This is a genomic window from Bacillota bacterium LX-D (assembly GCA_031628995.1).
Classification (GTDB): Bacteria; Bacillota; DUOV01; order DUOV01; family Zhaonellaceae; genus JAVLUO01.
Genome location: JAVLUO010000004.1, coordinates 1 through 115,343 on the forward strand (window position 1 = coordinate 1; position 115,343 = coordinate 115,343).

Here is a 115,343-nt window from a genome sequence, read left to right on the forward strand (position 1 = left end):
AAGTACATTAATTCTATTGAACCGCCGTATACCGAACGGTACGTACGGTGGTGTGAGAGGACGCTGAATTAATTAATTATTCAGCTCCTACTCGATTACATCTTTACATTTTGCAAAACTAAGAAGTTACAAAATAATGGAAAGGCGACATTTGAGCGGCATTTTATAAAAATAAGCTTTCAGCATAATAGCCAAAAGCCTTGGTATATCTGGAGCTGATGGTGGGATTTGAACCCACGACCTGCGCATTACGAGTGCGCTGCTCTACCCCTGAGCCACATCAGCAATCTTTACATGATACAGCATATATGATAAATAATTATTTTTATATTGTCAAGAATAAATAAAAATAAGTAAAATACATAAAGTAAATAAGGAAAAGAAGCCAAAACCCTAAGGTTTAAGCTTCTTAAGGTTTAGCTTATTTATTTTGCTTGAAAGCAGCTAGGGCATTCCTTTGTTTTGGCACTATTTTCTGCTTTTAATTCCGGGAAGTTTTTTTGGCATCCACCTTCGCAGTTAAACTGACAGTTATCCATTGGACAGCTTAATTTATTAGACATTTAACATCACCTCCTCCATTTTAATGTTCCACCTTCAAATCAAAAAATACTATACTAATAATGGCGCTGCTGGTATCTGCTATCTTAGCTTTATGCTAAGGTTTAATTTTGGTATAATATTTAAAATGGAGGGAATAAAAATGCCCTATGCCGAAATAATCATAGAAGTAGCTAATCGCAAATTGGATCGAGTTTTTCATTATAGAATTCCTGCAGAACTTGAGCAAGCTATTCGGCTTGGTAGTAGGGTACTTGTTCCTTTTGGCAATAGAGTAGTAGGTGGTTTTGTAACGGGCTTCATAGAAAAAACAAATTTTGACAATATAAAAGATATTATCAAAGTAAGGAATGCTACTACCTTTTGCACCGAAGAGTTAATTAAGCTGGCCCATTGGATGGCTGAGTATTATATGTGTCCGTTAAGCACTGTATTGCAGGCTATGATACCTCAAGTTAACAATTATGTTCCGACACGGTCTGAGCAAGGAGTTAAACTTAGTATTAATTTGCAGCACCATGAAATTATGGCTAAATTTAAGAATGCCCCAAAACAAAAGGCTCTTTATGAGCAATTGAGCACTGAGGGGCATATGAAGGTTGCAGATTTACTTAATAAAACAGGTGCTTCTTTATACAGTTTAAAAGTTTTGGCCCAAAAAGGAATTGTGGAGTTCTATTCTTGGCAGGAAAAGGATGCTTTAACAGCTACAGAAGATCCGCTGCCTTTAACTGATGAACAGCAAATTAGCTTAAAGTATATTAAAGAGGCAATAGATAAAAGGCAATTTACGACCCAATTGCTGTGGGGTGTTACGGGAAGCGGAAAAACAGAAGTATATTTGCAAGCTTTAGCTTATAACAGAGCCTATGGAAAACAGGCAATAGTTTTATTACCAGAGATTGCTTTAACGGAGCAAATGATTGAGCGGTATAAAAAAAGATTTGGTTCAGAAGTAGTGGCTTGGCATAGTAATCTTAGTTCAAAGAAAAAAAGTGAAGCGTGGGCTCAAATTGTCAGTGGTCAAGTATCAATTATTATTGGGGCACGTTCAGCTGTTTTTACACCTTTTACCAATTTGGGACTAATTATTATAGATGAAGAACATGAAGGTGGTTATCAGCAAGAAACTGCACCTAAGTACCATACTCGGGAAGTCGCCCTAAAAAGGGGTGAATTGAATAAGGCAGTGGTTCTTTTAGGTAGTGCAACTCCTTCTTTGGAAACTGCTTATAATTCTAGCATCGGCCATTATCAATTGCTTTCTCTCAAAACTAGGGTAAACAGGAAGCCGTTGCCTGCAGTTAAGATTGTGGATTTAAGAGATGAACTTAGACAGGGCAATTTTAGTATTTTTAGTAATTATTTAAAACAGCAAATAAGTGTTCGTTTAGAAACAGGGGAACAGACAATTTTATTTTTAAATAGAAGAGGTTATAACAGCTTTTTTATTTGCCGGGATTGTGGCTATACCATTCGTTGTAAGGCCTGTGATATTTCCCTAACCTATCATGCTTCAAGCCACGATTTGCGTTGTCACTATTGCGGATACCGTCAGCCGGCAGAAAAAGTCTGTCCCAATTGCGGATCCTTAAGAATTAGGGGCTTTGGTTTAGGAACTGAAAAGGTGGAACAAGAAGTTAAAAGTCTATTCCCAGAGGCCAGGATAGTTCGCTTAGATAACGATGTTTCCAACAAAAAAGGGTATAGACAAGAGCTGTTAAAGTCTTTCCAGGAAAAAAAAGCAGATATTTTAGTTGGTACACAGATGATCGCTAAGGGTTTGGACTTTCATAATGTTACTTTGGTAGGCGTAATAAGTGCCGATTTTAGCTTAAATTTCCCAGATTTTCGTTCTAGGGAAAAAACTTTCCAGCTGCTAACTCAAGTTGCGGGTAGGGCAGGAAGGGGAATTGTCCAAGGTGAAGTAGTTATTCAGACTTATTTGCCGGAAAGCGACGTCTTATTATATGCCCAGAAACAAGACTTTAATGAATTTTATCAAAAGGAAATAATATTGCGTAAGGAATTAAATTATCCTCCTTTTTGCCATATTATTCGGGTATTACTAATGGGGGAAAATGAAGAAAAAGTTGCCAAAGTATGTCAAGGATTTGCTCAATTGATTACGTCTGAGAGGCCAGAAATACGGGATTTAAAAATTTTAGGGCCGGCGGCTGCTCCAATAACCAAATTAAATAATATGTTCCGCTGGCAAGTTATTTTGAAAAGTGAAGACTTAGAGAAACTTCGACAATTTGTGGCTGCTTGCCTTAAAAGGTATCATGAACAAGATTATTTGGCAGGTCAGCTCCGTTGGAGTATCGACATTGACCCAATTGGGATGTTATAGGGGGTAGAAGAATTATGGCCATATATAATATAGTAAAAATAGGGGATCAGGTTTTAAGAGAAAAAGCAAGACCTGTACCCAAAATTACACCAAATATTGAAAAATTATTGGATAATATGAGGGATACAATGTATGCTGCTAATGGAGTAGGTTTAGCGGCTCCCCAAATAGGTATTTTAAAGCAGGTTGTTGTTATCGATGTTGGTGAAGGTCTGCTGGAATTAATTAACCCGGAAATTAGAGATATGAGTGGGGAAGAAATTGATACTGAGGGCTGTTTAAGTATTCCAGGCGTTCAAGGTGAGGTTAGAAGGGCTAGTAAAGTAACTGTAAAGGCACTAGACAGGGAAGGCAAAGAATTTACTATTAATGGCTCCGGGCTTTTAGCTAGGGCATTGCAGCATGAAATTGACCATTTGCACGGTATTCTTTTTGTGGATAAAGTTGAGCGTTTCGTATAAAAATTTTAAGTAAAGGAGTGTTAAGTTTGCGGGTAGTTTTTATGGGTACAAGCTCTTTTGCTGTGCCATGTCTAAAAGCATTGGTCCATACAGAGTACGAAATAATAACGGTAGTAACTCAACCTGACCGCCCAAAAGGCAGGGGAAACCAAGTTTATCCTTCTCCAGTCAAAGAATTATGCCTAGAGTTGGGTCTGCCAGTGTTTCAGCCGGATAAGGTTAAAAATCCGGAAAATGTTGCCTATTTAAAAAAGCTTGCTCCGGAATTAATTGTCGTAGTTGCTTATGGACAAATCTTATCCTCAGAAATACTATCCTTACCAACTTTAGGCAGTATAAATGTTCATGGTTCTCTATTGCCTGCCTATAGGGGTTCTGCACCAATTCATTGGGCCATTATTAATGGAGAAAAAGAAACAGGTGTGAGTACTATGTATATGACACCTGGCCTAGATAGTGGAGATGTTATTTTACAGCAAAAAGTTCCAATTGGCGCTACAACTACAGTAGGTCAACTTCATGACAATTTAGCTGAAGAAGGCGCTCAATTATTGCTTAAAACCTTGGATTTAATTGCCCAAGGCAAGGCCCCACGTATTCCTCAGGATGAAACTAAAGTTTCTTTTGCTCCACCTTTAACCAGGGAAAATGAAAAGATTAATTGGACTCAATCAAATCAGCAAATTTTAAATTTAATTAGGGGCATGAATCCCTGGCCAGGGGCCTATACCACCCTTGAAAATAAAATCCTTAAGATTTGGGCTGGAGAATGTGTTCCAGATGAAAAAAAGGTACAACCTGGAACCATAATAGCTGCTAATAAAAATGGCATATTGGTGAAATGCGGTGAGGGAGGATTAAAAATTACGGAAATACAACCTCAGGGCAAGAAAAAAATGTCGGCAGCTGCTTTTATCTGTGGTAATAAAATTGACCTGGAAACTATATTGGGAAATGAAGAACAATGAATACACGCAAACGTTTGTTTATTGGCTTACTACTGCTTAGTTTACTGGTAATCATCGCACTAATTTTTATGGGCTGGATGTTAGCTTTAAACAGTCATAAGCTGCTGAGTTATATTTTATTAGTGATTATGGGAACAATAGTATTATTCTTTCTTGGCGGGATTGCTTTGGGCTTAATGATCTTAATAGTTAATTTATGGCGCGCGAAAACTACTCCCTCTATGCAAAATTTAATCTCCGCAGCCATTAATTTTTTATTCCCACTAGCTCTAAGCATTGGAAGAGCATTCAAAATTGAAGAAGAAAAAATCAAAAGATCTTTCATTATTGTTCATAACGAATTAGTACTAAATCAAAAACTATTTTTCAAGCCTGCCGATATACTTATCTTAGCACCCCATTGCCTACAATGGAGCGGCTGTCCTCATAAAATTACTTTAGATGTGCAAAATTGCAAGCGCTGTGAAAAATGTGTTATTGATAAGTTGCATGGAGTGTGTGAAAAGTATCATGTTAACTTAGTTGTGGTTACAGGTGGTACCTTTGCGAGAAAATTCGTCAAAGAAAAGCGTCCAAAGGCTGTAATCGCTATTGCTTGCGAACGTGATCTTACTAGCGGCATTCAAGCAGTTCATCCACTGCCTGTTATCGGAGTGTTAAATTTGAGACCGAATGGGCCTTGCTTTAATACAACTGTTAATATATCCCGGGTAGAGGAAGCAGTTTGTCATCTTCTTGAACAGCATTGTTTAAAATTACCCTGCCAAAAGCCTTTTGAAATCAATTTACCTCATGGTAACCTACTTGTCAGGAATGTTGAGAAAGGATGATTAAATGATATCGGCTCGTGAAGTTGCCTTAAAAGTACTATACCAAATAGAAGTTGAAGATGCCTATGCTAATTTAGCTTTGAGCCATTACCTGGGACAACTGAAATTAAGTACTTTGGAGAGGGGGTTGGCTACCGAATTAGTATATGGTGTAACAAGAAGCCGAAATACATTAGACTGGATTTTAAGCCAATTTATAACTAGTGGGCTCAAAAAGCTGACCCCTTGGATAAGAAACATCTTACGTCTGGGGGTTTATCAGCTTTTTTATTTGAAAAAAATTCCCGAATCTGCTGCCGTTAACGAAAGTGTGAACTTAGCGAAAAAATATGGACATGCTGGCACTGTAAAACTGGTGAATGGAGTTTTGAGGAACCTAATCCGAAAAAAAGCAAACATAGAATTCCCTAGTTTAGCTGACGATCCTGTTGGCCACATTAGTTTAAAATATTCACATCCAGCTTGGCTTATAGAAAAATGGTTAAAAGAGTTTGGAGAAAAGGAAACTATGGAACTTTGCCAAGCTAATAATCAACCGTCTGCCAACAGCATAAGAACTAACACTTTAAAGACGACACCGGAGAGCTTAAAAGAACAATTGGAACTTCAAGACATTAAAGTTGATCAAAGCAGATTCGTTCCAGAGGGTTTGCTTATTAGCAATTTTTCTAACTTAGAAAACTTAGAAGGTTTTAAAAATGGCCTATTTCTAATGCAAGATGAAAGTTCCATGTTAGTTAGTTATTTGCTGCAACCAAAACCAGGCAGTTTTCTGATTGATTCTTGTGCGGCACCAGGAACCAAGACCACACATTTAGCTCAAATGGCTAAAGACGATTGTCAAATTATCGCCTGCGATGTGCATGAACATAAATTAGAACTTATAGCTCAAAATTGCCAAAGATTAGGATTAAAGAGCATTAAGCCTAATCTTTTAGATGCTAGAAAAATCGGTCAAGTCTACCAAGGACAGGCTGATTACATATTAGTGGATGCTCCTTGTTCTGGCCTAGGTGTTCTTAGAAGGCGGCCCGATGCCAGATGGAAGAAAAATCCTAAGCAGATCAAAGAATTAAGCATTTTGCAGTTAGAGATTTTAAAAGGGGTTTGCGGAGCTTTGAAACAAGGCGGGGTATTAGTATATAGCACCTGTTCAATTTCACCGGAAGAGAATATAGAGGTTATTAAAAAATTTCTCCATCTGCACCAAGAATTTAAGCTAGATAGCATCCGGAATTTACTGCCCTTTGAACTTACCAGAGATGAAGATATTTCCTTGGCCGAAAAAGGTTGCATGCAGTTCTTACCTCATGTTCATGGAACAGATGGCTTTTTTATGGCACGTATGGTTCGAAATTAAGTAAATTGTTATGGGAGAAAAGTATCACCCATAGAAAGTGCGGCATCGCTAAGTGCTCTAGATACTAAGTCAACTTGTTTAAAATTAACTTTGTCTAAAGAATCCTTAGTAGTATGATTGTTATTTTTCCAATCTACTGACATGACAGAAAGAGCATTTAAACCAATGGATCCTAGGGGATAATGGTCCGAAGTTCTTCTGCTAGCTATGTCTAATGAAACATCTAAATCATATTGCAGCAGTTTAGTTTGAATTGTGTGAACAAAAGTACTTTTTTGGTTGCTTTCTATGATCATTTTCCCGGAATTAGTGCCAATTGTATCAATATTAATTGCGCCGATTATTTTTTCTTTAGGAAAAGGAAGGTGCTGAGCAAAATACTCCGAACCGCAAAGACCCATTTCTTCTGCTCCAAAAGCGATAAATACATAAGTAATATTTGTTTCGTGATCCCGGAGATTTTTCGCAATGGATAAAAGAGCAGCGATCCCGGACAAATTGTCGTTAGCACTAGGATAAACTTTATGGAAATTTATGCCTTGCCCGTCATAATGAGCACTAAGGATTAGATATTTATCTAGCTTACCAGGAATTATTCCAATTACGTTCTGGGATTGGAATTTGGCATGGCCCTGCCCCTTAAATTTTAATCTCCCTCTTTCATAATAAGAAACTCTTTTAGGAATTAAAAAAGGCTGAAAATAAAAATGATTTCCTTCCCGTATAGGTGACAAATTTAAAGCAGCAAACTCCCTAGCTAATAGAGAGGCTGCTTTTTTTTCATAGTTTGAACCGGCTGCCCTTCCTTTGAGTTTTTCCAAATTTTGAATGACAGGACTTGCAACAATTTTAGAAGTAGTTGTTAACTTTTGCTGAACTTCCTCCGATATAGATAGAGGATAACAAAATAAAGCAGGAATGATTAACATAATTAAGCAGAGTAGGGTTTTAAAAAATAGTTTCATTTATTATCCTCCTAATTTATAAACTATTATATAGTTTTTTTATAACAAAATAAATTAGCCGCTAAAAAAGATTGTAAGATAGAAAGGGTTTCTCTATTATTTTGTCAAATTATTACCTGTAAGTGTCAATTAGTCTAATTAAGCGGGGGAATAGCATGGACATAGCAGTTGTAGGTGGTATATTATTTGGAATTATTTCAATAGTAATCGGTTATCTGCTTGAAGGAGGAGAAATTGGCTCTTTATTTCAGGTCACTGCGGCAATGATTGTTTTTGGTGGTACCATTGGTGCTACAGCGGTGGGTTACTCCGTAAGCGAACTGAAAAATCTTCCGAAAATACTTCAAGTAGCTTTATTTGGTAAAGAGCCAGATTTAATTGGCACAATTGATACTATTGTTAAATTAGCCGTCAAAGCTAGAAAAGAAGGGCTAATTGCTTTAGAAAGTGATTTAGAGAAAGTTGACAATCAATTTTTAAAAAAAGGATTACAGTTAGTTGTGGACGCTGCTGATCCAACGATGGTAAAGAATTCAATGGAGCTGTCCATTTATGCTACGGAACAAAGGCATAAGGTTGGTATAGGTATCTTCGAAGCAGCAGGTGGCTATGCGCCTACTATGGGTATTGTAGGTACAGTAATGGGCTTGGTTCACGTGTTGTCTAGTTTAAATGAGCCAGAATCCCTTGGCGGTGCCATTGCTGTAGCATTTATCGCTACTTTATACGGTATAAGTTCGGCTAACTTACTTTGGTTGCCTATTGCTGCTAAGCTAAAAAACAAAAGCCATAAGGAAACCATGGTTATGGAAATGATGATAGAAGGTGTTTTAGCCATCCAAGCTGGAGAAAATCCAATGTTTATCCAGGCTAGATTAACCAATTTCTTAAGAGCTAAAGACTGGGAAGCAGTAGGAGGTAAGGATAGTGCCGAGGCGAAAGAATGAAGCTGAAAAAGATAACAGTGAGCGCTGGCTTTTAACTTATAGTGATTTAATTACTTTGTTAATGGTCTTTTTTATTGTTTTATATTCTATGAGCAATGTTAATGCCCAAAAATTTGAAGCCATGGCGGCATCCTTAAATGCTGCCTTAAACGGTGGGACGGCAGTTTTAGATGGGGGCTTTATCTCCGAGAACCCGCCTGCTATAGGTATAGAAGTGGAGCCTAATCAACCCGAAAATGCTTATAATACTGTAGCTGAAGAAATAAAGAAATATCTCAAAGAAGAGGGTCTGGAGCAAAAAATAAGCGTTACACAGCAGGAAAGAGGTTTAGTGGTCAGTATTCAAGATACAGTTTTGTTTCCTAAAGCATCAGCTGAACTTACTCCCCAAGCCCGCAAAACTATTAAGCAAATAGGTGGTATTTTACTGAAAATCCCTAGTTACATTAGGGTTGAAGGACATACGGACAATTTAGCTATTCATAATGATCAGTTCAAATCTAATTGGGAATTGTCTGTGCTTAGGGCAACTAGCGTAGTGCATATTTTGACTGAACAAACAGGTCTTAACCCAAAATTAGTTTCAGCTATTGGCTATGGTGAGTATCGACCTGTTGTTCCTAATAATGGAGAGCGTAACTATGCTAAAAATAGGCGGGTAGATATTGTATTGCTAAAAACTGTTTATAATAGGGTTGAACCAGATAATTAAAATAGTATTTAAAAGAAGAAGTGAAATAATAATTGATCTAAAATGATTAGAAAACCTAAGGCAAATACGTAGTAACTAAAAACTTTCAGTGAGCCTTTATTTAAAATCGCTAACATAAATTTGATTGCTATATAACCGGCAACTGCTGCAGCCAATGCTCCAAGAAGCAATGTTAAAATTGAGTCAAGGGGGATACCGGTTGTGGCTAATTTTTTACCTTCCAGTACTGTTGCCCCTAAGATAGCTGGAATTGAAAGTAAAAAAGAAAAGCGAGCCGCAAATTCTCGGTCTAAACCTCGAAAGAGGGAACCGGCAATTGTTAACCCTGAACGAGAGATAGCAGGTAAAATGGCAATAGCCTGCATTACTCCGATGAATAAAGAATCGGTGGCAGTTATTTCTTTTAATCCTTTATGGCCGCTGCGTAGACTTTCAGCAACCCAAAGGATGGCTCCCGTGGCTAGAAATTCAAGCCCCAATGTTTGTCCCGAACTGAATAATTTTTCAAAGAAGTCGTTAAGAAATAAACCAGCAATTACTGCAGGTATAGTACCAATTACCAGGTAAACGGGCAGCTTGCCAAAAGGTTTTCTAATTATGTACATAATATCGGACCAGAAGAAAATAATTACAGCAATTAAAGTTCCAAAATGTAAGATAACATCAAAGGCTAGGGAAGAATTAGTAATTCCGAAGAATTTTTGAAGTAAAACTAAATGCCCTGAACTGCTAATTGGGAGAAACTCCGTTAGACCTTGAACGATTCCTAAGATAATAGCTTGGATGATAGACAAATTTTTCGCCTCCATAATTTTTATTTGTACTCCACTCACACTAATAATATTGTTAATGGTAAAAAAAATCAACTAAGGAACAGAAATACCTTTACAAGCAAGGTACTAGTATATCTTAGTAATGTTTTGTTTTATACTATTATTGTAAGATTTGTTTCTGGAGGATAATCTCGGCGATGAAAAAAGACTTGCATGGAATGACCTTAAAAGAGTATTATGATTTATTTCAAGACTTAGCCGAAAAAAAATATAGGGCCAAACAATTATTCCAATGGGTGTTTCAAAAAGCCATTACAGATTTTCAGAAAATGACTAACTTACCTCAGGAATTAACTTTGAAGCTTCAACAAGAAGTTGATTTCTCTGGTTTAAAAATTAAAAAAAAATTAATTTCACGATTAGATGATACTACGAAATTTTTGCTTTCTTTACCGGACGGAGAAACAATTGAAACTGTTCGCATGTCTTATACTGGTAAGGAAAGCAGGGATAGGCATACAGTTTGTGTTTCAACCCAGGTAGGGTGCCCAATTGGCTGCCCTTTCTGTGCTACAGGACTTTCCGGTTGGGTGCGAAATTTAACTACGGGTGAAATAGTGGGACAAGTGTTAGAAATGCAAAAAGATGTCCAAAGGAACTTTCCCGGCAAAAAGGTAACCAATGTTGTATTTATGGGTATGGGAGAACCTTTGTTGAATTATGATAATGTACTTAAAGCTATTAACATTATTAATGACCCTTTAGGCATAAATATTGGTATGCGCAGAATTACAATTTCAACTAGTGGCTTAGTACCTCAAATTAATGCTTTAGCCAAAGAAAAGCTGCCTATTGTTTTAGCTATTTCTTTGCATGCTGCAAATAATAATTTACGCAATGAGCTAGTGCCTATAAATAAAAAATATCCCTTAGATGAACTGCTTTCAGCCTGTAGGGATTATATCAGTTCTACAGGCAGAAGAATTACTTTTGAGTATGCCTTAATAGCTGGCAAAAACGATCAGGCGAAGGATGCTTTGGAATTACGTAACCTTTTAAAGGGTATGCAGGCTAATGTAAATTTAATTCCTTTAAATACTGTTGGAGAAACAAAGCTTAGACGTTCCCAAAATAAAATAGTTAAAATATTCGCCCAAAAGCTGCAAGAATCTGGACTAGAGGTAGCTATCAGGGAAGAAAAAGGTAGTGACATTGACGCAGCGTGTGGTCAATTGCGCCGTAGGAGAGTGGAGTAAATGTCATTTTTAAAGGGTATTGAAAATTTCCTGGAAGAACAGATGGAAGGTTGGATAGAGAAACGTTTTAAAGGTCCTATTCAGCCCCAAGAAGTGGCAGCTAAGGCAGTGCAGGCAATGCTAAAAAACCAGAAACACAGTATCAATAAAACATATGTGCCCAATTGTTATGAGATTTTTTTAAGTAAGCAGGATTGGAGAAGGTTTGCCTCCATTGAAAAAGCATTTAGCCAGGAAATAGCAGATGTTCTTAGGGAGAAAGCCCAGGAAAGACACTTTACTATTATTGGAGATCCAAAGGTTAGCATTACATCCAATGACGAGCTAAGCCAAGGATCTGTAAAAGTGAATGCCTACTACATGGAAATAGAGGAAGATGATTTAAATGGCTTGAAAAACATTGGAACAGCTGAAGAGCATTTTGGGGATACTTTAACCTTTAGTAAAAATGAAATTAGTCAAGCCTTAGAGACTAGAAAATTAGTATTACGAGTTTTAAATGGACCTAATGAAGGAAAATTATTCTGCCTTAGACGTGATAGAATGACCATAGGACGCAAGGTATTTAATGATATCTTAATCAATGATAACAGCGTTTCCAGGGAACACGCCCACATAGATTATATAAGCGGTTCCTATATTTTGACTGATTTAGATAGTACTAACGGAACTTATCTTAATGGGCAAAAAATTATCAAAAGCAAGCTTTTGTTGGGGGATAAAATTATGGTAGGAAAGACAGAGCTCTTGGTTGAGGAGGAGTGAGATGGTTGATTTTATAATTGCCATTTTACGTTATGTATTTTTGGCAATACTTTTTATTTTTGTTTTCTCGATTATTCGTTTAATAACCAAGGATTTAACCGCAAATAAAAATTACCAGAGAAAGCATGATACCAATTATTGCCTAGTGGTAAAGGCAGCAGGAGATTTATCTAATTTACAAGAAGGATATATTTATCCCTTACAGAAGGGGGAGATAGTGTTAGGCAGAGACTCAGGATGTACCATTTCAATCATAGACCCTCATATCTCAGGCCGGCACGCATACTTATACCAAAATGCTAACGGGTGGTTTCTTGAAGATTTAGGCAGCACCAATGGTACATTTTTAAATGGTAAGAGAATTAATAGCAAAAAAAGGATTAAAAACGGCGATATTATACTCTTAGGTGATGCTGTATTTGAAGTAGGGAGGTGGGATAGTGAGAGCCGTAGCGCGAACTGAAACAGGTCTAGTGCGAAAAATTAATGAAGACTGCTACTACTGTGATCTAGATGCTAAGCTTTTTGTTGTAGCAGATGGAATGGGAGGACATTTAGCCGGGGAAGTTGCTAGCAAAATGGCGGTGGAAATTATTGTTAATTATTCGCAAAATATATCCATATCATCGGCACAAAGTTTATGGGAAGCTGTGAGTGAGGCCAATGCTAGGATTTATGCCAATTCACTTAATAATGCCTCTAGGCAAGGAATGGGTACAACGGTTACCTGTGCTAAGGTGCTGGATGACAAGTTAATTTTAGCTCATGTTGGGGACAGTAGGGCTTATTTGTTTAATGGAAAGGAAATTATTCATTTAACTGACGATCATTCTTTTGTGGGAGAGCTTGTCCGAAGTGGAAGTATCACGGAAAACGAAGCACAAAGACATCCTAAACGCAATATATTATTACGGGCTTTGGGAGCTGAAGAGCAAGTAAATATTGACATTTTTGAGAAGTCAATTAAAAGGGGCAATCTTGTACTCTTATGTACTGATGGTCTGCACAATCTCTTGTCTGATGAGGAAATATACTTCATTTTACTTGAAATGAAGGACTTAGAATCAGCTGTAGATGACATGATAAAGCTGGCTTATTCCCGGGGAGCAGGGGATAACATTACTATTATTTTAATCCAAATTTAGTTTTACATCGTAGGTGATATGATGAAAATTTTACGCCGCCCTCAAGAGGCGTTATTATTATTTTTAGTTACATTAGTGATTATGTTTGGCGCTTTGCTTTTTAAACTTACAACACCAGAATATAGCAAACAACTATTCCTAGGGGCGTTAATCCTAGTAATAACTTTCTTCCTTATTCATTTTCTTTTAAGTTGGGTTAATCCGGCGGCTGATGAGCTCCTATTGCCCCTAGCAGCTATGCTTTCAACATTAGGACTATTAGCTATTTTTCGCATTGACCCTGATCTAGCCATAAGACAATGGTTATGGTTAATGCTAAGCCTTTTAGCTTTCGGAATTATACTTGTTTTTTTTAAAAACTACCAAGTTCTTAGTGAATATAAATATGTATTTATGGTTTTAGGAATTATTTTTTTATTAATAACCGTTATCTTAGGTACAAAGATTGGCGGATCCCGAGCTTGGCTGCAAATTGGCTCTTTTCGCTTTCAGCCAGCTGAATTAGTTAAGTTATTAGTTATTTTTTTCTTGGCCAGTTATTTAAGAGATACGAAAGAAATATTAATGGCACGTAAAAATTATGGTTTTTTCGCTTTGCCAGAACCTAGGGCAATTGTGCCACTGCTATTAATGAGCTTTATGTCTTTGGGTTTATTGGCTTTGCAAAAAGATCTTGGAGCTGCGATGATTTTTTTTGGTATTTTTTTGGTAATGTTGTATACAAGTACAGGTAGGGGATCTTTTTTACTAATCGGTTTAGGATTTTTTTCTTTAGGAACCATTGCTGCTTACCATATATTTGGTCACTTCCGCCTACGTGTGCTGATTTGGTTAGACCCTTGGAACCATGTTGATAGGGCCTATCAAATAACACAATCTCTTTTCGCTATTGCAAGCGGTGGTATGTTTGGCACGGGCATGGGATTGGGCCTTCCGGAGGCCATTCCGGCTGCTGAAACGGATTTGATTTTTTCTGTTTTAACAGAGCAATTAGGTCTTTTAGGAGGCATTTGTTTAATTATTTTGTTTTTGCTTTTAGGTTATCGTGGTTTTAAAGCAGCGATGAGGGCGGATAATGAATTTGGTTTACTCTTGGCAACAGGTTTAACAACTTTACTTTCACTACAAAGTTTTGTTATTATCAGTGGAGTATTAAAACTACTGCCCTTAACAGGAGTTACGCTGCCCTTTGTAAGTTACGGAGGGAGCTCTTTAATAATTAGCTATATATTACTTGGTTTAGTAATGAATGTCGGTAGTTCTGCCGAGGAGGTTTCGGCATGAACAAAAATGTTTATAAAGTAGCTATGTCTTTTGTGCTTGCTTTTACTGTTTTAATTTTCTACTTAACCTATATTAGCCAGTTTCAGGGGCCTTTTTTAACAACTCATCCTAAAAACAGCAGGATATGGAAAGTTGAGGAAAGCACAATTCGGGGAAGTATCTATGATCGAAACAAGGAAATACTTGTTGAGACCAATCGGCAAAATATACCTGAAAGGAAATATTATCTAAAGGAAAGTGCAGCTCATATTATGGGCTATGTTTCCAGGAAATATGGCAAAACTGGCATTGAGGATTATTACGATAATTATCTATTAGGGATTACGGGAGGGGTAAAATATGTTAATTATTTTCGCCGCTTAGTAGGCAAACCGCCAGAAGGGTCTAATCTTTATCTTACAATAGATAAATCCATGCAAGAGGAAGCTTATCGGATGTTAGATGGCAGAAAGGGAGCTGTAGTAGCTATAGACCCTCAGACTGGGGCAGTTTTAGCATTAGTAAGTTCTCCTAGTTATGATTCTAACTCAGTTAGCCAACAATGGGAGGCACTTAATCGAGAGGAAAACAGTCCTTTATTAAATAGAGCAACCCAAGGGCTGTACCCACCTGGTTCAGTCATTAAAATTGCCATGGCTGGTGGTGCTTTAACTAAAAACCCTAATCTTTGGAGCCAGCATTTTCCTAACCCTGGATACATTGATGTTGAGGGACATCGTATTCATGACACCATTATTAGAACAAATCCTAGCATGCTGGAGGGAATAGCCTATTCCTCAAATGTAGTATTTACTAATTTGGCTTTAGAGCTGGGTCCTGAAGATTTTTATACAAATTTGCAAAACTTTTACTTTAATAAAAGCATTCCATTTATATTGCCAATAAAAAAGAGTTATGTAATTCCACCTAGGAAACTAACTTCAAGTGCTTTGGCGCAAAATGGTATTGGGCAAGGTGAGATGTTAGTTACCCCTTTTCATATGGCTTTAATTACTGCTGCAATAGCTAATAAGGGGATAATGATGGAACCCTATTTAGTACAGAAAATTACCTCACCTGCTGGATTTACAGTTTTCAGGAATACAACTAAGGATTTGGCAAAACCACTGGAACCTGAAATTGCCCAACTGGTAACTGAAGGAATGACAGCAGTTGTAGATTGGGGAACTGGAAGAAATGCTCAAATACCTGGTGTAAAGGTTGCCGGAAAAACCGGCTCTGCACAAAACCCCAATGGCATTAGTCATGCTTGGTTTGTAGGTTTTGCTCCTGCGGACAATCCCAAAATTGCTGTTGCTGTTATCTTGGAAAACCAAGGTGCGGGCGGAACACAGGCAGCACCTATTGCTAAAAGTTTGTTTAATATTGCATTGGGAAGAGAGAGGTGAGTGTATGATTGGTAAAATACTTGGTAACCGCTACGAAGTTATTGAAAAAATTGGCGGCGGAGGAATGGCTGTAGTCTATAAAGGCAAGGATAAATTACTTAACAGAACTGTAACAATTAAAGTACTACGGGAACAGTATGTTAATGAAACAGATTTTATCAGAAGATTCCAGCGTGAAGCCCAGGCTGTAGCTAGTTTATCTCATCCCAATATTGTTAGTATTTACGATGTTGGGCACGAGGAAGACTTTCACTATTTGGTAATGGAATATGTAGAAGGCAGTAATTTAAAAGAGGTTATTCAACAAGAAGCTCCTTTGGAACCATTGAAGGCTATTGACTATTTAATGCAAATCCTGGACGCTTTAGAACATGCCCATGAACATATGATTATCCATCGGGATATTAAGCCCCATAACATTTTAGTTACTAAAAGCGGGAAATTAAAAGTAACTGATTTTGGTATAGCTCAAGCAGCATCTACAGCAGCTACAGTTACTTACACTGGAATGATGGTTGGATCTGTGCAATATATTTCCCCTGAACAGGCCAAAGGAGAAATTACCGGGGCATATTCAGATCTTTATTCTGCAGGAGTTGTACTTTATGAATTATTAACAGGTAAACTTCCATTTAGTGGGGAAAACGCCATTGGTATTGCGATTAAACATATTGAAGCAAGTGTAACTCCTCCAAGTCAATTGGTACATGGAATTCCACCAGAATTGGAATACGTTGTTTTAAAAGCAATGGCCAAGGATCCCAAAGAGCGATATTCCTCCGCTGGCGAAATGAGGCTTGCCTTAGAAAAGGTTCATTTAGATCTTAGCGGAGAATTGCCTACTCAAGTATTGCCTACAGTTAAAACAGGCATTCGGCAGAACCGGGAGCCATTGCAACGTCTACAGCAACAGCCACAGCCATCTAAAGAAACTATAAATCATAAACCTAAACCATTAGTATGGTTTCTCGTTCCTCTTTTTTTGCTGGCAATAATTGGCGGGTTTTGGCTTGGCATGGAACAGCTTTTTGCTGTTAAAGAAGTTAAAGTACCTTCAGTTGAGGGTAAGACTCTAGCTGAAGCGGAAATAATTTTAAGCAAAGCGGGGCTTCATTACCAGATTAACCGAAGGGTAAGTAATTCTGATGTACCTGAAAATACGATAGTTAAACAAGATCCTCAACCAGGGGAAACGATTAAAAAAACACAACCAATTCTACTAGATGTTAGCACAGGACCTGATTTAAAAACTGTCCCAGGGGTTATTGGATTATCGGAAAGGGCAGCAAGAATAGCAATTACTAATGCTGGCTTTGTAGTTAAAAATGTGCTAACAGTAAATGATGAACAAATTCCCAAAGGTCAAGTAGTAGATCAACAGCCTAAACCTGAAACTCAACAACCTGTAGGAACAGAAGTTACATTGACTGTTAGCTTAGGCTCACCTCAGAAGTTTATTTCAATGCCAGATTTGCTCTATAAAAGCTTAGACGAGGCTAAAAAGGAAATCGAAAATAGTGATCTTGAAATAGGTACAATTACAGAAGAAATAAGCGATAAATATTTTAGCGGTCAGGTAATAGAACAAAGCATACCGGCGGGAAGAAATGTATTAAGTCACCAAAAAGTAGACTTGAAAGTTAGTAAAGGACCTGGGCCAGAAGCTCAAATGGCAAGCGTAGAATTTGAGGTTGTTGATGATGGAGCCACCCATAAAATTCAAATTATTGTTTCTGACTCAAAAGGAACTCGTGAAGAATATAATGAGATACACGAATCAGGAGAATCTGTAAGCACAACAGTAGAATATTATGGCAAGGGAACCTTAGAACTTCTTCAGGATGGTAAAGTAATTTACAAAAAGGCTATTCCCTAAGGATTTGGAGGAAAAAGCTTGATCGAAGGTATTATTATACGAGGCTACAGTGGTTTCTATTACGTTCAAACAAATGATAGTATCTATGAATGTTCTCTGCGGGGTAGGTACAGACTAAAAAAACAGGATTTCTTACCCGGCGATCGGGTGATGATATTGCCAAGGCAAGGGGAAGGGAAAGGAGTAATCGAAGAATTACTACCTAGAAAAGTTGAACTCCTTCGCCCTGCCATAGCTAATGTAAACCAAGCTATTCTGGTTATTCCTTTGAACAATAAACAGCCTGATTTAATGCTTTTAGATCGACTGTTGATTATGACGACAAATGCTGGGATTAGACCGATAATTTGTTTTAATAAAGTAGATTTAGCTGATGAAAATGTGGCAGCTGATCTAAAACAGCTATATCAAAAGATTGGCTATCAGACTATTTTGACTAGCGCTAAAAAAGAAATAGGAATTCAAGAATTAAAAAATGAATTGTATGGCAATATCTCTGTTTTTGCTGGGCCGTCAGGAGTCGGCAAATCCAGTTTGTTAAATGCAGTTGAGCCTGGTTTAGAACTGCAAACAGGAGAAGTAAGTAGAAAGAGCCAACGAGGACGACATACAACTAGGTATACATCTCTTTTAGCTTTAAAAGAGGGGGGATTCGTGGCAGATTCCCCTGGCTTTAGCTGCTTACATCTACCTGAAATGAAAAGAGAAGAACTGGCTTCATACTTTCCGGAATTCTCTTTGCAGCAACAATGTAAATTTACTACATGCCTTCACCATACGGAGCCAGAATGTGCAGTAAAACAGGCCCTGGAGGAAGGAAAAATAGATCCTAGGAGATACGAACATTATCTAGATTTTCTAGTAGAAGTTATAGCTAAGGAGAGGAGTTATTAAATGGTTCAACTGGCACCTTCAATTTTGTCTGCAGACTTTAGTCTTTTAGCTGAAGAAATCCTGGCAGCTGAAAAGGCTGGAGTAGAAATGTTGCATTTAGATATTATGGACGGACACTTTGTACCAAATATTACTTTGGGGCCTAGTCTGGTTAAAGCAATACGGCCAAAGTCTAAACTGCTTTTCGATGTGCATTTAATGATCGAAAATCCCGACCAATATATACCTGATTTTATACAGGCAGGTGCTGACATTATTTCTGTACATGCAGAAGCTTGTCCCCATCTGCATCGAACCATACAAAATATTAAAGAGCAGGGTGTTAAAGCAGCAGTTGCTCTAAATCCTGCAACACCTCTAACTGTTTTGGAGTACGTATTGCCGCAAATTGATATGATTTTACTAATGACTGTTAATCCAGGCTTTGGAGGGCAAAAATTTATTTCCGCTGTAATCCCTAAAATAGTAAAAGCGCGCCAAATGATTATAGAGTCTGGTCTAAAGATCGACTTAGAGGTTGACGGAGGTATTAATACTCATACTGCTAAGGAAGTAGTAAAATCCGGCGCCAATGTTTTAGTTGCTGGGTCTGCAGTATTTGGACAACCTAACATAGCAGATGCAGTTAAAAATCTTCGTGCCGCGGCACTTGATAATTAAATAAAGTTAAATTTATCAATATAAAAAGGCAATTGGCTATTATTTTTAATAACCGATTGCCTTTTTATATTAGAGCCATTTTTAGACGGTTTTTCTAAAGCATAAATTAAAAGATAAGTTAAACAATAAGAATTAACTGCTTCTGTTGAATTTATGAACAAAAAACCAAAGCACCGTTAAAACATAAGCCCATATTGTTTGGGCTTATATTCTTTCTTGACACATTCCATTAAAATGGTAAAATAAAATAAAATATAAATAAAAATTATAAGTTAATATAATCCTTCGGGGCAAGGTGCAATTCCTTACCGGCGGTATAGCCCGCGAGCCTTTTGCTGAAAAGGTTGATTCTGGTGTAATTCCAGAGCCGACAGTTAAAGTCTGGATGAGAGAGGGTGATAGACCATCATTATGAATTTTTCCTCCCGTTGGATAACCAGCGGGTTTTTTATTTAAACTAAATACAGTAAGAGGTGTTTATCATGTCTACAAAAAAATTAGTTAGGATTTCCTTATTAGCAGTTATTTCATTTTTATTAATGTTTACAATTGAATTTCCCATACCTTTTTTTCCACCTTATCTAAAGTATGACCCTAGTGAAATACCGGCGCTAATCGCAGCCTTTGCCTGGGGGCCTTGGATTGGGGTATTGGTAGAGTTTTTAAAAAATTTTTTATTCTTTATTTCGGGCAGATCTACAGCAGGGATTATTGGAGTTGTAGCAGCTTTTTTAGCAGGAGGTACTTTTGTTTTAGTAGCGGGATCTATTTATGAGCATAAAAAAACTTTAGCTCGTGCAATTATTGCTTTATTCGTAGGTTCTATAGCAATGACGGCAGTAATGACTACTGCTAATTATTTTGTTTTACTCCCTCTTTGGGGTATTCCAACGGAAAAAGTATTGCCTCTCCTTACTTCTGCTATTATACCTTTTAATTTGTTAAAAGCAGCAGTTAGTTCATTGGCTACTTTTGTTATTTATAAAAAAGTACATTCTTGGTTAGAATTTAATTTAACGGATATCAGCAGAGAGCCAAGAAAGGAAAGAAGTTGAGAAAATGAGAATTGGTATAGTAAGCGATACTCACGGAGATTTAAATGCTTGGGAAACCATTACAGAAGGATTGTTAAAGGAAGTTGAGCTGATTTTACATGCCGGTGACATTCTCTATCATGGGCCTAGAAATCCGCTAGTTAAAGGGTATCAGCCTAAAGAACTGGCTCAGGTTTTAAATGAATTTCCCATACCAATTCTGGCTGCACGGGGTAATTGTGATACAGATGTTGATCAGATGGTTTTAAATTTTCCTATTGCAAGTCCGTATTTATTTACTTTTTTAAACAATAAAAGAGTTTTAGTAGATCATGGTTATCGATTAAGTACAGAGGAATTAGTTCAACTATGCACAAAATGGAAAATCGATCTTTGTATAACAGGGCATACTCATATAGCCCTTTTAGAAAAAAAAGGGGACACAGTTTACTTTAATCCTGGTAGCTGTTCTTTACCAAAGGGAACGGGTATACCTAGCGTCGGGATTTGGGATAATAATGAGCTTAAATTACTAAATATTTATAGCGGCGATATTTTGGCAGAAATTCAATTATAGTAGCCTAAGGGTTTTAGTACATTATTGTCCTCAACTTCTACTTCTAGTACCCAAAACAAAGTTTTTAGTCGGTCTATGATAAAAAACATAGCAATATCTATTTCTTGTGTGCTGCGGCCTTTATTTTGTTCTATGCCTTTTTTAATAATTAAGTCAGTTAAGTAATTTTGATCGCTTATTACTTGCTCTACAATTTCTTCCTTCGTACGCATATGGAGCCTCCTTCAGAATCTTTACATTATATAATAATTAAAAAGGAGCTTTGTAGTGCGTAATAAAGGATAAATAATGTTGGCAAATAACCCCTAAAATAAAAGTGGTTAGTTTTTAAAAACTAACCACTTTTATTTTAGCTTTATTTAATTATATAGCTCTTTGAACTTTACCAGATCGCAAGCAGCGAGTACAAACTGTAATTCTTTTTGGACTACCGTCTATTATAGCTTTAACTTTTTGTACGTTAGGAGACCATACTCTTTTTGTTTTTATATTGGAGTGGCTGGCCTGATTTCCAGATGCTTTTACTTTGCCACAAATTTCACATTTAGCCATTTTTCCACCTCCTTAAAGTTTGACAATTTAATCCCAAATTAAAAACCTTTTCTATTTTACCAAAAGGATTAAAAATTAGCAAGTTTTTAACCGCCCGTTTCCCTGAGAATTAAAAAGTTTCTTCGCGCAGCAGGTATTAAAGCTCTAAATGTTGAAATTTTCATATATTGATTTAGGTCTATTTTGTTATATACTGTATATAATTTCTGGTTATAGTAAATATATTAATTACCTTAGGAAAGGAGGAAATAATTTGAAAAATACTATTCAAACCGAGTATGGTAAAATCACTATTTCCAAAGAAGTTATTTCGTCCATTGCAGGTTATGCGGCAGCTGAATGTTATGGGTTAGTTGGGATGACATCTCAAAAAATTCAAGATGGTTTATTTGAACTTTTAGGAAGAGAAGCAAATAAAAAAGGGATTCAAGTTAATATTTCAGACAGTACAGTAATAATTAATGTTTATATTGTAGTTGGATATGGTACGAAGATTAGTGAAGTAGCCAATAATGTAATGGAAAAAATTAATTACACTGTGCAAGAATATACGGGTATTCCTATCCAAAAGGTGAATGTTATTGTGCAGGGAGTTAAAGTTGTGGACTGAGGAGGTTCTGGTGTTGCAAACGTATCTTGAAGCCCGTCAGTTTAAAAATATGTTTTTAGCCGGGGTTCAAAATTTAGCAGCGAATAAAGAAAGTGTTAATGCACTAAATGTCTTTCCTGTACCAGACGGGGATACGGGAACCAATATGAGTTTAACTGTTTTGGCAGCGGCACGGGAAGTTGAAAAATTGGAAGTGCTAACAATTAAAGCTTTGGCTCAGGCAATAGCGACAGGAGCGTTGATGGGTGCCAGAGGTAATTCGGGAGTAATTTTGTCTCAACTTTTTAGGGGATTTGGACAGGTACTAGAAAATGCAGATAAAATTGATGGTGCAATTATTGCAGAAGGTTGCGAGAATGCTGTTAAGGTTGCTTATCGTGCCGTAATTAAACCGGTAGAAGGTACTATTTTAACAGTCGCCAAGGCTATCGCCAAAGGTGCCAAAGAAGCCGTAGGTTCTAAGGCGGACGTTGCCAGTGTAATAGGTATTGCTTTAGAACATGGACGGATAGCTTTAGCGAAAACACCAGAAATGCTGCCGACCCTAGCTCAGGCTGGAGTTGTTGACGCTGGGGGAGAAGGATTATGTTTAATTATTGAAGGAGCTTTTAACTCCCTGACAAATCAGGATCAAGCTGTTAATTTAGCGGCACAAGTACCCATTCAAAGTGCTAAGAGAATTGATTCTCTTCTTGCCAAAGATCAAAAAGAACAGGGAGATTTAAAATATCAATATTGTACGGAGTTAATTATTAAAGGCCAGGGTTTATCCCAGGAGTCTATTCGCCAAAGTCTGAAAAATTTGGGAGATTGCCTGCTGGTTGTAGGAACGGATACATTGACTAAAATACATATTCATACAAATCGACCAGGAAAAGTATTAGAGCTGGCTGTTGAGCTAGGTAAGCTACATGATATAAAAATTGATAATATGGCAGAACAACATCAGAACAAATTACTTTTTGAAAGTACGGAAGAAGCTAAGCCACTGCCAAAGACATTAAAAAGTACTGGTATAGTAGCAGTAAGCGCTGGAGATGGCTTAAATGAAATATTAAAAAGCTTAGGGGTTGATGTGCTGATCAATGGTGGACAAACCATGAACCCTAGTACTGAAGATCTTTTAGCTGCCATAAAAGAAACCAATGCTCAACAAGTGTATATTTTACCGAACAATAAAAATATTATTCTTGCTGCAGAACAAGCAAAAGAATTAGTTAAAGATGTTGAAGTTATCGTAATACCTAGTAAAACATTTCCTCAAGGAATGGCAGCTCTATTAGCTTTTAACCCCGATAGTAAGTCCGAAGATAATAAAGCCGATATGTGCCAGGCATTACAGAATATCCAGTCAGCAGAAATTACATATGCAGTAAGGGATTCTCAGGTTAATGGGCTAGAGATACAAGCAGGTGAGGTTATTGGGATTATTGAGAACAATATAGTGGAAAAAGGACAAAATATAAATGAGGTGATGAAAAGCTTAATTTACCAAATGGTAAAAAAAGGCGGAGAACTTTTAAGTCTGTTCTACGGAAGCGATGTTAAAGAAACGGAAGCAGAGAAACTATCTGCTGAATTAGCTGCAATTTATCCGGACTTAGAAATTGAGTGCCATTATGGAGGACAACCTTTATACTACTATATTGTTTCGTTGGAGTAGAATTTTTCAATGGCAAATACTTTTCAATTTATTCAAGATCTAATGAATTTAATTAGGCAAGAAGAAGAGCTTTGCTGTAATAATGCAGCTTGCTTTGGAGGATTTCATGCTAAATTAGTTTCTATTCTTTTAGCTATAGTTAAGTTGGAGCAAACTTTTCAGACTGATGCTAATTTCCAAAATCTAGTCCTTGAGGCCCAAAAGTACCAGATTTTATCTGGATCAGAGAGGCAAGAATTATTAAATAAGTTAAAAACGGTACTTGCTAATTTTGATCCAACCCTAAAGAATTCTGGTATTCCTGTTGCTTACACTAGTAATAAGCAAAAAATTAATTTATCAGTCCAGTATCTTAAAGGTGTAGGCCCTAAAAAGGCTATTTTATTAGAACGCTTGGGTATTAGAACTATAGAAGATTTATTGTACTTTTTTCCTAAACGGTATGAAGACAGACGAAACTTAAAAAAAATAAATCAACTAACTGCAGGAGAGACTGAGACTTTTGTCGGTCGTCTTATTTATTCGGAAATATTACAGTCCAAAAAAGGAATGACTATCTTAAAGGCTGTTCTTGCAGATCAATCGGGACAGGTAGAGTTAGTTTGGTTTAACCAAGCTTTTTTAAAATCTAAGTTAGTTAAAGATAATTTTTTTTTAGTTACGGGCAAAGTTAAAAAAAATATTTTCGAAACTCAAGTTGTAGTTAGCGATTTTGAAATACTTAATAATTTGGATGAAGCTTTCTATAGATCTATAACGCCAATTTATTCATCTACCGAAGGATTAAATCAAAAGTTATTAAGAGAAATTATTAGTCAAGCAATACAGTGTTATGGCGGCGCATTACCGGAAAATTTGCCCCAGGAAGTTATTGACCGGGAAAAGCTGTTCAATCGTTCTCAAGCATTGCAAACAATTCATTTTCCTGATAATTGGAGTACTTTGGAGCAAGCTAGAAAAAGATTTATCTATGAAGAATTTTTTTTCTTGGAAATTGGGTTAGCGGCAAAAAAACAAGTTGTTACAAGAAGGAAAGGAATAGCCCATCTTGGGAAAGGAAGACTGCTGCAAAATTTTTATTCTCATTTGCCCTTTACTTTGACAAAAAGCCAGCAAAAAGTTCTGCGCAGCATCTTAAAAGATATGGAAAGCCCCTATTGCATGTCTCGTATGCTACAGGGAGATGTAGGTTCAGGCAAAACAATTATTGCAGAAATTGCTTTGCTTAAAGCTGTTGATGCCGGCTTCCAAGGGGCGTTAATGGCTCCTACAGAAATTTTAGCTGAGCAGCATTTCTTAAACATGGAAAAAACTTTAAAGCTGCTGGGGGTTACTGTAACCTTGTTAACCAGTAGTTTAACTAAAAAAGAAAAAGAGGAAAGAATTACAGCCATTAAAGAAGGAAAAGTTGATCTAGTAATTGGTACTCATGCAATTATTCAGGAAAAGGTGTTGTTTAAAAATTTAAGCTTAGTCGTAATCGATGAGCAGCATCGCTTTGGGGTTATCCAAAGGTCAAAGCTACAGGAAAAGGGAATGAATCCAGATGTTTTAGTATTGACAGCAACGCCTATACCTAGAACCTTGGCTTTGTCCTTATATGGGGATTTAGATCTGTCAATAATAGATGAATTGCCTCCAGGCAGAAAACCTGTTTTAACTAAATATATAACGGAGGATAAAAGACATCAGGTATATCAATTTATAAAAAACGAAATAGATAAAGGTCGCCAGGCTTATATTGTTTGTCCCCTAGTTGAAGAATCTGACGTAATTCAAGCAGAAGCTGCCACTAAAATTGCCCAGTATCTGCAAAAAGAAGTTTTTCCTGAATTAAAAGTAGGTTTAATTCACGGACGCATTTCTACTTTAGAAAAAGAAGCAATCATGACTTCTTTTCGTGATAACTTAATTCAGATTTTAGTGGCAACAACGGTAATCGAAGTGGGAGTAAATGTTCCCAATGCCACAATTATGCTAATTGAAGGTGTCGAAAGATTTGGACTAGCGCAGTTACATCAGTTGCGAGGCAGGGTTGGCAGGAGCAATCATAAATCATACTGTTTTTTAATGGGAAGCTTACAAAGTAAAGAGGCTCGTGCCAGAGTTAAGATTTTATGCTCAACCAATGACGGTTTTAAAATTGCAGAAGAGGACTTGCATATTCGGGGCCCAGGAGAAATTTTTGGTACAAAGCAACATGGCTTATTGCAATTTAAGATTGCCAATTTAATTACAGATGTGGATATTTTAGAAAGAGCACGTTCGGGTGCTTTTGCAATGTTAGCCAAATACCCCCAACTTGCTAAGCAATGTAAAAATTTAATAATATAAAAAAATTTAGTATAAGATGTATTTTAATATCAAATAATAGCTACGAAAACTGAGTATATATTGAAGGGGTGTTTAGATTGAATCAATATTCACAACAAATTAGTTTTCGTATGAATCAATTACAAAATGAGCTAAACCAAATTGGGAGAATGGTTCAACAATTAGCAGAAGGTGAACAATCAAATTACAGACAACTTCAGCAAATGCACCAACACGAAACCAACATGTCTAATCAATTACAACGTTTAAGCCAAGTAGAACAACATGCAGCTTTCCAATTGTCTCAAATACAACAAATTTGCCAAGGAATTACCAATGAAATGCAGCAGCTATCTAGTTTAGCTAATCAAATGCCTGCTAGCAGCAACGTAGTGCCCACACCAGGTCAACAGGGTATCGCAAGTTTTACAACAAGCAGCTCTACTGCAGGAAGATCTAATTATGGAACTGCCGGACAATTTTCCACTGGAATTTCTGGGGGACAAATTGGGCCAACAGCGGGAAGCCAGTATTCCTTGGGAAACTACGGCGGTCAAATAGGTTCTTTACACAGTTTGGGGTTGAGTATGAGCAGCCCAACTGCTGGTAGATCCGATGAGCAATATTCACCAGCTGGCAGGTCCGATTATGGAACATCAGGACAGTTTGCGACGGGATCTTACGGTAGCCAAATAAACACACCTATTAGCAACCAATATTCTTTAGGAACTTATGGAGGCCAAATGGGATCTATGCACAGCTTAGGATTAAGCATGAGCAGCCCAACTGCTGGAAAAGCGGATGGGCAGGATTCACCTACAGGCAGACCCGACTATGGAACAGGCGGTTACGGTTACAGCTTAGGAAGCTATGGAAACCAAATAAATACTCCTTTAGCAGGCCAATCTAGTTTAGGTACTAGATTTATCTAATATTAAAAACATGGTAAAAGCCAGCCTAATAGGCTGGCTTTAAATTATAATTATTGTATATTTAACATTATCGGTTTAATACTAATGAAGAGTTATAGAAGTTATAGCTTGTGCTAATTCAGAAAAATAATTTTTATCTAATTGATCCTGATAAATGTTTTCTTTTAAACTTTTTAAAAAACTTCGGGAAAACTTAAAAATTTTATTATCAGCGAAAATAACTGTCTCTTGATCAGTTGTGTACGCGTCAAAACGAACTTGACGTTTTTGTAGTTCAATTTCCAGTAAATATTTATTTAAAAAATGCACTGAAAAAAATGCTAGCGTACCGTTTAGGGCTAACCATTCGGGTATCTGATATGCGCTGCACTGAAATTCGATTAAATCCTGTAAGTTTTCACTATCATTTTGTAATTCGTTTAAAACAGCCCAAATTAAGAAAAGCTCATTGGTAGGATGATCCTTAGCCCAGTCTTCAAATTGTTCATTAAAATCATCTGCAGTAGATATTTCGATTTCGTTTAATTTTTCATTAACAAAGTTATCTAAATAATAATATTGGGCCTCATTATTTAAAAAATAAAGATTGCCATAAGACTTTTTACCTGTTTTTGCCAATATATTCACCTCGCTTTGTATATTTATTTTGCGTAGAGAAAAAATAATTATATAAATTAGAGCAAGGAACTTTTCAGCGTGTTTGTCAATTTCTGATTTGTATGTAAAGAAAGTTTTTAGCATACCCTGTAGTTATAATGGGAAGTAATTATTTTACACAACACATTTTTAAAATACCGTCTGAAATTACCTTAGCTAACTAAAAAATTTAGAATTATAAAGGGATGGTTTAATGACAAAAATAAGGGTAGGCATAATTGGGGCTGGCATGGCTTTTGAACGACTTCACTATCCGGCTTACCAGGAATTAAACGATAAATATGAAATAAAGGCACTTTGCGACCCAGACGAGGCAAAGCTAAAAAAGTGGGCGCAACAGCTGAACTTAGAACAGGATCATGTGTCTAATAAGTACGAGGATCTACTTCCAAAAGATGATATTGATGTTTTTGATATTATGGTCCCTATAGAACTAAACTTTACTATTGCTGAAGCTGTTGCAAAAGCAGGCAAACCAATTATTTTAGAAAAGCCCCTTGGCTCTAATATGGAGGAAGCTGAAAGCTGTAGTAAATTGCCTCAAAAATATAGCGTACCCATAATGATTGCAGAAAATTTTAGGTATAACGAAGAAGTAAATATCCTTAGAGACTTAATTCAAAACCAAAAGGTTGGAAAACCTTTATATTTTCTGCAAAACAGGGTCAACAATTTTCCGGTGGATATGCTGAAAAACAAATTTTCCGCTAAAGAATGGCGCCAACATCCTGAATACTGGGGAGGAACTTTTCTTGACACTGGGATTCACGATTTAGCATCCCTCCGACATATTTTTGGTGCTGTGCAAGAAGTACACGCTTACGGGCAAAAAGAGAATGCAGATTACGCGCCTTACTCTGTTATAAATGCGAATATCCTTTTTGCCACTGGTTTAACTGGCCAGTTTACATTTTTTACTTCTGGACAGGAAAGTCAACGGCCATTAGTTGGGCTGCGTATTTTTTGTACAGACGGTATGATTTATTTAGAGGAAAGAGATTGCGGCACTATTAATATAGCTTTTAATAATGGGAAAAAGGAAACAATATCTTATCAACCACAGCGTGGGTATGTTAACGAACTTCTGAATTTTTATAACTCATTAACTAACAAAGAGGCAATTAGCGTAACTCCTGAAATAGAATTTGGAGATACTAAAATGGTATTTGATATTTTGAAATCTATTCAAAAAGGAACTCCAATCAGAGTAGATAAACTGAAAAATAATTTAAAATATTAAATATTTAGTGACTTAATGCTGATAAAATGTTAAAATAACTATGAAAGAAAATTGCAAAAATTTTTCCTGCAGTGTTTGCGTTGAGGCCGTTAATTGTTAAACCAACACATTTAACAAGGGAGTTTGAGTCCGATTGCAGCTGCCATGCCGTATATATCGGAAGGCAAAAACAATTGGCAGAACACCCACCTGCCAAGGCAGGTTTAGCTAATGCGGCAAGCGGCTCTGCGGGTAATTAATAAAGACAGTTGACTGTCTTTTTTTATTTTTTTATTGTTAACTATGAAATTTTTATAGTTGACAATGGAAAGATAATTAGAGATAATTAGATTGTGCGTAATTTATCTAACTTTTGTTAACTGTTATTAATTATGTGTTAACAATTGTGTAACTACATTTGTTTTACTCGGTTTAAAATATTATATTAGGAGGTTTGAATAAGTGCATTATTCTGTTAAAGACATTACTTATATAGCACTATTCACTGCATTGACAATTACTACAGCATTATTTACTCGTTTTGCCAGTGGTGTAATCCCTTTTAGTTTATTACCCTTTATCGTCATGTTAGGAGGAGGAATTTTAGGCAGTAAACGAAGTACAGCTAGTATGGGATTGTATGTTTTATTGGGACTTATGGGTATTCCCGTATTTGCCACACCACCATTTGGTGGCTTTGTTTATCTTTTACAACCATCCTTTGGATTTTTAATTGGATTTATTGTGGCTGCATATGTCATAGGCAAAATAAATGAAGTAAAATCTTTTTCATTAATAACTTCTATTTTTGCTAATTTCCTTGGTATATTAGTAATGTACCTAATAGGTTTAGCATATTTCTGGGGCCTTTTTAATTTCTATTTAGGAAAATCAATAACTATTCTAGCTGTTGTTAAAATTGTTTTACCATTGATCATACCTGATTTAGTTAAGGCCTTGGGAGCTTCATACTTAGCATTAGTTGTACGTAAAAGATTAAAATTATATAACATTGATTTTTAAAGGGAAATAACAATTCCTTGGTATTACAGGTGTAGAATGTACGTATTATTTACACACATTCCACTTGTGGTGCGCCCGGCATGGGCCTTGCTTGTCGGTGAAAGTCCGATACGGGGCTGATAGTGCCAACCGTTAGCCTAAGACAAGAGTGTCCATCGTGAGGTGGAATCTGAAGAAAGCCGGCGGCAAAGCTCTGGTCTGAGGAATACGAACTACATATAAGACATATGCCTGCAGGGTGAGTTTGCCACACAAAACGAAGTCCAAAACTATCCGAAGTGAGCGGTGTAAATGTAGCAGATAGATGGAGCGAAAGTAAGCGTTCCTACCTGGGGAGGTCTGGAAAAATACAAGGCTTAGGAATATGCGAACACAAGAAAAGGCTGCCGGCGAATAGCCAATAGCCCAATCCATGCAAGAACACTCACTAATGAATACCTGAGAAAAATAGGTTTACAGTCAATAAGTGAAAGATATTCATTAGTGCATTAATTCTATTGAACCGCCGTATACCGAACGATACGTACGGTGGTATGAGAGGACGCTGAATAAAATAATTATCCAGCTCCTACTTGATTTTATGACAACTGCAGTTAGGTGAATGCTGGTGATGACGATGATGGGAGCGACATCCTGAGGATTCTAAACTTGCGCGTACTTGTGACCTAATACCATCTAGATATTGCTCCCGAAGATTAGCTTGTTCTTGTTTTTCTTCATTAGTTAACCCTTCAGTCCGCTTCTTCCTAGCTAAATAGTTAATTCTTTCAATCAATTCATTTGTAATCAAAAAAATCACTCCTTTTCTTAAAAAATTTCAACTTATTTTTATAGGCATCAGAGTAACAGTACTAGTTTAGCAGTATATATAGAATATTACCATTAAAAAATATTTTTCTATAACATTAATCGACAAAAGTTTTAACTTAGATGTTTTACAATTTTACTAGAGCAGTTACAAAAAGATAAACAGATGAAAGGGGTCGGTTTCCGGTGAGCTTACATTACTTAGATCCTTTCAAGCTAACTTTGAAAGAAGTTGAAGAAGTAATATTTTACTACAAATTGGAGGATAAATTAAAAGAATTATTAATTGAAGTATCTAGAATGGATTATAACGGTTATATTAAGCTCAGTAAACCGAGAGATTTATACAGCCAAAAGGATTGGGAAAGAGTTTTTGAAGTCCTCCAAACAGCGATTATAGAATCAAAAGAACAAAAGTCTAATGAACCTTTACCGGATTTTATCGAAAAAAAATTACGTAAGATTTTGCAACGGGCTGATTTTCAAGGCTTTAAATGTTTTGTGGAAGTAAATTCCGCTTATTTGCCTCCTGAGGTGGTTCAGGAGAGCAACAATATGAAGTTTCTTAATTGGCTTTATGCACGCTTGAGAGATAATACTTTAGTTTTAGAAAGAAACAATATCCGCTTAGGAATAAATGCTAAGCCTGAAGATTTAGTTTACTAATCATTGATTTTTTTAAAACTAATTGCTAATCCATCACCCAATGGCAAGATAGTGCTCTCTAACAGCGGATGGTTAAATAAGGATTTGTTATAATTTTCTAGTAGTTCACGTTGCTTTTTTCTTGCCGACACTATTGGAAAAAGAACGTCGTCTGAAATCAATAAACCTCCTGGACGTAATTTTTCCACGCATATATCTAACATTGGTAAGTAAATGTCTTTGGCTGCATCTTGTAAGATTAAATCAAAAGGTCCTTCTAATTCAGTAAAAATAGAATTTGCTTTATTGTTGATAATTTCAACTCGATGGCTTAAGCCGGCTAGCTCCAGGTTCTTTTTAGTCTCATTTGCTAAACGGGGAGAATTTTCTATGGAAATTAGGTGACCATTTGTTTTTTCCAAAGCTTCCGCCAGCCAAATAGTAGAAAAACCTAAACAAGTACCAAATTCAACAACTTTTTTGGCGTTAATCATTTGGATTAGTAAATAAAGTAAGTTGCCTATATCAAGTCCAATAGAAGGACAAACGTCCTTACGTACTTTTTCCTCGGCTGCTATTATATCTAATTGGGGATTTTTATTCTTAATGAAATTATGAATATAATCAATCTTATCCAAGTTTAGGCCTCCAAAAAATATGATATGTACTTACATGTTATTCTATCTTTTTAGGAAAAAGTTAGCAATAGCTTTCTATACTTGCTGAACATCTCGCATTACTTTCCCCCTTGTGATTCTATTTATTTAGTGCCGCATTTCCTGCGGCTATTTTTATTTCTTTAAAAATTTCATTCCAGCTTACTGGCAAAATTGCGCAAACTCTATTTTTAAACCCAATTTTTATTGAATAGCTTTAATATCTGCGGACAAGATAAATATAAAAATAATTTTTTAAAGAAAATAACCTAAAGCCGATTAAAAAGTACTAGATAAAATGAAGGATGAAATAGCTCAAGAAATGGGCTTGACTACCAAGGCAAATACTTCTAGAAGGAAATAGGCATAAAGATTTGCTTTGGAGTTATACTAAGCCTACAACACCAAAAGGAGGTGACATTAATGGCAGAAGGTCAAAGAAGTAATACAATCGTAGTACCACAAGCTAGACAGGCTTTAGACCAATTAAAGTATGAAACTGCTGCTGAAATTGGGCTTCAGAACTACCAAGGTTACCTAGGTGATGTTCCTTCTCGTTTAAATGGTGCTGTTGGGGGAAACATGGTTCGCAAAATGATTCAAGCTTATGAACAATCAGCTTCCTCTCAGAGTTAATATTAAATAATAAAAGATTAAATAATTGTTGAAAGAGGTGATATTAATGGCAGAAGGTCAAAGAAGTAATACAATCGTAGTACCACAAGCTAGACAGGCTTTAGACCAATTAAAGTATGAAACTGCTGCTGAAATTGGGTTACAAAACTACCAAGGTTACCTAGGCGATGTTCCTTCCCGTTTAAATGGTGCTGTAGGCGGAAATATGGTTCGTAAAATGATTCAAGCTTACGAGGCTTCAGCTGCAGGTACTAATACAACTACAACTAAATAAGTATGTGCTCCCAATATTCATACTTACTAGCGGGCTTCGGCCCGCTTTTTCCGTCTACAGCATATGTATATTATTAATAATAATTTGGAGTTTAATACTAAAATTGTAAAAAAAAATTAACTATTGGAGATACATTGCAGAATTCTCTGGGTTGATTTCTGGATGCAATCCTTGATTAATGCCATCGGCAATAACTCGAGCTGTATTATTAATAAGTTCATCAATTTCTTTAGGGGTAACTGTTAGCTGTCCCCCAAAAGGTTCTAAAATTTGCCCGACAATTGAGCTTATACGTTCCTCGTTTATCTGTTGCGTTAAATAAGGATTGCCACTAGTTATAGCAGCAAAAACTCTATAAGCGATTACTGCAGCATTAATTACGGTTGGGATACCAATAGCTATCACGGGGACTCCCATTGTTTCCTGGTTGATGCCAACTCTTTTGTTGCCTATTCCCGACCCAGGGTTAATGCCGGTATTGCTTAATTGAATGGTAGTGCAGATTCGTTCTAAGTTGGCAGCTGCTAAAGCATCTATAGCAATTACAACTGATGGATGGATACGGTCAACAACACCTTTAATAATTTCCGCTGTTTCAATACCAGTAATACCTAGTACGCCTGGAGCAAAAGCACTAACTTCACGCAGACCACCGCGTAATTCTTCTGGAGCGTAGTGATAAAGGTGTCTTGTGACTAGGCTTTTTTCAATTACCTTTGGCCCTAAGGCATCGGGAGTTGCTTCCCAATTGCCTAAGCCTACTAATAAAACGCTAGCTTCTTTTTTAAGTTGTAATTCAGCAAAAAGTTGCTGAATTTGTTTTCCTAATTCAGCGCTAATTACTTGATGTATTTGGCGATTATTAACTTTCAAATCAGGTGCTTCAATTGTTAAATAAGTTCCAATTGGTTTGCCGGTAATTTTTTCTCCAGTTGAATTTAGTACTTTGATTTTTGTAACTGATCCATTTGCAAATTGTTCCTTTTGTTCAGATATTCCAGGGAGTTCTTGATTTAAATCACCTCGAAGAACCTCGGTAGCTTCAAGTGCTAAATCCATTTGAACATTTAAAGCTTTATAAAAATCCAGCATATTCATCAAAATAAGCCTCCTAAAACTTTACATTTTCCAGATTTTTATTCTTCCTATTTTCTTTGCTTTATTCTTCCGCTACTTTGGAAAAATATGCATTAAGATAAAAGAAAAGTTAATGAAGTATATTTTCGAATTGAATTCCGTTATGCTATACTAAAAAAAAGCTTACCTAAGAGGTGATGGTAATGGAAATTCATTGTTCCATCTGCGGGAAAAAATATGAAATAACAAAAATTCATAAGGATTATCTTCGCTTAGCAAGTGATCCTAAAGGCATATACATCTGCAATAATTGTAAAAATAGGATTCGTTATCAGAACCAAGAAGGTAATAAACCTAAAAAGCCAATTTGAGAATATACTTAAGTTTGATATATTCTCAATTTATTAAGCTGTATAAACGTACTGGAATTAATGACGAACAATAATTTTTAATCAATTAAGATAAAGAGAGGTATAAAAATGGCAAAGGATTCTTCTTTTGATGTAGTTTCTGAAGTGGATTTTCAAGAATTAGATAATGCTATAAATCAAGTCAAAAAGGAAATAGCACAAAGGTATGATTTCAAAGATTCTAAATCAACAATAGAAATTGAAGATAAAGTTATTAAGATTTTAGCAGACAGTGATTTTAAACTTAACGCGGTAATAGATATTTTGCAAAGTAAAATGATTAAAAGGAATGTACCACTTAAAGCAATATCCTACGGAAAGGTAGAGCCTGCCGCTGGGGGAATGGTTAGGCAGCTTTTAACAATTCAAAATGGTATTGATAAAGAAAAAGCAAAAAAAATTGTAGCAGCAATTAAAGATCTGAAAATTAAAGTTCAAGCCCAGGTTATGGAGGATAAGGTCAGAGTAATAGGTAAGAACAAAGATGATTTACAAGCAGTTATTCAAATGTTAAAAGAAAAAGATTTCGATATTGCACTACAGTTTACTAATTTCCGATCCTAAGCAGCTGGCGCAGCTGCTTTTTTCACGTGCTCCTATCAGTTTCGCAATCTAGGTGTTAAAATCTACCTGGTAAGATGGATAACCTGTACCAAGCATGGCTTTGTAGTTTTATTTGTATTTTTCACTGTAGAATATGCCCCTGTGATAACGAAGCTTGTAAAATGATATAGGTATATTCTCCAATTATTTAAAAACTAAATTGATTTTTTGCAAAAAATGTTTTTTCAAGCAGGAAAATTTCGATTTGTGGAATATTTTAGTAGTATAACAGTTAAGAACTACTAAAGGAGTTATGAAAATGCATTTGAAAAAATTTTTTGCAAAATGTTGTTTAGCTATTTTAATGCAAGGCATATTTTTAGTTTCAGGCTTAAATTTTGCTTCCGCCGAGGAAAATTTATTGCCTATGGAATGTCATGTGAGAGGAATTGATGTAGGCAACAAGACAGCTGCAGAGGCAGTTAAAAAAATCCAAGAATCTCTAAGTAAAATTACTTTCTCCTATGGACAAAAGACATGGCATTTCTCGGCAGAGGAGCTTGGATTAACTGTAAACTGGGAACAACTCCAAACTGTCCTAAAACAAACTGCGAAAAACCCCTATTTATCTTACCAACAAAACTATTTGATAAATATTCCCATTAGCTTGGAAATTGATCAAAAGAAACTTGCTCAAACTATAAATGGTTTAGCAAAAAATTTAAATCAGGCAGCAAAAGCTACTGCCAAAGAAAAAGAAGTTAAAATTACTATCGATACTGTAAATTTAACAAAAATACTGCAAAACTTAACTGATCTTTCAATCAATGAATTTGAGCTGCCAGTAGTGATAACTGAAGTTAAAAAAGTAAATACTGAGCAAAAGCAAGATCTCTTAGCCACATTTACTACAGTTTTTCCTAATCAGAGGGATCGTACTGTCAACATTAAATTAGCAGTGAATGCTTTAAATGGAAGTAGAATTAAACCAGGCGAAGTTTTTTCTTTTAATAAAACTGTGGGCCCTAGAAGTTATGAGCGTGGCTATAAAGATGCTAAAATTATTGTTGGAGGTGAATTTGTGCCTGGTGTAGGAGGAGGGATTTGCCAAGTAACCTCTACTCTATATAACGCAGTTCTTTTAGCTAATTTACCAATAGTTGAACGATCTCAACATAGTTTAGCAATTTCCTATGTGCCTCTAGGTAGAGATGCTGCTGTTAGTTATGGATCAAAAGATTTTAAATTTCGTAATAATACTACTCAGGACTTAAAACTAAAAGCCTATATTCAAGGAAATAAATTAACAATATCTATTTTAGGAGACCATAAATATATAGAAGGTAAAAAAGTTACCATAAAAACGGTAAAAGGATTTATCAGCACCGGGAAAAAAGGCTATAGAGTAGCAACTTATCGGATTGTAGAGTCTGGTAATAAACAATACAAAGAGTTTCTCGGTCATAGTTTTTATCCTTTATAAAGTCATCCAAGTAATTTTTTGGACAAGTTATTTTGCAAAAATATAGAAAAGCATTTGAAAGTTTGGAGAAACTCAATTATAGTATTGTTTGGAAGGAAGAAAAAAATAATAATAGGAGGGATAAGATGCTAGAAAGAATTTTTAAGCTGCGGGCTAATGACACAACAGTGCGTACAGAAATTTTAGCCGGATTTACAACGTTTATCACATTAGCTTATATAATATTTGTAAATCCTGCAATTTTAGCTGATGCGGGCATCCCTAAAGAAGCAGCTATTGCTGCCACAATTTATGCTACAGTTGTGTCAACGCTACTCATGGGCCTTTGGGCTAATTTCCCAATTGCTGTGGCACCAGGAATGGGACTTAATGCCTTTTTTACTTATACTGTTGTTTTAGGTATGGGTTTATCTTGGCAGACTGCTTTAGGTGCCGTATTTATTTCAGGTATTGTTTTTTTAATTTTGACAGTCACAAAGATTCGTCAGTATATTATTGAAGGTGTTCCCAGTGTATTACGATCTTCCATTGGGGTAGGTATCGGACTTTTTATTGCTTTTATTGGTTTAAAAAATGCCGGAATAGTGGTTGCTGATGAGGCTACATTTGTTAAAATGGGTGATATAACTAATCCGGGCGTATATGTAAGTTTAATAGGTTTGGTTATAGCAGCAATTTTGATGACTAGAAAAATTAAAGGTTCTATTTTGATTAGTATTTTAATAACTACTATACTTGCTATGATTACAGGTGTACAAAAATTGCCAGCTAGTATAGGAGACATAGTTAGTTTTAATGTGCCTAGTCTGGCTCCAACTTTTTTACAGTTAGATTTGGCGGGTGCTATCCACTATGGGATTTTTTCAATTATTTTTTCATTTACGATAGTGGAATTGTTTGATAATATTGGAACTCTAATTGGTTTAACCAAAAAAGCCGGCATGATGGACCAAGATGGTAAAATAAATAATATTGATCGCGCACTAACTACAGATTCTATTGGTACAATGACTAGCGCTTTGTTTGGGACAAGCACTGTGACTTCATATATAGAAAGTGCAGCTGGAATAGCTGAAGGCGGGAGAACTGGTCTAACCGCTGTAACAGTGGCAGTACTATTTTTAATTTCTTTATTATTCTCTCCCCTTATTGGTTTAATTCCTTCTGTTGCTACTGCACCAGCTTTAATTATTGTTGGTACCCTAATGTTGGGGGAAATTGCTAATGTCAAATTTGAAGATTTTACGGAAATTTTCCCTGCATTTCTAACCATAATTATGATGCCTTTAACTTATAGTATTGCAACAGGTTTGGCTTTTGGTTTTATAAGTTATACACTAATCAAATTATTTACAGGCAAAGCCAAAGAAGTTAGCATTATGATGTATATTATATCCATCGCTTTTCTTATTAATTTTGTCTTGCGTTAAATATTTAAAATTAAAAAAATGCAAAGCAGTAGTTTCCTTTAGTCAAATGGAACTGCTGCTTTTTTTATGTTAATCCTTTTCTTTTGTAACCAGCATCTTAAAATAGGCATATTATATAAGATAATTAATAGAATAGATAATAGCCCATTTTACAATTTAAATAATTTAATACTAAGGAGGGTGCTGGATGTTGGGGATAATAGATAAAATTTTAAAAGATATAGGCTTAGAGAAAGTGCAGCCTGAAGATAATGTTTTAGAATTTCATTTAAAAAGTGCTGAAGAAATTAAAAAGCTAATTGTTAGTAAATATCTACAGTAAGATGAAGAAAGAAGCTGCCTGTGCTATAATAACTTTAATATGTTTCATGAATAATCTTTAGCAGTTTGGAGGCAGGAATTTTGAAATATCCTCAGGAACGTAAAGATAGTAAAGTAGATGTGCTTATTTTAACAGCAAGTTACGGTGGCGGGCATATGCAGGCGGCTAAAGCATTAAGCCAAGCTTTAAAGAAACTTGAGCCTTGTCTTAACATTGAAACCTTAGATTACGTTCGTTGGATTAACACTAGGCTGGACTCTTTTACAAAATTAGCTTATGTCAAAGTCACAAGTAAAGCCCCCAGCCTATGGCACTTATTGTATGATATCACAGACCGTCCCTTTTTCGCTAAACACGGTTTAACGCGAAGACTTGGTTATCAGAGATTATATAGTTATATTATGCAAATTAAACCCAAAATTATTGTATCTACACATTTCTTGACTTCGGCAGTAGTTGGAGAGTTAAAAAAAAGAAAATTAATTTCTACTCCTTTAGTTACAGTAATCACAGATAATGTTTTACATGCCTTTTGGCTAAATTCATTTGTGGATTTGTACTTAGTTGCCAATGAAAACATCAAAAGAGATTTAATTCAATATGGTGTAGCTAGTGAAAAAGTAGAGACTACAGGCATACCCATTGATTTAAAATTTAGTGTCAGTTATGATAAAATGGTGTTGCGTCAGCAGCATCATCTAATACCCCGTTTACCGACTATCCTTATAATGAGCGGTGCTTATGGCATAGGTGATATTACTGGGATTTGTCATTTCTTAGCTCATTTTGAACATAAAATACAAGTTATCGTGATAGCTGGCAAAGATAAGAGGTTAAAAAGAAAAATAACAAATTTAACATATAATTCTAAAAACAACTTTCATATTTTAGGTTATGTCACAAATGTTTTTGAATTGATGAATACGTCAGATTTACTTATTTCTAAGGCAGGAGGTTTAACTACTAGTGAAGCATTAGCCAGTAATTTGCCGATGCTAATTTATAAACCAATTCCCGGTCAAGAAGAAGGTAATGCTACTTATTTGAGAAATGCAGGGGCAGCTGTAATTGCTAGTAACATGGACGAATTTATAAAGTGGTTCAATGAAATCGTTTTTAGCGATTCCAAATTAAAGGCTATGTCTCAGGCATGTCTAAATTATAAAAAACCTTTGGCAGCCTTGCGGGGAAGCGAACTATTATTAGACCGTTTCAAACTATCTTAAAAACGGAGGCATTAGCCTCCGTTTAATTCTTCAGTCATTATTTGTCCCGATAAATTTGTTTATATTCCATGTGACAGGCATGTAAATAATCAACTGTACTTCATTATCATTTACGGCTACTACTTCGGATTCATATATTTCTCCAGTACAATCATCCATAATTTCAATTATTTCGCCTGTAAATGCTGCCTCTAAAAGCAGCTTTTTTACCTTTCTTGTTTGGATGTGTTCTACGTTCACCGTCTATCACTTCCTTCACTGGCAGGGTCTTAATAATATCATATTCAGGGTTAGCTAAAACAATGCAACGGGCTAATAGATAAAATAAAAAAACCGCTTTAAATAAGCGGTAGATTTTTTACTATCCCTATGAGCTCGTGCTCATAGGGACTGGGAGAGGAGAAACCGGAGGAAGAGCTTATGGGGGAGGGTTATTTTTTTTAATAACCTCTAAGCTCTTCAGTAAATTACTTTACCATTAAGTAGTATGAACTGCTGCATTTGATTATATACGTTAGAACTAAAAAAAATGGCAATAATAAAGTAAAAAAATAGTAAGAATCAGTCAAAATATGTTTCAAAATATGTTATAGTATAATGAGGTGTTGAAATGTGCGAATTATTTCAGGAAAAGCCAAAGGGCATCCAATAGTAGCTCCAAAGGGATTTGATACAAGACCAACTACGGATAGAGTTAGGGAAGCAATCTTTAATATAATCCAAATGCACATTTCAGGTGCTGAGGTTCTAGACTTGTTTGCTGGGACAGGGGCCTTGGGTATTGAGGCTTTAAGCAGAGGAGCTAAAAAAGCGTTTTTTGTTGAGAAATCTTTACCCGCACTAAAATGTATTGAAAAAAACCTTTTAACAACTAAACTAAAAGATTTTGCCTATATATTAAATAGTGACGCTTTTTTTTACTTAACTAATTGCAAAGAAAAATTTGACTTAATATTCCTTGATCCTCCATATGGGCATAATTTAGTTGAACGTGCCTTGGAAATAATTTCCCAGAGATCTATTTTAAACAGCAAAGCTATAATAATAGCTGAAACTTCCAAAAGTGATAATTTGCCGGTTTCCCTAAAAAATATTGAATGTTATCGTCAAGTACGCTATGGTGATACTATGATTTGGTTTTATTATTTGGCTAAGGGTGAGGAGGAGTAATATGGATGTTTTTGAGACCCTAGATGCATTGGAAGAGTTGATTGACAGTAGTCACAAGATTCCTTTGACAAATAAGATTATGGTTAATGTAGATGATATTTTGGATTTCTTAGATCAAATTCGCTCTGTATTACCTGAAGAAATTAGGCAATCTCGCTGGGTAACGAAAGAACGTGAAAAAATTTTAGCTGAAGCTCATCAGGAAGCCAAAATAGCTATTGAAGAAGCCAAGTCGCATATTGGTAAATTAGCTGAAGATACAGAGGTAGTTCGTCTGGCTAAGGTAAGGGCTGAGGAAATTATTAATAAAGCTAAAGCCATTAGCCAGGATATTCGTTCGGGTGCTGAGTTATACGCTGATGAACTTTTAAGCAAATTGGAAGCAAACTTAGAGAAATCCTTAGAAGTTGTGCGCCAAGGGCGTCTAGAACTAAATCACAATAAACAGCCTATGGCAGAATAATTTTTATCTATTTTATAATTTAAAACGTAGCTTAAAAAAACGACCTAAAAGATTAAAGCTCAGTGAGATACATAATAAAATTAAAATAATAAAAAAGCAGATTTTTAACAATTCCAAACTCATGAGCCATGGGGATAGGAAAAATTTATTGTTGAATTCTACAAATAGTAGACTTACAGTTGTACTCTTATTTTTTAAAAAAATAAAAGTAAAGACTGAAGCTAATAAACCATGCCCAATTCTTGTTAGTAAGTAAGGCTTTAGACTAATGTCTGTGTCAGCGATCATGCTTTTGGTTTGAGCGTGGATAGAAAGACCTAGCCAACCTAAAATTATACTTACAATGACTAATTGCTGAGTTAAAGGTGCTTGTACCTCACTGGTTAATTTAGCTCCAATTGTCATTTCGATGATGCCGCTGGAAAGAGTATTATATAAATGCTGGTTAAAATTAAAACCCGAAAGTATAATAGCTAGCAAACTGCCCATAGCTTTGATGATACCAAAAGTTGAGAGTATTTCGATAATAACTGAGAATATAATAACGAAGCCGCCTACCGTTAGTAGAGTATTGATAGAATTACGGATGGCATCACCTAATAATTTACCAATGGTTCTTCCATCAGCTTGGTAGGCCTTTTCTAGTGCTTGAAAAGCACTTTTTATTATTGAGCCACGTACACTAGGTACAGTGCTTAATTCTTTCCCGTTGCAATTATAAAAGCGTAAGATGATTCCCATGACTAAGTTAGCTAAATAGTGGGCTCCAGCGATAACTATTCCTAATTCTGGATGATTAAACATACCGACAGCGACAGCACTGAACATAAAAAGTGGAGAAGCATTACTGGTAAAACTGATTAATCTTTCAGCTTCGGTTTTTGTACAAAGGTTTTTTTCCCTAAGCTGACTTGTTAAGGCTGCTCCTATTGGAGCCCCCGAGGTATAGCCTACTGCTACTACAAAAGCCCCTGAGCCTGGAACATTAAAAAGAGGGCGCATAATTGGTTCTAAGAGAACCCCCAAAAAATGGACTATACCCAATGCCATTAACATCTCAGACACAACAAAGAAAGGCAGTAAGGCCGGAAAGACAATGCGCCACCAAGCGTCTAGCCCTCGTAGTGCTGCTTGAAAAACAGCTTGAGGGTAGAATAACATGGCAATAATAAAGGTTAGGATAAATATTATTTTGCAAAGTAATATAAAAAACATCTTTTTTCTACTGGGGGCAGATAAATTCAAGTAAATTCCTCCAAAATTTCTTTAAAATTTTAAAAAACTAAAAATAACAGAAAAATACCAAAAAGGATAACTTGTTTTCCTGACAGAATCATAACTTTATAGTAAATTATATAGGGATTATTTTTTTCTAGTACACAATGTTGGGAATACTACTGACATATGACCTTCTACATATAGAAAGAAGGGGTGATGTCGGTGAAAAAGCCAATAGTGGGGCTGGCACTAGGATCGGGTGCTGCTAAAGGATTTGCTCATTTGGGAGTAATTAAAGTTCTAGTTAAGGAAAATATACCTATTAATTTAATTACCGGGTCTAGTATTGGCAGCGTTTTTGGCGCTTTGTATGCTGTAGGGACCGATCTTTTTATTTTGGAAAAACTTTGTGCCTCATTACAGCAAAATCAGCTAATTGATTTTTCCGTTTCAAAATTAGGTTTTATCAAAGGGAATCGTATTGAAGCATTGTTGCGTTTGTTAACTAAAAATAAGCGCTTTGAAGATTTAGAAATACCTTTATATGTGACGGCTGTTGATATCGAACGCAGGGAAAAAGTTGTTTTGGAAAAAGGATCTATTGCCGAAGCACTGCGGGCAAGCATTTCCATCCCTGGAGTATTTCAGCCCAAATATCTTTTTGATAAAATGCTAGTTGACGGTGGGGTACTAGATAGAGTACCGGTTAAATTAGCCAAGAGCAAAGGTGCAGATTTTATAATTGCTGTGGACTTAAAAAATGGTGGTATTACTAAGGAATTTGAACCAGTTAAAAACACAATTGATATTATTCTAAAATCCATAGATTTGTTAGAAAAAAGCAACTATGATGATTTAAAAGAAGCTAATATTTTACTTGAACCAAAAGTAGCTCATATTGGCCCGGCAGACTTTCACAAGGCTGCCGAATGTATTGCTTTAGGCGAAGAAGAAGCTAGGGGGGTTATTCCTAAAATCAAAGATTCCTTAGGGATAATCTAATTTACTTTAAAAATTTCTACACTTTTAAAGTAGAAAATTATATAGAATTTTTAAGTATTAAGGAGGAGAAATTGTGAAAGTATTAGTAATTAATAGCGGCAGTTCTTCCATTAAGTATCAATTATTTGATATGACAGACGAAGGTGTGTTAGCTAAAGGATTAGTAGAGAGAATTGGCATTGAAGGCTCCATGTTAACACACACTCCAGCTAACAGTGATAAAGTTGTTATTAAGCAGGACATTCCTGATCACAGTATTGGAATTAAATTAGTATTGGATGCATTAATCAGCTCAAGATACGGTGTAATCAAGAGTATGGATGAAATTTCCGCTGTAGGACACAGAATAGTTCAAGGGGGAAGCATCTTCCCTAAATCAGCTTATGTTAATGAAAAAACTAAAGAAGGCATTAAAGAATTATTTACCCTGGGGCCACTACATAACCCACCTGCTTACACAGGTATTGAAGCTTGTGAAAAGGTGCTGCCTGGTGTACCTATGGTAGCTGTTTTTGATACCTCTTTCCATCAAACTATGCCCAGCAAAGCATTTATGTATAGTTTACCTTACGAATACTATGAAAAATATGCTATTAGAAGATACGGTGCACACGGAACATCCCATAAATATGTAGCTTATCGTGCAGCAGAATTAGCTGGCGAGCCAATTGAAAATTTAAAAATTGTTACCTGTCATTTAGGTAATGGTTCTAGTATTACTGCAGTCGATGGAGGAAAATCCGTTGATACAAGTATGGGTCTAACTCCATTGGCTGGAGTTACAATGGGCACAAGATGTGGTGATATTGACCCGGCAATTGTACCTTTCATTATGGAAAAAGAAGGTTTAACACCGAAAGAAATGGATACAATTATGAATAAGAAAAGCGGTGTTTTAGCCCTTTCTGGAGTTTCAAGTGACTTCCGTGATATTGAAGGTTCAGCTAATGAAGGCAATGAGCGTTCCAAGCTTGCTTTAGAGAAATTTGCTTATGATGTTAAAAAATACATTGGAGCATATAGTGCAGCTTTAAATGGCTTGGATATTTTAGTATTTACTGCAGGTTTGGGCGAAGATTCTTACACCATGAGAGAATCTATTTGCAAGGATTTAGATTTCTTAGGAATTAAAATTGATGTAGATAAGAATAAAGTACGAGGCCAGGAAGTAGAGGTTACTGCACCTGGATCCAAAGTTCGTGTTTTTGTAATTCCTACAAATGAAGAAGTAGTTATTGCTAGAGAAACAAAGGAAATCGTTGAAAGCTTAAAGTAAATTTTCTTGACAGATAGCTGTAAGTATTTGTATAATAACTTTTAGGTTTTCCCAAAATAGAGCAGGTGGATAAAATGATTATTGATTTAGCTAAGCTTCGTGCTCAGCCTGAGGGTAGTAAAGAGTTTAGAATGGAAAAAGAATTTGAGCCTATATCCTGGGCTGATGAAGTATTGACTTTTCTTGCTCCGGTTCAAGTAGACTTTGTAGCCACTTATAATAATAAAGTGCTACATGTAGAGGGACAAGTTCAGGCTAAATTGAATTTTACTTGTTCTCGTTGTTTACAGCCTTTTATTAAGGAATTTAATACTAAAATAGCAGCAGAGTTTCGACCTAAGGTAAGACGGGAAGAGGAAGTAGATGCGGAAAATGTGTATTATTATTCCGGAGACCTGGTGGACTTAACAGATGCTATTTTGGAGAATATTTTGCTAGAGTTGCCTATGAAGGCAATATGCACTGAAAACTGCTTGGGTTTATGTATGAAATGTGGGAAAAACTTAAATGAGGGTCCATGTACATGTTCAACCCAAGAAATAGACCCCCGGTTACAAGAATTACAAAAGTTCTTTAGTCAGGAAAGGAGTTGAAATAAATGGGTGTACCAAAAAGGAGACATTCTAAAGCAAGAAAAAATATGCGCCGTTCAATTTGGGCTCAAATGGAAGCACCTGGATTAACTGTTTGTCCTCAATGCCATGAATTTAAACAGCCTCACCGTGTTTGTCCGTCATGTGGTTATTATAAAAATAGAACCGTTGTTGAGTCGGCTGCAGAGTAAAATTAATATTACAAATAAATTACAACAAACTTAAAATAAAAAGCTATTGTACCCTAAGGACTATACACAGAGGTTTTAACGATTATGTATAGTTTTTAGGTATAATAGCTTTTTGCTATTTTTTGGGAAGTAACACCTTGCATAAATTTAGCACCTAGTTTATACTGTTTTGTAAGTAGGTATTAATATCTACTACTAAGTAAGGGAAGGACTAGCAAATGCGGCTGATTAGGAGCAAAGAAGAACGACAGTCTCTTTTAGCTGAATATATAAATACAATGCCTTTCGCTACAGATGAAGAGTTAGCCGAAAAATTTCAGGTTAGTATCCAAACTATTAGGCTAGATCGATTGGCTTTAGGGATACCTCAAGTTAGGGAAAGAATGAAATCTGTTGCTAAGGAAGTATATCAACCTTTACGGTCTTTGCAAAAGGGCGAATTAGTGGGAGATCTGATTGAAGTAAGGCTAGGCGACAGCGGAATTTCTATTCTAGATGTTAATGAAGCCATGGTTTTAGAAAAGACGAAAATAGCTAGAGGGCATTATTTATTTGCGCAAGCTAATACTTTAGCTATAGCTATCATTGATGCTCCTGTAGTGCTGACAGGCAGTGCTCGAGTTCGTTTTAAAAGACCTGTATTCTTAGGAGAAAGAATAATTGCTAAGGCTAAAGTTAAAGTTCAGCGTTCCACTAAATTATTGGTAGAAATTCAATCAACGGTGGACAAAGAAGTAGTCTTTAAAGGACAATTTATTGTATCTGCCCTGAAGCCTAAAAGGGAGGAGTAGTTTTAGATGCGTTTAGCAATTGATGCTATGGGTGGTGACCATGCGCCACAACAAATAGTAGAAGGAGCAGTTAAAGCTGCTAAAGAAAAGCCTAGTCTAGAAATTATTCTCGTGGGACAAGAAGCTGTTTTGAAAAAAGAATTACAGCAACATACTACTTTAAATAATATTAGTATTTGTCCAGCTAATGAAGTTATTACTATGGAAGAAGAGCCGGCTCTCGCAGTGCGAAGTAAAAAGGATGCTTCCATAGTTGTGGCTACTAAACTGGTAAAAGATAAGGAAGCAGATGCTATTATTTCTGCTGGAAGTACAGGTGCCCAGATGGCCAGCGCTCTTTTGGGTTTGGGAAGAATAAAAGGGATAGCACGGCCTGCAATAGCAACAGTATTTCCAACTTTAAAAGGCGGAAAGTTAGTTTTAGATGTTGGGGCTAATAGTGACTGTAAACCTATACATTTGGTACAATTTGCCCACATGGGTAGTATTTATGCTGAAAAACTACTTCAGATTTCAAATCCAAAAGTTGGCTTATTAAATATAGGCTCAGAGGAAAAAAAAGGAAATGAGCTAACTCAAGAAACATATCATCTGTTAAAGAGAGAACAGAATCTTAATTTTATAGGTAATATTGAACCAAGGTATATTCCTTTAGGTGAAGCAGATGTAATAGTTTGTGACGGATTTGTTGGTAATGCTATTTTAAAATTTGCAGAAGGACTAAGTAGTTTTTTATTTAAGCTAATAAAACAGGAATTAACAAAAAATTTTACAAGGAGAATTGGTGCGGCTCTTGTTAAATCTGGGTTTAAGGATATCAAGAATTCCCTAGATTATACGGAGTACGGGGGAGCTCCCTTACTCGGCGTAAATGGGGTTAGTATTATCTGCCATGGTAGTTCCAATGCTTACACCATAAAAAATGGTATTTTTGCTGCTGCTAGATGTGTAGAAAGCGACTTTGTTCGAAAGATAAGTGAAGTTATAGCATTGGAAGAGCAGAAAGGATGAGACCAATGGAAAGTATCCAAGGAATAACTATCATCGGAACTGGTTCATCTGTTCCTGAAAAGGTATTGACAAACGATGAATTAGCACAGAAAGTAGAAACCAACGACGAATGGATTAGAACCCGTACAGGGATTTGTGAACGAAGAATTGCCGACCAATATACAGCTACCTCAGATTTATGTGTATCTGCAGCCCAAAAAGCAATTGCCGATGCGGCAATTAGTCCTGAGGAAATAGATTTAATCATTGTAGCTACTATTACTCCTGATAGAATTTTTCCCTCTACAGCATGCTTTGTACAAGAAAGAATTGGCGCTAAAAAGGCTAGTGCCTTTGATCTTTCTGCTGCTTGCAGCGGCTTTATTTATGCATTATCTGTTGCCAGTCAATTTATTGCAACTAGCTTTTATAAGACAGTCTTAGTTATCGGCGCGGAAACCCTTAGCAAAATCGTAGATTGGGAAGATCGTTCAACTTGTATACTTTTTGGTGATGGAGCAGGTGCCGCTGTTTTAAGAAGCAATCCAATGGGCAAAGGTATTCTTTCGTTTTACTTGGGATCAGACGGATCAGGAGCTGAGCATTTGTTTATTCCAGCTGGCGGTTCACTAAAACCAGCAAGTATAGAAACTGTTACCAATAGAGAGCACTATATTAGAATGAATGGCAATGAAGTATTTAAGTTTGCTGTAAAAATAATGAGTGAAGCATCCTTAAAAGTACTTGAAAAATGTGGGAAGACAAAAGATGATTTAGACTTCTTAATTCCACACCAGGCCAATATTAGAATAATCGAAGCAGCAAGAAAAAGGCTGAATTTACCACCGGAAAAAGTATATGTTAATTTAGACCGCTACGGTAATATTTCCGCTGGGTCTATACCTGTAGCATTAGACGAAGCTGTTAAAGAAGGAAAGATTAATAAGGGTGACTTAGTTTTATTAGTTGCGTTTGGGGCAGGGCTAACCTGGGGAGCCTGTGTTCTGGAATGGAACAAATAGGAGGTTCGTAAATGCTAAAAACTGATCTATGTAATTTATTAAACATTAAATATCCTATTATTCAGGGAGGTATGGCCTGGGTTGCCACGGGGGAACTGGCTGCTGCAGTTTCTGCTGCTGGGGGACTAGGAATTATTGGAGCTGGGTCAGCACCTCCGGATATTGTACGACAGGAAATTTCTAAAGTACAGGCGGCTACGGATAAACCTTTTGGAGTTAATGTGTATTACTTATCTCCCTATGTAGATGAATTAGTTAATTTGGTTACGGAAATGAAAGTTCCCGTTGTTACTACTGGTGCTGGAAACCCTGGCAAACATATTGCACAGTTTAAAGAAGCCGGAACCATAGTTTTACCAGTGGTTTCTTCAGTGGCTTTAGCCAAAAGACTTGCTAGACTTGGAGTAGATGGATTTATTGCTGAGGGAATGGAATGCGGTGGCCATGTGGGAGAGTTGACTACTATGGCATTAGTTCCGCAAATTGTTGACGCAGTAGAATTACCTGTAGTTGCAGCAGGAGGCATAGCCGATGGCAGGGGGTTAGTTGCTGCTTTAGCTTTAGGAGCTTGCGGTGTTCAAATAGGTACTCGTTTTATTTGTGCTACCGAATGTACAGTACATCCAAATTATAAAAGGGCTGTATTAGAAGCTAAAGACAGAGATACGGTTTTAACAGGGTTACCTGGTCATGAAGTTCGAGTATTAAAGAACAAATTGACTAGAAAATTTGATGAATTAATTGCCAATCATGGCGATATAAGTTCAATTAATGAATTGGGTATAGGTAAATTAAGATTGGCGGCAATTGAAGGAGATGTAGATGAAGGTTCTGTTATGGCTGGCCAAGTAGCAGCTATGGTCAAGGGGTTGAAGCCGGCAGCAGAAATTATTACGGAAGTTGTCTCAGAAGCACAGTTATTACTTCAAAAACTATCAGATTATCTAGGAGGTACAAATGCCTAAAATTGCTTTTTTATTTCCTGGGCAAGGCTCTCAGTATATAGGTATGTGCCAGGACTTAGAAAAAAATTATAAAATAGTTAAACAGGTTTTTGAAACTGCTAATGAAACTTTAGGGCAGGACCTTAAAAGGCTTTGCTTTGAGGGCCCTGAAGAAGATTTAAAAAAGACAGTCAATACTCAGCCTGCCCTTGTAACTGCCAGTGTGGCTTGTTTGCAAGTATTAAAAGCAGAAGGAATAAGTCCGCAGTTTGTTGCAGGTCACAGCTTAGGAGAATACTCTGCTTTAGTAGCAGCAGGCTGTATTAGCTTTGCAGATACAGTGAATTTAGTACGCTGCCGTGGTGAATTAATGGAAAATGCTTTTCCGCAAGGGCAAGGCGGAATGGCGGCAATTATAGGTTTAAAGGCACAAGATGTTGAAGAAGTTTGCCGAAATGCTTCAGCTTATGGCCTAGTTCAACCTGCAAATTATAATGCACCGGGACAGACTGTAATCTCTGGAGAAAAAGAGGCTATTAAACAAGCCTTGATTTTGGCCCAAACTGCTGGAGCTAAAAAAACTGTTGAATTAGCAGTTAGCGGTCCTTTCCATTCAGAATTAATGGGTGGGGCAGCAGTAAAATTTGCTGAAGTACTTAAAAAAGTAACAATTAAAGATCCACAAATTCCAATTGTAGCTAATACCAATGCGCAGTTATTATCTGGGTCTGAGGAAATTTTAACTGCTTTAGTAAAACAACTGTCAGCTCCAGTACGCTGGGTTGAAACTATTGAAAAGTTACATAGTTGTGGAGTAGACACTTTTGTTGAGGTTGGCGCTGGAAAAGTTTTGTCGGGTTTGGTCAAAAAAATTGTCAGCGGAGTTACAATAACCAATGTCCAGGATATGGATAGCTTGCAAAAAACATTAAGTCTACTGAAAGGAGCGTAAGTTAATGTCAGAAATGCTGCAAGATATGGTGGCTATTGTGACAGGAGGATCCCGTGGTATTGGAAGGGAAATATGCTTAACATTAGCCGAAGCAGGAGCGGACATTGTAATTAACTTTATAGATGATGAAGACGAGGCTAAGGATCTAGTTAGAGAAATCAATGAACTTGGGCGTAAAGCTGTTTTAGTAGAAGGCAGTGTTGCTGAAGCTGCAACAGCTCAAACATTAGTTGAAACTGCTATTGAAAATTTTGGTAGAGTAGATATACTAGTAAATAATGCTGGTATTACAAGGGATAATTTAATGTTAAGGTTAAAAGAAGAGGATTGGGATGCGGTATTAAACACTAATCTAAAAGGAATTTATCTTTGTTCGAAGGCTGTCTTAAAAACGATGATGAAACAACATTTTGGGCGTATTATAAATATTGCTTCCGTTGTTGGTCTAACTGGCAATGCTGGGCAAGCAAACTACGCTGCTGCTAAAGCAGGTGTTATAGGTTTAACAAAGTCACTTGCCAGAGAAGTAGCTAGCAGGCAGGTACTTGTTAATGCTGTAGCACCCGGCTATATTGAAACTAAGATGACAGAAAATTTGCCGCAGGCAATAAAAGATGATCTTATGCAAAGAATCCCATTGAATAGGTTAGGAAAACCAAAGGATGTGGCCAATGTGGTTGCCTTTTTGGCTTCACCGGCTGCCAGTTATATAACTGGACAAACAATAGTAGTTGACGGTGGCATGGTTATGCAGTAAATTGTTAATGTTATGGCTTGAGGGGAGGTGACATTAGTGGATATTTTTGAAAAAATTAAAGGCATCATCGTAGACCAACTTAGCGTTGAAGAAGATGAAGTAACCATGGAGACTTCTTTTGAAGAATTAAATGCAGATTCCTTAGATGTAGTTGAGTTAATTATGGCTTTAGAAGAAGAGTTTAATTTAGAAATTCCAGATGAAGATGCTGAAAAGTTAACAACGGTTGGTTCTGCAGTTGATTACGTAAAGGATAGAGTAAAATAGGTATTTTTAGAAGGTCCCGTAGCTTTATCTACGGGATTTTCTTAAAAATATATGATTATATAAGAATGTAGGTGAATATTTTTGCAGCTTCCAGAGTTGAAGATTGGTAACCTAATAGCTAAAATCCCTATTATACAGGGGGGCATGGCTGTAAGAATTTCTACAGCTCGGCTTGCGGCTGCTGTTGCTAATGAAGGAGGAATTGGTATAATAGCAGCTACAGGAATGACTGTTGAAGAGCTTCGCCAGGAAATCCGCAAAGCAAGGGATTTAACAAATGGTATAATCGGTATTAATGTGTTGTTTGCAGTAAGCCAATTCGCAAATTTAGTTAAAACTGCTATGGAAGAAAAAATTGACTTAGTTGTTTCAGGAGCTGGTTTTTCTAGAGATATATTTGGTTGGGGCAAAAAATTTAATGTGCCAGTATTATCTATGGTCTCTTCAGCTAAATTAGCCAGAATGGCTGAAAAATTAGGGGCTGCTGCTGTTGTAGTTGAAGGTGGGGAAGCCGGGGGTCATCTGGGGACTTTTGAGTCAATGCGCCAAATTTTGCCAGAAGTTAGAAAAGCGGTAGATATTCCTGTAATTGGAGCAGGAGGAGTGTGCTCTGGAAAAGATATAGTAGAAGTACTTGCTCTGGGAGCTAATGGTGTGCAGATGGGAACGCGTTTTGCTGCCTCTGAAGAGTCAAATGCTGCTCCCTCTTTTAAAGAATTATATATTAAGGCCAAAGAAAAAGATGTCGTTTTAATCAAAAGCCCTGTGGGATTGCCAGGGCAAGCCATTAAAAATGATTTTATCGAAAAAATTGAAGCTGGAAGTACAGTTGTCAACAATTGTACTGTATGTTTAAAGCATTGTGATCATAGATTTTGTATTTTAAAAGCATTAAATAATGCCCAACAAGGTTTTTTACAGGAAGGGTTGGTTTTTGCAGGCCAGTGTGTGGCTAGAATTAAGGAAATCCTCCCAGTAAAAACAATTTTTAAAAATATACTGCAAGAAGTTGAATCCTTAACCTATTAAGGGGGTAAAAAAGATGACTAAGAGGGTTGTAGTAACAGGGTTAGGGGCAATAACGCCAGTTGGAATAGGTAAAGATGCTTTTTGGAATGCTTTAATAGACGGAGTCTCTGGAATTTGCCCCATTACTAGGTTTGATGCTGAAAAATTCTCAAGTAAAATTGCGGGGGAAGTTAAAGGATTTGAACCCGTAGATTACCTTGACCGTAAAGAAAGCAAACGGATGGATAGATTTACACAGTTTGCTGTAAGTACAGCAAGAATGGCTGTGGAAGATGCTAAATTGGATTTAAAGTCGATAAATTTAGATCGAGCAGGCATAGTAATTGGAACGGGTATAGGTGGAACTCAAACTTTTGAGGAACAACACGAGATTCTTTTGAAAAAAGGGCCAAATAGGGTTAGTCCCTTTTTCGTTCCTATGATGATAGTTAATATGGCAGCAGGCCAAATGGCTATTAATTTAGGCTTTAGAGGACCTAATTTTACAGTTGTAAACGCATGTGCATCTTCTACAAATGCTATTGGAGAGGCCTTTAAACTAATTCAAAGAGGCGGTGCTGATCTTGTCTTAACTGGTGGTACAGAAGCTGCAGTTACACCTATGTCTTTTGCAGGTTTTTGTGCTATGAAGGCACTCTCTACTAGAAATGAAGAACCTACAAAAGCTAGCCGGCCTTTCGAGAAAGATAGGGACGGATTTGTTCTTGGCGAAGGTTCAGGCATCCTGATTATAGAGTCTTTAGAACATGCTCTCAATAGAGGTGCCCATATTTACGCCGAAGTAGTAGGTTATGGCAGTACAGACGATGCTCACCATATTACAGCGCCTGCCCCTGGCGGAGCAGGTGCTGCAAAGGCAATGGAAAATGCTTTGGCAGATGCAGGCTTAAAACCGGAAGATGTTTCTTACATTAATGCCCACGGCACATCAACTGACCAAAATGATAAAAACGAGACAGCTGCTATCAAAAGTGCCTTTGGCAGTTATGCGCAAAAAGTTGCTATAAGTTCTACAAAGTCTATGACTGGCCATTTACTAGGAGCGGCTGGGGCAATTGAAGCAATTGTTTTATCACTAGCAATTGAAAACAGCATTGTTCCTCCAACAATTAATTATGAAACTCCTGATCCAGATTGTGATTTAGACTATGTACCCAATAAGGCAAGAACAATGGAAGTGGAAGTAGCTTTATCCAATTCCCTGGGTTTTGGCGGCCATAATGCTACAATTATTTTTAAAAAGTTTCACAACTAATTGGGTGATGTAATGGAAAGTAAAAGAGAAACAGCGCTACGTTTATTGCTGGATAAATTTGAAATAAAGCTTAGTAACATTGCTACCTTAAATGTAGCTTTAACTCATCCCACATATGTTTTTGAAAATAAAGCTTTAAGATTGGAACACAACCAAAGGCTAGAATTTTTGGGCGATGCAGTTTTAGGACTTGTGGTAGGGGAATATTTATATCAACATTTCCCTAAGAAACCTGAAGGTGAACTAACTAAAATTCGTGCAGCTGTTGTCTGTGAAGCAGCACTGGCTAAAGTGGCTTCCCAATTAGGCTTGGGACAATTGCTTCTATTGGGGAGAGGCGAAGAAATAAGCGGTGGTAGAGAACGCAACTCTATTTTAGCAGATGCTTTCGAAGCAGTTTTAGCTGCTGTTTATTTAGAAGCAGGTTTAGACCAAGCTCGAAAATTAGCCATTACAATGCTGCAAAAAGAAATTGACAATGTGGCTCAAGGTGATTACGGAGATTATAAAACAGCTTTACAGGAGATAATTCAAAAAAATTTTGACGAAAATGTGAGTTATGTTATTTTAAGCGAAAGTGGGCCTGACCATAATAAAAGCTTTTTAGCAGGTATCATGTTTCAAGGAGAATTAATAGCTAAAGGTGTTGGCAAAAGCAAAAAAGAAGCTGAACAGAAAGCTGCATATAAAGCTTTAAAAAAATTTATGTAGCCATTGCAAAAATATAATTATTTTGAATAAAACTCCAAGATTTTAAAAAACTTTGGAGTTTTATTTTAAGCGCTTAAGGTGAACATTTTACTCTTCGGGAGGAACCACCTTTGTATTTAAAATCATTAGAAATTCAGGGTTTTAAGTCCTTTGCAAAAAAGGTTAAGTTAGATTTTAATTCCGGTATTACTGCAATTATTGGACCAAATGGAAGTGGGAAAAGCAACATTGCGGATAGTATTCGGTGGGTTCTGGGGGAACAGAGCGTTAAAAATTTGCGGGGGGCAAAAATGGAAGATGTTATTTTTGCCGGAAGTTCAGAACATAAAGCGGTCGGAATGGCTGAAGTCTCTTTGACTTTAGATAATAGTACAGGCATTTTCCCTATACCCTATACTGAAATAACAGTTACCCGACGAATCTTTCGTTCTGGTGAAAGCGAGTATTTGCTTAATAAAAAGCACTGTCGCTTAAAAGATGTGCAAGAACTCTTTAACGATACTGGGCTAGGAAAAGAATCTTTTGCCATAATTGGGCAAGGAAGAGTAGAAGAAATTCTCAATTCTAAAGCGGAAGAGCGGAGAGCTTTAATTGAAGAAGCTGCTGGTATAGTAAGATACCGAAACCGTAAAAAAGATGCTCAGAAAAAATTGGAGGATACAGAGCAGTGTCTGGTGCGTATTCTTGATATAATGTCGGAATTAGGTTCTAATTTAGATCCATTAAAAAATGAAGCAGAGAAAGCAAAACAATATCAGAAGTTAAAAAGTGAAGTTGATCTTTTAGAAATTAATTTAGCAGTCAGGTCTATTGAAATAATTGAGGGGCGATTGAAGCAAATTCAATCTGAGGTGCAAAAACAGTATTTATCCTGCCAGGAATTAGAACAAAGTTCTAATTGTAATCAAGAAAAACTAAACGTACTAAAAAATCAATTAGAAGCTATGGAAGCTAATGAGCGCCAATTACAAGAAGATTATTATGTTTTAACAGAACAATTGAACCAAGTGGAAAATAATCGTGATGTTGCTTTGGAACGCCTCTTTAGTATTACAACACAAATAGACAGAGCTGAAAGTGAGTTAGTGCAACTTCAGGAAAAACATTTCCTATTACAAAATAAATTTAAAGTACAAGCCTCTAATCATCAAAATTTACAGGCGTTAGTTAAAACAAAAGAAGCAGAGCTTGTTCAAATTGAAGCAAGCACAAAACAGTATGAACTGGAGTTTTCCGAATTAGAAACGGACATTAATAGGCGCAAAAATGAAATTATCGATTTCATGCAGCAAATAGCTAATCATAAAAATCAACTTAATCAGTTAACTTTTAAGAAAAATAATGAAGAACTAAGTAGGCAAAAAAACAGACAGCAGTATGAAATGTTGCAAAATAAAATTACTGTTTTAAAATCCAAGTTCGAAGCTATAAATAAAGATTTAAAAATTTTACAAACAAAACAGCAATATTTAGAGCAAGAAAAAAAAGATTTATTAAACTGTTTTCAAGAGGTAGAAGAGGAGTACCATCAAAAGCAAGGATTAGAAGAAAAGACTTACAAAGAACTGCAGACAAAAATATCCCGCTACCAAATTTTAAAGGATTTACAAAAGAACCATGAGGGTTACTTCCAAGGAGTAAAGGCTATTTTGCAGGGAAAAGCAAAGGGAGAATTAAGCTGCCAAGGAATTTGTGGGGTTGTTGGAGAATTGCTTATTGTTCCTTTAGAATATGAAAAGGCAATTGAAGTTGCCTTGGGAGGAAATCAGCAGAATTTAGTAGCCATTACTGATGCAGATGCAGAAAGAGCAATAAAATTTTTAAAAAATCAAAATGCCGGAAGAGCAACTTTTCTACCCTTAAATTCTATTCAACCTAAAACCTTAAATCTAGAAGGTCAAAAAATATTGCACTCAGAAGGCGTAGTTGGACTTGCTTCCGATTTAGTACGAACAGAATCAAGTTATATTAAAGTTGTGCAGCATTTATTAGGAAATATTATTGTAGTTAAAAATTTATCCAGCGGATTAAATTTAGCTAGAAAAAGTCAATACAGCATCAAAGTAGTTACCTTAGAAGGAGAAGTACTTAATCCTGGCGGTTCACTAACGGGAGGCAGTTTAAATAAAAAAAGCTCTGGATTATTAAACAGATCTAGGGAAATAAAAGAATTGGAAGTCCAGATTAAGGAAAAAAAGCAGGAATTACAAGACAGGAAAAAGGATAATGAGCAGTATCGCGAGCAAATTACATCTTTAAGGCAAAAAACTGCTGCTACTGAACAGGAATTACAAACAGTTAATTTGAATTTCCTAGCGGCGGAGCAAAATTTAAAACATTTATCTCAAGAAATTCAGAACCAAAAAGGAGAACTTGAATTACTAGATTTTGAATATGTAGATAGTCAACAGCAGCTAAAATCCTATACTGAAGAGCTCCAATTTGTAGAAGCTAAAATTACAAAATTAAAGTTAAATCAGGCTCAATTGGTTCAGGAATTAGAAAAAAAACAATCAACTTTAAAAAAATTGAAGGAAAAAAATCAGGGATATTTAGAAACAATAACAAACTACAAAGTTGAGCTGGCTTCCTATAAACAAAAAGAGGAAAACTATAAAAATGAATTAAAGGAATTTTATGCTGCCGATAAAGAACTACAGCATTTAATCAAAGCTCGTGCTGTAGAAATAGCAGAACAAAAAATGTTACAACAACAATCTCAAGATACAATTAATGATTTAAGGCTTCAATCTGACCAATTATTGCAAAATAAGAATGAAGTTGAAAAATTACTAAAAGAAAAGCTCAAGTCCAAGGAAGATTTAAAAAAAGTTGTCGTTGCTTTAGAACAAGAAAACGATCAGCAAAATAAAACCCTGGTAGAGGATAAGGAAAGACTGCACAGTTTAGAGGTTAAAAAAACTAGATTAGAAGTAGAGCTGGAAAACGAATTACAGCGTTTAAAAGAGAATTTTAATTTAGATTATGCAGCTGCTTGTCTAAAGAAAATACAGCTGTCCGATCCAAAGGAAGCTCAGAAAAAGGTAACTCAATTAGATCAAGAAATTAAAAATCTAGGCACCGTAAATACTGGTGCTATAGAAGAATATGAAAAATTACTAGAACGTTTTAATTTTTTAAAGAGTCAACAACAAGATTTAAACGAAGCAAAAGTTGCGCTAAACAAGGTAATCGACGAAATTAACACAATTATGGCCAATAAATTTCAAGAGGCCTTTAACCAGATTAAAAGTTCCTTTCAGAATATTTTTTTTAAATTATTTGGCGGTGGTAAAGCTGAATTACAACTAACAGATCCAGATTGCCTTTTGCAAACCGGTATTGAAATAATTGTACAGCCTCCAGGCAAAAAGTTACAAAACTTATCACTTTTGTCAGGTGGGGAAAGGGCTTTAACGGCTATTGCACTGCTTTTTGCTATTTTGGAAGTGAAACCAAGCCCTTTCTGTGTTTTAGATGAGATTGAAGCTTCATTAGATGAAGCAAATGTTGATCGTTTTGCTAATTTCCTAAAAATTTTTGCTCAACAAACTCAGTTTATTTTAATTTCACATCGCCAAGGCACTATTGAGGCGGCAGATGCTTTATATGGAGTAACAATGGAAGGTTCAGGAATTTCAAAACTTATTTCAGTAGCTTTAACAGATAAGGAAGAGAAAAAAGTCTTTAGTGCATAGGGAAAGGTTCTATAGGACAAAATATCCTAAACACTAGCAGGAGGATAAAAAATGCTTCGAGTTAAGGGTATTGGGAAAAGTATCATTGATAAAATGGTAAAAAGGACATTAGAACTAAGTCAAGGACGAAATGTTGGTTGTCTAGGCTTTGTTGATGAAAAAGGTTATATTTCTTCAGCTGCTCAAATTGTTGATGGAGGTTTAAGTGGCATACCACTGCGCACCTTGCTAGCTAAAGTTGTAGATCTAGGTCATAAATCTTTATTGGAAGGTTTTAAACAGCTACCGGAAAACACAGTATTTATTACTACAAGCCCCGGCAAAACAGGGCTTATTACTGATGTAACAGGAGTAGATTTTTTTAATATGCCTATTATAAGCGTTGGGGTTAAAAACCAAGGCTTAGCGGGGGTAGGAATTATTTACCCAGAAGCCGAAAATTTTGATTTGGCAACTAAGGCTGAAAAATTAAATTTAGCAACTTTAACAACTAAAACAATGAAGGAAGAAAAAGAGGTATTACGGGAAAATAATGAGCTGGGTTTACGTTATCTTGAGTTAGGTGGCGAATTAGAAGTAGTTGATATTCCAGTCAAAGAACTAAATGAAAAACAAATAGGTGCCGGAAATTGGAATATACCTCGTTTAAAGGTAATAGGGTTAAATAGTGAAATGGCAAAAACCTTAGTTGCAAAGTCCATGGAAATTGGACAAGGGCGCGAAGTTGCCGCAATGGGTATTATTGATAAAAATGGTATTGTTCAACCACAGGGGGAAATTATTAGCGGGGGTATAGGCTTTGTGCCAGCTCGACTTTTAGCTTCAAGTTCAGCAGATATTTCCGGAAAATCCTTAAATACAATCTACAGTGAATATATCGCGGAAAATGCTGTAATTGTTCATACCCACCCTGGGGGTACAGGAGTAATGCATATTGGAGATGCTCATGCCGGGCCGGGCACTTGGGGCAGGCCAATCATAGCTATTGGGTGTGATAAAGATGGAGTTATCCGCGGTGCTACGGTCATTGAAGCTGAAGACAAGCTGTTCGAGCTAGCAGATGAAGATGAGATATTAAATTTAAACTTTTTTGAAGCTAAAACGCCAGAAGAAGAGGCAGAGATCAGAAATAGAAAATTTGGCATTGCTCAAGACTATACTGGTTTATGTAAAACCATTGAGCTAATATAACAATTGTGGTAAAATATGCAAGGTTAAGGTGAGTGAGTAGCCTTAACCTTAATTATTATGGGAGGTACTATAAAATGGGCTTTTTTGATCGATTAAAAGATGGCTTGACTAAGACCCGCCAGGGATTTGTTAATAAAGTAACAGAACTAGTTACAGGATATAAAGAATTGGATGAGGAGTTTTATGAAGATTTAGAAGCAATATTAATTCAAGCAGATGTTGGTGCCCAAGGAGCTATGGATTTAGTCGAAAGTTTAAGGAGTAAGGCCAAAAAGAAAAAGGCCAATACCCCTGAGGAAGTAAGAGCAATTCTTGAATCAGATATTAGGGATATTTTAATGAAGGAGTATGTACCATTAAATATTCCTGAAACTGGTCCAGCAGTTTTTTTGGTTGTAGGTGTTAATGGAGTTGGCAAGACAACAACTATCGGAAAACTTGCCCATAAATATAAACAAGAAGGAAAAAAAGTGCTCTTAGTAGCAGCAGATACTTTTCGAGCTGGTGCCATTGATCAATTGGAAATTTGGGCAAATCGTGTAGGTGTGGAAATGGTAAAACATCAAGAAGGGTCGGATCCAGCAGCAGTTGCATATGATGGTGTACAAGCTGCAAAATCTAGAAAAACTGATATAGTATTAATCGATACTGCCGGCAGGCTACATAATAAAGTAAATTTAATGGAAGAAATCAGCAAAGTTAGAAGGGTAATTGAAAGAGAACTTCCCGGGGCTCCTCATGAGGTGTTGTTAGTCCTAGATGCAACTACGGGACAAAATGCTGTTGCTCAAGCTACGCTGTTTAAAGAAGCAACTGGCGTTAGTTCAATTGCTTTGACGAAGCTTGATGGTACGGCAAAAGGGGGAGTTATTGTCGCCATTAGCTCGCAGCTAGACATACCCGTAAAATTTATTGGCATTGGAGAGCAGATGGACGACTTACGAGAATTTGACCCCCAGGAATTTGTAGAAGCTCTTTTTGCCTAGGAATTAATTAATTTTGGGGAGGTAGGAAAATGTCTAAAATCTGGATTAAGAATTGTATCTTAGTGCCAATGGTTAAAAGTTTAGCTGATTCAGGCGATTTGTATTACCGAGGAGAAATTGCTATTGAAGACAATAAACTTAAGTTAGTAGGACCAGTTGGGACCGTTAATTCTAACTGGCAGGCAGATATTATAATCGATGGAACAAATCTGGTTGCACTGCCTGGTTTTATTAATACTCATACTCATGCAGCTATGACTTTATTGAGAAGTTATGCAGATGATTTACCTTTAATGCAGTGGCTAGAGCAAAAAATTTGGCCGTTAGAAGCAAAAATGACTGGGGAAGATATCTATTGGGGGACTCAGCTGTGTATTTTGGAAATGCTCCTTTCCGGTACAACAACTTTTGTTGATATGTATGATTTTATGCCTCAAGTTGCCAAAGCAGTAGAAGAAACAGGTATACGGGCCTGCCTGGCTAGAGGTGTAATTGGCACTGGTGAGAATGCAGAACGAGGGCTGATAGAAAGTGAAAATTTTATTCAAAATTGGCACGGTAAAGCAAACGGACGAATTATAACTATGCTTGGCCCCCATGCCCCCTATACTTGCCCTCCAGACTATTTACGAAAAATTATAAAATTAGCTGAGAAGTTGCAGGTGGGTATCCATATTCATGTAGCAGAAACTGAAGGAGAAATTGCAACCATTGGCCAGGAGTATGGAAAAACCCCTGTGGCTTTATTAGCTGACATAGGTTTATTTGACTACCCAACTCTAGCAGCCCACTGTGTCTATGTAAATGAGGAAGATATTGCTATTTTAAAAAAGAAAAATGTGGGGGTAGCCCATAATCCGGAAAGCAACATGAAATTGGGTAGCGGCATAGCACCTGTTCCTGCCATGCTGAAAGCTGGCATTCCTGTAGCCTTAGGTACAGATGGAGCATCAAGCAATAATAACTTAGATATGTTAGAAGAAATGCGCACTGCTGCTTTACTGCATAAAGTAAATACTAAAGACCCAACAGTCATTACTTCCTATCAAGCTCTGGAAATGGCCACAAAAAATGGGGCAGCAGCTTTAGGCTTACAAGACAAGATAGGCATGTTGAAGCCAGGTATGCTTGCAGATGTTATTTTGTTTAATATCAATAAACCACACCTTTACCCTAGACATGATATTTTGGCTCATCTTGTATACTCAGCACAGTCCTCAGATATTGATACAGTCATTGTGGACGGGAAAATTTTAGTGCAAAATGGAACAGCTAAAAATTTTGCTGTAGAACAAATCTGCGCAGAGATTGAAACAAGAGCCATGGCTTTAGCTGGGAAACCTCTCAACCGTTAATAAGTATAGGCTATAATTTTAAAAAGCAGTTGCCAAACTGCTTTTTTGTTTTTTTGACCGCACTTGACATCTCTGCAACAATAGTTTATCATGTCACTGTAAAGGCAATTTACTTTACAAGGAGAAAATTAAAATGTTGCCTAAAGTAGCGAGAGTTGCTTGGCTTTATGATTTTTACGGTAAGCTTTTGACGGATAAACAACAAAAGATCATTGAGCTTTATTATAATCAGGATCTCTCCCTGGGAGAGATTGCAGAGGAATACTCTATTAGTAGGCAGGCAGTACACGATTTAATTCGCAGAGCAGAAACTACCTTAGAGGAATATGAGTCGAAACTTGGTGTTTTGCAAAAGTATCTTACTGAAAAAGAGCTTTTGCAAAAAGCAATAGATTTAATTGAAAAAGGGGAACAAGATAGAAACAGCCTAAAACAAGCTAAAGAGCTGTTATCCGAATTACTTGGATCTAATTAGTAGTAATTTTTTAGGAGGAATATCATGTCTGCTTTTGCTAATTTAGCAGAAAAGCTCCAGGAAACTTTTAAAAAACTTAAAGGCAAGGGTAAAATTAGTGAAAATGACGTTAAAGAGGCTATGCGTGAAGTTCGTCTAGCACTTTTAGAAGCCGATGTGAACTTTAAAGTTGTTAAAGACTTTGTAGCAAAGGTTAAAGAAAGGGCAATTGGGCAGGAAGTCTTAGAGAGTTTAACACCGGCCCAACAAATAATTAAAATTGTTAACGACGAATTAACACAGCTAATGGGAGGTACCCAAAGCAAGCTGACAGTAGCTAATCGACCGCCTACTGTTGTTATGTTGGTGGGTTTACAAGGGGCTGGAAAAACAACGACTTGTGGTAAATTGGCTAATTTAGTACGCAAGCAGGGAAAAAGACCTCTTTTAGTGGCAGGGGATATTTATCGTCCGGCGGCTATTAAGCAACTCGAAGTTTTGGGCAAACAGTTAGATATTCCTGTATTTACTATGGGTGATAAACATAGCCCCATTCAAATTGCGAAAGCTGCTGTTGAGCATGCCAAAAGCCATGGCAACGATACAGTAATTGTGGATACTGCCGGTCGTCTCCATATTAACGAAGAGCTAATGGATGAGCTTAAAGGAATTAAAGAAGAAGTTCATCCCCATGAAATACTGTTAGTTGTAGATGCTATGACTGGCCAAGATGCAGTTAATGTGGCAGAAACTTTTCATAAGCAGTTAGGTTTAGACGGCCTGATTTTAACAAAACTCGATGGTGATACACGAGGCGGGGCTGCTCTCTCTGTGAAGGCAGTAACTGGTTGTCCTATTAAATTTGTAGGCTTAGGCGAAAAGTTAGATGCCCTAGAACCATTTTATCCCGAGAGAATGGCTTCTAGAATTTTAGGCATGGGTGACGTGCTTACCCTGATTGAAAAAGCCCAGGCTAATTTCGATGCTGATAAAGCCAAAGAAATGGAAAAGAAATTTAGACAGCAGCAATTTTCCTTAGATGACTTTTTAGAGCAGTTGCAGCAAATGAAATCTATGGGACCTCTAGAAGAGATTTTAGGAATGATTCCTGGGCTGGGTAATGCAAAGCAATTAAAAAATATGCAAATTGATGAAAAGGAACTTGTTCATACGGAAGCAATTATCAAATCCATGACATCAGAAGAAAGAAGAAATCCCGATTTAATTAACGGAAGTCGCAAAAAAAGGATTGCCATGGGCAGTGGAACTAGCGTCCAACAGGTAAATAGATTGCTAAAACAATTTACCGAGGCGCAAAAGATTATGCGCCAATTTTCTGGGATGGCTAATCAAGCCAAAAAACGTGGAAAAAAAGGTGGTTTTAAACTTCCTTTTTTCAATTGATATATATTTTAACTTAAAAACCTTAGTTGTACTAATTTAAGGAGGTGAAATTAATGGCTACAAAAATTAGATTGCGTAGAATGGGTGCTAAAAAAGCTCCTTTCTATAGATTAGTAGTTGCAGACTCCCGTTCTCCTAGAGATGGAAGATTTATTGAAGAAATTGGTTACTATAATCCAATTCAACAACCTGAAGTATTAGAGTTAAACGAGGAAAAAGCAATTAAATGGCTAGGAAATGGTGCACAACCTTCTGAAACTGTAAAGGCTTTATTCAAAAAAGCTGGCTTATGGCAAAAGTATGTTGATAATAAAAATGCTAAATAATGGCTAGCCATTAGAGGAGGGTTCAATATGGAAGGCTTGGTTGAAACTATTGCCAAAGCTTTAGTGGACAATCCCGAAGCAGTTAATGTTCAATTGCATGAAGATGAAAATGACCTCTTCCTAGAGCTAAGGGTTGCAGCGGAAGATATGGGCAAAGTTATCGGTAAACAAGGCCGCATTGCCAATGCCATCCGTTCGGTCGTTAAAGCAGCTGCTGTAAAAGCTGGTAAACGTGCAACATTAGAAATAGTCCAGTAATGAACCTAAGCCCTTACTTTACTAATCTTAAGGCTTGGAGGGCGCGATAGATTGTTAGAAGATTTAATTACTATTGGGGAGATAACGACAACACAAGGTCACCTAGGAGAAGTGCGGGTTTATCCAACAACAGATTTTCCAGAGCACTTTACTACGCTGGAGAAAGTAGCTTGTAAAATTGCCGGCCAGGTAAATTGGTTGACTATTGCTGGTGTACGCTATCACAAAGGATTTGTTATTCTTCGCTTTAAAGAAATTTCGGACATGAATGAAGCGGAAAAATTAAAAGGCGGATTAATCCAAATTTCACCTGAAGAATTAACTCCTTTGCCTGAAGGTCATTACTATATTTTTCAGCTAATAGGATTGCAGGTTTTCACAATTGCTGGAGAATTCCTAGGTACAGTCAAAGATATTCAACAAACTGGTAGCAACGACGTTTATTATATTGAAAACTCCAACACAGGTAAGGAAGTTTTGGTTCCTGCCATTAAACAGATAGTTAAAGAAGTTAATTTAAGCGAAGGAAAAATACTTATTGAACCTCTTCCTGGGCTTATTGACTAGGGGGTTAAAAATGAAAGTAGATGTTCTAACGATTTTCCCCCAAATGTTTCAGGGGCCCTTACAGGAAAGTATCTTAAAAAAGGCGCAGGAAAAAGGGATTATCCAGATTAATATCACAGATATTCGTTCTTTTGCGTTTGATAAGCATCGTAGAGTTGATGATTATCCTTTTGGAGGTGGCCTGGGAATGGTGATGAAGCCCGAACCGATTTTTGCAGCTTGGCAAAATGTTGTTAAGGGTCAAACGGACTTAAAGCGCAAAACCATTTTACTAAGCCCTCAAGGAAAAACATTTAACCAGGATTTAGCTGTAGAACTAGCAACATATGAACATTTAATTTTTATCTGCGGCCATTATGAAGGTATAGATGAGAGAGTTCATGAGCATCTTGTGGATGAAGAAATTTCCATTGGTGACTATATTCTAACTGGTGGTGAGTTGCCGGCTATGGTAGTAATTGATGCTGTAGCCAGACTTATTCCAGGGGTTTTAGGTACAATGGAATCAGCGCTCGAGGAATCCTTTGCTGACGGTTTATTGGAATATCCTCAGTATACTAGGCCAAGGGAGTTTTTGGACTTTCCCGTGCCAGAAGTTCTTTTGTCTGGGAATCACGAGCAAATTAGATTATGGCGTCGCCAACAATCTCTGCTCCGTACCCGAGAAAAAAGACCAGACATGTTTACAAAATTAGAACTTACTGAAGAAGATAGAAAACTTCTTCATAACAGCAATTCTTCGAATAAGCCGTAAACTTGTTTTTCCATTTTCTTTATGATAGAATAATCGCTAACGTCTAATGAGAAAATGCTAATTTAATAGAGAATTTTTAAACGGAAGGAGGAAGTAGTTATGGAAATTATTAAAGCCATTGAACAGGAACAAATGAAAAAAGATATTCCTAATATACAGCCAGGAGATACAGTTCGTGTACATGCCAAAGTTGTTGAAGGAGATAAAGAAAGAATTCAGGTTTTTGAAGGTATTGTCATTGCCAGAAAAGGCGGCAGCTTAACTGAAAACATAATTGTTCGGAGAATATCTTATGGTGTAGGGGTAGAGAGAACTTTCCCACTTCATTCTCCTAGAATTGATAAAATTGAAGTACTTCGCCATGGTAAAGTCAGAAGAGCCAAACTTTTCTACTTAAGGGAAAGAACAGGTAAAGCTTCGAGACTTAAAGATAGAATATAATTTGTCTTCGAAAGGACTGGCACCGCTGGTCCTTTATTGCATTTTACAATGCCGTTTTTAGGGAGGATAAGTATGTTTGAACAAAACAATAAGAAACGTTCTACTTTATTTGAATTTTTAGAATCGGTAGTAATTGCTGTGATCTTGGCTTTTGTCATTAGAATGTTTCTATTTCAACCATTTTATATACCATCCGGATCTATGGAGCCTACATTGCAAGTAAATGACCGGATTATTGTTAATAAATTAACCTATAGATTTAGTGAACCAAAACGGGGAGATATTATTGTTTTTAAATTTCCACTAGACCCTAGCCGCGACTATATTAAGAGGTTAATCGGTTTGCCAGGAGAAACTCTTGAAATTAAGAATAGTGTTATCTATATTAATAATAAACCAATTAAAGAAAGCTACTTGCCTCCCAATTTACACTTTGCAGATTTTCCTCCTGTCAAGATTCCGAAGAATGCTTATTTTATGATGGGGGATAATAGAAATAACAGTCAAGATTCCCGCTATTGGGGGACCTTGCAAAAAAATCTTATTATCGGGAAAGCACAGCTAATTTATTGGCCTCTAAACAGGTTAAAATTAGTTAAGTAGGTGAAATTGTGCAGGTACAGTGGTATCCGGGACATATGGCAAAAGCCAAAAGAATGCTCAAAGAACAGTTAAAATTAGTTGATATTGTGATTGAAGTTTTGGATGCTCGTATTCCAATAAGCTCAGGAAATCCTGACTTAAATACTTTAATCCGAGGCAAACCGCGCCTAATTGTTTTAAATAAGTCAGACCTTGCTGATTCAGCTGAAAATAAAAAATGGATAAAGTATTTTGCAGATAGTGGTTTTAAAACAGTTGCTGTAAATTCCAGTCTTAGAGAAGGAATGGATCAACTCACGAAAGCAGCTAGTCAGCTGGCAGAAGTTAAAATGCAGCAAATAACAGCCAAAGGTTTAAGGCCACGCCCTGTTAGAGCCATGGTAATTGGTGTTCCTAACGTAGGCAAGTCATCTTTAATCAATGCCTTAGTAAGAAAAACAAGCACCAAAACAGCCAATAAACCAGGAGTAACGAAAGGGAAGCAATGGGTAAGAGTCCTTCCAAATTTGGAATTACTTGATACACCGGGCTTATTATGGCCAAAGTTTGATTCCTTACAAGTAGGCTTTAATTTGGCTGTGACAGGGGCAATCAGTGATCAAGTTTACGATTTAGTAGAAGCGGCCATGGAACTGCTGGAGTTTTTAAAAAACTATGCGGCGAAAAATTTGATGGAAAAATATAAACTAAAGGATTTAAATTTACCTAATTATGATTTGCTTGAAGAAATCGGCAGGAAAAGGGGATTATTGCGGGCAGGTGGAGTTGTTGAAATAGAAAAAACAGCTTTAATGCTTTTACAGGAATTCCGGCAGGGCAAGTTAGGAAAGCTTACACTGGAGAAAGTTGCCGCTGAATAAAAGGGAGACTGCCAAATGGTTTTAATATCTGGAGTAGATGAAGTGGGACGCGGTAGTGGAGCAGCTGAAATTTATGCTTGTGCTTGTATTCTTAACCAACAAAGACCTATTGAAGGTTTAAAAGATTCAAAAAAATTATCTAGAAATAGAAGAGAAATTCTAGCTGAAGAAATTAAAAAATATGCTGTATGTTGGTCCATAGCTCAAGCTAGTTTAGAAGAAATTGAACAGTTAAATGTACACTATGCCACACTACTAGCAATGAAAAGAGCAGTAGAAGGGCTAAAAACTAAGCCTAACAAAGTTTTTATAGATGGGCTTTATGTACCAGAAATCAAGATACCGGCGAAGGCAATTGTTAAAGGCGATGATAAGATCCAGGCCATTAGCGCAGCTTCTATTTTAGCCAAAGTAGCTCGGGATAATATGATGCTGGAATACCATCAGTTGTACCCTCAATATGGCTTTGATCAGAATATGGGCTACTTAACAAAACAACATTTAGAAGCTTTACATAAATATGGACCTTGCCCTATCCATCGAAAAACCTATGGACCAATAAGAGAATTATTAGAGATAGAAAATTATAAACAATTAAAGATATTTGGATAACCAAAATTTATTTGTTATCTTGATTAATAGCCAAGGAATTAATAGACCTTGGTTTTAAATTTTTTTGGGGGATTTTTCTAGCCACTGCACTTTAAGCTTAAAGTAAATTTTTGTCAAGAATAAGTCTAAACTTAAGGACTGAAATGTGTTAAAATCTGTATAAAAAGAAAGCTAAAATTTCACAAATAAGCTGAATTTTAAAAAAGAAATTAAAGGAGACAAAACAAAAGAATGTATACCGCAGGTTTATGTGTTGGGGCCTCCAACGTTAGTTTGGTTGTGCTAGAGCGCGGAGCAAAAATTACGATCAAAGGAACGTATAAATTTTCTCATGACGGAAACCCCAAAGAGACAATTGCAAAAATACTTAACTATTGCCCAGAAAATTTGCAGAGGATAGCAGTTACAGGACGAAAGTTTAAAGATTTTTTAAATTTAAGCACTATATCTGAACCTGAAGCTACAGAATATGCTTATGAATATCTCCACTTGGGAAAGGAATACGATGCTGTAGTTAGTGCTGGCGGGGAAACATTCATTATTTATCTTCTAAGCAGGGGGAGGATAATTAATGTTTGGACAGGCAATAAATGCGCCTCAGGAACGGGAGAATTTTTTTTACAGCAAGTAAATAGGATGGGTTTATCTGTGGAAGAAGCTGTACAGATGGCTAAAAATGCTGAAATTTACCAAGTCGCAGGCAGATGCTCAGTTTTTTGTAAAAGTGATTGTACTCATGCATTAAACAAAGGAGAACCTAAGGCCAAAGTAATTGCAGGGCTAAGCCAAATGATGGGAGCTAAAATTTTAGATTTAGTTCATTTAGCTAAAGCTAAATCCGTTGTGCTAGTAGGAGGTACAACAGCTAATCTTTCCATGCTTAATTTTTTGCAGAAAGAAATCGGCGATTTATATATACCGGCTGAAGCTCAATATTTTGAAGCATTAGGAGCAGCCTTATGGGCTAAAGACCATGAAACAATAACCTTAGATAGAAATAATCTTTTTAAGCTGGAGGGTCAGTCGTTTGCATTTTTACCACCTTTGTCTAACCACCAAGAAAAAGTAGCATTTAAAAGTTGGCCCCAAGCCAGTGCTCAACCAGGTGACGTTTGTATTGTAGGTTTAGATGTAGGTTCTACTACAACTAAGGCAGTAGTAATTCGTTTAGAAGATGCGGAAATATTAGCTAAAGTGTACCTGCGGACAAATGGGGACCCTGTCAAGGCTGCGCGCCAGTGTTATGTAGGTTTAAATCAACAAGTGCCTGATAATCTTAAAATAATTGCTATAGGGGTTACTGGCTCTGGAAGGCAAATTGCGGGGCTCCATGCCTTAACAGAAGGAGTTATCAATGAAATAATTGCCCATGCCAAAGCAGCAGTTTTTTTTGATCCTGAAGTAGATACAATTTTAGAAATTGGTGGACAAGATGCCAAATATACTTATTTAGAAAATGGGGTGCCTTGTGATTATGCTATGAACGAAGCTTGTTCTGCAGGAACAGGCTCATTTTTAGAAGAAGCAGCTAAGGAGTCCCTGCAAATAAAAACAACAGAAATTGGGACAGCTGCTATCAAAGCAATGAATCCGCCTAATTTTAGTGACCAATGTGCGGCTTTTATCGCCAGTGACATTAAAAATGCCATTCACTCCGGAATTAATAATGGTGACATAGCTGCTGGTCTAGTCTATTCTATCTGTCAAAACTATATTAACCGTGTAAAGGGCACAAGACCAACAGGCAAGAAAATATTTATGCAGGGAGGAGTTTGCTATAACCAAGCAGTTCCTTTAGCAATGGCTGGTTTGTTAGGTAAAGAAATTGTGGTTCCTCCAGAGCCTGGTTTAATGGGTGCCTTTGGAGTTGCTTTGGAAATTAAAAGCAAATTAGAACTGGGCTTACTTCAACCTAGCAACTATAATTTAAAGGAGTTGGCTGAGCGGGAAGTTATTTACCGTCAAGGATTTACATGCCGTGGAAAAAAAGAAAATTGTGATCGTAAGTGTTATATTAGTATGCTGGAAGTGGCCGGCACTAAATATCCCTTCGGCGGAGCTTGCAATAAATATGAAAATTATTTGCATCATAAGGTTAAAGAATGGAAGGATTTAGATCTTGTAGCATTAAGAGAAAAATTGCTTTATAGTTTTTGTGTAAATAACAATACAAGTGGATTGAAAATTGGAATTAGTAAATCATTTTTCTCCAATACATATTTACCACTGTACCATAATTTCTTTACTAATTTAGGCTGTCAGGTAGTTCTGCCACTAGATTGTTTACAAGAAGGAAAAGATATGAAAGGAGCAGCCTTTTGTTATCCAGCAGAACAAGCACACGGTTATTGCTATTCTTTAACCCAGCAAACTGTTGATTATTATTTTCTTCCTCAGGTAAAGGGTGTAGCTCCAAAACTATTAAACTATGATAGTGTAACGTGTCCATTTGTACAAGGTGAGCCGTATTATTTGCAAAATACTTTTCCGGAAATCAAGACTAAAATGCTTAACCCTGTTTTTGATTTTACAAAGCCCTGGGAGGATGTTTTAGAAGAGTTTGTCCAAATTGGCATTAAATTAGGTTTTGACCGCAAAAGTGTTTTGGACGCTGTCCAGAAGGCTTGGCAAATGCAGCAGCAGTTTTGGCAGGCAACAAAAAAAGAAGGAGAGAAATTTTTAGCAGAACTTGCTAAAAATCCAGATCATATTGGCATTGTATTATTTGGACGTCCCTATAATGCTTTTACTAAGAATGCTAATATGGGTATTCCGGCAAAATTTGCTTCACGAGGATACAAAATTATTCCCTGCGATTTTTTACCTTTAGATTATGAAAACTCTGAAGAACAGATGTACTGGTCAGTCGGCCAAATGCTGTTAAAGAGTGGACGTTTTGTGCAAGGGCATCCTCAGCTTTTTACAGCTTATATAACTAATTTTAGCTGCGGTCCAGATTCATTTTTATTAAATTATGTGCGAGAGATTTTGGGCAAAAAGCCATCTCTTACTTTAGAGTTAGACAGTCACACGGCAGATGCTGGTATAGACACTAGAATTGAAGCTTTTCTAGATGTAATCAAAAGCTATCGGCAAAATAACAACTTAAATAGAGATGTTAAAGTAGATGAAGACAAAGCTGTAACACAAATAAGAAAAGCTGACAAAATAATGTTGCGTACAATTGGAGGAGAGTATTTTAGCCTAAAGGATGAAGGTGTAAAAGTTTTATTTCCTACAATGGGTACTTACAGTGCCCAGGCTTTAGCTGCAACTTTTCGGTACTTTGGCATCAATGCTCAATGTCTCGAAGCGCCTGGAACTAGAGAATTAAGTGAAGCAAAAAAATATTTTTCTTGTAAAGAATGTATGCCCCTATTATTGACAGCAGGAAGCTTAAAAAAATATTTAAATCGTCCAGAGGCATCGGAAGAAATAATAGTTTTCTTTATGCCAACTACTTCCGGCCCCTGTCGTTTTGGACAATATCATGTGGCTATAGAACATATGTTAAAAAAAGAAAATATAACTAATGTTGCTCTTTTTTCTTTATCCTCGGCAAACGGTTATGCTGGTCTGCCAACAAGTTTTATGCTGCGAGCTTGGAGATGTGCTGTTATAGGGGATGTATTAGACGACATTCGCAACGCTTTAATGGTCTTAGCTAAGGATCAAACCCAAGCCTTCCTAGTTCTAGATAAGGCAGTAGAATCTATCCTGGCTGCTTTAGAGCAGAAAAACTGGAATCAAGTAGTTAGAACCTTAGAAGAAGCCGTTGCAAAACTGGCTGCAATACCTTTAAAACAGAAGATCCAGGAAGTAAGTAAGGTCTTACTAGTTGGTGAAATCTACGTACGGAAAGATGGCTTTTCCAGACAATCATTGGAAGAGAAGTTAGCTGAAAAAGGTATTATTTTAAAAATTGCTCCAATTGCAGAGTGGGTATATTATTGCGATTACTTGTTTAAAAATAGCTTAACTCAGCAGGCGACATGGTTGACAAAAGCAAAAATAAACTTAAAGCTAATTATTCAGCGTAAGGAAGAGCAGAAAATTAAAGCTATTTTTGCCAAAAGCAATTTATATACACCTGACCAGATTAATATTGAAAAATATATTCAAAATGCAGCTGATGCGATAGCACCTACTTTAACGGGGGAAGCAATTTTAACTGTAGGTGAAGCAGTAACTGAAATGATTGCAGAGGTTGATGGAGTAATAGCAATAGGGCCTTTTGGCTGTCTGCCTAATAGAATGGCGGAAGCTATTTTAAATAAAGGATTACATAGACTAAAAGCAAACAGCGCCCAGGATGATTTAACAAAACAAATTTTAGAGCGTTACCCGGCATTGCCTTTTTTAGCTTTGGAAAGCGATGGCAATCAATTTCCTCAACTAATTGAAGCTAAAATAGAAGCCTTTTGTTTGCAAGTTAAAAGATTAGCTAAGTGGACTCAGGCCAACAGAATTAGTTAATGTAAAATCTTTGCTTAGACTAAGGGGTGAAATAATGGTCAACACCCGTGTAATTGGAAAGCTGGGAGAAGAATTAGCGGCAAAATTTTTAGAGGAACATGGCTATAAAATATTAACCAAGAATTTTAGCTGTAAACTTGGCGAGATAGATTTAATTGCTCAAGAATCAGGGCAAGTGGTTTTTATCGAAGTTAAAGCAAGAAGTACCATTAGTTTTGGTTTACCTCAAGAATTTGTAAACTATAAAAAACAATCTAAAATCAGACAAGTGGCTCTCTACTATTTAATGAAGTATCATTCTGAGAACTTCAGCTGCCGTTTCGATGTAGTTGCTATGGTTTTAGTTCAGGGAAAAGCGAAAAAAATAGAGCTAATTAAAAATGCCTTTTGAGCATCTATTAGGCTTGTGCACTTTAATAAAAAAGGAAGTATAGGTAATTACTTAACCATACTTCCTTTTTTATTAAATGCAGCTAATTACTTGCTGCTTGCTTTTGTTTCATCCAAATCATCGTTTAAAAGACCGCATACTTTTAGCATGTGTAAAACTAAGGCTAAAACAATACCTACTGCGGCAGCTAAGGCCATACCTTTAAGTTCAAAGGCACCTAATTTAATACTAGCGCCGCTTACACCTATGATAAATACAACAGCAGAAAGCATCATATTATAATTTTTACTATAATTAACTTTTTGTTCAACCAGCATTCTGATACCAGCTGCAGCAATAACACCGAATAACAAAATGCTTATACCACCCATGACTGGCGTAGGTATAGTTTGGATAGCAGCAGCAAATTTTCCAAAGCAAGATATAATGATAGCTAAGATGGCTGCACCGCGAATAACCCAAACAGAATATACTCTAGTAATTGCCATTACACCAATATTTTCTCCATAAGTTGTATTGGGAGGTGAACCAGTAAATCCTGAAATCATATTGGAAATACCATCAGCTAATAAAGAAAGGTGTAAACCTGGTTTTTTAATTAAGTCCTTTTCAACAATATTACCCGTGACAATTAAATGGCCAACATGTTCTGCTAAGACTACCAAAGCTGCAGGAGCAATAATTAAAATAGCATTAACATCAAATACAGGAGCACTAAAAGATGGCATTTTGATCCAAGCAGCTTGAGCAACAGGGGTAAAATCCACCATTCCTTTAAATAAAGCCAAAACATATCCAGCAATAATAGCAATTAGGATGGGGATAATTTGCAAAAAACCTCTAAAGATTACGGACCCGAAAATACCAACTAATAAAGTAAACATGGAAACCATAATTACGTTAGGATCCGGTTGAAATGCTTGAACTACTTGCCCAACAGCTGCAGAAGGGGCAAGTAAACCAGCCATTTGGGCAGCTACAGGAGCTAATTCAAGTCCAATAACTGCTACAACTGCACCCATAACAGGTGCTGGTAAGCAAATATCAATCCATCTAGTGCCAACAGCACTAATAATAAAAGATACAAGTACAAAGAAAATACCAAAGAAGATAAACCCTGATTGTGCATGACTATAACTGCTCTGCGACATAATTAACAATGTAGGCGCAATAAATGCGAAACTAGAACCTAAATATGAAGGAATACCACCTTTAGTAATAAAAGTGTAAAGCAGCGTACCTATACCGTTCATAAGTAAGGCAATAGCAGGGTTAATGTGAAAAAGCAGGGGGACAAGAACCGTTGAACCAAACATAGCCATTAAATGTTGAAAACTCAAGGGTAAAGTCTCCCAAAAAGAAAGTTTTTCTTCAATACCAATTGTTCGCCTCAATTTCTTCACTCCTTTGAATAGTTAAGAATTTGTGGCGCACCCTTTTAGTAAAAAAACTCCATGCTGAAAGCTAGCAAGGAGTTTATACCTAAGATTAATTGTATAATCCCTTATTAGCTTCTCTGAACTAATTTAAAGGGTACGCTATGTAATTTTATTATCTCCATGTGTGAGAATAGCAGATTTAATGTATGCTTGTCAAGAATTTATTTACAATTTTCGACTACAGCTCGAAAAGTTTAGCAAAATTTTTCGTAAGAAGCTTCCTCTAAAAAAAATTCCTTTTTAAATTGACAAAACCCGTTATAGATATTATAATCATAAACCTGAGAGGGCTTTTAAAAAAATAATTTTTTCATACTTTGGAAGCACAAGATGGTCGCGCAAAGCTAGCTTTGTGAGGAAAGTCCTGGCTGGCGCAAGCTGAGATGCGATTTACGCAAGGCGTGGAGCCTGCTTGCAGAGAAGGTGCTTGACGCAAGTCAAGGTAGGGAAACCTAACGGCGGGGAAAATACCCTTTATTTAGGGGATGATTACCCATAAAGTGCTATAGTGACGATGCTGCTTGGTAACGAGCAGAGTGAGACGACGTAAACCCCACCTTGCCAGAAACCCTCTGAGAGGGGAACTTTTCAAGGGGAAATGAACCTAAGGAAAGCACGAGTCTTCGTGAGAAAGATGACCATCCACGACAGAACCAGGCTTAGTGTGGTTCCAAAGCTAATTGTGGCGATGTAGCTCAGATGGTTAGAGCATACGGCTCATACCCGTAGTGTCGTTGGTTCAAATCCAATCATCGCTACCATAATAAAAAACCAGCTTAAAGGGAGTTTAACTTGGGGATTTAAAAAAATAAATTTTTGACCGACTCTCTTCAAGCGGAGCAAATAAAGCCCTCACTGAAGTATATATTTTCAGTGTGGGTTTTTATGTACCGAGGAAACTAATACTAACAGAATATATATGTCACCATTATAAGTTTATCCAGAGTTTGCTTCTCTTCGCCTCGACTGGATTAAGAACAATAAAATGATAAAATCCACACCCTTTCGTCTGATGTCAAACGATTTGCCGGACTGGGGTGAGTATTTTTTAGGGGTGTGCATTTTATGCATAAACAACCACTTTGACTTAAACTTATCAATTTTAGTCTAATGCCATATCGACTAAAGCAAGATTTTTTATTTCGGTGCTGACAACCATCCATCGATTAGAGCCAGATCAGGAACACTACTGCTGTATTGCATCTTACCGTTTTTGCCTGATTTTCAAAGGGTCTCAGCCAATATAAAACCGCGTAAGCTTAAACACTACGACATAAAACAAGAGAACCCGGCAATGGAGTAAGGATTACTTACATACATGCCAGGTCTTCGTTGTATATAGAGTACAGTTCGCTGTCAAGTTACCATGTTCGGACTTGATATTAATCATTTTTTAGGCACTACTGGTCAGCTACTCATTTTTCACCAAACAGTCGATCGTTTTTTCGGCGATCCGTTTCCCGAATAACTGAAACAGTTCTTTTTTCCATCCAAATCATCCTTGAGGGCAACAGGCCCTAAATGAATAAAAGGCCTTCCACATCCCGCACCGGATGAATATACCAGCATACCTTTGACCAGCATATGCCGCAAAACACTCGAGATGGCCAAATCTGCTCCACCATGCATACAATTTGCTGTAGCAAAAGCTGCTCCTAGTTTTCCCGCTAAATCACAATTCCAATCCGTATCAAACCATTTTTTTAATTGCCAGCTCATATCAGCTACATATGCGGGGGTTCCAATAACTATTGCGCTACTGTCTTTAACAAAACTAAAATCTACGGTTTCTTTCTGATTAAGATTCATCAACCTTACTTCCATGTTGTCCGTCTCTTCGATACCATCTCTGATATATCCTGCCATTTTCTCTGTATTACCAGTGACACTGACGTATAAGACTGTTATTTTCATTTCAATACGACCTGTTTAAAACCGCCGAAGTCCTTAGCCATTTGCGTATAAATTTCTTTCCCCAAAAGGAGCTTATATATTTCGTCTGCCTTTTTCGCAGGATCAACATCCTTGAACTGTTCAGGATAGAGTATCTTCCCGATATAGTAAGCATCAGCAATCGCTGTATCGATATTTGTTGCGTAAAAATTATACGGCAGAGTCAAATATAGTTGTCCGTTTTTCACAGCGGACAATGTCTCATAGAATTGCGTGTTTTTCTTATAATCCTCAAGTACTGACGGATATCCGCCACCATCAATAAAAATTATATCAGGATTCCACTTGATCAACTGTTCCTTATCAATCATCAACGAACCAGTCTTTCCTGTCTCATCCACCACATTCTTGGCATGGACAGCATTAAACAACGAGTAATTGCCCTGGGTGCTTTCAATCCCATGGGTTCCCTTCATTCCCAGACCCCCGACATAGGCAGAGGGTTTCTTATCCTGGGCTATGTCCTTTGTTCTTGTGTCCAGATCAGCTTTAAACCCATCCATCAGTCCAACCAGTTCCTGAGCTCTTTTATCCATACCAATAATTTTTCCTATAAGCATTAAGGAAGCGTTAACCTGCGGATCGAAAGTCGACGTTTTTCCATAACTTAACGCGATAACAGGGATTCCTGTTTTTGACTGCAAATTATCCGCAGCGGCTTTATCGGCAGCATAAGTTGTAAAAATCACATCCGGTTTTACCGCCAGGAGTTTTTCAGGATCTGGAGCATTATTGGGGCCTCCCGGACCAATCACCGGCAGCGTAGTGAGCGTTGGATTGGCATAAAGGTATGGTCTGCCTGTCGGACTATCTATTTCCATTTGTTCAATTCCTGCAAAAATATCAGGATTATTAAAATAGCAGCAGAGCCTTAATGCACCCGGTCCAATGGCTACCACTTTTTTGGCCACTCCGTTAATTTCAACTTGTCTCCCCAATGTATCAGTTATCGTGATTTTTGAGGGTGCTGTCTGAGAAGTTTGGGAAGAACACCCACTTAAGAGAAATGTCATACAAAATAATAGCGCAACAATTAGAGTAATAATCTTTTTTTTCATCATGATCCTCCAATTTTAATAAAGTTTTTGTTTGCAGAACTATACCGGAACCACAACCGGAATGCCATCGATTTCTTTGACTTTAACCGATATTGAGTAAACGCTTTCGATATTTTCCGGAGTCATCACTTCCAATCCGCCGGCGGCAAAAATCTCGCCATTTTTCAATAACAGGAACTTATCAGCAAAGCGAATGGCCAGATTCAAATCATGCATGCTGACCACCGCACCGATTTGCTGGTTTCTGACAACTCTTTTAATGATCTTAACGACTTCAAGTTGATTCTTTAGATCCAGACTACTGGTTGGCTCGTCTAGTAGAAGAAGATTCGGCTCTTGAGCCAACGCTCTGGCTATGACCACTTTTTGCTGTTCTCCACCGCTTAATTCATTCAGATATCTTAAGGAGTATTCCTCCAACTCAAGCATTTTTAAAGCTTTATGGGTAATTTCAAGATCCTTCTTGGAAGCCTCCCATTGTATATAGGGTTTTCTCCCCAGTAGCACTGCATCATAAACTGTCATACAGACACTTTCTTGGCGCTGGGCTACATAACCAATTCTTTTAGCAATTTCTCTTTGACTGAGTTTGCCTACCTCGTCGTTCTGAATAAAAACCGCACCTGCACAAGGCTTTAAAACCCGATTGATGCATTTTAAGAGGGTAGACTTCCCAGCGCCATTAACACCAAGGACAGCAAGGAAATCCCCCTTGCAAATAGAAAAGTTAATCTTCTGTAAAACTGAATGGCTGGGATAAGTAAAAGCCAGTTCATTCACTGATAAGATCATTTCTTTTGATACCCCCTTACCAGCAAATAAAGGAACAATGGTGCTCCAAAGAAAGAGGTAATAGCTCCGACAGGAAGCACTACAGGAGATACCATTGTTCTAGCCATAGTATCCGAAATAAGCAGTAGTAGCGAACCCATCAACGCCGAGGCAGGTATAAGATAACGGTGATCCCCTCCAATAATTCTTCGCATAATTTGGGGACCAACAAGACCGATAAAACCAATAATGCCTAAAAAAGAAACAGCAACAGCCGCAATCAGGGACGATACAAACATTCCTCCCTGTCTGACTCTTTCCACATTAACCCCCAGACTTTTAGCAGTTTCTTCTCCGCTGTCCAGAGCGTTGTAGTCCCATCTTTTGGACATAAAATAGATAAATGCTACGCCAATAAGACAGGTTAAAATAGAAACTTCAGGCCAAGCGATCCTCCCCAGGTCGCCAAATGTCCAGAATACTACTGCGGCAATCTGAAAGTCCTGGGCAAAATATTGGATTAGGATTGTTCCTGCAGAAAATAGTGAACTCAGCGCCACACCAGAAAGAACCATTGCCTCAGGTGAAAAACTCCGTATTCTAGCCAGAAGCAGAATAACCATCGTAGCTATCATTGAACAAATAAAAGCGGAAACCGTTACCAAATATGGATTGTTGATGGTTACCGCATCTGTACTAGTACTTGAAATACTGCCTGCGCCAAAAACAATAATGGCCAAATTAGCTCCAAAAGCTGCAGCATTGGATATGCCAAGGGTGGATGGTGAAGCCAGCGGATTTCTGAGATTGTTTTGCATGACACAACCGGCGACCGATAATCCTGCACCGGCAATAATAGCCGCCAGTATCCTGGGCAGACGAATCCGCCAGATTACGACATCCGATACATTACTGCCATTTCCCAAAATCGATTGGATAACCTGATACAGATTTAAATTCATCGAACCCGCATTCACTGCAACTATCGCTACTAAAATTATTAAACATGCCAGCACTACAAGAACCAGTTTTTTTCTTCCTGTATATCTCAGGTATATATCTGTCTCGTTAATATTAAAATTAGAAGTTGTTTGATTTTTCAATTTTTCCATCCCTTTGAGCTTAACTACCATCCTCTGCTATATTCCTTAAAACAGTCCAAGCAAACCTTCTTCCCATCCTGCAATCGCATTTTGTGCTCCGGTGCACTTTCCCCGCAAGATTCACAGACAACAGAAGTAAAAATTCTTGCTGTCTCAGGCAAACTAAAAGCAGGCTTCATGAAATCAAATATTTCATCCACTGGTGAATTTAGAATATATTCCTGGCGTTCTTTCCTGTCCATTTCCCCTTTAAAAGGTTTAATAATCATTCGCAAGCTTTCGCCATTCTTTCTGTTAAAAAAGCTGAAAGCCATTTTGCCTGTACCCCTATAAATCAGATTCCCCTTGCCGATGCTACAACCCGTGAGCAACTGGATAGCATCAACACCACAAGCATCATTTTCAGTGACGCATACTACCTCTTCATCCGAAGCAAACGTAATGCCCATCTTTTCTTTTGCAGCCTCGGCTGCTTTATAACCGATGGCAAGGCCAGGACAGGAATGGCCGTGAAACTCCACCGCCTTCTGCCAATCTGTTTTCCCCATAATCCATCATCTCCTTTGATCAATAATTAAACATGCCAAAACAATATTGCTACAGTTGTATCAACATTTTCGTTTACAAAACCATCGCTAGACAAAGTTCTTAAATAGGCCTTAACCTTTTCTTCTTCCTCCAAGGTGATGTCCTTATAGGTCTTAAGACGATTAACATATAAACCATAAGCATCATCAAGAGTCTTTTTCATCTTCCAGATTTGCTTTTCATACTCCAGTTGCGGAAGGTATCCCTGTCTCCATAACATTTCAAAAGCAAACAGGATTTCCTCATCGCAGCTTTCTCTTCGCTCCCTGATGCCAACTAACTCTTTAGCTGCGTCAGAAACTGGGTCTGTTCGTTTAATTGGTTTGGCCAACACACACCAGCCTTTAGATGCTGCAGATAGCTTCTCAAAGGTATCCCCACTCTGGATTGCAGGTGTCATATGAGCAAATACCAAATCAAATTTATGTAAGTACCCGGATTTTTCAATATCCAAATCATGCCAATCTCTACAGTAAAAATCAGTGTTTTGGATTTTGTAATCCAAAGCCTTTTGTTTGGCGATATTAATCATTTCAGGAGATAGATCAACCCCAGTTACATGTTGGCAACGCTCAGCTATAGCCAACGCATATTGTCCTGTCCCACAACCCACATCCAAGACAAGTCCTTCATGATTTAGCATGTTATTTCTTTCTATTAATTTCAAAAAAGTATTATCCTTAAAATTTGGCACAATAAAATCACCAAAACTCTCTGCCATCGAGTTCCACATGTCCACACTGGCTTGTTTATTTTTTTGTTTTAGACTCCATTTTTCCCGGATTTCATTTATGTCCACAAAATCACCCCCTTATCAGTAAGGACATCAAGGTTTCCCATTAATTGATAGCAAGACCCAAGTTTATATATCAAAAATTATATAACTAATCGAATGTCTCGCAAGCCCTCAGGGGGGATAGAAAAATGCACATCTTTGATTCCTCAAAAATGCGCATTTTCATGGTGTTGTGGTAAACAGCACGGTTCGTACTTATCTATTTTTTCTATTTTGCATGCCCCGGATAGGGATATAATATTTATTTAATAAAGCGATCAATGGCTTTAGCAAGATTATCGATAGCAGCTTTATCACCTAATTCAACTGCATCCACAATACAGTGTTCCATATGGTCCTTCAATATTACCTTGCCAGTATTGTTCAGCGCAGAGATAACTGCAGATAATTGGATTAGCACTTCGCTACAATCTCTTCCGTCTTCCACCATTCGTTTTACTGATTCTAAATGGCCGATTGCACGGGATAATCGGTTTAATACCATTTTTGTATTCTGATGACTGTGTTTATGTTCATTGTCATGGCTATGTAAATACTCCGTACCATCAGGCGCTTTATGGGCATGAACTTGCCCTTTGATAATACCTTTCATAACAAACTTCCTCCTCGTCTTTAATAACATTCCGTGATAACATTAGCCCTTTATAATATTTACTGCTGCTTCAATTTAATATAGTTGCCGGAGAGCGCTTCAAACATTTCCAGGTAATGCCCGCAGCGCGCTCTAATCTTGGTATATTGTGCCTTTTTACCGTTCTTTTGTAAATACAGGTTGCGGTCATATATTTCATCCGCTAGTTTTGAAGCATTAGTTCTTCTCGATACTCCAGAATGGAATTGAAGGCTTCGGCGTACTTACTTCAGCAGCCTTCTTGCGAGCATAGCTGGCACGTCTGTTTCTTCGATTACGCTCGGCTTGACAGTCCCAATTATTGCAATATAATTGACGGCTTGAATGCCGTACGAAGTATTTACCGCAGGCAAGACAAGAGAGTATGGAGCCTTGCGATTCGAAATAGTTAATGTCTTCATCTACCGGTGGTGCAACATCAGCTACCATTCTGGAAAATGTGTACCAGCAGATGTCAAACACCGATTGAATGTCGGCCCCGTACATCACTTTCCCGGTTTTCTTATCTAATTTCAGTCTCATTCGAAAGTCCGGGAACATATCAATCACTTGGAAAATATGATCATTGTAATTCTCTAAAATACGGGCCTTATATTCCCCAACATCCTCATATTGCCTGTATCGTTCAAGAAAAGCGAGACTGTCACAAAGCCTGCCTTCATAATAAAGATTTCGTGCGTAGTCAATTTCTCCATAGTATTTAACTTTTCTCAAGGCAAAGTAAAGTTCAAATACAGTACCCAGACTGCATAAATCCTTTATGAATTGATTTACATAGAATGTGGCATCTTTCTGAATCAAATCCATGTAAGTTATATGTGCAAACTTTTCGCTATCCAGCATTTCATAAAGACTGTCAATATTGTAGGGATGAATATTGTTTCTGCACCAATCCCAGACGGCATCTGTCATCGGAACAGTGCTGTCTGGGTTATTTAATTTGCCATAAAGGTTACACAAGCTGACTAACAGTTCCTGTCCGGTTAAGGAATAGTCAGTGCCGCTTTCCGGAGCATGAAGGCCTGTGAAAATGGGCTTCAGTACTTCGCCACCATCATCATAGTCCGGAACATACTCAGGAAATCGCACAGCTCTATATATCATCTCGCCAACGCCGCCAATTTCTACGAAACCGAGATTTTCTACCGGCAGTTTTTTCATGGCAATCATCCTTTGAATGTAATCGTTATTGTAAGCGATGAAAATTTAACATCACTTACATTGTATTATACAATTGCATTGAATACAAGAACAAATTGTAAAACTACTTAAATTCCGATTCCTTGACAACTGAATAGTCCGCCCGCAAGAGATACTTTTGCAGCGTCGCCGCCACGATGGTGAAAGCCGGAGCGCCTCTGCTGCAAGTGGATACGGGGAGACCACGAGCAGGTGGCTGCCTCAGGAACGGTAGCGAATGGTGGATGTAGAAACTAAACCAACTATCAAGATAGGGAGGAAAGAGTAAATGGAGAAAACGACCATGAGTGTGCAGGAACTGTCGGCACAGATGGGCATTAGCCTGCCGAAGGCTTACGAACTTGTAAAAACGCCGGGATTTCCAGTCATACGAGTTGGTACGAGAATATTGATTCCAGTTGAAGCCTTTAAGAAATGGCTGGTCATAAACTCGGCGCACAAATAATGGCAGCACAAAATGCAGCGGAGAGGAGGTGGACGAGACGGCAAACGCAATGCAGGAACTGATGGATATGAAGATATGGATGCTATGGCGATGGAGAACAGATCAAAAAGGCAAGCCGACGAAGAAACCTTTTGCCGCCCGAGGCGGTGCAACCGGAACTGATGATAAATGGTCTCATACATGGGTCACATACAATGAGGCAGTAAAAGCAAAGGAGCATAATCCTGTTGCCGCCGGTGTCGGTTTCAAGATACCGAAAGGCTATTACTTCATAGACATCGACCATAAAGCGCTTACAGATCCGCTTGTTCAGACGATTTTAGCAAGGCATGACTCTTATGCAGAATACTCGGTCAGCGGCACAGGCATACATCAATATGGCAAATGTGACTTTACACAAATCCCTACCTACATTGATAAAAACGGGAATTTAAAACTCGATCGGCAGTTCTATACGAAGAATCCCCATAACAATTTGGAACTGTATATCGGCGGCATTACAAACCGCTTTGCCGCCTTTACCGGCAATATCATTAATGATAAGCCTCTGCGCGAATGTACCGCAGCAGTTCTTACGACGCTTGATAAAAATATGCGGCGCAAAGAAAAAGCCAAGTACAGTGCCAAGCGTGACGGTGATCGCGCCGTTTTTGATATCGTCTGCAACTTACGCAAGCAGAAAAATGGAGAGAAATTCAAGAAGCTGTATGACGATGGAGATATCTCCGGATATGGCTCTCACTCCGAAGCTGATGCGGCACTGTGCGCCATGATTGCCTTTCGAACCGGGCCAGATCCTGCGGCTATTGATGAAATCTTCCGCAGTTCTGCCCTCTATCGGGAAAAATGGGAGCGTGAAGATTACAGAGAAGCCACCATCAATGCCGGTATCGATGCCTGTCATGGCATTTTCCATAAATCCAGGATGGAGCATCCGAACTTCATCAAATTTCATGAACAGACCGGTGAATCTTATGTCAGCGTTCCGCTCCTTGCAAAGTACGTACGTGAGCACCTCCGCTATGTGCTTGTAAGGGATAACGGAAAGCAGGGCCTTTTGAAATATGTCTACGAAAACGGCTGTTATCGGCTCTATGCCGACAATATGCTGATGGGTATTATCAAGCAGTACATCGCGGATTATGACGAGGAACTTGTGAGAATGGGCATCGTCAGCGAAACTTTACAGCATATCACCACTGACCTTAATTATGTTAGCCAGGATGAATTGAACGCCGATGAGGATTTTATCAACTTCAGAAATGGCCTGCTCCGTATCACTGCAGATAACGCCATTCTTGTACCACACTCCCCGGATATCCTCTCCACCATTCAGATTCCGTGCAACTGGGCGGGAAGGGAAACACCTACGCCGGTCTTCGACAGGTATATGCACACCCTCACAGACGGAGACAAGGCCATAGAACATCTACTCCTTGAGTTTATCGGAGTATGCATCTCCAACATCAAGGGATGGCGAATGAAAAAAGCGCTTTTCCTTGTCGGCGATGGCGACACCGGCAAATCTCAGCTAAAGAGCCTTGTAGAGCGGTTGCTCGGCAAGGGTAACTTCATAGGAATCGACCTCAAGGAGATTGAAGCGCGTTTCGGCACCGGCGCGATATATGGCACACGCCTTGCCGGTAGCTCGGATATGAGTTTCCTATCCGTAGATGAGTTGAAAACATTTAAGAAAATTACCGGCGGCGACAGCCTATATGCCGAGTTCAAAGGACAGCAGGCCTTTGAGTTCACCTACAACGGGCTGCTCTGGTTTTGCATGAACAGACTTCCCAAGTTTGGCGGCGATGACGGCAAATGGGTCTATGACCGCATTATGGTGGTGCGTTGTCCTAATGTCATTCCAAAGGACAAGCAGGACAAAACACTCCTTGACAAAATGTATGCCGAGCGTGATGGCATCGTCTACAAGGCTGTTAAGGCGCTGCAGACGGTTATTGCAAACGGGTACATCTTTTCCGAGCCGGACAGTGTAAGCCTTGCAAGAGAGCAATATATGTCAGAGAACAATACTGTGATCTCATTCTATGAGGAATGTATGTGCAAACGGTCAGGTGGCAAGTTTAATGATTCCGCTACAACGAGCCGCATCTACGATGTTTACAGGGCATGGTGCTATGACAACAATAACGGCTTTGCCAAGACAGCCAAAGAGTTCAGAGAAACATTGGCATTCCATCTCGGCTGCACCTTTAAGGAGATGACCGTTCATACCAATAAAGGCACCTATTATAAAAACCTCACTCTCACTATTGAGGCAAAGGAGCAGTACAAGAAGGCTTATGGCTATGACAGTACGGATTTTCTTGCTTAAAAGTGACAGAAGTGACAGTCGAGTGACAGTTCTCACAGGCAACTGTCACCGCGAAAACGCCCATATATCAAGGGTTTCCAGCCACAAGTGACAGAAGTGATAGTCTTTCAAACTTCTTAGCGGGAAAAATAAAGTTTGGAATTGTACAGAGAACAAGGAAAAGATTATGAGCAGTGTGAGTATGAAATGAAAAGTTCTGTCACTTTCGTCACTGAAGCTTTAAAAGCCTTGCCGCAAGCCGCTTTCCAGCGTGACAGTTCATCAAAACTACTGTCACTGAACCGTCACTTCTGTCACCGGAAGTATCACTGGAGGGAGGAACAGCTATAGCGATTCATCATGACGAACACTCAGCAATTAGATCTACAGAAAATATCATCAACCGCATTCAAACATCTTAATTTTGAGGAGGGAAAAACATGAATTATCCGCTTATGAAAATGAACAAGGAAGGCACTCTGCTGCGGCCGCAGCACACTTATTATTCCGATGAGTATGCCCATGCCATGTGCGACCTGCATCTTTCCAATGTTGTCATCGAAGACGATAAAGGAAAGTTAAAAATGCGATACCGCCTCCATGCAAAGCATCCTCATACCATTGAAGGGGCTATGGCATATAACATTCTGTGTCCGAAATGCCACCACCACTTGAAACAGGTAGGAAGATCGCTCAGCTACCATGACCTCGGTCTCTATGCCTGTCCATTCTGCGATAAGATTTAAGGAGGGGAACGCCATGAATTATACTGAAGTCAGAGTATATACCGGTCAGCCGGAATACAGCAGGCACTTCTGGAATGCCATGCGCGGCCAGGAAAACGATTATTCCGGACTTTCCGAAGGCCGCAGCAGCGAGACGGGCACTTATGTCATGCCAAACGCCACAAATAACAAATATGAAGCAGCCATCATAAACGAGAGCCTGTTCCGTAAAATCGGCACAACCTTTAACGTATATGAAGGTAGTTATCACATTCTTGCAAAGGAATACGATGACCTTGCGCAGTTTGTGCCGGAAGGCGGCGCTATCCCAGTTTTTGACGGAATAAACGATTTCACTCCGTATACCGTTGAAAGCCATAAGCTCGCTGCTCTTGTAAAAATGAATTCGGACTTTGTCCGCGATGCCGCATTCGACATTGAAAGCTACCTTGTAAAGCGCCTTGCCAGGAACTTTGCCAAAGCTGAGGACAACGCCTTTATTAACGGTACCGGCGTACAGATGCCGACAGGTATCTTAAACGGTGAAAACGGCGCTGAGGTTGCCTATGCCGTTGATGAAATCACCTATGATGATATAATCCGCCTGTACTTCTCTGTGAAGCCGGAATACCGCAAAAATGCCGTATGGCTCATGAACGATAAGACAGCCCTTGCCCTTCGCACAATGAAGGATGAAGCCGGAAACTACCTTTGGCGCGACAGCGATGATACCATCCTCGGTAAAAAGGTATTTATATCAGAGTTTATGCCGGATATGGAGTCTGATTCAAAGCCTATAGCCTTCGGTGATTTTAGCTACTACTGGATCATCTGCAGAAGCCCTGTCAGCGTGAGGGCACTATCAGAGAAGTTTGCCCTGCTCGACCAGATGGGTTACCTTGCCTTTGAATTTGTTGACGGAAAACTTATCCGCCCGGAGGCAGTGAAGGTAATTCAGATGAATACCGAGACCAACAGTTAAAACATACGAGAAAAGGCACAGTGGAATATCCTGCTGTGCCTTTTCTCTAAAGAATAAACTTTCCCAAGATGAAATACACACCAAATTTATTTCAATTATATGAATTTTATCCCGGTTGTTCCTTTAATACCCCGTTTGAATTTGCGTTTTTTCCTACGAAGCCCCACGCCCGTTGCACGATCGAAAGGGTGTAAGGATTAATTACCCCCTACCCCCAAGGTCAGAAAGGAGGAGTGCCTTATGGCCGAGAAGACCATCTGCGTTACCGAAAAGGTAATCGGTGATACTCTCTACATTATAGAATCAGCAGTCAGCAGCACTGCCAAAGAAACTGCCTATGACAAGCTGAAACGCATGATACTTAACGACACAGCAAAGCTTGAATTAAATAAGGCTTTTTAATCAAAATAACTTGACTTCTTCGCGGCAGTACGGGAACATAGAGTACCGCTTGAAGACTGTCGGAAAGGAGGTAAACATGATTAGCAGGCAGTCTTATACTGCTGTGAAGAATAACGATAAAATAACCGCTCTGTATTGCCGTCTTTCACGAGATGACGAACTGCAGGGTGATTCTAACAGCATTAAAAATCAGAAGACCATTTTACAGAAGTACGCTGATGACAACGGTTTTACAAACACTGAGTTCTTTGTGGATGATGGCTATAGCGGCACGAATTTCGACCGCCCGGATTGGCAGCGCCTTATCTCCCAAGTGGAAGAAGGCAGGATTGGCACCATCATTGTCAAGGACATGAGCCGTCTTGGAAGAGATTATCTAAAGGTCGGCTACTATACCGAAGTGCTCTTTCCTGGCTCCGACATTCGCTTCATAGCAATAAACAATAATGTTGACAGTGCCAATCAGCAGGACAGCGATTTTACTCCGTTTCTTAATATCATCAACGAATGGTATGCCAAGGATACGAGCAAGAAGATACGCGCCGTTTTCAAGTCGAAAGGGCAGTCCGGCAAACCACTCTGCACCAATCCGCCTTACGGTTATATCAAAGACCCGGAAGACAAGACACGATGGATAGTCGATGAAGAAGCCGCCAAAGTGGTACGCGAGGCATTCCACTTGTGTATGCAAGGGTATGGCCCTTCGCAGATAGCCAAGGAATTAACCAGGCGCAAAATTATGAATCCAACGGCTCACGCCAGGAAAAACGGAATCAATATTCCGGACAACAGAGGCCATGACGATGATTATGTCTGGCGAGGCAGCACAATAGTTCATATGCTTTCAAGGCAGGAATATTTGGGACATACGGTTAATTTCAAAACTTACCGCAAGTCCTATAAGCAGAAAAAGCAGATGAAAAATGACCCGTCGGAGTGGATGATCTTCAAGAATACCCATGAAGCAATTATTGAGGAATCCGTATTCGAAGTAGTGCAGAGAATCAGGGATGGCAGACGTAGGCTCACACCGATGGGTGAAATGCCACTTCTCTCCGGCATGATGTTCTGTGCGGATTGCGGAAATAAAATGTATCAAGTGCGTGGGCGTGGTTGGGAGCATGAAAAAGAGTATTTTGTATGCGCTACCTACCGCAAGGTAAAAGGCGGCTGCAGTTCACACCAGATACGCAATGCGGTAGTTGAGGAACTGCTCCTTGACGGTATCCGCCGCGTAACGGCTTTTGCCAGAGACTGTGAGGACGAATTCGTGGAGATGGTAACTAAGAAAACAAGGTCAGAGCTTGACAAAAGTATGCGTGACAGCAAACGCGAATTGGAACAGGCACAGGCCCGCATCGCCAAGCTGGACGAGATTATTCAAAGGCTCTATGAAGATAACATAGAGGGCAAGATATCCGATGAGCGTTTTACAAAGATGGCCGCAAACTATGAAGCCGAGCAGCAGACTCTTGAGAAGCGAGTAACGGAACTGAAATTCATTATGACAGAGGATAAGGAAAGCACTCTCAATGTTGACCATTTCCTCTCACTGGTAAGAAAGTATACGGACATAAAGGAACTCACAGCGGAAATTATCCGGGAATTCGTTAAAAAAATCTATGTTTACAAGGCAGAGCGCATTGATGGCAGGCGGGTACAGCGTATCAAAATTGTATGGAATTGCATTGGCGAGTTTGAATCACCGGTTTCTACATCCACCACAAAGAATGAAAAATTGGCATAGCCGGTAAATACATACCAAACTATGCCGATATTTTCCGGGATTGAAAATCCCTAAGACGCACCCTCAAAGGGCTGGTTTTTTTTATTAGTTTGCCCGGCATGTTTGCTGAGCCGATGGGCTGAAAGAAGCCCTATCGCCTAACCGGCAGGAAGATAACTCGTGAGCAAGGGCGTTACTGGTAACTGTGGGTCTGAAGGAAGCCGAAGGGGGGAACTTAGAACATAGCGCAAGCAAACCGAGGTTGGCTAGTCAGGCGGGTAACCTTGCAAAAAATGGGAAAGCCCAAAAGCCGGATAACCTGATTAGTTTGGACGTACGGTTCTGTGAGAAGGATAAAGCCGAAGCAAATTACTTCGGCTTTACTTTACTCGATTGGTAAGCTGTAAGTGCTTTCTCGGCTTCGGTGCGATAATTTCCATTTGGGTAATTGTTCAAGTAATTTTTAAGCGAATCTAATACTTGTTTATGCTGCATTTCTTCTGACATTAGCACATCAATTTCCTGTCCGTAAGATTCCAAATGACTATAACACAAGGCAATTGAAAAAATGACTTTTTCTTTTAAATCCGGTGGAAGTTCTTTATCCTTTAATTCTAAAAATTTCTGTAACGCTTGATAATAATTATTCTGTTCCTTAATTGAATTTTGAAGTTCAGTTTGAACTGGAGGCTGATTTCTGATTTCGTTAATATGTCCTAACCAATTATAGATAATGCGCTGTCCCTGCCAAAAATGATTGTAGAAAATCAAATTATCATGGTAAATTAGCGCAGCAATTTTATATTGCAAAGGAGCTGAAAGTTCAGTGTTATCAAGCTGTTGGGCATAAGCTGAAAGCTCTGTTAACTTGGCTTGCTGCTCTTTTACCTTGGACCAAAAAGCCCACTTATCAGTTTTATCATTTTGAGATTTGTCGAACGTAAAATTATAAACTGGTTTCTCCTCATACTCCTGAGCAAATTTTTGAAGTTTAGCAATACCAACCTGGTATTTACCTGAGCGAATAAGTTTCAAAGCAAGTGTGTATTTGGCTGCAGGTTCAACTTCCGGACAAATTTTTTGTGAGGTAAGAGCATCGTTAAGTTGATCCGCATCCATTTTAACATCTAATACATAAATTAAGCGGCCTTTGGCATCATTTTGGATTGCTCCATTAGGAGCTTTAACTGCTTGATAATACCAATTAAGTGCTTGAGAATAGTATCCGGAAATTTCGTAACAGCGTCCTAAACGGTAAGCGGCACTATCAGATGCTATATGACCGGGATATTTCTTAATCCACTTAAGCCATTCCTCAATTTCTAGAGAAGGGTTGTATTGATTGTCTCCATATTGTCTTTCAGTTTTTTTATCAATATCGAAGAAAGGAGTGCCGCTAATTTCCTCGTAGGCTTTAATTCCCTTGGCAAAATCGGAATTTGGGTATTGTTTACAAATTTGTTTGGAAATATACCAAGGTATTTGCACAAATTGCCCATCGGGATAAGCCGCTAGCTTATTTGTTTCTATGTTTTGGACTAAAAATGACAATGCATTTTGCTCTTTGGCTTCGACTAAGGCAACTAAAGACTCCTGAGCTAAAAGAGGAGCAGCATACTTGGCATTTTGCCAAAGAAACCAGGATATGTAATTTTTTTGACCTTCGTGCAAAAGCAGATTCTGTTTTAATTGTTGAAGTAAAACCCGCTGCAAATGATAATCATTAGTTTTGTCAAATAATTGAATTAAAAGAGAGCTATTTTGTTTAATTGATAAAGAAAACAATGCTTCTATAATTTCCTCATCTGAAGCATGATTTTCTAAATTAGAGCAAAGTTTAGTTAGGTTAATTTCTTTATTGGTAATGGACTGCTTATATTTGCTTCCGGTTGCTCCGGCAGATTGAAGACGAATATTAAATAACGGAATAACTAAGGCTAAGATTAGGAGGCTAATTAGGGCTGTAAAAGGAACTTTTTTCACTATTGGTCCAACCTTCCCTTGAGATAATAAGTATTAAATTAGGCATAAAACTGATATTTCCTTCTGAAAGCACTAATATCCAAAAGTTTTTGTTTTTTAAATTCTAATTGAAGCAATATAAGGAAGTGATTAATTATGCAATTCAAACCAAAAAGAGTATTTTTTGAAGAAAAAGCATTAGACTACGAATTGGGGCAAAATTTATATAATTATTTTAAAAATGATCAAGTAGAACTAAAAATAATTAAATCACACAATCGGATCAGTGGTATACCAGGCAAGACTCCTCAACAAAGCTATAATGAAGCAAAAAGAACTTTAGTTGTAGGTGTCCGGAAGGGAGATAATTTCCAAACCTGTAAGCCGTCTGCTCATTTTCAGCTTCCCTTGGTAACCAGCTGTCCAGGAAAATGTGAATATTGTTATTTACAAACAACTTTAGGCAAAAAGCCTTATATTAGGGTCTATGTGAATGTTGAGGAAATATTGCAGCGGGCTGAAGAATATATACAGGAAAGAAAACCGGAAATTACAATATTTGAAGGTGCAGCCACTTCCGACCCTATTCCAGTAGAATATTTAACAGGTAGTTTAGCACGTACTATTAATTTTTTTGGCCAACAGGAACTAGGCCTTTTTAGGTTTGTGACTAAATTTACAGATGTGGACAGTTTACTTAATTTAAAACATCAAGGGAAAACAACTTTTCGCTTTAGCATAAATAGTTCCTATGTGATCAATAATTTTGAGCATGGGACACCAGCCTTAATTGATCGGCTTGAAGCAGCAGCGAAAGTTGCCCATGCTGGATATCCTTTAGGATTTATTATTGGTCCTATCTTAGAATATTCTAACTGGGAGGAAGAATATTCTAAAATGCTTAATTCTTTACATAATTATTTAACAGACATACCGAAAAAGATAACTTTTGAATTAATTACTCATCGATTTACTTCCAGGGCCAAAAATAATATCCTGTCTTTATTTCCGGAATCAAAGCTGCCTCTAAACGAGGAAGAAAGGCAGCTAAAATATGGACAGTTTGGCTATACTAAATATTTATATCCAAAAGATAAATTAGCTCAGATGCAAGTATTTTTTAATGATCAGTTAAAAAAGTATTTTCCACAGGCAGATATCGCTTATTTCGTATAAAATGCAGGAAAAAAACAGATAAACGACTAATTATTAAAACCAGTATCAGCAAAGGAGGACTTAGATGGTTTATCTGTTTTTGGCGTTGGGTTGTGGCATATTGTTTGGTTATAAAAATTGGATTAAAGAAGAATGGCAAGCTGTAACTGCAAAAATTTTTAATATTGCTTTTTTTGCCTTACTGATTTTTCTCGGGGGTAAAATAACAACTAACTCGGATGTTGTAGCCAATTTAGGCACTATTGGCTTAAAAGCATTGGTTTTTGCCATACTTTCAGGAGCAGGAGCTGTACTGTTGACTTTCTTCTCCTATGAATTTTATAATTCCATGTTTAGAAAACCTGAAACACAAACCCATAAAGTATCTATGGTGGTAATTGGGAATGGAGAAAATAGCCTTAAAATGGCCCTTATCCCTGTGGTGGCTTTATGTGCTGGAGGGATAGGAGGTTACTTTCTTAATAATCATCTAGTTTTGAATTATACTGCTTTTGTCATGTTCTTTTTAGATTTTATGTTATTTTCAATTGGTTTAGAAATTGGCAGGGATAGGCAAAACTTTGGAAGAATCAAGTCAATGGGCTGGTCTGCTTTGCTTATGCCTTTTAGTTCCTTAATAGGAAGTATCCTGGGGGCAATTATTGCTGGTGTTTTATGCAAAATATCTTTACCAGTTTATTTAGCTATTGGAGTGGGTTCAGGCTTTTACAGCATAACTGGCCCATTAGTTGCTAGTACTTTTGGTGCAGAAGCGGGAGCCCTGGCTTTACTAGCCAACTTTTTTCGAGAAATAATGACTCTAACACTTATTCCCTTTATTGCTTTGGCTTTTAAACATAATTCTTTAATAGCGGTTGGTGGTGCTACTACAATGGATTCTACACTGCCCGTAATAGTTAATTCTCTTGGGTCAGAATCAGCTTTATTTGCCTTAACCCAGGGAATAGTTCTAACATTTGTTGTCCCTGTATTAGTTACTTTGATCGTAAGCTTTTAATAAAATTTTAAAAATTTGTCGATAAAATGTTGACTTTTTTTCATCGGATGATATAATTAATAACGTTCCCGACGAAAACGACTTGATTGACGAAAATGAGTTAAAAAAGATGTTGACAAGTCAAAGGAAACGAGTTATAATAAATATCGTTCCAGTTTAAAAATAAGAAGCAAGGGCGATTAGCTCAGCTGGGAGAGCGCTTGCCTTACAAGCAAGATGTCGGCAGTTCGATCCTGTCATCGCCCACCATATGGCCCCGTAGCTTAGTGGTTTAAAGCGCCTGCCTGTCACGCAGGAGATCGTCGGTTCAAATCCGATCGGGGTCGCCATGTTGCCTCGGTAGCTCAGTTGGTAGAGCAGAGGACTGAAAATCCTCGTGTCGGTGGTTCGATTCCGCCCCGAGGCACCAACAAATCAAGAAGTGAGGCTAGGATAAATTCCAGTCTCTGTTCTGCGGAAGTAGCTCAGTGGTAGAGCATCGCCTTGCCAAGGCGAGGGTCGCGAGTTCGAATCTCGTCTTCCGCTCCAAGTTATGGCGACGTAGCCAAGCGGCTAAGGCAGAGGACTGCAAATCCTTTATTCCCCGGTTCAAATCCGGGCGTCGCCTCCATGACAAATCTTAATATAGTACATGCCCGGGTGGCGGAACTGGCAGACGCACAGGACTTAAAATCCTGCGGTCCTCAAAGACCGTACCGGTTCGATTCCGGTCCCGGGCACCAAATGAAAACATTAAGTTGTCAGACAATTTAATGTTAGTAGAAGATGGTTCATCATCTTCTTTTTTTATTTCTGTTGCTTTTTTAATTAATTTTATGCGCTCCTGGTCAGTTCCATTGGGATTTGGCTAAAAATAAATATGAACTTCTCGATTAAAAGGGTCAAATTGCATTTGTCTAATAAAATATCTTACGGACATTCTTTTCTCTTTATTTAAAACAGAAGAATTTTTAAAAATATTTTCAAGATTTTGTACTTGAGCTAAAATAGTTGCTTCATCTATAATATTTTCTATTTCTTGAACCATAACTTTTATTTTTTGAGGGGTAAAATGTGATTTGATTGCTCTTAATACTTTGGTTTCAAGTTCTTCTTTCTGAATATGCTTTGAGTTTAGTTAAAAAGGCTTGCACCGAAAAAAATATTGCTTTGTCTTCAAAAGAAGAGGATGTTGTGAAGATAATTTTGGCAGCATTTATTAATATAGAAGATACTGTGTTGCATAAATATTATGGCGGGCTTAGGCCCGCCTCCATTTTAAATTTGCCTATTTGGCGGTAATTGACCAACTTCCCGCAAAAATTTTTCTCTCATTTCTTCCTGGCGGTTCTCTAAATTTTCCCCTTCCTTTCTCCAAGCTTCTAAAGCTTCTAAAGCTTCTATAGTTTTATCCTTATCGCTCATCTGCATCCACTCCTATTATTTAATAAAATTAAAAACCTTCCTGATTATTATGCAACGATAAGAATTAATTAATTCCAAGTAAAATTAGCCTTTAGGACTAACTAAACATAAGCCAATGCTTCTGCCACAATTAATAAAATACAACAAATGCGCCTGGTGGCTTTTTTATGCCAAATAGAGAATACTATAGCATTAATTTGTTAAAAATATTAAAAGGCGATCTGCCTCCATTAAAAACCCCCTTTATTTTAATCTGCTAAATACTTTTTCATCTAGTACATCTTCAACTTGATTTTGCATATCTACGGTTACATGAGTATAAATCTGATCAGTAATAGCTGTTGTTGAATGACCAAGTCGCATGGAAGTTAATTTAGATGAAATTCCCGATTCTGCAAGCATAGTACAATGAGTATGTTGTAGGTCGTGAAATCCAATGCCTAAACTAATTTTTTTACGAATGCATACAGTCGCAGGTTTAACCTACATCTCACCTATTTAAAATTACCTAGTAGAGGAATTAATTAAATAGGTAGTTCTAACTTAAAGATAAAGTATGAATCTTAAATTTACTTTATAGGATTATTATGTATTAATTTCCAAGGATAGGTAACTGCTTTAATAACCTCTTAATATTATGTACTATAAATATAAATTAGGAGGTGTAATAATGTGGAATAATAACAACCCAGTAGTAAAAAGTAGTTACAAATTCGTATTGCGACCTGGTTGTAAATGTCCACCACCAACGACTAGTCGTCTAAGGTTTCCTCGGAACGGTACCCGCGTTCCCCCGGCAGCAGAGTTTAAGCAAAAACAAAATGTAAAATTTAAAATTGAAAGATTGGCGAATGACAATCGGGTTCCTAGTATACTATTAGCTATATTTATAGAGATAGCAAGAAGATTTTTAAATGGACAGTCTGCCAGAACGTCGCTTGAAAGCGATATATTTAATATCCTAAGTGGATTATCGCCTGAAGTAATAGATGTATTAAGATTTACTATTAACGTTGTCAATGCAGTGCCTAGTTCTCAAAGAGACAGGATTTTATCTCCATATGTTACAGCTGGAACAGCGCTCACAGTGGATAATGTTGCAAATTTACTTGTACAAGAATTTTTGCAAAGGGCTGGATTGAATCTGCTAGGTATGAAAATGCCTTAACAAATCTTCGTCCAGGAAGAGAGTTGGTATAGTGGAATTTTCAGAATGTAAATTAGGTTTATGGGGTAAACCCTTAGTGGTATTTTTGACAAAAAAGCGTGCTCTATACAGCACGCTTTTTTTAAATGATGTTGCAGCATAAGTTAACTAAACTTAACATATTTTAGCAAACTGTTTAAGGAAAATTAGGACAAAGTTATTCCGAATATTCAAATAAAGTTAGGATTGAGGAAAGTAAAAAACTATTAAGAAAAGCATCTCTCGGCATGTTGGTTTTAATGATCAAAGCTATTTTTCAACTATATTTAAAAAATATGACGGAAGATGATTTGGGAAAAACTGCATTATTAATTTAATTACCACACTAATTTAATGACTCAGTATAATACACATTTGCTATGTGGTATAATTTTTAATAAGATTATATAAGAGAGCTGCAGTTTATGACCTTAGCGGAAAAATTAATGAGATTTTGAACAGTTACCTAAAGACAAAGAGAAAGAAATTGTTCTTGTAAACAATGATGGTTTGTTGACGGCAAGAAAAGAATAGGAGATAAAAATGAATGACTATTTAATTAAAGCATTAGGATATAACGGCCAGGTTCGTGCCTATGCTGCATCTACAACACAAACGGTAGGTAAAGCGCAGCGTAGACATTGCACTTGGCCAACAGCTTCAGCGGCACTGGGCCGCGCTTTGACAGCTGTACTTATGATGGGTGCCATGCTAAAAGGGGATGAAAAGCTGACAATCAAAATAGAGGGAGGAGGCCCCTTAGGTGCAATCCTTGTTGATGGAAATGCAAAGGGTGAGGTGAGGGGCTATGTTGCTTATCCGCAAACCCACTTGGACTTAAATGAACAGGGGAAATTGGATGTAAGCAGAGCCGTTGGAATAGACGGAATGGTTACAGTAGCGAAGGATATCGGAATGGGTGATTGTTTTACTGGCCAGGTTCCACTTGTATCCGGGGAGATAGGAGACGATATTACCTATTATCTAGCAACATCTGAACAGGTTCCATCATCAGTAGGACTAGGTGTATTAGTCAATCCTGACAATTCAATACAAGCTTCAGGCGGTTTTATTATCCAAATGCTTCCTGGTGCCGCTGAAGAAACAATTGCTGAAATCGAACAACGTTTAGAAACAATGATGCCTATTTCCAAAATGATTCAGCAGGGGCTGACACCAGAAGAAATTCTTGAACAGGTTCTTGGTAAAAGTAATGTAGAAATTATTGAGAAGATGCCTGTCCAATTCAAATGCCAGTGCTCAAAAGAAACGATTTCTAATGCCCTAGTCAGCTTAGGCGAGGAAGAAATCGGGGATATTATTGAAACAGAAGGCAAGGCGGAAGCTCAATGCCATTTCTGCAATGAGATTTATCAATTTTCCAAGGAAGAACTGGAAAAGCTAAGAGATGAAGCAAAATAATATTTATGAAATGATTCAATTCAGGCGTTGCCCTTACGGTGCCGAAAGAGCGCAGACAAAGGGACAACGCCTTTTAATTATATGCCAGCCTTATTAAAATTTACTCCAATGGCTTTTAGGTATGAAACCAAAAAGAACGGGGGAGGCAGAACCATTGGGAAGCATGTAGGCAAATTCCCTGGTTTCACCTGCCCGAATGATACCTGCAAAGGCGGAGCGGTTGGTGCTGCCAGTATAATTCCCTGCTGCTGGAATGTAATAGGTATCATCATCTTCCCAACGGATAGCGCCTCGGAAGGAATAGCCTCGGGGATTGATAATAATTGCTGTATCTTCTTTAGCAGTTACTTTAATATGATATACCATACCGTAGTTGCCTTTGTTGTAAACAGTTTCTTTTGTAATGCCGTCTGTGCCTTCCAACCACTCTGGCATGCCTTTGCCCAAGAGTAATTTTACGGCTTCTGTTTCATTTTTTAAATCAACATGGTAATCTTCAGCTAAAATATTAAAAGTCCCCCGAGGATGATTATCTTTGGGGAGGTTATCCATAGTCGCCATAGTTTCCAACGTATCTTCCTGATCTAATACTGCTACGGTAAAGGTAACGGGCAAGGGTGCGGAAAAATCAAACATTCCAGATATGGTCTGCTCAGGCAGCCATTTTCTAGTACCGTTATCATAAATGATTTGAGTGGAGCCTGGCTTAATAGTTATAACTTCTGACGGTGCTCCTTTAAAATATTGGTAAAGCAATTGCTGTCCTAAATAAAATACGTCGTCTGATGGACCTTTGATAGTTTTATTCCAAATAGTCAAATCAATGTTTACAAGGGTGTTATTTGTGGCAGTGACTACTAGCCTTTTATTATGGGCTTTTGCTTCTTCCTCGGTAAATTTGTTAATATGATGAATCAGTACCCGGCCGTTTCCCCAGACGGTTTCTTGGTATAAAATTCCTTTTTGACTTACCATCTCTGGGGAATCGCTCATAATCAGCTTGCCCTTTTCTGAAGCTGTTTTTTTGGGAAAGATTTCTTTTAAAGCAGTATAGTTAAAGCTGCTAAAGTTATCAATGGTATCCCCCACTTTTCCATGGGTGACTTTATACTCAAACTCTCCTTTTAAGAAAACATTGTTTACTTTCACAACTACTTCTTTTTTATCACTATAATTGCCATATTGATCCTGTAACTGTAGGGTAACAATATACTCCCCTTGGGAATAAATGGCTTCGGGTTTTACCGGTGTCATAGTGCTTTCTTTTACCCCCTTGGGGCGATAAGTCCATCTTTCTGTTTTTATGGTTTCCCAGTCTTCGTTTTCATACTTATAGGAAAATTGGATTTCTTCCCCTTGTGCATATTCTGCTTTATCTGTAGTAAGCTCCGTAATTAAAGGCTTCTCATTGGGCAAAATAGTGATAGATTCTGTATACCAATCACTCCATTGACCGTTTATGTCTTTCACTTTATAAGAGATATCATAAGTCCCTGCCCGGGGTGTTTTAAACATACTGCTTAATGTCTTGGCAACAAGTTTTTCATCATGGTTTACCTGCCATAATGTTTCCACAATTTTATCGCCGTCTTTATCGGTACTCAAATCAAATGTCCCTACCGGTTGCCCTGCAGTATAAATTTCTTTGTCAAACCTAAATTTAGCAATAGGTGCATGGTTTTCCATAGATTCTTTCGGCGGTGTTTCCTGAGGAAGAGTTAAAGTAATCGTTTGGGTCGAGGAATCATAATCTACTTTTATTTTAAATTGTTCAGCTAAAAAACGGATGGGAACCAAAGTGGTACCTTTTTCTAATAAAGGTGCTGCATCTAAAGGAGTTTCCGCCCCATTCACTACAGCCTTATTTTCCCCAATAGTCAAAACTATTTGCGTATCATCTTTATTGATAAAAATCCTTTGAACAGTGTTATCCCATGTCATTTCGGCTGCTAACACTTGTCCAATCACAAACCTTAGAGGCAAAAAAGTTCTGCCGCCAACGAGTTTGGGGGAAGTAGTTAAAAGATACTTGGTACCGTCTACCACAATAATGTTACTACCCATGGTTAACCGGATTTTTTTCCCTTCTTCATTTTTTTCTGTGGGGTTTTCCACTGCCTGTTCCAAGAATGTATTTTCTTGGGCAAAGGCCCTAGGCTGAGGGAAAAAATCACAAAATATACCTACCAAAAATATCGTGCCAAAGCAAATGCTTTTTAAATATTTATTCATATGGATCGATACCTCTCATTTATTTATTTTAATAGAAGTTTATTTTAATAGACGTTTGCCTGACCAAATTTGTTTAAGTTTGTGACAAATAATACCTAATTTTTAGGTTACTTTATTTTCCCATAAAAAACAATATTTACTTTTATAATAAGTGACAATATCATTTACAAAGAACATATGTTCCATTATAATTTATACTGTAGGAAGTGGTAATAAACTATGGGCAAAAGAATTATATTTCATATTGATGTCAATTCCGCTTACCTTTCATGGGAGGCAATATGCCGGTTGCAGCGTGGGGACTCCATTGATTTACGTGAAATTCCATCTGCCGTAGGTGGAGATCCTAGTACAAGGCATGGGATTATACTGGCCAAATCTATTCCAGCTAAAAAATATAAGATACAAACGGGGGAAACGTTATTTTCAGCAAAAATGAAGTGCCCAGAACTTATAATTGTTCCACCAAATTACGAATTATACATGAAATGTAGTTTGGCAATGTTAGAAATACTTAAAGAATATTCTCCCTGTATTCAAAGATTTTCTATTGATGAATGTTTCTTAGACTATACCAACATGGAAAATCACTTTGGGGAACCAATAAAAGCGGCTCATAAAATTAAAGATAGGATAAAAAAAGAATTAGGTTTTACTGTTAATATTGGAATCTCAACCAACAAACTCTTAGCTAAGATGGCTTCGGAACTTGAAAAGCCAGATAAGGTACATACGATTTTTCCTGAAGAAATCAGCGAAAAAATGTGGACTTTACCCGTTGGCGATTTATTTATGGTTGGAAGAGCAACATTAGCAAAGTTACAAAATTACGCCATTTGTACAATTGGTGACTTAGCAAAAACAGACCCTCAATTTCTCAAACGTTTATTAAAGAGTCATGGCATATTAATTTGGAATTATGCCAATGGATATGATAATACTCCAGTTAAGGATAATGCCACAATACCAATTAAGGGTATTGGTAATTCTACTACTACTGCTTTTGATGTAGATAATTTGAGGGAAGCAAAGATGGTTTTATTATCTTTAGTTGAGACAGTAGCTGCTAGGCTGCGGCAAAACAACTATTCTACCCAATTAATTTCCGTAAGTTTTAGAACAAATGAGTTTTTTAGCTATGGACATCAAAGAAAATTACATACAACTACTAATTCTACTAATCAGATATATCAGATCGTATGCCAATTGTTTAAAGAAATATGGCAAGGACAGCCAATTCGGCATTTGGGAGTTCGAGTGGGAGAATTATGTAGTAATGACTTTGAGCAAATTGCCTTATTTGCAGGTAATTTGGAAAAGGAACGCAGTCTGGATAAGGCTATTGATAAAATTCGTGCCAAATATGGGTCAAAAGCCCTATTCCGTTCAACCTTTTTACAGAGTGGTATTAAAGAAATAGCAGGGGGTGTTATTCAGGAAGAAGATTACCCAATGATGTCTAGCTTGTTATAAATTTAAAGTGGGTGTGCTTAAGTGAAAGTAGTCATGCGGCCAATAGAAATGCTAGCTTGGTTCACAGAGGAAGGGATTCTAAAGCCCTTAAAATGTAAATTTATTTTGAAAGATAAATCAGTTTGTATTGTTAAAATTGATAAAATTATAACTAGAACTGAAGAAAAACTAGCTGGTAATAAAATGATAATATATAGATGCCAAAGTGAATTTAACGGAATTATGCGGACATTTGAGTTGAAATATGAAAATAGTACTTGTAAATGGTTTCTTTATAAGATATAGATGCAGCATTTTCTAAATATTAAAGAAAAGCCTTGACTGTGTCAAGGCTTCTAATTTTGGTGGTGCGCCCGGCATAGGCGCTTGCTTGTCGGTGAAAGTCCCATACGGGGGTTGATAGTGCCAACCGTTAACCTAAGACAAGGTGTCCATCGTGAGGGTAGTAAAAATAAAGAGTGGGGATAATTACCCACTCTCTACCGGCAGAACTTCACCGGACGCTCGGGTTGTTCTCCAACATCGCCCTATCTTCCCGGTGAATAAGAGCCGGTTATAGTCTAACCTATTGTCGTAATATAAAACTAGGTGTAGAAATGTGGCCGGAATATTTTATATTAAAATTTTAAACTGTGAAAAACCATTTACACGAAATTATGCATACTCCCAATTATTCAGCTCCTACTCGATTCCAAAATTCTATATTTTAAACATTTGTATAAGTTTAGTTAATTGTGAACAATCTTGTTCGTTTTCCATGACTTTGTTTTTGATTTCGTCTGTTTTTTCTGCTGTTACGGCTGAACGACTGACAATGTCTTGGGTGGCGGAGGCCCCATTGCTTACAGTAACAGTAATTTCATCAATTGCTCTAGTAATGCCTTGAATAGACGAGGTTAGTTTTTCAGCTGTAGTACTAAACTCAGCAACTAGATCATCTATAAAAGATGCATCCTTGTTATAATCTTCCGCTGTTTTAATCATCATGTCATAATCGTTAATTACCTGAGTGTCCATGAATTGGAGCATTTTATCAGAATTTTCTGTAAGGTGTTCCACAGAGGAAATAACCGTTTGTATGACTTTTTGTATTTCCGACACCGTATCAGTTGATTCCTCTGCTAATTTTCTAACTTCATCTGCTACAACTGCGAAACCGCGGCCTGCTTCTCCAGCTCGAGCTGCTTCAATAGCTGCGTTTAAAGCTAAAAGATTAGTTTGAGAAGCAATTTTTAAAATAGAGTCTGATAAGGTTCTAATTTGTTCGACGCTTTTAGCCTCGTTAATAGATTTTTCCATATTCATTTTTGTGTCTTCATAGACTTTTAAGGCTGAGTTTCTTGAAGCAGTGACGGTAGTTTTTAGTTCGCTGGCTCGCCTGCTGATTTCGTTTGCTGAGGAGGCTCCTTCTTGGGCTCTGGAGGTAATTGAATCGGCAGCTTGGGAAATTTCTACAGAGGTTGCATTTATTTCTTGTGTAGATGCCGCAGTTTCTTCCATGCCGGCAGATAACTCCTGAATGGCATAAGAATCACTATCCGCTTGTTTGTTTAGTTCGTTAGCTAAATCAGTTATCTGAACAACACTTTCATGAATACTTTTGACAGTCTTTTTTAACTGGGAAACAATTTTACGTATGGTTTTTCTTGCTTTTGCCTCATGATAAACAATTCGACTAAATTCATCTTGTTCACTGATGAATTTATCATAGTTATAGGTTGGGTCAAATGATAAATCCATAGCAGCTGTTTTTTCAATAAAATTGACTGCAATTTGAACACGATGATTAATATTAAGAATGATCGCAATCCCTAAAAATAGAAATATAAGTAGGCATATTGTTAAAGTAGTAAATATTAAGCCAGTTGAGGCATTGAAAAATAGTAATATAAGCAACAAAATTACAGTTAGCACAGGCACCAGCAAAAGCAGATAGAGCTTTGTCTTAAGTTTAATATTATTAAAGTTCATATTAATCCCCCCCAAGTTCAAAATCTCTGAAATAATTAATATTACTAAAATTGCTAAAACACCTCAAGTTTCTATTTCTTCCCCCCTTTAGATACAGTTAAAATTATTTCGATAGCTCACAAAAAGCATAAGCAATAAATTGTCATAATGTTTGAAAAAGTGTTAAATTTAATTATAGAAAATTTATTAATTAGTTATTTTAAAATTTTATTGGGTTTAAAAGTTGGTAATTAATTTATAAAATTTGCTTTTTGTGATGTTATTACTTAAATTTTATTTCGCCAAAATTTTGGTAAATACCTGCATAATACACATAAATAAGAAATTTTCAAGGGGAAATAATTGGATAGATTAAAAGTTAATTTTAGTTACGTATGTTATTCTGCGGTTGAAAGCCGCTTTTAACTTCGAGTATACTCGAAGGTGAAAGATTGGAACTGAAAACACAAATAAGCTAATGGAATCCGTTAACAAATGGAAGTCTAGTATTTTAGGCCAATATAAAAATTAATGCACATTGGAGAGATAAAATTTGAAGGTATTATACTACGATTGCTTTTGCGGAATAAGCGGAGATATGAATCTGGGAGCTTTAATTGACCTAGGTGTAGATCAGGAATATCTACTAAAAGAGCTTTCAAAACTAGGATTGGATGATGAATATGAAATAAAAATTACTAAAGATATAAAAAAGGGCATAAGTGGAACAAAAGTTAATGTTATTTTAAATAATCAAAATAAGACTCATAATCATCATAGTCATAGAAATTTAGAGGACATCGTAAAGATAATAAATGAAAGCAATCTACATAACAATGTTAAAAAATTAAGTTTAGATATATTTTTGAAATTAGCGCAGGCCGAGGCGAAGGTCCATGGAAAGCCAGTATCCCAAGTGTATTTTCATGAGGTTGGTGCCATCGATTCAATTGTAGATATTGTAGGGGCTGCCATAGGGTTAGATTACCTAAAGGTTGATAAAATTGTGGCATCTCCCGTTCAAGTAGGGGGAGGCTTTATAAAATGTGCCCATGGTATATTACCTGTTCCTGCCCCTGCAACTGTTGAATTATTAAAGAATATTCCGATTAAATCAGGAATAGTACCTTTTGAAACTACTACACCTACGGGAGCAGCAATTCTAGCAGCTAACGTGGATGAGTTTACTGATAAAATAAGTTTTTTAATTGAAAAGATTGGTTATGGCGTAGGAAATAGAGATTTGAATATTCCAAATGTATTAAGGGTTTTTTTGGGAAATGAAGAACAATATGAAGCAAAAGAAGATCAATATATTTTAGAAACAAATATAGATGATATGAATCCGGAACTCTACAGCTATATTGAGGAAAAGCTATTTGAAAGTGGGGCTTTAGACGTATATAGAACAACTATATTAATGAAAAAAGGGAGGTCTGCAACTAAACTAAGCGTATTGGTAAATAAAGAGAAAGAAAAAGCCGTACAAGAAGTAATTTTTGAAGAAACTACTTCCATAGGCATTAGAAAATATAAGGTTGAAAAAATTATGCTACAGAGGGATTTTACGAAAATAAACACACAGTTCGGAGATGTGACTGTAAAAAATTCTTATTACCAAGGTAAGCTGATTAAAAAGAAGCCTGAGTACGAGGATTGCAAAAAAATAGCTAAAGAAAAAGATCTGCCTATTGCTAAGGTTTATAATGTAATAAATGAGATTATAAATAAACAATAACAGTAGTTATAGGAGAACTATATGGATAAAAATCAAATGCAGAAATTGCTTGAAACTGTAAAAAATGGTGAAATAGAAATTCAAGAAGCCATGAGGATGATTAAAGATTTATCATTTAGTGATTTAGGGTTTGCTAAGATTGATAACCATAGAGAAATAAGGGTGGGATACCCTGAGGTAATTTATTGTGAAGGGAAAACAGTAGAACAGGTAAAAGACATTATTGAATTTATGCTTACAAAGGATATTAATATACTTGCTACCAGGGCTAGCAAAGAAATGTACAGTGCGGTAAAGGAAATATGTAGTTTTGCCAGATATAATCAACTTGGCCGAACAATAACTATTCGAAAAAAAGAAGGAAATCTAACAAATAGTTATATTGCTATAGTCTCAGCTGGGACTTCTGACTTACCAATAGTAGAGGAAGCGGCAGAAACCGCTATGATTTTCGATAATAGGGTAGAAAAAATTATCGATGTAGGAGTCGCAGGCATTCATAGGCTTTTTGCCAAAATAGATATTTTGAGAGGCGCCAAGGTTATCATTGTAGTTGCGGGAATGGAAGGGGCCCTGGCAAGTGTTATAGGGGGTCTTGTTGATAAGCCAATTATAGCGGTTCCTACTAGTGTTGGTTACGGAGCAAACTTTGGAGGTCTTTCAGCTCTTTTATCAATGTTAAATAGCTGTGCCAACGGTGTGAGTGTTGTTAATATTGATAATGGTTTTGGAGCTGCATATAATGCAAGTATCATTAATAAATTGTAGAACAATCCTAATGTGCTTCGACTTATTTAGGTTTTCTTACATAGGTACCAAATGTTAAAAATTCTTGACATTGAAGGAAAAGTAAACTGTTGGCGTCGAAAAACTAAAAAGGAAGCTATAATGCAAAATATTGACTGAAGCTAGAACTTTAATTAGAGGTGATATTTTGTACTGTATTAAATGTGGAGCACCAACTGAAAATGAGTACTGTACCAAATGTAATCCGGAAAATAGACAACAAAAGAAAAAAAATGTTTCTTCTGTTATAGCTATTTCTTGTGCTTTACTTGTTGTAACATTTTTCATCTCATATTTTATGGGCAAGAGTGTGATGGAGCCTCTGCAAAGTAAGGCAGATAGTATTATTGAAGTCAAAAAGGATGCTGACGTTGCTAGCAAGGCTCCAGACGTAACTACTGCAGAAACTACAGAGGAAGTTAAACCAGCCAGACCAGAAATCGTTACTTATTCAACTTATACAAACGAGCGTTTTTCTTTTAGTATGGAATATCCCAGTCATTTTGAAACAGCTGAAGAGCCAGCAAATAATGATGGACGAATTTTTTATTCTCCTGACAAGAAAGCGAAAATGACCGTTTTTGCCTCTTATAACGCAGCAGATGAAACTCTTAGATCATTATATAATGATGAAATAGACAGCCATAGTAATGTAACTTACAAAGTAAAAAGAAGGGATTGGTTTGTAGTTTCAGGAATCGACGGAGAAACGATTTTCTATAAAAAAATAATGATGGAAGATGATGTTATTTACACTTTCCTACTCGAGTGCCCTCAAGACGAAAAAAGTTACTATGCCCCTATAATTGAGCATATTGTTAAGACCTTTAAAACCTATTAGTAGCTAAAGCAGAAATTACCTATAATTTTCAAAAAGAAAACAGTAAACTCCCTTTTTAATACATATTTTGCAGACTATTTATTTTATAATTAATTAACAATTAGAGGGAAAATATGTAAAAGGGGGTACTGTTTTTGAAGAATATTAGTTTTTTAGTGTTGCTCTTTTTTTTATTTTGTGCATGTCCAGTTCACGCTGCTACTCAGCATGAATTGTCGTCATTTTCCACTCCTTTAGTTAGCAAAAATTCTAATCGCTTAACTAATATTCGCCTAGCCGCAAGAAAAATAGACGGATTTATTTTACAACCTAATAAAATTTTTTCCTTTAATAAAATTGTAGGTCCTAGGACAGCTGGAAATGGTTATAAGCTGGCAGATATTTTTAGTGACGGCAAAGTTGTTAAAGGGATTGGGGGAGGCATTTGTCAGATCTCTTCTACTATTTATCAAAGTGCACTTTCAGCGAAATTAAAGATTATTGAAGTTCATCGCCACAGCAGAAGTGTAAAATATATTGGCAGAGGCCAAGATGCCACTGTAAGTTGGGGAACCTATGATTTAAAATTTCAGAATACAAAGAACGACCCAATTATGCTTAAAACCTATATAAGCAATTCCAGTGTTACTGTTAAGGTTTTTCAACTTATTGAAGATAAAGAAGAACCTGTTAATATTTATATTAACAATCAAGTTGTTAAAGGTTACATCATTAATGGTATTACCTACGCACCTTGTAAAATTTTCCACGGATATAATGGTTTATCGGTAGCTTGGGATGAAAAAACACAAAGCATTACCGTGAAAAATCAAGATAATGTAACTCTTAAGATTTTAGTTGGTAAAAATCTACTAGAGAAAAACGGTATAAGTGCTCAGCTGCCAGGGGGAGTAAAATATAAAGATAGAAAAATGATGGTTTCTATTAGACCTATTTTAGAATTATTTAAAATTAAACCTACCTGGCAATCAGGGGAACATTCATTGTGTTTTAAATAACATGGCTATAAATATTGGAGGGCTTGGATGCTTAAAAAGATATTCATAATTTTAGTGCTTCTTTTTTCATTTGGGACTGGTTTTATTGCCAAGGCAAGTGAGTTGGAGATTATAAAAGAATTAAATTTAGGCAAAGAAAAATTAAGCAATGTAAATCTATTGGAAAAAATTAGCACAGCTGCAATTACTGATGTTCCAAGTTTTAGTTATACAGTTCATGCTGAAGGTGCGATTTTAATAAAAGATAATATAAGTAAAATTATGTTTAAAAAAAATATTCATCAAAGGTTTTTTCCAGCCAGTACTACAAAAATTATGACAGCTTTATTAGCTGTTGAAAACTGTGATTTAAACGAAGTAGTTACTGTATCAAAAACTGCTTTAGATTCAGTTCCTGCTGGAAGTACTCGGGCAGGTGTTGAAGTTGGAGATATACTAACGGTAAAACAATTGCTTTATGGGATGCTGTTGCCTTCAGGAAATGATTGTGCTGCAGTTTTGGCAGAGCATATTGCAGGCTCACAAGAAAAATTTGCCCTGATGATGAATAAGAAGGCCGCAGAGCTGGGCACAGAACAAACAAATTTTGTAAATCCTCATGGCTTTTTCAGTCCAAACCATTATACTACTCCTTATGATTTCGCAATCATTTGTCAAGAAGCTTTTAAACAAAGACAAATAAGGAATACTATTTCTACCCGTATCACGAAAGTTATCTATAAAAATAAGAACGGTCAAAAAGTGGTTAAAACATGGGTCAATAGTAATAGTCAACTTAAAGATGCCAACAGATTTACAGGTTTAGTGGGAGGGAAAACGGGATATACATCTGAAGCAGGCCACACACTTTGTACTTTAGGCCATTATAAAGGACATGATTATATTGTAGTAATATTTAAGGATGGGGCTCATGAAAGGTACAAAGATACTAAATCTTTACTCCTTAAGGCATTTAAACTATGTGATGCAAGTAATTAAATAGAAAGTAGAAAAATTAAGGGCAGCGATTAAGCTGCCCTAATTATTATTTACGATTCTCCAACCATTAGCATAAATATTCATGCGGTTGCCTCGAACAAAACCTATTAAAGTAATTCCCATTTTTTGTGCAAGTTCTATGGCAAGGCCTGTAGCAGCACTGCGGGAAATTAAAATTGGTATTCTTCTTTTGGCGCATTTAATCAGCATTTCTGAAGAAATGCGTCCGCTGGTTACAATGATTTTATCACCGTAACCTACCTCATTTAAAATACACTCTCCAAATAATTTATCCAAAGCATTGTGACGTCCAATATCCTCGTGGACGTATAAAATTTTCGTGGTCGAAGCTAAGGTAGAGATATGTGCTGCGCCTGTTTCCTTAAAGGTCTGAGATTTTTGTTGCATTTCATTTACAAAATCATATACCTGCTGAGTGGAAATATAAATTTCAGTTGTAATAGGTTGGGACTCTAACCAGCTAAGATCTTGATTAAAGGTGGTTCCTTTTCCACAACCAGTTGTTAAAGTACGTTTGCCAATGGCTTTTTCTTGAAAAATTTTTGTAGCGAAAGGGAGGAGTACATTAAAATATCCTGTTTTTTGATCGTACTCAACCTTTTCGATACACGATTTATCTATTATAAATCCTTCGGATTGTAAAAAACCAATGCCTAGATACTCTAAGTTTGCTGGTGAGCAAAGTAATGTTACTAGTTCTAATCCATTTACATGAATGGTAAAGGGATATTCGTCTACGACAGTATCCTCTATTGTAAAACGCTCGTGTTTGATTATTTTTTCAATAGGTATCTTACTAGTGTGAGTTAACATTTTGTCACCTTGCATTAAATTATTTTTTGACATCTGATATTGATAATTTGTTGGGCAGCCATTAATTCCTGAAGTGTATTTATATTTGTAAATAGCTTAAGCTCAGAGTCTAACTTTGTAAAAACTTCTTCAGGAATAGTTTTTACAGAAACATATTCATATAAACTTTTGACTTTAAGCAAGTTTTGGAGAAGGCATTTTTCTATGGCTTTAATACAGTTTTTTGAATAAATTCCGTATAAAGGTTCAATATAACCATTAATTAAAGGTACAATTACATCATATCTTCCCTTGTGTTTGAGCATATATTTAATTGTTTCACCGCTAATAAAGGGCATATCACAAGGTAGAAAAAAATTATGAAAGGAGTCGGAGGTAACTAAGCCGGTATAGATGCCGGCAATAGGCCCCTTGTCTTTAACTAAATCACAGCATATATCGGTATTTAAATAACGATAAAGTTCTGGCTCGTTTGTAATAATGGTAATCTTATCTTTAAAGATAGGCCTTACCTTATCAACAATAATTTCAATAAAAGGCTTCCCGTCAAGCTTAACAAAAGACTTATTGCAGTTCATTCTAGAACTTTTGCCACCGGCTAAGATAATTCCTCGCAAAGTTTAGACTCCTTCCTTTTCAACCTTTGCTGCACAAACTTTAAATTCAGGTATAGCTGCAATTGGATCCAGTGCATTGTTCGTTAGTAGATTTGCTGCTTCTTCTTCATAGTGGAAGTACATAAAAATTGTATGGACTGGCACCTTATTTGTGACATAAGCAGTAGTAACTACTTCACCGCGCCTAGTTGCTACTTTAACTTTGTCTCCAGAAACTATTCCTAACTCCGCTGCTTTAGCAGGATTGATTTCAACTCTGCCTTTGGGCAAATATTGATCAAGAGCTTTGGCGCGCCTTGTCATTGTACCTGTATGATAATGGAACAAGCTACGGCCTGTGGAAAGAAGTAATGGAAATTCTGCGTCTGGATTTTCAGCTGGAGGTTTCCATTCAATACCTTTAAATTCTCCCAATCCTCTAGCAAACTTATCCTTATGCAAATATTTTGTACCTGGGTGCTCTGAAGATGGACACGGCCAATGGAGACCACCTGTTTCTTCAATACGTTGGTAAGATATTCCCCCATAAGAAGGCGTTACCGAAGCAATTTCCCGAAAAATTTCTTCTGCACTTGTATAATTCATAGGGTAGCCACAGTAATTTGCAATGTCTTTAATAATTTCCCAGTCCGGTTTAGAATTTCCAACTGGCTTAATAGCTTGGCGAACCCTTAAAACACGACGCTCTGTGTTGGTAAAAGTACCATCTTTTTCGGCAAAGGATGCAGCTGGTAGGACTACATCCGCAAGTTTAGCAGTTGGTGTCATGAAAATATCTTGAACCACTAGAAATTCTAATGACTTTAAGGCATGTTCTACATGTTTGATATTGGGATCTGATATCATGGGGTTTTCACCTATGATATACATTCCCTTTATTTTGCCATCAGTTACGGCATCAAAAGCATGTGTTGCTTTAACCCCAATTTTATCATTCAAATTTTTTACAGCCCAGGCTTTTTCGAATTTAGCTTTAATATCGGGATTAGTAACTTTTTGGTAAGCCGTATAGACATCAGGTAAAGCACCCATATCACAAGCACCTTGAACATTGTTCTGTCCACGCAATGGGTTAACACCTACATTTGGTTTACCTAGGTTACCAGTCAGCATTGCTAAGTTAGCAAAGGAACGAACATTATCAACTCCAACGGTATGTTGGGTAACTCCCATGGCGTAAGCGATAGAAGCAGTTTCCGCTTGGGCATAAGTGCGAGCTGCTTCGATTATGTCTTGTGGTGGAACACCTGTAATTTTAGAAACATATTCAGGGGTATATTTGGGTAATATGGCTTCTAATTCGGCAAAGTTTTCTGTTCTGTTCTTTATAAATTCTTGGTCCGCTAGACCTTCTTTTAGAATAACATGCATTATTCCGTTCAATAAGGCAACGTCAGTACCTGATTTGTGGCGTAACCAAACATGAGCATAATCCACTAAGTCGATCCTTCTTGGATCAGCAACAATAAGCTTTGCTCCGTTGAATTTAACAGCTTTTTTAATTTGTAAACCAATAATGGGATGGGTTTCTGTAGTATTTGATCCCATGACAAAGATACATTTTGCACCAGCAAATTCGTTAATAGAGTTTGTCATTGCGCCACTGCCAAATGATGCGGCTAGACCAGCCACAGTAGCGCTGTGTCAGAGACGGGCGCAGTGGTCAACATTGTTTGTTTTAAAGACCGCCCGCGCTAATTTTTGCATTAAATAGTTTTCTTCATTAAGTGTTCTTGCTGAACTTAAAAACATTAGGGAATCGCCGCTTTGTTCTTCGGCAATACCTTTTAGCTTGGAAGCAACCAAACTTAATGCTTCTTCCCAAGTTGCTTTGCGGAATTCTCCGTTTTCCTTAATCAAAGGATCAGTCAATCGATCTTTGCTATTGATAAAATCGAAGCCAAAACGGCCCTTAACACAAAGTGCCCCATATTCATTGGGCGATTTGCCTGATTTATCTGGTGTAATTCGCACAACTTGGTCTTTAATAACATTAAGCTCTAAGCCGCAACCACAACCACAATAAGTACAAGTAGTTTTAACTTTCTTTTCAATTTCCCAAGTTCGGAATTTTCCTTCGTTAACTTTGTAAGTCAGAGCACCTGTTGGACAAATGGCAATACAGTTGCCGCAAAAGACACAAGGGGAATTTTCGTCTTGCAGATTAATATTATAAGGCGTGCTTGGATGGGCATTAAAGCCACGTTCGACAAAATCATAAGTATTATTAATTTGAATTTCCTGACAGACACGAATACATTTGCCGCAATTAATACATTTTTCATAATCCCGCAGGAAAAAAGGATTATCGTCTATCAATGGTATGGAACGCTTTTTACCTTCAAAACGAGATTTAGAAACACCATATCGGTAAGCATATTCCTGTAATTTGCATTCACCTGCTTTTTCGCAAGTTAAGCAATCTTGTTTATGATTAGCCAAAAGTAATTCTAAATTAATGCGGCGAGATTTAAGAACTTTTTCACTTTCTGTATAAACAACCATTCCTTCGGTAACAGGTGCCACACAGGAAGCAGCTAAAAGACGGCTGCCTTCAACCTCTACTACACAAATTCGGCAGGCCCCGGCTTTACAAAGTGCTGGGTCATAGCAAAAAGTTGGAATCTCAATGCCTATACTCTGGGCAGCTTCAAGGATAGTAATACCTGCTTCAACGAAAACTTTTTTTCCATCTATTGTTAGATTGATCAATTATTTTTCACCCCTTTTGCATAAATATTTAAACTATGTACTCAAGATACTTGTCCCTAAAATGTTGTAAGGATGTAAGGACTGGTGTTGGAGCAGCCTGACCTAAACCGCAGAGGGCACTAATTTGCATCATTTCACCTAAATCTTTTAAGTTAGATAAATCTTGAATGCTGCCATGTCCTGAGCCGATTCGCTGCATTATTTCGTTAAGCCGTGCAGTACCCTCCCGGCAGGGAGTGCACTTGCCACAGGATTCATGCTCAAAAAAGTGGGTTGTTGTACACATGTATTTTATAAAATCCTGTTGATCGTCTATTACTAAGACTACGCCGGAACCAAGACCTTGTCCGACGGCTGCCAAAGATTCAAAATCCATTGGTGTATCTAATAATGATGGTGGCATAATACCACTAGCAGCTCCTCCTAAATGAATCATTTGGATATCACGACCAGCTAAAGTACCGCCCCCGTATTTCTCGATTAATTCTCTCACAGTAACACCCATGGGTAATTCTAATGCTCCAGTATTTCTTAAGTTGCCGCAGAGAATGAATATTTTAGTCCCCGGTGATTTTTCTGGTCCAATTGCTTTAAACCAGTCGCTGCCTTTCTCAATTATTACAGGAATATTAGCCAGTGTTTCAACGTTATTTACTACAGTTGGTTTACCAAATAAGCCTATTCCACCTGGAAAAGGAGGCTTATAACGTGGCATGCCGCGGTGCCCTTCAATAGATTCTATTAATGCAGTTTCTTCACCACAGACGTAAGCACCTGCTCCTGCTCGAACTTCTAAATTGAAGGAAAAACCAGTGCCATAAAGATCTTCCCCTAAATAACCATGTAGTTTAGCTTGGTTTATGGCGTTGTTTAATGTCTCAATTGAAGAGGTATACTCTCCTCGACAATAAATATATCCTTTGGTTGCGCCAATGGCGTAACCGGCTATAATCATTCCTTCAATTAGACTATGAGGATCTCCAGTCATAATTAAGCGATCTTTAGCAGTGCCAGGCTCCCCTTCGTCAGCATTACAAACAATATATTTTTGATCGGCATCTTTTTTAGTAAAACTCCATTTTAACCCGGTGGGAAATCCAGCGCCGCCTCGCCCCCGAAGATTAGATTTTTTAACTTCTTCAATTACAGTTTCTGGTGTCATTTCAGTAAGAGCTTTTTTTATGGATTCATATCCGCCCCGGGCCACATAATCTTCAATTTTGTTTGGATCTATTTTTCCATAGTTTCTTAGAACGATTTTTAAACCGTCCGTTTCGATATAGTTCAATGAATAATCCTCCTTTTAGTACAATTAAAAGTTAGCTAGTATTTTTCTAACTTTTAAAGGAGTTAAATTAACGTAAGTCTGGTCGTTGATCATTATAGCTGGTGTTTCTGCACAAACACCTAAACAAGCGCATTTTTCTAAATAAAATTTCTTGTCAGGAGTGGCTTGGTTTATGTCGATACCTAGTTCGTTTTTAATGGTTTCCAGTATTTCTTGGTAACCACTGACGTGGCATGGTCCACTTTCGCAGACCCGGATAATGTTTTGAGCCTTTTCTGTAGTAGAAAACAAAGAATAAAAGGTGGCTGTACCGTAGACTGAACTTAATGGTATTTTTAATTCAACTGCAACAGTTTCTAGGACTTTTTTTGGTAGATACCCTAGTTCTTTTTGTATTGCATGTAAAAGAGGTATCAAAGCTCCTTCTTGTTTTTTAAATTCCCTGATAATAGCTAAAATTTTTTTAGAAGGCTGATCGCACTTACACATTTCCTCACCCCGAATTGAATTAAGATCAAACTTTTAGATTTACATTGATTATTCCGACTTTTCTGACATTTATAATTCTATATAAATTTCCTCTATTTTTTTAGACTTAATTTAAACTTAATTTAATATTATAGAAAAACTAAGTGTTTAACAACTTCAAACGGTTTTTATAGAGCAAAATCGCAATAATTAATAATATTTTACCTGCAGCAGTTCATGAAAAATTATATAACATAAACATTTGGAATTTGGAGATAATATGCTTATCTCAAATACATTTAAATAAGGAGTGTAAATTTTGACTGTAGAAGATTTAATTAATAAGTTGCAAGGTTTTGATCAAAATCTTGAAGTTGGTATTTCTAAGTTAGGTTATACTCCTGTAACTGCTGTAAAAATGAGCGTTGAAAACTTATACGAGAATGGGGAATATGTAGGTGATCAAGAGGTAATTAGAATCTATTAAATTTCTTACGGAGTCGGGGGAAATCTCGGCTTTTATTTATTTGTTAACAAATTTAATTGTGTATGCTTTTTTTTAAAGGAATTTATCAGAAAATAAAGAATAAACTTATTATATTATCTCCGAGCCTATTTTCCTAAAGGACCCTATGGAGTCTAGGCCGCTAGGGTAAGATGGGAAACTGTCTTGCCTTCCATTTTGAAAAGGAGAATGTAGTTCAATTCTCTTTTCATTTAATTTTTATGAAAGGAGCTTTTTATGAGAAAAATTATCTTTATTTTAATTACCTTAGGTATGTTGTTGTTTGTAGGCTGTGGTCAGCAAACAGGGCAGGCTAATAAGGAAAATAATCAGGGAATGCCGGAAAAAAATATGATCTTAGCTACTACTACTAGCACCGAGGATTCGGGACTCCTTGACTATATCTTGCCAGACTTTGAAAAGAAAACAGGCATTAAAGTAAAAGTAGTTGCTAAAGGGACAGGAGAAGCTTTAGAAATGGGTAAAAGGGGAGACGCTGATTGTCTTCTAGTTCATGCAAAAGAAAAAGAACTACAATTTATCAAAGATGGTTATGGTCTCAATAGACACGATGTTATGTACAATGATTTTATAATAGTAGGTCCCGCCGAAGACCCGGCAGCTATTGGACAAAAGGCACCAAACGATGCAGTAGCAGCCTTCAGCTTAATTGCCAATAGTAAAGAAGCTTTTATTTCTAGAGGAGACGAATCGGGAACTCATACCAAAGAAAAGAGCATTTGGGAAAAAGCACAAATTAACCCTAGCGGTGCTTGGTATATATCTGCTGGGAAAGGTATGGGAGCAGTGCTCCAAATGGCTGATGAGAAGAGAGCCTATACTTTGACCGACAGGGGAACTTATCTTTCCATGAAAGATAAACTAGATTTAGCTATTTTAACTGAAAAAAATAAAGACTTATATAATCAATATGGGGTTATTATGCCGACTCCTAAAGACAAAAAAATCAAGGAAGCAGAGGCACAGGCATTTATCGATTGGATTTTATCTCCCGAAGTACAAGAGCTTATAGGTAAATACGGAGTCGACAAATTTGGGCAGCCCTTATTTATTCCTAATGCTAGCAAATAACAATATGGATCCATTAATCGTAAATACAGAATTTTATAATTAATTACGAAAAATTTCCGGAGATAATTAAAAAGGAATTTCTTAAACAATTAGAAATATCGTATAAGATTTAACTCCGAGCCTGAAAGCCCTTGGGGTTTAAAAGGATGATAGGATGTATAAAGTAATTTTTATGCTTGCCAATTGCAAAGGAGTTCATTATAGGGGAAGTTTACCTATAATGAACTCCTTTGTTTTTTTGTTTTTTAAACTAAATT

At 37.2% G+C, this 115,343-nt stretch carries 113 protein-coding genes, 8 tRNA genes, 2 other RNA genes, 1 pseudogene and 2 riboswitches; of the genes and pseudogenes, 94 read left to right on the plus strand and 30 right to left on the minus strand.

The annotated features are described in order from the left end of the window. Positions 1 to 210: 210 nt before the first annotated feature. A tRNA-Thr gene (locus tag RDV78_04970) sits at positions 211 to 285 on the minus strand. 140 nt (positions 286 to 425) lie between these two features. After that, positions 426 to 563, minus strand: coding sequence for a hypothetical protein (locus tag RDV78_04975; GenBank protein MDS1029856.1), 138 nt, complete (start codon positions 561 to 563; stop codon positions 426 to 428). A gap of 140 nt (positions 564 to 703) precedes the next feature. Between RDV78_04975 and priA the strand changes: the two genes are divergently transcribed. The 5 genes from priA to rsmB are packed head-to-tail and all read left to right on the plus strand — an operon-like array spanning position 704 to position 6,533. After that, on the plus strand, positions 704 to 2,914 hold the full coding sequence (gene priA, locus RDV78_04980; protein ID MDS1029857.1) for a primosomal protein N': 2,211 nt from the start codon (positions 704 to 706) through the stop codon (positions 2,912 to 2,914). A gap of 14 nt (positions 2,915 to 2,928) precedes the next feature. Further along, entirely contained in the window at positions 2,929 to 3,375 is a 447-nt protein-coding gene (gene def / locus RDV78_04985) for a peptide deformylase (protein ID MDS1029858.1), read from the plus strand. Positions 3,376 to 3,401: 26 nt separating this feature from the next. Beyond that, positions 3,402 to 4,343, plus strand: coding sequence for a methionyl-tRNA formyltransferase (gene fmt, locus RDV78_04990; GenBank protein ID MDS1029859.1), 942 nt, complete (start codon positions 3,402 to 3,404; stop codon positions 4,341 to 4,343). After that, positions 4,340 to 5,173 (plus strand): DUF116 domain-containing protein, encoded by an 834-nt coding sequence (locus RDV78_04995; GenBank protein MDS1029860.1) that lies wholly within the window; start codon positions 4,340 to 4,342, stop codon positions 5,171 to 5,173. Before fmt ends, RDV78_04995 begins: the two co-directional genes overlap by 4 nt. Before the next feature lie 4 nt (positions 5,174 to 5,177). Beyond that, complete coding sequence (gene rsmB / locus RDV78_05000; GenBank protein ID MDS1029861.1) at positions 5,178 to 6,533, plus strand: 16S rRNA (cytosine(967)-C(5))-methyltransferase RsmB; 1,356 nt, start codon at positions 5,178 to 5,180, stop codon at positions 6,531 to 6,533. Between the two features lie 8 nt (positions 6,534 to 6,541). Here the strand turns inward: rsmB and RDV78_05005 are convergent, their stop codons facing one another. Continuing rightward, positions 6,542 to 7,498 (minus strand): DUF4910 domain-containing protein, encoded by a 957-nt coding sequence (locus tag RDV78_05005; protein MDS1029862.1) that lies wholly within the window; start codon positions 7,496 to 7,498, stop codon positions 6,542 to 6,544. Positions 7,499 to 7,653: 155 nt separating this feature from the next. Here RDV78_05005 and RDV78_05010 point away from each other — a divergent pair, with 155 nt between their 5' ends. Together RDV78_05010 and RDV78_05015 are read left to right on the plus strand one after the other, a co-directional pair. Next, positions 7,654 to 8,445 (plus strand): flagellar motor protein, encoded by a 792-nt coding sequence (locus RDV78_05010; protein ID MDS1029863.1) that lies wholly within the window; start codon positions 7,654 to 7,656, stop codon positions 8,443 to 8,445. Further along, positions 8,426 to 9,157, plus strand: coding sequence for a flagellar motor protein MotB (locus RDV78_05015; protein MDS1029864.1), 732 nt, complete (start codon positions 8,426 to 8,428; stop codon positions 9,155 to 9,157). The genes RDV78_05010 and RDV78_05015 overlap by 20 nt, the downstream gene beginning before the upstream one ends. Positions 9,158 to 9,165: 8 nt before the next feature. Here the strand turns inward: RDV78_05015 and RDV78_05020 are convergent, their stop codons facing one another. Beyond that, positions 9,166 to 9,951, minus strand: coding sequence for an undecaprenyl-diphosphate phosphatase (locus tag RDV78_05020; GenBank protein ID MDS1029865.1), 786 nt, complete (start codon positions 9,949 to 9,951; stop codon positions 9,166 to 9,168). A 176-nt stretch (positions 9,952 to 10,127) separates the two neighbouring features. Here RDV78_05020 and rlmN point away from each other — a divergent pair, with 176 nt between their 5' ends. The 11 genes from rlmN to yfcE all read left to right on the plus strand — a co-directional run bounded on the left by rlmN (position 10,128) and on the right by yfcE (position 20,809). Then, positions 10,128 to 11,186, plus strand: a complete 1,059-nt coding sequence (gene rlmN / locus RDV78_05025; protein MDS1029866.1) for a 23S rRNA (adenine(2503)-C(2))-methyltransferase RlmN — start codon at positions 10,128 to 10,130, stop codon at positions 11,184 to 11,186. Continuing rightward, the gene (locus RDV78_05030) at positions 11,187 to 11,951 is read left to right on the plus strand and encodes a DUF3662 and FHA domain-containing protein (GenBank protein MDS1029867.1); all 765 of its coding nucleotides are present in this window, start codon (positions 11,187 to 11,189) and stop codon (positions 11,949 to 11,951) included. 1 nt (position 11,952) lies between these two features. Then, the gene (locus RDV78_05035) at positions 11,953 to 12,414 is read left to right on the plus strand and encodes an FHA domain-containing protein (GenBank protein MDS1029868.1); all 462 of its coding nucleotides are present in this window, start codon (positions 11,953 to 11,955) and stop codon (positions 12,412 to 12,414) included. Further along, a complete protein-coding gene (locus RDV78_05040; protein MDS1029869.1) occupies positions 12,392 to 13,096 on the plus strand; it encodes a Stp1/IreP family PP2C-type Ser/Thr phosphatase in 705 nt (234 codons plus the stop codon). The genes RDV78_05035 and RDV78_05040 overlap by 23 nt, the downstream gene beginning before the upstream one ends. An 18-nt stretch (positions 13,097 to 13,114) precedes the next feature. Beyond that, positions 13,115 to 14,380: an FtsW/RodA/SpoVE family cell cycle protein gene (locus tag RDV78_05045; protein ID MDS1029870.1), complete on the plus strand. Its 1,266-nt coding sequence runs from the start codon at positions 13,115 to 13,117 to the stop codon at positions 14,378 to 14,380. Continuing rightward, positions 14,377 to 15,768, plus strand: coding sequence for a penicillin-binding transpeptidase domain-containing protein (locus RDV78_05050; GenBank protein MDS1029871.1), 1,392 nt, complete (start codon positions 14,377 to 14,379; stop codon positions 15,766 to 15,768). The genes RDV78_05045 and RDV78_05050 overlap by 4 nt, the downstream gene beginning before the upstream one ends. A gap of 4 nt (positions 15,769 to 15,772) precedes the next feature. Then, a complete protein-coding gene (gene pknB / locus RDV78_05055) occupies positions 15,773 to 17,644 on the plus strand; it encodes a Stk1 family PASTA domain-containing Ser/Thr kinase (GenBank protein MDS1029872.1) in 1,872 nt (623 codons plus the stop codon). A gap of 18 nt (positions 17,645 to 17,662) precedes the next feature. Further along, a complete protein-coding gene (gene rsgA, locus RDV78_05060; protein ID MDS1029873.1) occupies positions 17,663 to 18,538 on the plus strand; it encodes a ribosome small subunit-dependent GTPase A in 876 nt (291 codons plus the stop codon). Then, positions 18,539 to 19,198, plus strand: coding sequence for a ribulose-phosphate 3-epimerase (gene rpe, locus RDV78_05065; GenBank protein ID MDS1029874.1), 660 nt, complete (start codon positions 18,539 to 18,541; stop codon positions 19,196 to 19,198). It begins immediately after the preceding gene. Positions 19,199 to 19,475: 277 nt separating this feature from the next. Next, a riboswitch (FMN riboswitch) is annotated at positions 19,476 to 19,599 on the plus strand. Between the two features lie 81 nt (positions 19,600 to 19,680). Next, positions 19,681 to 20,253 carry an ECF transporter S component gene (locus tag RDV78_05070; protein MDS1029875.1) on the plus strand — a complete coding sequence of 191 codons (573 nt, stop codon included), beginning with the start codon at positions 19,681 to 19,683 and terminating at the stop codon, positions 20,251 to 20,253. A 4-nt stretch (positions 20,254 to 20,257) separates the two neighbouring features. Next, on the plus strand, positions 20,258 to 20,809 hold the full coding sequence (yfcE, locus tag RDV78_05075) for a phosphodiesterase (protein ID MDS1029876.1): 552 nt from the start codon (positions 20,258 to 20,260) through the stop codon (positions 20,807 to 20,809). Here the strand turns inward: yfcE and RDV78_05080 are convergent. Further along, a complete protein-coding gene (locus RDV78_05080; protein MDS1029877.1) occupies positions 20,800 to 21,021 on the minus strand; it encodes a hypothetical protein in 222 nt (73 codons plus the stop codon). The genes yfcE and RDV78_05080 overlap by 10 nt on opposite strands. Before the next feature lie 151 nt (positions 21,022 to 21,172). Continuing rightward, positions 21,173 to 21,361: a 50S ribosomal protein L28 gene (gene rpmB, locus RDV78_05085; protein MDS1029878.1), complete on the minus strand. Its 189-nt coding sequence runs from the start codon at positions 21,359 to 21,361 to the stop codon at positions 21,173 to 21,175. A 253-nt stretch (positions 21,362 to 21,614) separates the two neighbouring features. Between rpmB and RDV78_05090 the strand changes: the two genes are divergently transcribed. The 4 genes from RDV78_05090 (at position 21,615) to RDV78_05105 (ending at position 26,879) form a co-directional block, all read left to right on the plus strand. Further along, on the plus strand, positions 21,615 to 21,971 hold the full coding sequence (locus RDV78_05090; GenBank protein MDS1029879.1) for an Asp23/Gls24 family envelope stress response protein: 357 nt from the start codon (positions 21,615 to 21,617) through the stop codon (positions 21,969 to 21,971). Between the two features lie 10 nt (positions 21,972 to 21,981). Next, positions 21,982 to 23,634, plus strand: a complete 1,653-nt coding sequence (locus tag RDV78_05095; protein ID MDS1029880.1) for a DAK2 domain-containing protein — start codon at positions 21,982 to 21,984, stop codon at positions 23,632 to 23,634. A 9-nt stretch (positions 23,635 to 23,643) separates the two neighbouring features. Beyond that, positions 23,644 to 25,968, plus strand: a complete 2,325-nt coding sequence (gene recG, locus RDV78_05100) for an ATP-dependent DNA helicase RecG (protein ID MDS1029881.1) — start codon at positions 23,644 to 23,646, stop codon at positions 25,966 to 25,968. A 77-nt stretch (positions 25,969 to 26,045) separates the two neighbouring features. Next, positions 26,046 to 26,879 (plus strand): hypothetical protein, encoded by an 834-nt coding sequence (locus tag RDV78_05105; protein ID MDS1029882.1) that lies wholly within the window; start codon positions 26,046 to 26,048, stop codon positions 26,877 to 26,879. Between the two features lie 81 nt (positions 26,880 to 26,960). Here RDV78_05105 and RDV78_05110 read toward each other — a convergent pair whose 3' ends face one another. Further along, positions 26,961 to 27,497 carry a hypothetical protein gene (locus tag RDV78_05110; protein MDS1029883.1) on the minus strand — a complete coding sequence of 179 codons (537 nt, stop codon included), beginning with the start codon at positions 27,495 to 27,497 and terminating at the stop codon, positions 26,961 to 26,963. Positions 27,498 to 27,729: 232 nt separating this feature from the next. Between RDV78_05110 and RDV78_05115 the strand changes: the two genes are divergently transcribed. The 4 genes and pseudogenes from RDV78_05115 to RDV78_05130 all read left to right on the plus strand — a co-directional run bounded on the left by RDV78_05115 (position 27,730) and on the right by RDV78_05130 (position 30,270). After that, positions 27,730 to 28,776: a Gfo/Idh/MocA family oxidoreductase gene (locus RDV78_05115; protein ID MDS1029884.1), complete on the plus strand. Its 1,047-nt coding sequence runs from the start codon at positions 27,730 to 27,732 to the stop codon at positions 28,774 to 28,776. A gap of 60 nt (positions 28,777 to 28,836) precedes the next feature. Beyond that, positions 28,837 to 29,014, plus strand: a non-coding RNA gene (ssrS, locus tag RDV78_05120) — 6S RNA. A 203-nt stretch (positions 29,015 to 29,217) separates the two neighbouring features. Beyond that, positions 29,218 to 29,778, plus strand: a complete 561-nt coding sequence (locus tag RDV78_05125) for a biotin transporter BioY (protein ID MDS1029885.1) — start codon at positions 29,218 to 29,220, stop codon at positions 29,776 to 29,778. Between the two features lie 336 nt (positions 29,779 to 30,114). Next, positions 30,115 to 30,270 (plus strand): annotated as a pseudogene (locus tag RDV78_05130) (group II intron reverse transcriptase/maturase). A 76-nt stretch (positions 30,271 to 30,346) separates the two neighbouring features. On the opposite strand, the gene RDV78_05135 reads toward RDV78_05130, so the two are convergent. After that, on the minus strand, positions 30,347 to 30,568 hold the full coding sequence (locus RDV78_05135; GenBank protein MDS1029886.1) for a DUF896 domain-containing protein: 222 nt from the start codon (positions 30,566 to 30,568) through the stop codon (positions 30,347 to 30,349). A 203-nt stretch (positions 30,569 to 30,771) separates the two neighbouring features. On the opposite strand from RDV78_05135, the gene RDV78_05140 reads away from it, so the two are divergent. Then, a complete protein-coding gene (locus tag RDV78_05140; protein ID MDS1029887.1) occupies positions 30,772 to 31,251 on the plus strand; it encodes a hypothetical protein in 480 nt (159 codons plus the stop codon). On the opposite strand, the gene RDV78_05145 is transcribed toward RDV78_05140, so the two are convergent. Continuing rightward, positions 31,248 to 31,868, minus strand: a complete 621-nt coding sequence (locus tag RDV78_05145) for an O-methyltransferase (protein ID MDS1029888.1) — start codon at positions 31,866 to 31,868, stop codon at positions 31,248 to 31,250. The genes RDV78_05140 and RDV78_05145 overlap by 4 nt on opposite strands. A gap of 441 nt (positions 31,869 to 32,309) precedes the next feature. On the opposite strand from RDV78_05145, the gene RDV78_05150 reads away from it, so the two are divergent. Continuing rightward, positions 32,310 to 32,522: an alpha/beta-type small acid-soluble spore protein gene (locus RDV78_05150; protein ID MDS1029889.1), complete on the plus strand. Its 213-nt coding sequence runs from the start codon at positions 32,310 to 32,312 to the stop codon at positions 32,520 to 32,522. Between the two features lie 46 nt (positions 32,523 to 32,568). Then, positions 32,569 to 32,796: an alpha/beta-type small acid-soluble spore protein gene (locus RDV78_05155; protein MDS1029890.1), complete on the plus strand. Its 228-nt coding sequence runs from the start codon at positions 32,569 to 32,571 to the stop codon at positions 32,794 to 32,796. Between the two features lie 120 nt (positions 32,797 to 32,916). Here the strand turns inward: RDV78_05155 and gpr are convergent, their stop codons facing one another. Beyond that, positions 32,917 to 33,894 (minus strand): GPR endopeptidase, encoded by a 978-nt coding sequence (gene gpr, locus RDV78_05160; GenBank protein MDS1029891.1) that lies wholly within the window; start codon positions 33,892 to 33,894, stop codon positions 32,917 to 32,919. 182 nt (positions 33,895 to 34,076) lie between these two features. Between gpr and RDV78_05165 the strand changes: the two genes are divergently transcribed. The 6 genes from RDV78_05165 to RDV78_05190 all read left to right on the plus strand — a co-directional run bounded on the left by RDV78_05165 (position 34,077) and on the right by RDV78_05190 (position 39,287). After that, positions 34,077 to 34,244, plus strand: a complete 168-nt coding sequence (locus tag RDV78_05165; GenBank protein ID MDS1029892.1) for a DUF2197 domain-containing protein — start codon at positions 34,077 to 34,079, stop codon at positions 34,242 to 34,244. A gap of 108 nt (positions 34,245 to 34,352) precedes the next feature. Beyond that, the gene (locus RDV78_05170; GenBank protein ID MDS1029893.1) at positions 34,353 to 34,847 is read left to right on the plus strand and encodes a YajQ family cyclic di-GMP-binding protein; all 495 of its coding nucleotides are present in this window, start codon (positions 34,353 to 34,355) and stop codon (positions 34,845 to 34,847) included. Between the two features lie 298 nt (positions 34,848 to 35,145). Continuing rightward, on the plus strand, positions 35,146 to 36,309 hold the full coding sequence (locus tag RDV78_05175) for a VanW family protein (GenBank protein MDS1029894.1): 1,164 nt from the start codon (positions 35,146 to 35,148) through the stop codon (positions 36,307 to 36,309). Positions 36,310 to 36,434: 125 nt separating this feature from the next. Next, positions 36,435 to 37,739 (plus strand): NCS2 family permease, encoded by a 1,305-nt coding sequence (locus RDV78_05180; GenBank protein MDS1029895.1) that lies wholly within the window; start codon positions 36,435 to 36,437, stop codon positions 37,737 to 37,739. A 187-nt stretch (positions 37,740 to 37,926) separates the two neighbouring features. After that, a complete protein-coding gene (locus RDV78_05185; GenBank protein MDS1029896.1) occupies positions 37,927 to 38,061 on the plus strand; it encodes a hypothetical protein in 135 nt (44 codons plus the stop codon). 80 nt (positions 38,062 to 38,141) lie between these two features. Next, positions 38,142 to 39,287 carry a glycosyltransferase gene (locus tag RDV78_05190; GenBank protein MDS1029897.1) on the plus strand — a complete coding sequence of 382 codons (1,146 nt, stop codon included), beginning with the start codon at positions 38,142 to 38,144 and terminating at the stop codon, positions 39,285 to 39,287. A 30-nt stretch (positions 39,288 to 39,317) separates the two neighbouring features. Here the strand turns inward: RDV78_05190 and RDV78_05195 are convergent, their stop codons facing one another. Continuing rightward, positions 39,318 to 39,527: a hypothetical protein gene (locus RDV78_05195; protein ID MDS1029898.1), complete on the minus strand. Its 210-nt coding sequence runs from the start codon at positions 39,525 to 39,527 to the stop codon at positions 39,318 to 39,320. 372 nt (positions 39,528 to 39,899) lie between these two features. On the opposite strand from RDV78_05195, the gene rsmD reads away from it, so the two are divergent. Both rsmD and RDV78_05205 read left to right on the plus strand, forming a co-directional pair. After that, complete coding sequence (gene rsmD / locus RDV78_05200; GenBank protein ID MDS1029899.1) at positions 39,900 to 40,457, plus strand: 16S rRNA (guanine(966)-N(2))-methyltransferase RsmD; 558 nt, start codon at positions 39,900 to 39,902, stop codon at positions 40,455 to 40,457. Between the two features lies 1 nt (position 40,458). Continuing rightward, the gene (locus RDV78_05205; GenBank protein ID MDS1029900.1) at positions 40,459 to 40,920 is read left to right on the plus strand and encodes an ATPase; all 462 of its coding nucleotides are present in this window, start codon (positions 40,459 to 40,461) and stop codon (positions 40,918 to 40,920) included. Positions 40,921 to 40,932: 12 nt separating this feature from the next. Here RDV78_05205 and ylbJ read toward each other — a convergent pair whose 3' ends face one another. Beyond that, positions 40,933 to 42,165 carry a sporulation integral membrane protein YlbJ gene (gene ylbJ, locus RDV78_05210; GenBank protein MDS1029901.1) on the minus strand — a complete coding sequence of 411 codons (1,233 nt, stop codon included), beginning with the start codon at positions 42,163 to 42,165 and terminating at the stop codon, positions 40,933 to 40,935. 195 nt (positions 42,166 to 42,360) lie between these two features. Between ylbJ and RDV78_05215 the strand changes: the two genes are divergently transcribed. From RDV78_05215 to RDV78_05360, 30 genes are all read left to right on the plus strand, one after another. Beyond that, a complete protein-coding gene (locus tag RDV78_05215) occupies positions 42,361 to 43,140 on the plus strand; it encodes a patatin-like phospholipase family protein (GenBank protein MDS1029902.1) in 780 nt (259 codons plus the stop codon). Positions 43,141 to 43,213: 73 nt separating this feature from the next. Further along, positions 43,214 to 44,416 carry an acetate kinase gene (locus RDV78_05220; GenBank protein MDS1029903.1) on the plus strand — a complete coding sequence of 401 codons (1,203 nt, stop codon included), beginning with the start codon at positions 43,214 to 43,216 and terminating at the stop codon, positions 44,414 to 44,416. Between the two features lie 74 nt (positions 44,417 to 44,490). Further along, positions 44,491 to 45,009 (plus strand): DUF177 domain-containing protein, encoded by a 519-nt coding sequence (locus RDV78_05225; protein ID MDS1029904.1) that lies wholly within the window; start codon positions 44,491 to 44,493, stop codon positions 45,007 to 45,009. Positions 45,010 to 45,014: 5 nt separating this feature from the next. Further along, positions 45,015 to 45,200, plus strand: a complete 186-nt coding sequence (gene rpmF, locus RDV78_05230) for a 50S ribosomal protein L32 (GenBank protein ID MDS1029905.1) — start codon at positions 45,015 to 45,017, stop codon at positions 45,198 to 45,200. A gap of 218 nt (positions 45,201 to 45,418) precedes the next feature. After that, positions 45,419 to 45,991, plus strand: coding sequence for a transcription factor FapR (fapR, locus tag RDV78_05235; GenBank protein MDS1029906.1), 573 nt, complete (start codon positions 45,419 to 45,421; stop codon positions 45,989 to 45,991). Between the two features lie 6 nt (positions 45,992 to 45,997). Continuing rightward, positions 45,998 to 47,002 carry a phosphate acyltransferase PlsX gene (plsX, locus tag RDV78_05240; GenBank protein MDS1029907.1) on the plus strand — a complete coding sequence of 335 codons (1,005 nt, stop codon included), beginning with the start codon at positions 45,998 to 46,000 and terminating at the stop codon, positions 47,000 to 47,002. Between the two features lie 5 nt (positions 47,003 to 47,007). After that, positions 47,008 to 48,003, plus strand: coding sequence for a beta-ketoacyl-ACP synthase III (locus tag RDV78_05245; GenBank protein MDS1029908.1), 996 nt, complete (start codon positions 47,008 to 47,010; stop codon positions 48,001 to 48,003). An 11-nt stretch (positions 48,004 to 48,014) separates the two neighbouring features. After that, complete coding sequence (gene fabK, locus RDV78_05250) at positions 48,015 to 48,968, plus strand: enoyl-[acyl-carrier-protein] reductase FabK (protein ID MDS1029909.1); 954 nt, start codon at positions 48,015 to 48,017, stop codon at positions 48,966 to 48,968. Next, the gene (gene fabD, locus RDV78_05255; GenBank protein ID MDS1029910.1) at positions 48,961 to 49,899 is read left to right on the plus strand and encodes an ACP S-malonyltransferase; all 939 of its coding nucleotides are present in this window, start codon (positions 48,961 to 48,963) and stop codon (positions 49,897 to 49,899) included. Before fabK ends, fabD begins: the two co-directional genes overlap by 8 nt. Positions 49,900 to 49,912: 13 nt before the next feature. Further along, positions 49,913 to 50,656: a 3-oxoacyl-[acyl-carrier-protein] reductase gene (gene fabG / locus RDV78_05260; protein MDS1029911.1), complete on the plus strand. Its 744-nt coding sequence runs from the start codon at positions 49,913 to 49,915 to the stop codon at positions 50,654 to 50,656. Positions 50,657 to 50,692: 36 nt separating this feature from the next. Further along, entirely contained in the window at positions 50,693 to 50,923 is a 231-nt protein-coding gene (gene acpP / locus RDV78_05265; GenBank protein ID MDS1029912.1) for an acyl carrier protein, read from the plus strand. An 81-nt stretch (positions 50,924 to 51,004) separates the two neighbouring features. Next, positions 51,005 to 51,952, plus strand: coding sequence for a nitronate monooxygenase (locus RDV78_05270; GenBank protein MDS1029913.1), 948 nt, complete (start codon positions 51,005 to 51,007; stop codon positions 51,950 to 51,952). 13 nt (positions 51,953 to 51,965) lie between these two features. Continuing rightward, complete coding sequence (gene fabF, locus RDV78_05275) at positions 51,966 to 53,207, plus strand: beta-ketoacyl-ACP synthase II (GenBank protein MDS1029914.1); 1,242 nt, start codon at positions 51,966 to 51,968, stop codon at positions 53,205 to 53,207. Positions 53,208 to 53,219: 12 nt separating this feature from the next. Continuing rightward, positions 53,220 to 53,918 carry a ribonuclease III gene (gene rnc, locus RDV78_05280; protein ID MDS1029915.1) on the plus strand — a complete coding sequence of 233 codons (699 nt, stop codon included), beginning with the start codon at positions 53,220 to 53,222 and terminating at the stop codon, positions 53,916 to 53,918. Between the two features lie 110 nt (positions 53,919 to 54,028). Continuing rightward, on the plus strand, positions 54,029 to 57,616 hold the full coding sequence (smc, locus tag RDV78_05285; GenBank protein MDS1029916.1) for a chromosome segregation protein SMC: 3,588 nt from the start codon (positions 54,029 to 54,031) through the stop codon (positions 57,614 to 57,616). Between the two features lie 51 nt (positions 57,617 to 57,667). Next, entirely contained in the window at positions 57,668 to 58,807 is a 1,140-nt protein-coding gene (locus RDV78_05290; protein MDS1029917.1) for a peptidase S7, read from the plus strand. A 74-nt stretch (positions 58,808 to 58,881) separates the two neighbouring features. Next, the gene (gene ftsY, locus RDV78_05295; protein MDS1029918.1) at positions 58,882 to 59,793 is read left to right on the plus strand and encodes a signal recognition particle-docking protein FtsY; all 912 of its coding nucleotides are present in this window, start codon (positions 58,882 to 58,884) and stop codon (positions 59,791 to 59,793) included. Between the two features lie 29 nt (positions 59,794 to 59,822). Further along, complete coding sequence (locus RDV78_05300; protein ID MDS1029919.1) at positions 59,823 to 61,148, plus strand: amidohydrolase; 1,326 nt, start codon at positions 59,823 to 59,825, stop codon at positions 61,146 to 61,148. 133 nt (positions 61,149 to 61,281) lie between these two features. Next, positions 61,282 to 61,623, plus strand: coding sequence for a putative DNA-binding protein (locus RDV78_05305; protein MDS1029920.1), 342 nt, complete (start codon positions 61,282 to 61,284; stop codon positions 61,621 to 61,623). Positions 61,624 to 61,647: 24 nt separating this feature from the next. Beyond that, positions 61,648 to 63,006, plus strand: a complete 1,359-nt coding sequence (gene ffh / locus RDV78_05310) for a signal recognition particle protein (protein ID MDS1029921.1) — start codon at positions 61,648 to 61,650, stop codon at positions 63,004 to 63,006. 53 nt (positions 63,007 to 63,059) lie between these two features. Beyond that, positions 63,060 to 63,332, plus strand: coding sequence for a 30S ribosomal protein S16 (gene rpsP / locus RDV78_05315; protein ID MDS1029922.1), 273 nt, complete (start codon positions 63,060 to 63,062; stop codon positions 63,330 to 63,332). Between the two features lie 27 nt (positions 63,333 to 63,359). After that, a complete protein-coding gene (locus RDV78_05320) occupies positions 63,360 to 63,590 on the plus strand; it encodes a KH domain-containing protein (protein MDS1029923.1) in 231 nt (76 codons plus the stop codon). A 51-nt stretch (positions 63,591 to 63,641) separates the two neighbouring features. Next, complete coding sequence (gene rimM, locus RDV78_05325; protein MDS1029924.1) at positions 63,642 to 64,157, plus strand: ribosome maturation factor RimM; 516 nt, start codon at positions 63,642 to 63,644, stop codon at positions 64,155 to 64,157. A 10-nt stretch (positions 64,158 to 64,167) separates the two neighbouring features. After that, on the plus strand, positions 64,168 to 64,911 hold the full coding sequence (trmD, locus tag RDV78_05330; protein ID MDS1029925.1) for a tRNA (guanosine(37)-N1)-methyltransferase TrmD: 744 nt from the start codon (positions 64,168 to 64,170) through the stop codon (positions 64,909 to 64,911). Between the two features lie 99 nt (positions 64,912 to 65,010). Further along, positions 65,011 to 65,352 carry a 50S ribosomal protein L19 gene (gene rplS / locus RDV78_05335; GenBank protein ID MDS1029926.1) on the plus strand — a complete coding sequence of 114 codons (342 nt, stop codon included), beginning with the start codon at positions 65,011 to 65,013 and terminating at the stop codon, positions 65,350 to 65,352. Between the two features lie 72 nt (positions 65,353 to 65,424). Next, on the plus strand, positions 65,425 to 65,955 hold the full coding sequence (gene lepB, locus RDV78_05340; protein MDS1029927.1) for a signal peptidase I: 531 nt from the start codon (positions 65,425 to 65,427) through the stop codon (positions 65,953 to 65,955). Between the two features lie 8 nt (positions 65,956 to 65,963). Then, positions 65,964 to 66,815 carry a ribosome biogenesis GTPase YlqF gene (gene ylqF / locus RDV78_05345; GenBank protein MDS1029928.1) on the plus strand — a complete coding sequence of 284 codons (852 nt, stop codon included), beginning with the start codon at positions 65,964 to 65,966 and terminating at the stop codon, positions 66,813 to 66,815. Between the two features lie 15 nt (positions 66,816 to 66,830). Beyond that, positions 66,831 to 67,427 carry a ribonuclease HII gene (gene rnhB, locus RDV78_05350; protein ID MDS1029929.1) on the plus strand — a complete coding sequence of 199 codons (597 nt, stop codon included), beginning with the start codon at positions 66,831 to 66,833 and terminating at the stop codon, positions 67,425 to 67,427. Positions 67,428 to 67,658: 231 nt separating this feature from the next. Further along, complete coding sequence (locus tag RDV78_05355; GenBank protein ID MDS1029930.1) at positions 67,659 to 71,903, plus strand: acyl-CoA dehydratase activase; 4,245 nt, start codon at positions 67,659 to 67,661, stop codon at positions 71,901 to 71,903. Between the two features lie 34 nt (positions 71,904 to 71,937). After that, on the plus strand, positions 71,938 to 72,294 hold the full coding sequence (locus RDV78_05360) for a YraN family protein (GenBank protein MDS1029931.1): 357 nt from the start codon (positions 71,938 to 71,940) through the stop codon (positions 72,292 to 72,294). Positions 72,295 to 72,380: 86 nt separating this feature from the next. Here RDV78_05360 and uraA read toward each other — a convergent pair whose 3' ends face one another. Then, positions 72,381 to 73,688 (minus strand): uracil permease, encoded by a 1,308-nt coding sequence (gene uraA / locus RDV78_05365; protein ID MDS1029932.1) that lies wholly within the window; start codon positions 73,686 to 73,688, stop codon positions 72,381 to 72,383. A 367-nt stretch (positions 73,689 to 74,055) separates the two neighbouring features. Here uraA and rnpB point away from each other — a divergent pair. Together rnpB and RDV78_05375 are read left to right on the plus strand one after the other, a co-directional pair. Further along, positions 74,056 to 74,399: RNase P RNA component class B (gene rnpB, locus RDV78_05370), an RNA gene on the plus strand. Between the two features lie 18 nt (positions 74,400 to 74,417). Continuing rightward, positions 74,418 to 74,494, plus strand: a tRNA-Met gene (locus tag RDV78_05375). A 661-nt stretch (positions 74,495 to 75,155) separates the two neighbouring features. Here RDV78_05375 and RDV78_05380 read toward each other — a convergent pair. The 8 genes from RDV78_05380 to RDV78_05415 form a co-directional block, all read right to left on the minus strand. Then, positions 75,156 to 75,647 carry a flavodoxin family protein gene (locus RDV78_05380; protein ID MDS1029933.1) on the minus strand — a complete coding sequence of 164 codons (492 nt, stop codon included), beginning with the start codon at positions 75,645 to 75,647 and terminating at the stop codon, positions 75,156 to 75,158. Continuing rightward, the gene (locus RDV78_05385; GenBank protein ID MDS1029934.1) at positions 75,644 to 76,744 is read right to left on the minus strand and encodes an iron ABC transporter substrate-binding protein; all 1,101 of its coding nucleotides are present in this window, start codon (positions 76,742 to 76,744) and stop codon (positions 75,644 to 75,646) included. Before RDV78_05385 ends, RDV78_05380 begins: the two co-directional genes overlap by 4 nt. Positions 76,745 to 76,783: 39 nt before the next feature. After that, positions 76,784 to 77,536 (minus strand): ABC transporter ATP-binding protein, encoded by a 753-nt coding sequence (locus tag RDV78_05390; GenBank protein MDS1029935.1) that lies wholly within the window; start codon positions 77,534 to 77,536, stop codon positions 76,784 to 76,786. Then, a complete protein-coding gene (locus RDV78_05395; protein ID MDS1029936.1) occupies positions 77,533 to 78,627 on the minus strand; it encodes an iron ABC transporter permease in 1,095 nt (364 codons plus the stop codon). The genes RDV78_05390 and RDV78_05395 overlap by 4 nt, the downstream gene beginning before the upstream one ends. Before the next feature lie 14 nt (positions 78,628 to 78,641). Continuing rightward, complete coding sequence (locus RDV78_05400; protein ID MDS1029937.1) at positions 78,642 to 79,166, minus strand: FmdE family protein; 525 nt, start codon at positions 79,164 to 79,166, stop codon at positions 78,642 to 78,644. Positions 79,167 to 79,192: 26 nt separating this feature from the next. Continuing rightward, complete coding sequence (locus tag RDV78_05405; protein MDS1029938.1) at positions 79,193 to 80,005, minus strand: class I SAM-dependent methyltransferase; 813 nt, start codon at positions 80,003 to 80,005, stop codon at positions 79,193 to 79,195. A gap of 238 nt (positions 80,006 to 80,243) precedes the next feature. Further along, a complete protein-coding gene (locus RDV78_05410; GenBank protein MDS1029939.1) occupies positions 80,244 to 80,486 on the minus strand; it encodes a metal-sensing transcriptional repressor in 243 nt (80 codons plus the stop codon). A gap of 324 nt (positions 80,487 to 80,810) precedes the next feature. Further along, on the minus strand, positions 80,811 to 81,794 hold the full coding sequence (locus tag RDV78_05415; protein MDS1029940.1) for a hypothetical protein: 984 nt from the start codon (positions 81,792 to 81,794) through the stop codon (positions 80,811 to 80,813). Between the two features lie 307 nt (positions 81,795 to 82,101). On the opposite strand from RDV78_05415, the gene RDV78_05420 reads away from it, so the two are divergent. From RDV78_05420 to RDV78_05445, 6 genes are all read left to right on the plus strand, one after another. Continuing rightward, entirely contained in the window at positions 82,102 to 82,278 is a 177-nt protein-coding gene (locus RDV78_05420) for an excisionase family DNA-binding protein (GenBank protein MDS1029941.1), read from the plus strand. 28 nt (positions 82,279 to 82,306) lie between these two features. Beyond that, positions 82,307 to 84,613, plus strand: coding sequence for a phage/plasmid primase, P4 family (locus tag RDV78_05425; protein MDS1029942.1), 2,307 nt, complete (start codon positions 82,307 to 82,309; stop codon positions 84,611 to 84,613). A gap of 419 nt (positions 84,614 to 85,032) precedes the next feature. After that, complete coding sequence (locus RDV78_05430) at positions 85,033 to 85,338, plus strand: hypothetical protein (protein MDS1029943.1); 306 nt, start codon at positions 85,033 to 85,035, stop codon at positions 85,336 to 85,338. Positions 85,339 to 85,351: 13 nt separating this feature from the next. After that, on the plus strand, positions 85,352 to 86,299 hold the full coding sequence (locus RDV78_05435) for a phage major capsid protein (GenBank protein MDS1029944.1): 948 nt from the start codon (positions 85,352 to 85,354) through the stop codon (positions 86,297 to 86,299). Positions 86,300 to 86,539: 240 nt separating this feature from the next. Then, entirely contained in the window at positions 86,540 to 86,701 is a 162-nt protein-coding gene (locus tag RDV78_05440; GenBank protein MDS1029945.1) for a transposon-encoded TnpW family protein, read from the plus strand. A gap of 76 nt (positions 86,702 to 86,777) precedes the next feature. After that, the gene (locus RDV78_05445; GenBank protein ID MDS1029946.1) at positions 86,778 to 88,448 is read left to right on the plus strand and encodes a recombinase family protein; all 1,671 of its coding nucleotides are present in this window, start codon (positions 86,778 to 86,780) and stop codon (positions 88,446 to 88,448) included. A 348-nt stretch (positions 88,449 to 88,796) separates the two neighbouring features. Here the strand turns inward: RDV78_05445 and RDV78_05450 are convergent, their stop codons facing one another. Continuing rightward, a complete protein-coding gene (locus RDV78_05450; protein ID MDS1029947.1) occupies positions 88,797 to 90,410 on the minus strand; it encodes a hypothetical protein in 1,614 nt (537 codons plus the stop codon). 135 nt (positions 90,411 to 90,545) lie between these two features. On the opposite strand from RDV78_05450, the gene splB reads away from it, so the two are divergent. The 8 genes from splB (at position 90,546) to RDV78_05490 (ending at position 93,284) form a co-directional block, all read left to right on the plus strand. Further along, a complete protein-coding gene (gene splB, locus RDV78_05455; GenBank protein ID MDS1029948.1) occupies positions 90,546 to 91,565 on the plus strand; it encodes a spore photoproduct lyase in 1,020 nt (339 codons plus the stop codon). A gap of 64 nt (positions 91,566 to 91,629) precedes the next feature. After that, positions 91,630 to 92,562 (plus strand): lysine exporter LysO family protein, encoded by a 933-nt coding sequence (locus RDV78_05460; protein MDS1029949.1) that lies wholly within the window; start codon positions 91,630 to 91,632, stop codon positions 92,560 to 92,562. Between the two features lie 173 nt (positions 92,563 to 92,735). Continuing rightward, a tRNA-Val gene (locus RDV78_05465) sits at positions 92,736 to 92,811 on the plus strand. A 3-nt stretch (positions 92,812 to 92,814) separates the two neighbouring features. Next, positions 92,815 to 92,891: transfer RNA gene (locus tag RDV78_05470), tRNA-Asp, on the plus strand. A gap of 4 nt (positions 92,892 to 92,895) precedes the next feature. Next, positions 92,896 to 92,971, plus strand: a tRNA-Phe gene (locus tag RDV78_05475). Between the two features lie 44 nt (positions 92,972 to 93,015). Then, positions 93,016 to 93,090, plus strand: a tRNA-Gly gene (locus tag RDV78_05480). Between the two features lie 6 nt (positions 93,091 to 93,096). Beyond that, a tRNA-Cys gene (locus RDV78_05485) sits at positions 93,097 to 93,172 on the plus strand. A 23-nt stretch (positions 93,173 to 93,195) separates the two neighbouring features. After that, positions 93,196 to 93,284, plus strand: a tRNA-Leu gene (locus tag RDV78_05490). Positions 93,285 to 93,819: 535 nt separating this feature from the next. On the opposite strand, the gene RDV78_05495 is transcribed toward RDV78_05490, so the two are convergent. Then, complete coding sequence (locus RDV78_05495; GenBank protein MDS1029950.1) at positions 93,820 to 93,966, minus strand: hypothetical protein; 147 nt, start codon at positions 93,964 to 93,966, stop codon at positions 93,820 to 93,822. Positions 93,967 to 94,636: 670 nt separating this feature from the next. Here RDV78_05495 and RDV78_05500 point away from each other — a divergent pair. Both RDV78_05500 and hslO read left to right on the plus strand, forming a co-directional pair. Then, positions 94,637 to 95,134 carry a hypothetical protein gene (locus RDV78_05500; GenBank protein ID MDS1029951.1) on the plus strand — a complete coding sequence of 166 codons (498 nt, stop codon included), beginning with the start codon at positions 94,637 to 94,639 and terminating at the stop codon, positions 95,132 to 95,134. Positions 95,135 to 95,695: 561 nt separating this feature from the next. Further along, complete coding sequence (hslO, locus tag RDV78_05505) at positions 95,696 to 96,574, plus strand: Hsp33 family molecular chaperone HslO (GenBank protein MDS1029952.1); 879 nt, start codon at positions 95,696 to 95,698, stop codon at positions 96,572 to 96,574. Positions 96,575 to 96,667: 93 nt separating this feature from the next. On the opposite strand, the gene RDV78_05510 is transcribed toward hslO, so the two are convergent. Next, complete coding sequence (locus RDV78_05510) at positions 96,668 to 98,806, minus strand: copper amine oxidase N-terminal domain-containing protein (GenBank protein ID MDS1029953.1); 2,139 nt, start codon at positions 98,804 to 98,806, stop codon at positions 96,668 to 96,670. Positions 98,807 to 99,025: 219 nt separating this feature from the next. Between RDV78_05510 and RDV78_05515 the strand changes: the two genes are divergently transcribed. Further along, positions 99,026 to 100,279, plus strand: coding sequence for a DNA polymerase IV (locus RDV78_05515; GenBank protein ID MDS1029954.1), 1,254 nt, complete (start codon positions 99,026 to 99,028; stop codon positions 100,277 to 100,279). 21 nt (positions 100,280 to 100,300) lie between these two features. Continuing rightward, positions 100,301 to 100,564, plus strand: a complete 264-nt coding sequence (locus RDV78_05520; protein MDS1029955.1) for a hypothetical protein — start codon at positions 100,301 to 100,303, stop codon at positions 100,562 to 100,564. 414 nt (positions 100,565 to 100,978) lie between these two features. On the opposite strand, the gene RDV78_05525 is transcribed toward RDV78_05520, so the two are convergent. After that, positions 100,979 to 102,250 (minus strand): methyl-accepting chemotaxis protein, encoded by a 1,272-nt coding sequence (locus RDV78_05525; GenBank protein ID MDS1029956.1) that lies wholly within the window; start codon positions 102,248 to 102,250, stop codon positions 100,979 to 100,981. A gap of 532 nt (positions 102,251 to 102,782) precedes the next feature. On the opposite strand from RDV78_05525, the gene larC reads away from it, so the two are divergent. From larC to RDV78_05550, 5 genes are all read left to right on the plus strand, one after another. Beyond that, the gene (larC, locus tag RDV78_05530) at positions 102,783 to 103,967 is read left to right on the plus strand and encodes a nickel pincer cofactor biosynthesis protein LarC (protein MDS1029957.1); all 1,185 of its coding nucleotides are present in this window, start codon (positions 102,783 to 102,785) and stop codon (positions 103,965 to 103,967) included. 21 nt (positions 103,968 to 103,988) lie between these two features. Further along, complete coding sequence (larB, locus tag RDV78_05535; GenBank protein MDS1029958.1) at positions 103,989 to 104,735, plus strand: nickel pincer cofactor biosynthesis protein LarB; 747 nt, start codon at positions 103,989 to 103,991, stop codon at positions 104,733 to 104,735. 166 nt (positions 104,736 to 104,901) lie between these two features. Beyond that, positions 104,902 to 105,594 (plus strand): hypothetical protein, encoded by a 693-nt coding sequence (locus RDV78_05540; protein ID MDS1029959.1) that lies wholly within the window; start codon positions 104,902 to 104,904, stop codon positions 105,592 to 105,594. A gap of 134 nt (positions 105,595 to 105,728) precedes the next feature. Continuing rightward, positions 105,729 to 106,592, plus strand: a complete 864-nt coding sequence (locus RDV78_05545) for a VanW family protein (GenBank protein ID MDS1029960.1) — start codon at positions 105,729 to 105,731, stop codon at positions 106,590 to 106,592. 27 nt (positions 106,593 to 106,619) lie between these two features. Beyond that, positions 106,620 to 107,570: a serine hydrolase gene (locus RDV78_05550; protein ID MDS1029961.1), complete on the plus strand. Its 951-nt coding sequence runs from the start codon at positions 106,620 to 106,622 to the stop codon at positions 107,568 to 107,570. A gap of 39 nt (positions 107,571 to 107,609) precedes the next feature. On the opposite strand, the gene fdhD is transcribed toward RDV78_05550, so the two are convergent. The 5 genes from fdhD to RDV78_05575 are packed head-to-tail and all read right to left on the minus strand — an operon-like array spanning position 107,610 to position 113,510. Then, positions 107,610 to 108,404: a formate dehydrogenase accessory sulfurtransferase FdhD gene (gene fdhD, locus RDV78_05555; GenBank protein MDS1029962.1), complete on the minus strand. Its 795-nt coding sequence runs from the start codon at positions 108,402 to 108,404 to the stop codon at positions 107,610 to 107,612. 14 nt (positions 108,405 to 108,418) lie between these two features. Next, the gene (locus RDV78_05560; GenBank protein MDS1029963.1) at positions 108,419 to 109,021 is read right to left on the minus strand and encodes a molybdenum cofactor guanylyltransferase; all 603 of its coding nucleotides are present in this window, start codon (positions 109,019 to 109,021) and stop codon (positions 108,419 to 108,421) included. A 3-nt stretch (positions 109,022 to 109,024) separates the two neighbouring features. Beyond that, positions 109,025 to 111,733 (minus strand): formate dehydrogenase subunit alpha, encoded by a 2,709-nt coding sequence (gene fdhF, locus RDV78_05565; protein MDS1029964.1) that lies wholly within the window; start codon positions 111,731 to 111,733, stop codon positions 109,025 to 109,027. Positions 111,734 to 111,761: 28 nt separating this feature from the next. Next, positions 111,762 to 113,021, minus strand: a complete 1,260-nt coding sequence (nuoF, locus tag RDV78_05570; GenBank protein MDS1029965.1) for an NADH-quinone oxidoreductase subunit NuoF — start codon at positions 113,019 to 113,021, stop codon at positions 111,762 to 111,764. A 24-nt stretch (positions 113,022 to 113,045) separates the two neighbouring features. Next, positions 113,046 to 113,510, minus strand: coding sequence for an NAD(P)H-dependent oxidoreductase subunit E (locus RDV78_05575; protein ID MDS1029966.1), 465 nt, complete (start codon positions 113,508 to 113,510; stop codon positions 113,046 to 113,048). Between the two features lie 298 nt (positions 113,511 to 113,808). On the opposite strand from RDV78_05575, the gene RDV78_05580 reads away from it, so the two are divergent. Then, entirely contained in the window at positions 113,809 to 113,976 is a 168-nt protein-coding gene (locus RDV78_05580) for a hypothetical protein (protein MDS1029967.1), read from the plus strand. Between the two features lie 105 nt (positions 113,977 to 114,081). Further along, positions 114,082 to 114,196, plus strand: a riboswitch (molybdenum cofactor riboswitch). Positions 114,197 to 114,231: 35 nt separating this feature from the next. Then, positions 114,232 to 115,086: a substrate-binding domain-containing protein gene (locus tag RDV78_05585; protein ID MDS1029968.1), complete on the plus strand. Its 855-nt coding sequence runs from the start codon at positions 114,232 to 114,234 to the stop codon at positions 115,084 to 115,086. The last annotated feature ends 257 nt before the right edge of the window (positions 115,087 to 115,343 follow it).

What these genes read in the sequence shown, in the direction of transcription:
- RDV78_05300 (MDS1029919.1), top strand. Translation starts at nt 59,823, where the DNA reads ATGTCTAAAATCTGGATTAAGAATTGTATCTTAGTGCCAATGGTTAAA.
- RDV78_05420 (MDS1029941.1), top strand. Translation starts at nt 82,102, where the DNA reads ATGGAGAAAACGACCATGAGTGTGCAGGAACTGTCGGCACAGATGGGC.
- RDV78_05185 (MDS1029896.1), top strand. Translation starts at nt 37,927, where the DNA reads ATGTTGGGGATAATAGATAAAATTTTAAAAGATATAGGCTTAGAGAAA.
- RDV78_05550 (MDS1029961.1), top strand. Translation starts at nt 106,620, where the DNA reads ATGCTTAAAAAGATATTCATAATTTTAGTGCTTCTTTTTTCATTTGGG.
- RDV78_05460 (MDS1029949.1), top strand. Translation starts at nt 91,630, where the DNA reads ATGGTTTATCTGTTTTTGGCGTTGGGTTGTGGCATATTGTTTGGTTAT.
- RDV78_05515 (MDS1029954.1), top strand. Translation starts at nt 99,026, where the DNA reads ATGGGCAAAAGAATTATATTTCATATTGATGTCAATTCCGCTTACCTT.
- RDV78_05290 (MDS1029917.1), top strand. Translation starts at nt 57,668, where the DNA reads ATGCTTCGAGTTAAGGGTATTGGGAAAAGTATCATTGATAAAATGGTA.
- splB (MDS1029948.1), top strand. Translation starts at nt 90,546, where the DNA reads ATGCAATTCAAACCAAAAAGAGTATTTTTTGAAGAAAAAGCATTAGAC.
- RDV78_05435 (MDS1029944.1), top strand. Translation starts at nt 85,352, where the DNA reads ATGAATTATACTGAAGTCAGAGTATATACCGGTCAGCCGGAATACAGC.
- rsmB (MDS1029861.1), top strand. Translation starts at nt 5,178, where the DNA reads ATGATATCGGCTCGTGAAGTTGCCTTAAAAGTACTATACCAAATAGAA.
- rplS (MDS1029926.1), top strand. Translation starts at nt 65,011, where the DNA reads ATGGAAATTATTAAAGCCATTGAACAGGAACAAATGAAAAAAGATATT.
- recG (MDS1029881.1), top strand. Translation starts at nt 23,644, where the DNA reads ATGGCAAATACTTTTCAATTTATTCAAGATCTAATGAATTTAATTAGG.
- RDV78_05385 (MDS1029934.1), bottom strand. Translation starts at nt 76,744, where the DNA reads ATGAAAAAAAAGATTATTACTCTAATTGTTGCGCTATTATTTTGTATG.
- RDV78_05430 (MDS1029943.1), top strand. Translation starts at nt 85,033, where the DNA reads ATGAATTATCCGCTTATGAAAATGAACAAGGAAGGCACTCTGCTGCGG.
- yfcE (MDS1029876.1), top strand. Translation starts at nt 20,258, where the DNA reads ATGAGAATTGGTATAGTAAGCGATACTCACGGAGATTTAAATGCTTGG.
- lepB (MDS1029927.1), top strand. Translation starts at nt 65,425, where the DNA reads ATGTTTGAACAAAACAATAAGAAACGTTCTACTTTATTTGAATTTTTA.
- RDV78_05415 (MDS1029940.1), bottom strand. Translation starts at nt 81,794, where the DNA reads ATGAAAAAACTGCCGGTAGAAAATCTCGGTTTCGTAGAAATTGGCGGC.
- RDV78_05165 (MDS1029892.1), top strand. Translation starts at nt 34,077, where the DNA reads ATGGAAATTCATTGTTCCATCTGCGGGAAAAAATATGAAATAACAAAA.
- RDV78_05045 (MDS1029870.1), top strand. Translation starts at nt 13,115, where the DNA reads ATGATGAAAATTTTACGCCGCCCTCAAGAGGCGTTATTATTATTTTTA.
- rnc (MDS1029915.1), top strand. Translation starts at nt 53,220, where the DNA reads ATGGAAAGTAAAAGAGAAACAGCGCTACGTTTATTGCTGGATAAATTT.
- fapR (MDS1029906.1), top strand. Translation starts at nt 45,419, where the DNA reads ATGCGGCTGATTAGGAGCAAAGAAGAACGACAGTCTCTTTTAGCTGAA.
- RDV78_05360 (MDS1029931.1), top strand. Translation starts at nt 71,938, where the DNA reads ATGGTCAACACCCGTGTAATTGGAAAGCTGGGAGAAGAATTAGCGGCA.
- RDV78_05380 (MDS1029933.1), bottom strand. Translation starts at nt 75,647, where the DNA reads ATGAAAATAACAGTCTTATACGTCAGTGTCACTGGTAATACAGAGAAA.
- RDV78_05050 (MDS1029871.1), top strand. Translation starts at nt 14,377, where the DNA reads ATGAACAAAAATGTTTATAAAGTAGCTATGTCTTTTGTGCTTGCTTTT.
- RDV78_05445 (MDS1029946.1), top strand. Translation starts at nt 86,778, where the DNA reads ATGATTAGCAGGCAGTCTTATACTGCTGTGAAGAATAACGATAAAATA.
- fabF (MDS1029914.1), top strand. Translation starts at nt 51,966, where the DNA reads ATGACTAAGAGGGTTGTAGTAACAGGGTTAGGGGCAATAACGCCAGTT.
- RDV78_05585 (MDS1029968.1), top strand. Translation starts at nt 114,232, where the DNA reads ATGAGAAAAATTATCTTTATTTTAATTACCTTAGGTATGTTGTTGTTT.
- hslO (MDS1029952.1), top strand. Translation starts at nt 95,696, where the DNA reads ATGAATGACTATTTAATTAAAGCATTAGGATATAACGGCCAGGTTCGT.
- RDV78_05390 (MDS1029935.1), bottom strand. Translation starts at nt 77,536, where the DNA reads ATGATCTTATCAGTGAATGAACTGGCTTTTACTTATCCCAGCCATTCA.
- RDV78_05575 (MDS1029966.1), bottom strand. Translation starts at nt 113,510, where the DNA reads ATGTGTAAGTGCGATCAGCCTTCTAAAAAAATTTTAGCTATTATCAGG.
- RDV78_04975 (MDS1029856.1), bottom strand. Translation starts at nt 563, where the DNA reads ATGTCTAATAAATTAAGCTGTCCAATGGATAACTGTCAGTTTAACTGC.
- RDV78_05115 (MDS1029884.1), top strand. Translation starts at nt 27,730, where the DNA reads ATGACAAAAATAAGGGTAGGCATAATTGGGGCTGGCATGGCTTTTGAA.
- RDV78_05180 (MDS1029895.1), top strand. Translation starts at nt 36,435, where the DNA reads ATGCTAGAAAGAATTTTTAAGCTGCGGGCTAATGACACAACAGTGCGT.
- RDV78_05320 (MDS1029923.1), top strand. Translation starts at nt 63,360, where the DNA reads ATGGAAGGCTTGGTTGAAACTATTGCCAAAGCTTTAGTGGACAATCCC.
- RDV78_05305 (MDS1029920.1), top strand. Translation starts at nt 61,282, where the DNA reads ATGTTGCCTAAAGTAGCGAGAGTTGCTTGGCTTTATGATTTTTACGGT.
- RDV78_05150 (MDS1029889.1), top strand. Translation starts at nt 32,310, where the DNA reads ATGGCAGAAGGTCAAAGAAGTAATACAATCGTAGTACCACAAGCTAGA.
- RDV78_05170 (MDS1029893.1), top strand. Translation starts at nt 34,353, where the DNA reads ATGGCAAAGGATTCTTCTTTTGATGTAGTTTCTGAAGTGGATTTTCAA.
- trmD (MDS1029925.1), top strand. Translation starts at nt 64,168, where the DNA reads ATGAAAGTAGATGTTCTAACGATTTTCCCCCAAATGTTTCAGGGGCCC.
- RDV78_05070 (MDS1029875.1), top strand. Translation starts at nt 19,681, where the DNA reads ATGTCTACAAAAAAATTAGTTAGGATTTCCTTATTAGCAGTTATTTCA.
- RDV78_05035 (MDS1029868.1), top strand. Translation starts at nt 11,953, where the DNA reads ATGGTTGATTTTATAATTGCCATTTTACGTTATGTATTTTTGGCAATA.
- RDV78_05205 (MDS1029900.1), top strand. Translation starts at nt 40,459, where the DNA reads ATGGATGTTTTTGAGACCCTAGATGCATTGGAAGAGTTGATTGACAGT.
- pknB (MDS1029872.1), top strand. Translation starts at nt 15,773, where the DNA reads ATGATTGGTAAAATACTTGGTAACCGCTACGAAGTTATTGAAAAAATT.
- RDV78_05355 (MDS1029930.1), top strand. Translation starts at nt 67,659, where the DNA reads ATGTATACCGCAGGTTTATGTGTTGGGGCCTCCAACGTTAGTTTGGTT.
- gpr (MDS1029891.1), bottom strand. Translation starts at nt 33,894, where the DNA reads ATGAATATGCTGGATTTTTATAAAGCTTTAAATGTTCAAATGGATTTA.
- rpmF (MDS1029905.1), top strand. Translation starts at nt 45,015, where the DNA reads ATGGGTGTACCAAAAAGGAGACATTCTAAAGCAAGAAAAAATATGCGC.
- RDV78_05005 (MDS1029862.1), bottom strand. Translation starts at nt 7,498, where the DNA reads ATGAAACTATTTTTTAAAACCCTACTCTGCTTAATTATGTTAATCATT.
- RDV78_05225 (MDS1029904.1), top strand. Translation starts at nt 44,491, where the DNA reads ATGATTATTGATTTAGCTAAGCTTCGTGCTCAGCCTGAGGGTAGTAAA.
- RDV78_05525 (MDS1029956.1), bottom strand. Translation starts at nt 102,250, where the DNA reads ATGAACTTTAATAATATTAAACTTAAGACAAAGCTCTATCTGCTTTTG.
- RDV78_05080 (MDS1029877.1), bottom strand. Translation starts at nt 21,021, where the DNA reads ATGCGTACGAAGGAAGAAATTGTAGAGCAAGTAATAAGCGATCAAAAT.
- RDV78_05510 (MDS1029953.1), bottom strand. Translation starts at nt 98,806, where the DNA reads ATGAATAAATATTTAAAAAGCATTTGCTTTGGCACGATATTTTTGGTA.
- ftsY (MDS1029918.1), top strand. Translation starts at nt 58,882, where the DNA reads ATGGGCTTTTTTGATCGATTAAAAGATGGCTTGACTAAGACCCGCCAG.
- def (MDS1029858.1), top strand. Translation starts at nt 2,929, where the DNA reads ATGGCCATATATAATATAGTAAAAATAGGGGATCAGGTTTTAAGAGAA.
- RDV78_05495 (MDS1029950.1), bottom strand. Translation starts at nt 93,966, where the DNA reads ATGAGCGATAAGGATAAAACTATAGAAGCTTTAGAAGCTTTAGAAGCT.
- rpsP (MDS1029922.1), top strand. Translation starts at nt 63,060, where the DNA reads ATGGCTACAAAAATTAGATTGCGTAGAATGGGTGCTAAAAAAGCTCCT.
- RDV78_05440 (MDS1029945.1), top strand. Translation starts at nt 86,540, where the DNA reads ATGGCCGAGAAGACCATCTGCGTTACCGAAAAGGTAATCGGTGATACT.
- RDV78_05400 (MDS1029937.1), bottom strand. Translation starts at nt 79,166, where the DNA reads ATGGGGAAAACAGATTGGCAGAAGGCGGTGGAGTTTCACGGCCATTCC.
- larB (MDS1029958.1), top strand. Translation starts at nt 103,989, where the DNA reads ATGGATAAAAATCAAATGCAGAAATTGCTTGAAACTGTAAAAAATGGT.
- ffh (MDS1029921.1), top strand. Translation starts at nt 61,648, where the DNA reads ATGTCTGCTTTTGCTAATTTAGCAGAAAAGCTCCAGGAAACTTTTAAA.
- fabD (MDS1029910.1), top strand. Translation starts at nt 48,961, where the DNA reads ATGCCTAAAATTGCTTTTTTATTTCCTGGGCAAGGCTCTCAGTATATA.
- rpmB (MDS1029878.1), bottom strand. Translation starts at nt 21,361, where the DNA reads ATGGCTAAATGTGAAATTTGTGGCAAAGTAAAAGCATCTGGAAATCAG.
- RDV78_05030 (MDS1029867.1), top strand. Translation starts at nt 11,187, where the DNA reads ATGTCATTTTTAAAGGGTATTGAAAATTTCCTGGAAGAACAGATGGAA.
- rpe (MDS1029874.1), top strand. Translation starts at nt 18,539, where the DNA reads ATGGTTCAACTGGCACCTTCAATTTTGTCTGCAGACTTTAGTCTTTTA.
- fabK (MDS1029909.1), top strand. Translation starts at nt 48,015, where the DNA reads ATGCTAAAAACTGATCTATGTAATTTATTAAACATTAAATATCCTATT.
- rnhB (MDS1029929.1), top strand. Translation starts at nt 66,831, where the DNA reads ATGGTTTTAATATCTGGAGTAGATGAAGTGGGACGCGGTAGTGGAGCA.
- fabG (MDS1029911.1), top strand. Translation starts at nt 49,913, where the DNA reads ATGCTGCAAGATATGGTGGCTATTGTGACAGGAGGATCCCGTGGTATT.
- RDV78_05395 (MDS1029936.1), bottom strand. Translation starts at nt 78,627, where the DNA reads ATGGAAAAATTGAAAAATCAAACAACTTCTAATTTTAATATTAACGAG.
- RDV78_05410 (MDS1029939.1), bottom strand. Translation starts at nt 80,486, where the DNA reads ATGGTATTAAACCGATTATCCCGTGCAATCGGCCATTTAGAATCAGTA.
- RDV78_05155 (MDS1029890.1), top strand. Translation starts at nt 32,569, where the DNA reads ATGGCAGAAGGTCAAAGAAGTAATACAATCGTAGTACCACAAGCTAGA.
- fdhD (MDS1029962.1), bottom strand. Translation starts at nt 108,404, where the DNA reads ATGTTAACTCACACTAGTAAGATACCTATTGAAAAAATAATCAAACAC.
- RDV78_05245 (MDS1029908.1), top strand. Translation starts at nt 47,008, where the DNA reads ATGGAAAGTATCCAAGGAATAACTATCATCGGAACTGGTTCATCTGTT.
- rlmN (MDS1029866.1), top strand. Translation starts at nt 10,128, where the DNA reads ATGAAAAAAGACTTGCATGGAATGACCTTAAAAGAGTATTATGATTTA.
- RDV78_04995 (MDS1029860.1), top strand. Translation starts at nt 4,340, where the DNA reads ATGAATACACGCAAACGTTTGTTTATTGGCTTACTACTGCTTAGTTTA.
- RDV78_05500 (MDS1029951.1), top strand. Translation starts at nt 94,637, where the DNA reads ATGTGGAATAATAACAACCCAGTAGTAAAAAGTAGTTACAAATTCGTA.
- RDV78_05175 (MDS1029894.1), top strand. Translation starts at nt 35,146, where the DNA reads ATGCATTTGAAAAAATTTTTTGCAAAATGTTGTTTAGCTATTTTAATG.
- priA (MDS1029857.1), top strand. Translation starts at nt 704, where the DNA reads ATGCCCTATGCCGAAATAATCATAGAAGTAGCTAATCGCAAATTGGAT.
- RDV78_05010 (MDS1029863.1), top strand. Translation starts at nt 7,654, where the DNA reads ATGGACATAGCAGTTGTAGGTGGTATATTATTTGGAATTATTTCAATA.
- plsX (MDS1029907.1), top strand. Translation starts at nt 45,998, where the DNA reads ATGCGTTTAGCAATTGATGCTATGGGTGGTGACCATGCGCCACAACAA.